Here is an 84,914-nt window from a genome sequence, read left to right on the forward strand (position 1 = left end):
TGCCAGGACAGGCCAACTCGATCGCAATACGAGGATACAGCAGTGCTGTGTCCCTACGGATATGGTTGAGACAGGAGGACACAGCACTGCTGTGTCCCTACGGATATGGTTGAGAAAATTGCCTAAAATGTCAAACGCCGCACCGTACCATCATCCGTAAATCGCTGTTCCCCAATCCCCACAACTTCGACAGTAACTTCGCGCTCCGAAATCGCAAACTCTCCCTCCCGCGCCGCAATTTCAACGATACTTTTGTCCCCCTCAAAATACACCTGATAATTAGTCGTAGCCCAGACACCTTGTTCGTGTTCAAAACTGTGTCCGTCGTCTTCATAAAGCGTCCATTCACCAGTTCCGGGCCAAATTCGCATTTTCAAAGAATCAAGCGGTTGTTCGCTGACAAATTGCTGCACGGGCGCGATCCTCTCCGAGGGCTTCGCTAACGCAATTATCCCCCCACCGCGGGCGTACAGTGGCATTCTCTCCAAAGGCGCATGGGCTAAAATGTGCGTCGGGCCGTGATAGCATTCGCCCGTCCACCAATCGTACCAAGTACCCTGGGGCAAATACACGGCGCGATGCTCGACTCCGGGGCGGTAAATCGGTGCCGCCATCAGCGACGGGCCGAGCAATACTTGATCGTAAAGGTGATAAGTTGTGCGATCGCGCGGAAAATGATACAATAGCGGTCGCAAAATCGGCGCTCCCGTCGTTGCAGCTTCCCAAAACAGGGTGTAAATGTAAGGCAACAACTGATAGCGCAAATTGATGTATTCGCGACAGATTTGCTCGGTGCGATCGCCAAAAACCCAGGGTTCGTGCTGGGCCGTACTCAGCGCCGAATGACCGCGCATCAAGGGATACAGCATCCCCACCTGCATCCACCGCGCGAACAATTCAGCGGTTGCATTCCCCGCAAAGCCGCCGATGTCGCAGCCAACAAACCCAACGCCGGAAAGCCCCATGTTGCAAAGCATCGGTAGCGACATTTCCAAATGTTCCCACACCGATTGATTGTCCCCCATCCACACCGACGAGTAGCGCTGTACGCCCGCAAAACCCGATCGCGTCAGCACAAAAGATCGATCGCGCGATCGCAGTTTTTGCAACCCCTCAGCACAAGCTTTCGCCATCATCAACCCGTACAAATTGTGGGTTTCCGCGTGAGTAGAAAGCGCTTCTGGCGGGCCCTGTGGCGCATCCAGCGGAAACCAGATGTGTTCGCCGCCATCCCCAAAAGGTCTTTCTGCGATCGCCGGTTCGTTCATATCGTTCCAAATCCCCGCAACCCCCATATCAGTCAGGCTTTGGTGCAATTCTCCCCACCACTGGCGCACGTCGGGACGCATGAAATCGGGAAATACCGCTTTATCGGGCCAAACGTAACCGTGGAAAAGCTTTCCGTCTGCGGTACGGACGAAGTAGTCGTTTTCCACACCGCGATCGAATATTTCGTAATCTGCTTCCGGTTCGTACTTGACACCAGGATCGACAATCGTCACCACCTTGAAACCGGCTGCTTTCAAATCTGCGATCAGTTTCGCGGGATCGGGGAAACGCTTCGGGCTCCAGGTAAACACGCGGTAGCCGCGCATATAGTCGATGTCGAGGTGGATGACATCGCAGGGAATGCTGCGATCGCGAAATTCCTTAGCCAACTCCCGCACCACGTCCTCTGATTCGTAGCTCCAGCGGCACTGGTGGTATCCCAGCGCCCATTTTGGCGCGAGTGGCATCCGACCGGTTAACTGGGTGTAGGTGGCGAGAATTTGGGCTGGTTCCGGGCCGTAAATGATGTAATAGTCGAGTTCCGTGTCTCTGGTTTCCATCCGCAAAATGCCCGGTTGTTCGGCGCCGATGTCGAATTGACTCCAAAATGTGGTGTTGAAAAAGATGCCGTAAGCGCGATCGGGATTCAGGGCGATGTAAAATGCGATCGCCTGATACATTTCATCGGTGAGGGAATTGTAGTCGAGGGAGTCCGTTGTCCAGTTAGTTTTGACTTCCGAGAGTTTGTCTAGGAAGCCCGTGCGTTCCCCGAAACCGTAGAAGTGTTCGTCGGGTTCGATTTGTTTCCAGGCGGCGGTTGCGCCTGTGCGCCATCCCATCGGGTTCGCGCAGTCGCTAGCAAAGGGTTTTCCTAATTTGTCGAAGCATTCGATGGAAGTGCGATTTCGATTGACAGAAACTAATATTTGTGCTGTTTCTATTTCGATTTTTTCCGCTGTTTCTCGCACTTCAAAAGGCACGATTTCCCATTGTTCGTCGGGGAGAGTTACTGAGTGCAATTTGCTTTGACCCCCCCCCTGCCCCCCCTTGCTAAGGGGGGGTGATAATTTTATTTCTTGCCCCCCGTTGTAGGGGCGGTGCCCCCGTGCCCGCCCTGGTTGGGGGGGGTTTGGCCACATTCGCACTCGAATTAAATTCGGCGCGAGGATGCTGATTTTGAGAGCGGAATTGGTACAGTTGAAGTGAATTGCGCGATCGGTTTTGTCGATCGATTGCACTGAGCCAATAATTGACCAAGGCTGTTCGGTAGTTTGGAGTTTTCCGAAGTATTGTGGCATACACTGTGAGTCTAAATATCATCGATATTGCTTTCAGCAGTTAAGGGTTGTCATCTGGCAAAAGGAAGAAGTGAGTAAATGAACTTAATTAAACGTAAAACTATCTCGCTGTTAGAGCCTTTACCCGATCGATGTGGCTTTGCAGTAGCTGTCACTAAACCCGACTTTCGGCGAGTTCCCACCAACACCATTTTCCATCTTCCATCTCCTCTTCCCAGATTTCCAACAAAAGTGCGATCGCTTCCGGTTTTTAGTTGCTCATTATGGTATATTGATTTCACAGGTTTAATGCTCATAAAATAACTATGTTAGAATCGACATAGAAATTTTAAATTGGGTAAATTATTCAAACTTACCACTTCCCTAGGATGAAAATTCACCTCTGATTAGTGAAAAGTTTTTGCTATATTTATATTGACAAACATCAGCTTATAACTCACCCAGGGAAAACAGTCACCTTGAAATTTGTATGGGTGGTACAATTATTGGAGTAAATCGATGTTAAAAACTGTAGTTGGTCATAGCAACGACCCTGATTCTCTCTCGGCGATCGCAGAAGTCCTAGAGCAATGCCACCAATCCCTGTCAGGAGCATCACCTCAAGCGGGTATACTGTTCGCAGCCATTGACTTTGAACATACTCTCATCTTAAATCAAATTCATCTGACTTATCCGGGAATTGAGCTAATTGGTGGCACCACTGATGGAGAGATGTCTTCTGTTCTAGGATTTGAGCAAGATTCCCTGACTCTGATGCTATTTTGTGCAGATAAAATCAAAATTACTGCTGGCATTGGACGAGACATTTCTCAGGACTTAAATAGCGCCATTAAAACCGCTATTGTTCAAGCAAAAATAGGTCATACAGAAGAGGTTAAACTCTGTATTGCTTTGCCAGAAAGTCTCACCACTAGCGCCGTTTTGATGTTGGATAGTTTGAATCAAGGTTTAGGGGGAAACATACCTATTTTTGGCGGACTCACCGCGGACAGATGGCAGTTTAAAAAAACCTATCAATTCTACAAAACCGGAGTTTATAGCGATGCCTTTCCGATTCTTTTAATATCGGGTTCAATCCTGTTTTCTCACGGTATTGCTAGTGGTTGGAATCCCATTGGCAAGGGAGGTAAAGTTACCAAAACTTCTCAAAATATAGTGTACGAAATTGATAGTAAACCTGCTCTGGAATTTTATCATCATTATTTAGGAAAAATGCCACCATCCTCAGAATATCCCCTAGCCGTGTTTGATGTCAATGAAAATCATTACTATTTGCGAGCACCCAGTGGAGTTTATGATTCAGAGATTGGTAGCGTGACCTTTTTTGGAGATCTTCCCGAACAGGCGATCGTTCAAATTACCGAAACTACCCACGATAGTATTCTATCTGCCTCTCGAACCTCCATGATGCAAGCCTTAGAGAATTATCCCGGCAAAGAACCGGCGGCTGCTTTGTATTTTTCCTGTGCCAGTAGGCGACAAATCTTAGGTACTCGAACTAAAGAAGAATACGCACTAACTCAAACCTGTTTGACCAAATCTTTGCCCACTTGTGGCTTTTACACCAATGGGGAAATTTCCCCCTTAACAGCTCTGGGTATCTCCTATTTTCACAATGAAACATTTGTCACTTTGCTAATCGGAGAAGCCTAAGATGCAGTCAGAAGAAATAGATGTTAGGGCCAGAATTCAGCAACTTGAAAAAGAAAATCGCATTTTACGCAAGAAATTAGAGCGATCGGAGACAACTTGCCAAGAACTAGAGCAAACGAATCAAAAAAAAGAATCTTTGCTGCGGCAAATTATCAACGACCTAGAAAATTCCCAAAAAGAAGTCAAAGAAAAGCGTCAGCTAGAACAGACTCTGAGCGAACTTAAACGCACTCAAGCCCAGCTCGTTCATGCTGAAAAAATGTCTAGCCTAGGGCAACTTGTAGCAGGAGTCGCTCATGAAATTAATAATCCCGTCAACTTCATCCACGGCAACTTAAAATACTTGGAGGACTATGCTCAAAACCTGTTGAATATCGTCCAACTTTATCAGCATTATTACCCCAATCCGGTAGCTGAAATTCAAGGCGAGGCAGATGCAATAGACCTAGATTTTTTGCAGCAAGACTTGCTCAAAATTCTGACTTCTATGAAGCTAGGAACAGAACGCATCCGTAACATTGTCCTGTCTTTGCGGATTTTTTCGCGAATGGACGAAGCTCAACTCAAGTCAGTGGATATTCATGAAGGAATTGATAGTACATTGCTCATTTTGCAGCATCGTCTGAAAAATCAGCCGGAAAGCTCAGAGATTCAGGTGATTCGGAACTACGGTAATTTGCCACTGGTGGAGTGCTATGCCGGACAACTGAATCAGGTGTTTATGAATATTCTGGTCAATGCTATTGATGCCATTGAAGAATTAAATCAAAAACGAACGGTTCCAGAAATAAAAGAAAATTCTAGTCAGATTACTATCTCTACATCAGTGATTGATGCCCAATGGGTACAAATTGCGATCGCAGATACGGGATTAGGAATTCCCGAAGCAATTCAAAAACAAATATTTAATCCCTTCTTCACCACAAAACCCATTGGGAAGGGCACAGGAATGGGAATGGCGATTAGTTACCAGATTATCACTGAAAAACATGGCGGCAAGCTCATGTTTTTTTCAACTCCCGGAAGAGGGGCGGAGTTTGTGATTCATATTCCTATCAAGAAGCAAGTCTGTAATCCGGTTTAACCAATTGGTCGCCTCCTCAAACGCGACTATATATACGATCGAGTGGCAAATTCTAGAATAGTCTATCGATATGGAGGACAATTGACGACTATTCCCTCCCTACCACCCTAAACGCCACAGTCTAGGAACCGCCCTACATAAGCCAGAGACATCTCGCCCACAGCTCTCTACCACCATTGTGCCACAAAATTAAATTCTGTATCTTAGGATACATTTATTTAATTAATGATTGTTTACACTCTCCAAGTGTGGATTGTGTATTTTCGATAATTCTCCAAAACCTCACATAACAGTGTTACTTGGTAGAATGCGATTTGACGATCGCCAAACAGTTAAAAACCCTAAGTAGTTTTGACCTGAATTCACAGGAATCCATAGGCACAAAATTTTTGATCTTACCAGGGTAAAAATTAGGTACTAAATCTGTGCAAAGTTGATATCAATGATATTGACTAAAGTTAGTACACTCTCTTGCCATCTATTGTTTTGTTAATAACCAATATCCAACCGCATCTGACACTAGATTGTCATCAATATGGTGTCTGGGCGATCGGACCTAGCACTAACCACCCGTAATAAAACTTGTTTGTAGTCAGGACTAAAGCCCTGATTATAAAACAAGAAACAGGACTAGCATCCTCACTAAAAACTGGCTGTTCCTAAGCCTTATCTTTTCAAAACTACTTCTCCCGTAATCAACACCAAAAAACTATCATGAGTGGAAACGAATCGCGCGTTCAAGCAATTTCCCAAATTGTCAATCGCCAACTGACACCTACCAAGCCTCCGAAACGACTAGAAGATATGTGGGCAACAGATGTCTTCACTCTCAGCAAGATGCAAGAGAGTCTGCCCAAAAGCATTTTTAAATCCGTAAAAAACACAATTCAAACAGGTCAAAAACTCGACCCTTCCATCGCTGACGTAGTTGCAGTAGCCATGAAAGACTGGGCTATTTCCAAAGGAGCATTGTACTACGCCCACGTATTTTATCCACTCACCAACAGCACCGCTGAAAAACACGACGGTTTCATCTCTGTACAAAGCGATGGTTCAGTCATCTCAGAATTTGCCGGCAAACTGCTAGTACAAGGCGAACCCGACGGCTCCTCCTTCCCCAACGGCGGCATCCGTTCCACCGCCGCCGCTCGCGGATACACAGCCTGGGATGTCACCAGCCCTGCTTATGTCATGGAAACAGACAACGGCATGACCTTGTGCATTCCCACTGTTTTCATCTCCTGGACAGGCGAAGCATTAGACAAGAAAACACCGCTGTTGCGTTCCATTGCCGCCATGAACAAAGCAGCAACCCGCGTTTTGAAACAATTAGGAAATACCGAAGTTGCGCCAGTCAATTCCAGTTGCGGTGCCGAACAAGAATACTTCTTGGTAGATGCCAACTTTGCCAACAATCGTCCCGATTTACTGTTAGCAGGTCGCACTTTGTTTGGCAAACCTCCAGCCAAAGGTCAGCAATTTGACGACCACTATTTTGGAGCAATTCCAGAGCGCGTTCAAATCTTCATGCAAGAAGTAGAAGAAAGAATGTATCGCCTGGGAATTCCCGCCAAAACCCGCCACAACGAAGTAGCACCAGGTCAATTTGAAATTGCACCAGTTTTTGAAGCAGCCAACGTTGCCAGCGACCACCAACAATTAACCATGACAATTCTGCGCAACACCGCGAAGAAACATGGTTTTATTTGCTTGCTGCACGAAAAACCGTTTGCAGGCATTAACGGTTCTGGCAAACACGTCAACTGGTCGATTGGGAATGCGACTCAAGGAAACTTATTAGACCCAGGTGATACACCGCACTCCAACCTACAATTTCTGATTTTCTGCGGCGCTGTGATTCGTGGCGTTCACAAATATGGTCCGCTGTTGCGCGCCGTAGTTGCTACTGCCAGCAACGACCACAGATTAGGTGCTAACGAAGCTCCCCCAGCGATTATCTCTGTCTATTTGGGTTCGCAATTAGAAGATGTATTCGAGCAAATTCGTCAGGGAGGAGTTAAGGATTGTCAAGGTCGGGGAATCATGAATTTAGGTGTAGAAACACTGCCTACTTTCATGAAAGATGCCGGCGACAGAAACCGGACATCACCCTTTGCTTTTACTGGCAACCGTTTTGAATTCCGTGCTGTAGGTTCCGGTCAATCTGTTTCCGGTCCCTTGGTGGCAATGAATACAATTTTGGCAGATTCTTTGGACTGGGTTGCTAACAAGTTAGAAAGCGATTTGGCACAAGGAACTGAACTAAATGCTGCCATCCAAAAAGTCCTGAAAGAAGTGATGGACGAGCATGGTGCTGTGGTGTTTGGTGGCAATGGCTATTCTGAAGAATGGCACAAAATGGCCGTGGAAGAACGCGGTTTAGCCAACTTGCGGACTACTGCCGATGCTTTGCCCGTGTTGAAAGCAGAATACATTGAAGATTTGTTTGAAAAAACAGGTGTATTGACTCCTGTTGAATTGGAAAGCCGTTTCGATGTCTATGCAGAGCAGTATTTGCTGGCAATTGAAGTTGAAGCGAAACTCGTAGTCAGCATGGCAAAAACCCTGATTTATCCAGCAGCGGTGAGTTATTTGTCGGATCTTTCTAACACTATTGCTGGTTTGAAAGAAATTGGCATTGACTTAGATAAAGAAACTGCCCAAAAGGTAGCCACCCTGCTTAAATCGATGATGGATTGTACTAGCAAGTTGACTGATGCTTTGAGCAATCATGATTTTGCTTCTACAGAAGAGCATATGCAGTATGCTTCGCAAACAATTCGTCCTTTGATGGATGAGGTTCGCCAGTATGCGGATGCTTTAGAAGGTGAAATTGCTGATGAGTTGTGGCCGTTGCCTACTTATCAGGAAATGCTGTTCATTAAGTAATCGCCAACCTGGTTAATTTCGGGTGAGATTTGTGGGGACACTCCAAGAGCTCATTCGTGTCAAATTAAACCGGAAGGCCGCTCGTACCCGAAATACCGCCAGGGGTTTAAACCCCTGGCTAATAGCTAAAGTCCTCTAAAAGAGGACTCAAGAACTCATCAGTCCTCTTTTAGAGGACTTGCGCTTTGAGACAGGGGTTTCAACCCCTGGCGGACTGATGGGCGGACGGAAGGACTGGGTGGACTGACAGCTTAAGTTGACACTCCTTGGGTACTGCCGTGTCCTGATTGTGGGTAATATTAATTCCGATGCTACCGGATTTGAAATCAACCGGATTTCAGCGCTCCGGGCAAACACGCAAAGCAGGCTTCGATCGCTGCGGAACTCGATCGGATGTATTGTAAGCTAGAAGCCTTACTTGCCCTCGATCGTCCATCACCCAACCTTGAGCCGGAATAACTGCTGGTGGTGGCATTTTTATTTCCGCTTTTTTACCCTGTAGATTCTGGCTTTCACCTCTGGCTGATTCCACCCAACTAAACTGGGTAGAATCGCTATTAAGCACATCACTAGGGTTGGCTGGTACTCCTCCTTTACCAGTAATAGTAAACTCATTCCCCGTTCCTTCTGTGCAGGGATTAGCCACAATTAACGCAGCCGGCTCGACAACATTTTGAGGTAGTTCTACTAACCCTTGAGCCGGATTTACACCAGCAGTGCTAAATGTTACCGCACCTTGTAAATCTGGGCCAGCCTGTTGAGAAATGGCGGCGATATCGCTAGTGGGAATTAAAGATGTGGGATTTACTTGTAAATTGGCAAATTCCGCATCATTCAGTCCTAAAGTGTTTCTAGCTTGTTCTCGATTAATGGTAGTAAAGCCAAAGATATTCGGGACATTAACTGCAACTTGTCCGCCCCTAGCTGTGCGAGCGTTGGCTGTAATGTCGCTGTTTTCTCGCGGTAGAGCTACCAAAATATCGCTATTAATTCTGATGTTTCCCCCGTCAGAAATACCTGCATCAGTGGTAATTCTGCTGCCGCGCCGCAACTGGATCGATCGCGCTTGGAGGTTAATATTTGCTCCCGTACCAGATACAGTTGTACCATCAATGCTGGCTTTGTTGTCAAGGGCGATCGAGTCAGCTACAATATTAATATTACCTGCACGCCCCGAACCCAAAGTCCGTACACCAAGCGTCGCTCCATTGCGAAGAATCAACTGATTAGTATTCACATTCAGTGAACCGGCATTCGCCTTAGTATTGGGATTAGTAAAACTTGGAGTAATACCAACAGAAGCCAGAATTTGACTGTTAAATCCACTGGAATTATTACCCAGAAGTTCTATCCGTGCTGCATCAATCCTAATATTTCCTGCATCCGCAGCGCCTAAAGATGATGTAGAAATAGACCCCCCTTTTCCCAGAGTCAGCACTGGTGTAGAAATTTGGATATCTCCTCCGCGACTAAAGGAAGCGGTTTCAGCGTTGATGAAGCTACCATTCCGACCCCCAGTCGCGAGCACTCCAGAAATACCTCCTATTTCTATCGATTCTGAGCTTCTAATTGTGATATTTCCTCCCAGCCCCCCATTCGTTCCAAACAAGGGGTTGGCAACAATTGCACCTGTCCCCGAACTAATTCCACCGCCATCAGAAATAATCAACCGCTTCGTGTCGATATTAATGTCTCCGGCTTTACCGTTCTGACCGATCGTGGTCGTACCGATGAAATTTGGCTGGATATTTCCATCAGGTGTACGTAATATTTCCACTGATTCAGATGCTTTAATGTTGATATCTCCTGATGCTGTATCGCTACGAGCCTGAGCGATCAAAGCAGCGCCATCGCGCACGATTAACCTTTCTCCCTCAAAGGTTATATTTCCTCCAGCGCCTGTACTCCCTTTAATTGGCCCGCTGTTGATTCCAGAACCAACCAGATCGAAAACTCTGGCACGGATAGTCATATTTCCGCCATTACCAGAACCAAGGGTAGAACTAACTATGACACTCCCATTTTCTATCAGCAGTCGCCCGGTATTAATTGTGATTCCTCCCGCTGCTCCACTACCAGTAGTGCCACTACTTAAAAGAATTTGCCGATCTAAGGGGTCGCTCGAACCACTTCTTGCAAACTGAAGAACAAATCTTTGAAAGCTATCAAATCCAATCCCACTGAGTTCTACTGAGTCAGTAGCACGGATGTTGATATCGCTCCCTTTGCCATCTCCCAATGTGGCGGTGAGAATTTGCGATCCTCTATCTACTCGCAATTTTTGGGCGTTGATGTCCATCCCCATGCCATCAATATTTCCTAGTGTCAATCCATAAATTCCAGAACTGCTGACGGTGACGTTTCCACCTCGAATATCAATCTTGCCACCTCCTAATCCGCTGGTATTTATCAACGCACCATTCATTTCAATATTGCCGAAGTTCTGAATGTTACTGTAGTTTAAATTCACACCTAAAGCCGTGGGTTCAAATTGCACCACACCTGGACTCTTGACGCTACCGAGTAATATTTGTCCGCTATAAGCTGTGAGATTTCCGCCTTGTATTTGAATGTCTCCGCCAATTAAGGCTAAAGTTTGACCGGGGTCTACTGCTAAACCGAGTTTGTTAGAAACAGGAACCTCTATCGGTAGTGGCGGTAAGGTTGGCGTGGGACCGATCGCTTGAGAAGAGTTGACGATCGCACCGGGATTGTCTCGAAATCTCAAACCCACAGGAATATTAATCGCTAACAATGGTACTGCATTGGAGTTGGCACTGCTAAATTCAAAGCCGTTGTTAAAAATAATACTATCAGCAGTTGCACCGATAAATGAGCCGCGTAAATCTAACCGTGCATTGGGACCAAAGACAATCCCTTTCGGATTGAGTAAGAATAAGTTGGCCCTTCCCTGTACTCCTAATGTTCCTAAAATATTGGCAGGATTGCCGCCTGTAACGCGACTGAAAATATTAAGAATGCCGTTAGGATTGGCAAAATAGGCTCCTCTGCCTTCACCGACATTAAATTCGCGGAAACTATGAAATAAGTTAGGGCCGCGAGTTGCCCCGCCTTCGATGCGGTCGGATGGTAGGTTATTGATGGTATCGGATACTGTGCGGGAGTTTTCAGTACCCAAAGTGCGATCGGGGACGATTTGAGCAATTGTCGCAGTGGGAAATAGTAATAAGAAAGCAAACAAGAGAGTGAAGGATAGTGGGGACATAGTTGAACTTCTCTAGATAGTATTTTAACTAAAAAAATAGAACACCCAAATCACGGAATTATTAAACAAGTGGGGGATTTAACATAAGATTGGAGCAACGTACTTAAAACCAGATAAATGATTGTACCGCGTGGAGAACAATTTAGAGGCTGCTTGGTCGGTCAGTGCCTCGGAGACGCTGTAGGCTGTAGAGTAGAAGGCTACCCTCCCGAAGTTTGCCAAAACTTTGTCACCTACGAAGTTCGACTTAAAAAAATTAAAGATCGCGATCGCTGTTGTTATCAGTTGAAAATGAATTTGTAACCGCTTCTAACCACTGAGAACTTACCAAAAGTGCGATCGCGATCGCATTTGATATTAGTCACGATTTGGTGGGCCTAAATCGTTAGGTAAATCGTTCAGTGTTTTTCCTAGAGCTTGGCAAAGGGCTTTCATTTGAGCGATGGTGAGTTCGGGTTCGTCTATTCCCCGTTCCCAGTTGCTGATTGCTTGCTGAGTTAGGGTTTTTGCGCCCGTTTTGTCAGGAATTTGCTTGGCTAAAGCCGATTGTGACAAACCCGCAGCTTCTCGCAAGATTTGTAGTGCGGGTATATCTTTGGAATCTTGAGTTTGTTTCTTTTTATACATATCATCGCCATCGTACAAGCAAACTTGTTGACAAGGTAAACTTTTACAAGTATGGTTTTAGGACAACAAAATGTTGGCTTGTGTAGCCGGAGGGTAAAAACGCTTTGGTTTAGTTTCTATCGATTATGCCTGCATACCCTTACATTTGTTGGGGCTTGGGTGTATAACTCAAGTCGCTTTCCCTCAAGGCTAGAGGGATGTGTTGCTCTGTAAAAGGTCGATCGCCCTTACAGCCTGAATCAAGATTGTATCAAAGTATTAAACATTAACACAAAGACTTTTCTGTACTTGGCGATCGCACTAATTCTGTGATATTCTTCCCTTCCTCGAACTATTCCCAATTATGCCCACATCCACGGACAACTTCTATGTAGGCGATGTCGCCTTCAACTTTCACTTTGCAGGTCCCCTTCTAGACTTTGAAGAAGAAATCCAGAATCAATCGCCCTTTCACGATTTAGAATACCTAACTGGGGAAATAAAAAGGGGATTCCTAGACTACGTGCGCCAAGGAATCATGCTGGATGCTATCCGAAGACTGCGATTGTATAAAGACCAGTTCAAAACCTTTAAAAATTACTGCGAACAAGCATTAGGTAGGCAGTATTTTTACTGTACGCAAATCATCAAAGCTGCTGGTATTTGTCTGCGCTTAATTAAAGCCGGATTTGAGATTTTGCCTAGCTGCGTTGCTCAGGTTGTTCCTTTATTTAAACACGCAGTCACCGACCAATATGGCGACTGTCCTTTGGAGGAAAAATGGCAAGAAGTTGTGGATGTAGTCCCAAAAGAAAAGATTACCGCAGTTACTATTAGCGAAACGGTTGACAACAATCCCGAACTGCGGCTCAAACAAATTAAGATTAAAACGGACACCTACGCTCTTTTATCTAAAAAAGCCGCCGCAGCGGGTATGTCAATTTCGGAATTGTTAGCCCGGTTGGTGGATGAATACAATCCCCGAAATGTAGAGGAAGCAGCGGAACATACTCCCGAACAAGAGGAAATTCTAGACCAGTTAGATGAGGAGTTTAAAAAGCCTGCAAGGGAAGAAAAATCCCCGGTGGCTAAGGGCAATAAATCTCAAGGTTTTGGAGTGAAGGTTAAGTCAAAAGGTGCTAAAGGGGAAGTTAAGACTAAAGGTGTGGGCGAGAAAATTCAGGCTAAAAGTTCGGCTGGTAAAGTTAAGTTGAAAAATCGGCAATCTGAAATTAAAGGGGAGAAACAGTCGAATTCATTGGAGGATAAAAACCATAAAATTATTAGCAAAAAATCTCAGGCTGCGTCAACATTAACTGAGGGAATTTCAAGGGAAGAAAATTCAGTACCACTGGATTGAAACTACTGTGTTTAATTTGTGGCAAATATAGCGACAGCCAAGACGGTTGCTAGGGAGCCCCGACTTCTTTAAGAAGTGGGGGCTCTGGTATAGGAATCGCCAAGGCTGTTAAGGCGATTGCTATATTTGGTTGTTTGGGCTGAATTATTGGGGGTTTGGGCGATCGGTGCGATCGGTGAATATATCGTTTCCGGCTACATCGGAATGATTTAACCGCAGAGAACACAGAGGACACAGAGTGAGAGAATAGAGAGATGAATAATTCAGATGGTACCGGATTTGATATTATGCTCTACAACCTCAATCTACTATAGTTGAGGGACAACTGATTTACACAAAATCGCCTCACCCTATACCAATTTCCCACACACCGCATCACCCGATCGGACAAAATTAAATAGCCCGATCGCAGATTGCAGAAACTGCATTCACCAAGGCACACTTTACTTATCGGTCATCGGTCGGTTATTTTTACTACAAACCCCACGGCTGGTGTGGGAGACTCCTCCGTCACACCAGCCAGGTTTTTTTATATTAGTTGTTATTTATTGTTGGTTATTGGTTATTTGTTGTTGGTTATTTGTTATTAATCAAATTATTAGGTAGATCGCATTGGGTGCATCTGTGTTTTGCAAATATATTCGTAGGGGCGAAGCATGACCGCTGTAAATCTCTGGTTCACACTAATAAATTCTCTGCCGTCATGCTTCGCCCTTACACAATCTGGATGCTCCCATCCCATTGAGTAGCAAAATACATCTTAAGGAATAAGACAGCCAGCGCCTTATTCTGATATAGTCATGCCACAAAATGTTAATTTTAGTCAACTAAACCATTAAAAACTACCCGTGAGCAATCCACCAAAAATTCTCGCATTTGCCGGAAGTACCCGGACAGCATCTTATAACAAAATGCTGGTGAAAGTAGCAGCGACTGGGGCTAGAAACGCAGGGGCAGAAGTCACCTATATAGATTTGCGAGATTTCCCAATGCCCCTATTTGATGAAGACTTAGAAGCAGCAGAAGGACTTCCTGACAATGTTCTGAAATTCAAAGAATTGATGATAGCACATCAAGGACTTTTGATTGCTTCCCCAGAATACAACAGTTCCATTACCGCAGTGCTCAAAAATGCGATCGATTGGGCATCTCGCCCGCAGCCCTCAGAAGCAGGGCTGGCTGCTTTCAACAATAAAGTAGCAGCCATTATGAGCGCTTCTCCCGGAGGTTTAGGAGGTATGCGGGGATTGGCTAATTTGCGATCGCTTTTGGAGAATATTAACGTCATGGTGATTCCCGATCAAAAAGCAATTCCCCAAGCTTTTCAAGCATTTAATCCTGATGGTACCCTGAAAGATACCAAGCAACAGGAAGCAGTACAAAATCTGGGTGGTAAACTTGCTGGAATATTGGCAAAACTCAGCGCCTAAAAGAGTATTTAATTTCCCAATTTTTTCTGCTTCCAAGCCTCTACAAACGGCAAAAATATCGACACCAACTCCTGCCGATTCATCACCAAAGTCGGATAAGAAACCCTAGCGTAATTTTTCCCCACTTCCAGGGGAAAAATTGCCTGGGAATCCAGCGGTAGCCAAACCGCACCCGCAGCTTTCACAATTACCCAACTCCCAGCAATATCCCAAATTTTGGGAGTAGCTTCCACACCTCCCAAAACCGCACCGGAAGCCACAGTCAAAAAATTATAAGTAGCCATTCCCAACATCCGTACTTTGGAAGGAAGATGAGGCCCAATTCCCACACTACGGGAGCACAAATTAAACAAATGATTGCCACTCATTTTATCAGCACTAGGACAAATCGGCTTCCCATTTAAAAAAGCACCTTGTGGGATATCTGTCAAGAGATTTTTCTCGACAAAATCGCCTGCAAAAAAACCATGAAAAGTTTGACTCAGTGGTGGCAAATGTACGCAGCCAAAAACTGGAGTTCCGCGATACAATAAACCCAGAGAAATCCCCCAAATTGGAATTCCCCTAGCAAAATTAGTGGTAGCATCTACAGGGTCAACAATCCAACACCATTCAGTATCAGGAAAAACGTGTTGTCCCTCCTCGCTCAAGATACCATGAGTGGGAAAAGTAGAGGCGATCGCACTTCTAATCTCCGCATCCGCCCAATTATCAGATTGCGTCACCAAACTCCCGTCATCCTTCTCATCGGCTTGCGTCGTACCAAAATCTTGTAACAACTGCTGTCCAACGCCATCGACAGTATCTTGTGCAAAACTTAAAATAGAATCCCAAAAATCTTTCATTGCTTATTGGTTATTTGTTATTGGTGATTTGTTATTGGTTATGGGTTATTTGTTACTACAGCCAACAGCCAACAGCCAACAGCCAAACCTTAGTCTAGTTCATTTTCGAGAATAGTGGCGATCGCACTTTTAGCATTATCCTGAAACTCCTTCACATCAACCCTTCCCAACAGCCAAACAGCCACCACCATACCCAGCGCCGGCACCATAAACACCAACCCATAAGCCAGCATCGGTACCCCAAACAAACTCCTGCCAAAATCCAAAATAGCACCACCGCTAACCGTCGCCACACCCCGCGCCATAGCCTGAGACAAACCCCAAGCCCCAATAAAAGTCCCCGCAGTTTCCGCCGCAGTCAAATCCAACATCAAACTCAAAGCCCCCGTCGTCGTAATACCCGAAGCCAGCCCAAACAACATTAAAGCCAACTTAAACAACATCGGATTACCAGTAAATCCCGATAAAATAATTAAACCAAAACAAACCGCCACCGCCAAACAGCCCAACCTAATCGTATTTTGCTTACCAATTCGCGGCACAATTAAAAAACCCGTGGCGCTTAAACCAAACAGCACACCAGTACCATAAATAGCATTCAACCGCGTAGTTTCCGAAATTGGCATCTTAAAAATTTCCCCGCCATAAGGTTCCAAAACCGCATCCTGCATAAACAAACAAATTGTCATAATCAGCAAGAAAGTAAAAAATAAACCCGTTTGGCGACTAGCAGTCAAAATCCGCAACGCACTTCCCAGAGTAATCTTATCTTCTCGATTAACTGCCGACGATCGCAATCCATAGCGCGAATACTTTTTCTCAACCCCAAAAGTAGAAACCCCCACCAAAAACAAAACCAGCGCCGGCACCTTGACAAACAAACCATTAATCGAAGCCTGCAAAACTTCCCGTGGGACATCCCCATCAATTTGTTTAAGCAAACCGCTGCTAACAATCGCCCCAATAATAATACCAACCATCAACATCGACCACACAACACCAACCAACTTGGATCTATCTTCCTCATCCGAAACATCCACCAACAAAGCAGCAAAAGGAGTCGAACTCGAACAAATCGCAATACCATAAACTGCAAAAATCAAACCCAACAAACCCACTAAACCATAGGTAGGAGTAGTCCATCCCACAGCCTGCAAACTATCGCCTAAGCGCCACATCACCTGCACCGCCAAAAAAGCCGAAATCACAAACAAAACCCCACCCAGCCACACATAACCAGTGCGGTGATGGCCAAACAAAGGCCTAGCATCAGACATTTGTCCAAACCACACCCTAGCCGGGGCGACAAACTGGTGCATAGCCAGAGTAGCAGCCACCACAGTAGCCGGAATCGCCAACTCCTTAATCATCACCCGATTGAGCACCCCCAGGGTCAAAATCGACATCATACCCAAGCCCATCTGAAACAAGCCCAGGCGGAACATAGTCAGCAGGTTAACCCTTTTGAACCCAACAGTGGCGGAATCTGTTAATCTTGAATCTGGTAAACGGTCGATCGACATAACTATTCAAATAAATACAACATTTGGATTTATCGTACCTGAGATATCGCAACTCGTCCCGATTCTTTCCCAAGCTAGAAGCTGAAATCGGATTATTCGTATAAATTCATATAAAAATAAAGAGAATCAATAACTGTGGATTTACCAACCGTGACAACCATTACCCTAGGACAAAACGGCCCCGCCGTCATTCCCCTGTGCGTCGGAACTTGGGCTTGGGGGGATAAGCTATTTTGGAATTATGGCAGCAACTACGGCCCGGCAGAAGTAGAAGCAGCATTCAAAACATCCCTAGATGCCGGAGTCAACTTCTTCGACACCGCCGAAGTCTACGGTAACGGCTTGTCTGAAGAATTACTAGGGCAGTTTATCAAAAAAACCAGCCAACCAGTACAAGTAGCCACAAAATTCGGTCCCGTACCTTGGCGCATTACCGGAAAATCAGTTTCCGAAGCCTTGAGTGCTAGCTTAAAACGCTTGCAAGTAGAACAAATAGCCCTCTACCAAGTACACTGGCCATTCTCATTTTTACTGAGTCAAGAAACCCTAATGAACGCCTTAGCGGATGAAGTCAAACAAGGCAGAATCCAAGCAGTCGGAGTCAGTAACTACACAGTAGAACAGATGCGCGAAGCCCACAAAATCTTAGCAAATAGAGGCGTTCCTTTAGCCACAAATCAAGTCCGTTACTCCTTGCTATCGCGACAAGTAGAAAAACAAGGAATTGTCAGCGCAGCCCGCGAATTAGGAGTCACAATTTTAGCTTATAGTCCCTTAGCCCAAGGATTACTCACAGGCAAATATAGTGCCGAACAACAACCAGCAGGAGCCCGTAAATTTGACTCGCGCTTCAGCAAAACAGGCCTCGAAAAAATCCAATTAGTCATGTCCACTCTGCGGAAAATGGGCAAAAAGCGCGATCGCACCCCAGCCCAAGTAGCCCTCAACTGGCTAATCGCTCAAAAGGGAGTCATCCCCATTCCCGGCGCAAAAACAGCAAAACAAGCCGCAGAAAATGCCGGTGCATTAGGCTGGAATTTGAGCCAAGATGAAGTCAACCAACTAGAATTAATGACTCGTCCTTGGCAAGAATAAATCAGTTGACTTTTGACTGATGACGGTTAACTTTTCACTGTAGGTTCGGTTTGAATTCCCTCTACCTAACCTACAGTTTATGGGAGTATCCCGATTTGGTAAGGGCGAAGCATTCCGGCTATAAATTTCTGGTTATCACTAATAAATTTTCTGCGGTCATGCTTCACCCCTAGGAATATATTTGCCAAACACAGATGCACCTCAGTTCATTTTATTCTTTACTCTTCCTTCTGACTATGAAAATATTAACTGATTGGGGTTTCACGCGCGAAGGCTGGCGCAATAACAGCCGTGGTGAATATTTGGTTTTGCTGCAAGGAGCATTAATCACAGCATTTATAATCTTACCAGTTTATCAAATACCAGGCTGGAAAACCCCATCAACTCAACTACTTTATCCCATCTGGTTTTTAGCAAGTATCCTCAGCCTAAGCGGATTAATTTTCATCATTAAAGGACTCATAGATTTAGGAAAAAACCTCACACCTTTACCCTATCCCCGAACAGACGGAGAATTAGTCAAAACAGGAATTTATAGAATTGTAAGGCATCCTTTGTATAGCGGTATAATCTTCGTAGCCCTCGGCTGGACAATCTTTCAGATTAGCTTATCCCATTTCATCGCTACTGCGATTTTAATCCTGTTTTTAGACATCAAAGCCCGCCGCGAAGAAACCTGGTTGAGTGAAAAATATCCAGACTATTCAGATTATCGTCAACAGGTCAAAAAACTGATTCCCGGCATCTATTAATTCCTCCCTCCCCCACTTAAACTAACAACCACAATCAGAGATAGAGGGCCGATATAAAATCCTCTCTTCTCTTCCTTCGCGTCCTTAGCGCCTTCGCGGTTAAATCATTCCGATGCAACCGGAATTGATATGACTCATGACTGCTGATTACTGATTTATTTTTTTATGAAAAAACAGTTAAAGTTTCAATTACTAGCGATCGCACTATTGCTATGCTTATCACATACATTAACCGCTTGTAGTTTCCTCAAAAAACCCTTTGAACTGCCCCCATCGGCCACAAAAGAACCCTGGCCAGTTCAAACAGGCCTCCGAGTCAACATCCTTCGCGACAACATACCCATCGTTAACCGCATAGTTTTAGTACCAGACGAAGCCACATTCTTAGCAGCCATCCAAAAATGGAACCTCAAAGGACATTGGCCAATTCTGATCGAAGATAACAAATATACGCCCATGTTTCTCCATCGCTTCCAAGCCGATGAAATAGTCCGTTTACCCAGCATCAAACAGCAACTGCCAAAAAGTCAAAAACTTCAACAATTGATGCTGAAAGCATCAGCAGCAGCCTGGAATTGCACAGATTCTCGAACTTTAAAAACCAAATGGATAGAGTTGGGCTGGGAACCGCCAGGAGTAGTAATCACATCGGAAAACGATCCAGCAAGGACAGCAGCAGTCGCCTTAGCCGCCGCCCGCGGTCAACCTTTAGTATTTTTAGAAGGTGACTTCGGAAAGCCTAATGATACTCTCAATCAGCAACAGTGGCAAACTCTGCAAACCGCAGTTACCACAGCAGTCGAATCTACTGGATATGTCTATGCTAAACTCGGCGATGCGATCGACACTTTGACCATGGTACGCCAATTAGCAGTCAAATATCAATCCCCAGACCAACTAGACGAACAATTAGCCGTTACTGACGGTTTGGGGCGTCACCCCAACGGCGATCGCTGGGCTGTCGCCGGCTGGATTTACGGTGCCTCAGTGCGATCGATTTATCAAGTCATGTGTTCCATATTTCTCGATGCTCAAACAGCTATGCTTTATGATAGTTACCCTCAAGAAGGAAGTTGGGCAAAATATGAAATGAACTCAGCAGCTAGCGGATTAAAAACACTAGATTTGGAAGTAGAATTAGTGGAAAAACCCCAATCTAGCCTCAACACATGGCGAACTTTAGCATCAAAACCCTGGGAATTTGACTTGATTTTGATGAATTCCAAAGGCTATCCAAATTCATTCCAAGTTGGCAACGGCGATGCTTTAGTAAAAGACATCCCACAACTCAAATTTCCCGCAGTGGTGCACATGATACACAGTTGGTCTGCCGCAGCACCAGATGATAAAAATACCGTTGCTGGACGGTGGTTAGAAAATGGCGCTTATACCTATGTTGGTAGTGTTAATGAACCTTTGTTATCGGCATTTATTCCGCCGAAATTAATCGTGGATCGACTTTTGCGATCGGCTCCCTTTTTAATGGCAGTGCGGCAGTTACAATCGACTCCCTGGAAAATTACAACTATGGGCGATCCGCTAATGTCGATCGGCAAACCCAAACCAAGAATTCCGCCAACTCAACAACCAATCTAAACAACACTCTAAATGCGTAAATATACTCAAGCCACCTTCTTGCTCAATTCGTGAAAGATTAAATGTAGTGAGGCATACAATCTCCAACTCAAATTAGCAGCTCTTCTGTTAAGTCCCTTTCGCACCAAGTCACCAACACCAAAAATTCTGTTTAAAATCACTCTTAATTTAGTTGTCAATTCCCCTAAAATCACTCAAAATTAAAATAAGAAATAAAATGTAATATTTATCTAAATTCTTACAGAAGAATTAATCCCTAGATGAGACCCCTCCATCCTGTAGACTTGGAGTCGCCCGGCCCAACCGCACAAACTCCCGACGCTTCCTTGCTGAGCCCGATATTCCACCGCTTGCACCCCAGTCCCGAAACCCTCCTACTCATCCTCTCCCTAGTCATCGGGGGAGTCACTGGTGCAGGTGTCATCACTTTTCACTATCTCATCCATCTGATCCACACCCTGATGCTGGAAGACTTCATGGGGGTAATTTCCTCTTCAGGGCCTTGGACACTAGCCTGCATTCCCACCCTGGGCGGAGTCGTCATCGGCTTAATGCGCTGGCGGTTTCGGGATTTTGGCCCCAATATGTCTTCTCTAATCGCAGCCACTCGTGGCTTGCAAGAACTATCCCCCCTCAAACCCATCACTAAAATGGTGGCCGCCTCCGTTTCCCTAGGCACCGGCGCTTCCTTGGGCCCAGAAGCCCCCAGCGTCGAAATCGGTGCCAACTTTGGAATGCTGCTGGCTCAAGTTTTGCAACTTTCCCCAGAAAGGCAGCGCTTGCTCCTGGGTGCTGGTGCCGCCGCTGGTTTATCTGCCGGTTTCAACGCTCCCATCGCTGGAGTATTCTTTGCCCTAGAAGTCGTCCTCGGCAGCACTTTCGCCACATCCTCAGTCAGCGTTGTTTTGCTAGCTGCGGTAGTTTCGGCGCTTTTAGCTCAAATTTGTTTGGGAGCTCAGCCTGCTTTTGCTTTGCCTGTCTACGATGTGCGTAGCCCCTTAGAATTGCCTTTTTATATGGGTTTAGGGCTTTTGGCTAGTGGTGTCTCCCTAGCCTACACGGAGGCAATTCAACTGGCAGAACGTTGTTTTCACGGGAAAGTCCTGGGATTTGGGTGGCTGGGACGAGTGCCGAGGCCGATTCACCCAATTATCGGTGGTGGTTGCGTTGGTTTAGTCGCTTTGGTGTTACCTCAAGTTTTGGGGGTTGGTTACGAAACTGTTCAAGCCATGCTTCAAGATGTTGAGTTTTCTTTGCCTTTGTTGCTGCTGTTGTTGTTTGTGAAACTCGCGGTGACAGCAATTAGCCTGGGTAGCGGTTTGGTGGGTGGCATTTTTGCTCCGGCGATGTTTTTGGGTGCTTCCCTGGGTTCGGCCTATGGCATCTTTTTGACCATGGTGCCGGCCTTGGCCGATCGCGTTGCTGGACCTCCTGCCTATGCCATGGTGGGAATGGCTGCGGTGCTTGCCGGTAGTGCTAGAGCACCTTTGACAGCCATTCTGTTGATGTTTGAATTGACTAGAGATTACCGGATTGTTTTGCCTTTGATGGCCGCAGTCGGATTGAGTGTTTGGCTGGTGGAGTGTGTTAATCGTCGATCGCAAGCCCACAGCCTCAACCTTCAGCAAATGGGCGTAGATGTGGCAGTGAATACACCGATTAAGGCAAGGGAACAGTTGCAGGATTGGGAAGATGCTCTGGGCGATCGCATTGTCACCGAACTGATTTCTTGCCAAATTCCGATCGATGAGGAACACCACAGTGATGAGCCTGTGTTGGCCATGGCTAATGCACATTTGCCGGAAAATATCAAGCTATCACCTGAAACAAAATCAGCAGTTTGACAGAGATAAAATACTAATGTTACCTCTATCACCTAATTCAAACTATGATATTTATCAACCCAAAAACCGATTACGCCTTCAAAAAAATATTCGGTTCCTCCGAAAGCAAAGATATTCTAATCAGCTTTCTCAACGCTCTCATTTATGAAGGAAATCCCACCATTGAAGACTTAGAAATAATCAACCCAAATCTGCCCCCAAAAGTAGAAGGATTAAAAGATAGTTATCTGGATGTCAAAGCCCAGCTCAATAATGGCACTTTAGTAATTATTGAAATGCAAGTGCTTAATGTCCAGTCTTTTGGGAAGCGGGTTTTTTACAATGCAGCTAAGACTTATGCTTTCCAATTACAAGCAGCCCAAGGTTATCGACTGTTGAAGCCAGTGATTGCTTTAACAATTACTGACTTTGAAATGTTTCCTGAGAGTGAGGATTTTAGTTCTAGATTTGTGTTAAAAGAAGTAAATAAAAACTTTACTTATCCCGAAAACGACCTAGATTTAGTGTTTGTAGAGTTGCCGAAATTTACTAAACAAGAAGACCAACTCGAAACTCTGGCAGATAAATGGATTTATTTCATGAAAAATGCGAGAATTTTGACATCTGTCCCAGAAACAATGGATAGTATACCGGAAATACATCAAGCTTTTGATATTGCAAATCAAGCCCGGTTAACTCGCGAGGAATTGGAAGATTTGGACAGAAGAGAACAGTTTATTTATGACCAACAGGGGGCGATTATTAAAGCTGTTCAGGAAGGCATAGAACAAGGGATGCGAGAAAAGGCGATCGCGATCGCCCAACAGTTACTTTCACGGCTAGACGATCGAACCATCAGCCAAACTACAGGGCTTAGCGTTGAGGATGTACGGAATTTGCGATCGGGCGATTCCTAGCCCTTCCAGCCAGGATAAACTGATTTAATTATTAACCTACTACATTCCAATTATGATATTTATCAACCCAAAAACCGATTACGCCTTCAAAAAAATATTCGGTTCCTCCGAAAGCAAAGATATTCTAATCAGCTTTCTCAACGCTCTCATTTATGAAGGAAATCCCACCATTGAAGACTTAGAAATAATCAACCCAAATCTGCCCCCAAAAGTAGAAGGATTAAAAGATAGTTATCTGGATGTCAAAGCCCAGCTCAATAATGGCACTTTAGTAATTATTGAAATGCAAGTGCTTAATGTCCAGTCTTTTGGGAAGCGGGTTTTTTACAATGCAGCTAAGACTTATGCTTTCCAATTACAAGCAGCCCAAGGTTATCGACTGTTGAAGCCAGTGATTGCTTTAACAATTACTGACTTTGAAATGTTTCCTGAGAGTGAGGATTTTAGTTCTAGATTTGTGTTAAAAGAAGTAAATAAAAACTTTACTTATCCCGAAAACGACCTAGATTTAGTGTTTGTAGAGTTGCCGAAATTTACTAAACAAGAAGACCAACTGGAAACTCTGGCAGATAAATGGATTTATTTCATGAAAAATGCCAGAAGTTTGACATCAGTCCCAGAAACAATGGATAGAATACCGGAAATACATCAAGCTTTTGATATTGCGAATCAAGCCCGGTTAAGCCGCGAGGAATTGGAAGATTTGGACAGAAGAGAACAGTTTATTTATGACCAACAGGGGGCGATTATTAAAGCTGTTCAGGAAGGCATAGAACAAGGCATCGAACAAGGCATAGAACAAGGCAAGCGAGAAGAAAAGTTGGCGATCGCCAGACAATTACTTTCACAGCTAGATAATGCCACGATTAGCCAAGTTACCGGGCTTAGCGTGGAGGATGTGCAAAATTTGCGGGGCGATTCATAGTTTAAAGTAATTGGGCCGAGCAACTGAAATATGCACAAAATATCCGCAGTGTGGAGTTTACCCGATCGCTCCGTGAGTCAGAAATATCCAACCCACCATCAACCCCTCGACATGGCAGACAGTGGCGCAACCCTAAACAGTGGGCTAAAATAATCAAAAATTATCAACCACAAGCCCAGAGGCGCTCTCGGTGACTCCGAACGAGGCAAAAGCCAACAGCACAAGTCAGAAAATGCCAGGAAAAGCCCCCTTGGGTTCTAGTTACTACGGCTTATTAGGGCTGCATCCTTCCGCATCCGCCATCGAAATTCGGCGATCGTACCGGGAACTGAGTAAACTCTACCATCCCGATACCACCGACTTGCCACCAGCAGTCGCTACCGCCAAATTTCAGCAGCTTAACAACGCCTACGCCACCCTCAGCAACCCAGAACGCCGCCTCGCCTACGACCTCAAAATCGGCTATTCTCGGATGAATGCGATCCAGCAGCCCCCTGGTTTCAACACTCCGGTTTCCCAATCGCGGGAAAAAAATTTCAACTCGGCTTACCTCGATCCCACGGATCGCCCCCTTTCTCCAGGAGAAATATTTGCCCTGTTTATTATGGGGGCTACTTTAATCGGATGTTTGATGCTGGCGATCGCGATCGGGCTAATTCGTGGTAATTGACAACTAAAAGTTCTAAATTAAAAATTAACCACTGTTTTCCCAATTCCCTCCCTCATTCTCCCCTTGGGGCCAGGGCGGTTGCCCAATTCCCAATTCCCAATTCCCCATTCCTCATTCCCAATTCCCAATTCCCCATTCCCAATTCCCCATTCCCCATTCCCCATTCCCCATTCCTTATGACTCTTCCTTCCGCTGACACCCCTTTGTACAACCATCCACTCCCAGAAATCGAGCAGTGGCTAAAAAGCCGCGGCTGCGAGCAAAACCTGCGGGAGCTCCACTGTTGGAACATCGATCGACCTGCATGGAAAGCAGAACTGTCCCTCGACATCGACCAACTCACCATCCGCTACATCAATGCCGGAAACGACGGCCAAGATATTCAGCGCTTTTTCAAATACTCTCTCTCCCGTCAGGATATCGAAGAAGCAGTGTTTTCAGGGCCATGATTCGATTTTAGATTGGCGATTGGGGATTTGAGATTGATGGATTGTTGGTGAATGTAAAAAATTCCCCAATCTTAAAATTTAAATCTTAAATCTCAAATCCCAAATTTACAATCTAAAATCCTTACACTTTCCCAAATCGGCGGCTGCGTTTCTGATAAGTAGACAAAGCACGGTGAAACTCCGATCGATCAAAATCCGGCCATAGCGTCTCAGTAATATAAATTTCCGAATACGCCATTTGCCACAACAGAAAATTGCTCAATCGCATTTCCCCACTCGTCCGAATCAACAAATCCGGGTCACAAACATCAGCAGTATACAAATAGCGTTTAAATAAAGTCTCATCAATCTCAGAAGGCTGCAACTTACCCTCCTGAACCTGAGTCGCGATCGCCCTACAGGCCTGCACAATCTCTTGGCGCCCCCCGTAATTCGTCGCCACCGTAAACCGAATTCCCTGATTATGTTGAGTTGCAGCCACCGAACGCTCAATTTCCGCCTGCAAAGACATGGGCAAAGCCTGCAAATTCCCCATAAATTGGATTTGCACGTCCTCGTCCACCATTTCCCGCAATTCTTGTCGCAACTTTCCCTCAAACAGACTCATTAAAAAATCCACCTCCCCGGCCGGCCGGCCCCAATTTTCCGTGGAAAAAGCATAGGCCGTCAAAGCTGGAATTCCCCAATCTTTGCAACAGCGCAGCAATTCCTTAAGCACGCTAGCCCCTCGACGGTGGCCCGCAATCCTCGGCAACCCCTTATTCTTTGCCCAGCGACCGTTCCCGTCCATAATCACCGCTATGTGCTTAGGCAGCCGTTCTTGTTCCAGATCCTCCGGCAGTTCTTGCAAGCAAATTCCTTGACTCATTTTTTCTCCCGATTAGCCGATGACGAACGGCGCAGTATCTGCTTTAAAAGTGTCCATCCCTTCAATCCTATCTGGCGTCCGAGATGACGGATCGGAATTGGGGTGACAGTTCTTTCTCCCTCCGACGGAAACAACTTCGCCTCCAGCAACTCTTTCAATTTGTTGCTTGTCAAAGGTCGATTTAAAGTTCCCATAAAGGCTAAAGAAATAGAACCCGTTTCCTCAGACACCACCACGCACACGCAAGCTTGCACCCGTTCGGTAATTCCCATTGCCGCCCGGTGGCGGGTTCCCAACTGTCGCGACGCGCTGCGATCGGATAGGGGCAAAATTACCCCAGCCGACACGATCCGCGAAGCTCTAATCAAAACAGCCCCATCGTGGAGCAAAGTTTGTGGTTGAAAAATAGTCTGCAACAATTCCTTAGATACTTCAGCATTCAGCTTCACTCCCGGAACTGAAAAATCCCGATCGTCGATCGGAGCATCTGTTTCTACAATTAGTAAAGCGCCCGTGCGGTTTTGCGAAAGTTCTTTTACTGCGTCCACAATTTCATCTATTACGCTATCCGGTTCGGGAGTAGGTCGGCGATCGCGTCCAAACAATTGTCTAATTTCCCCCCGACCCAATTGTTCCAGAAATCGGCGAAATTCTGACTGCAATATTACCGCCATTGCCACAGCCGAACCTGTCACCAAGCTGTTGAGGGCAACGTGCAACAGTCTCAATCCAGCCCAGTTGCTCACCGCCGCCGCCAGCATCAAAATAATAAATCCCCGTACCATCCACAGCGTCCGGCGCTCCCCAACAATGACGAGCACCAAATACGCAAGAGCAAATACCAATCCAATATCGATCGCCTGAATCAATAAGGACTGAATAAGGCCAAAGTCATAGCCAGATTGTTGATTGTTCATGGTTCATCGAACCTTACCGCCTGTGAACCGCGAACTATGATGCACTCGAACCCGTGAACCATGAACAGTTGTTATTCCAATCGCGTGACTGAACAAGCAAAAAATCAAAATTTAAAAGACGATAGTCAAAAATTCCTTTTGAATTATCTTTCTTTTTACTTTTTACTTTTTACTTTTTACTTTTTACTTTTTGCTTTTTACTTTTTAACACCGAGTCTTTCAGGAAGACGGTCAAACCTTAGCAAATCCTCGTCAGTTTCCCGCTGTACGATCGTGTTAACTTCCCCATTTTTCACCAAAACCGCCGCCGGTCTGGGGACTCGGTTGTAATTAGAAGCCATGCTGTAATTGTATGCTCCTGTCGCCGTGACCACAAGGATATCTCCCGGCTGACACTTTGGCAATTTAGCATCTTTAATCACAATATCGCCTGATTCGCAGTGTTTGCCAGCAACTGTCACTGTTTCCGTTAAGGGAGCAGACATTTTGTTGGCGGAGAGCACTCGATAAACTGATTGGTAGGTAATTGGACGTGGATTGTCCGACATACCGCCATCCACTGATAAGTACGTCCGCATTCCCGGAATGACTTTTTCAGAGCCCACGGTATAAGCTGTGACGCAGGCTGTACCTACGAGTGATCGCCCTGGTTCGCAAAGCAATTTAGGTAATGGCAATTGGTGTCGATCGCAAGCTGCTACCACTGCGGAGCAAATTGTCTGTGCCCAATCTTGAATGCTAGGAGGATCGTCCGTTTCAGTATAGCGAATGCCCAACCCGCCGCCAATATTAATTTCTGTCGCTGGCAAATCATAACTACGTGCTTTTGTCAAGGTCTCAATTATGACTTCCGCTAAATCATGATGGGGTTGTACTTCAAAAATCTGAGAGCCGATGTGAGCGTGTAGTCCCACGCAGGATAACGACGGCTGCTCGCTGATAAATTTAAAAACTTCACCCAGAGAGTTGGGATCGAAGCCAAATTTACTGTCGATTTGACCAGTTTTAATGTAATCGTGAGTGTGACACTCAATTCCTGGGGTAAACCTAACCATAACTCGTGTCGGCTCACCTGTTTTGTGAGAGACACCCAATTTTCCCAACTCTGCTAGAGTCTTTAAATCCCACCAATTGTCTGCGACGATGGTGCAGCCACTGGTGACAGCTAGTTCGATTTCCTTGCGGGATTTATTATTCCCGTGAAAGTAGATTTTGTCTGGCTCCACACCAGCTTGTAGTGCTGTCTTAATTTCTCCAGAAGATACCACATCTATGCCTAAACCTTCCGAAGCCACGATCGCGCAAACTGCCAAACAACTCCAAGCTTTAGAAGCATAGAGCACTTGAGAAGAACCCGGATAGAATTTTTCAAAAGCCTGTTTGTACTGGCGGCTGGTCGCCCGCAGCGTTTCTTCATCTAAGATGTACAGTGGCGAGCCAAATTGCTCCACCAAAGCTGTCACCTCACAGCCTCCTATTTCTAAACGATCGCGACTGTTAACACTGGCTGTCAGTGGTAACAGTTCTTGATTGGGCGATCGATTTTCCCTGGTTTCTTGAGACTCAGACAGATACTGAAGTCCAGATTCCACTTTTTCGATCGATTGAGTTAATACCATCGCGCCATAACTATCTTTACAGTCTTCCCTAGTGTACAATTGACCGCAAGCAATTGGGTCATCAGCGCCCAGATTGATGCTTTTGAGTAATTCTAAAATCTAAAATCCCCTGTGCGTTTTCTCGAAATCAAACCTCTGACCCCAGAACACCTGCCTAGTGCCGTAGAACTCGATCGCCTCTGTTTTGGAGGAATTTGGGCGATCGAAGGCTACAGGCGCGAGTTAGAGAGTCCTAATAGCGATTTATTAGGTTTATGGACCTGGGATGGGGCGGGCACGGGGACACCGCCCCTACAGGTTCGGGCGGGCACGCACCATCCACCGCCCCTACAGATTCGGGCGGGCACGCACCATCCACCGCCCCTACAGATTCGGGCGGGCACGCACCATCCACCGCCCCTACAGATTCGGGCGGGCACGGGGACACCGCCCCTACAGATTCGGGCGGGCACGGGGACACCGCCCCTACAGGTTCGGGCGGGCACGGGGACACCGCCCCTACAGGTTCGGGCGGGCACGGGGACACCGCCCCTACAGGTTCGGGCGGGCACGGGGACACCGCCCCTACAGATTCGGGCGGGCACGGGGACACCGCCCCTACAGGTTCCCCCAACTCTCATCGGTATCGGTTGTTTGTGGGCGATTTTAGAAGAAGCTCACATTATCATGCTGGCAATTCATCCTCAGTTTCAACGTCAGGGTTTGGGACAAGCTCTGCTTTTGGCGTTGCTACAATCGGCTCATGACAGACAATTAGAGCGCTCGACTTTGGAAGTGCGGGAATCGAATTTGGCGGCAGTTTCTCTGTACAAAAAGTTTGGTTTTAAAGAGGCTGGACGGCGGAAACGATACTACGAAGACACTGGAGAAGATGCTCTGGTAATGTGGCGCAGCGGTCTGGAAAAACCGGAATTTCAGCAATATTTGGCGGTTGAGAAAGTGCAGATGTGCGATCGGCTGAATCAGAAAAAATGGCATTGGGCGATCGATAATTTTGAGTTGTGAAAAAAACCGGTTTCTGGGTCCTGGATAAGTCGTAACTTTTTTCAATGCCTTAGCTCGATCGCGCACATCTAACCAATAAGTTTTGTAAAAAAACTGCCCTACACTTTGGTAACTACCATTTTTTTACCTGCATGACAGCCCAAAAGATTGTGCTAGAATCCTCAATACATAGTCGTAAGTTAAACACAGACCGAAAAGAGCGATTAATTTATCACGTTTGGCTAAAGCGTGAAAGCTTGCCGAGGGATAACCGCTCCCATGCTCCCGATGAAGCAAGAAGCAAATGTATAGACTTGTCTAGTATTTGTATAGCAGCAATCTTCTTGCAGTCTAGGGGGAAGTTGTAGGTCAGCCACCATTTGGGTCTTCCCAGTTGAAAGCCACCCTGCAACAGCAGCCTAGAATCTGCAACCGCTTTGACCGTGCGGCAGAGCAGTCGGGAATGTCACGCTAGAATAAGCAGTACGAGTTAACACTCGACTAAAAACGCCCGCTCAAGCGAGCGTGACCTCGAAACGGGCACATAGCAGGTGATGGGAATAAATCATGTTTGAACGCTTCACAGAAAAAGCAATAAAAGTAATCATGCTGGCCCAGGAAGAAGCTCGTCGCCTGGGTCACAACTTCGTAGGGACAGAACAGATCCTCCTGGGTCTGATCGGGGAAGGCACCGGAGTTGCAGCCAAAGTCCTCAAATCAATGGGGGTTAACCTCAAAGATGCTCGGATTGAGGTCGAAAAAATCATCGGGCGCGGTTCGGGCTTCGTAGCAGTCGAAATTCCGTTCACCCCGCGCGCCAAGCGGGTTCTAGAACTGTCCCTAGAAGAAGCTCGCCAACTCGGACACAATTACATAGGTACCGAACACCTGCTGCTGGGTCTGATCCGTGAAGGTGAAGGAGTCGCGGCCAGAGTCTTGGAAAATCTGGGAGTAGACTTGTCGAAAGTCCGCACCCAAGTGATTCGGATGCTGGGAGAAACCGCAGAAGTCGCAGCCACTGGCGGCGGTGCTCGCACCAAAACCCCAACCCTCGATGAGTTCGGCTCTAACCTGACTCAAATGGCGATGGATGGGAAGCTTGACCCTGTAGTCGGACGCCAAAAAGAAATCGAACGAGTAATCCAAATCCTCGGTCGCCGTACCAAAAATAATCCGGTACTCATCGGCGAACCTGGAGTTGGCAAAACCGCGATCGCCGAAGGTCTGGCCCAACGCATCGCTAACAACGACATCCCAGACATCCTCGAAGAAAAGCGCGTCGTCACCCTGGACATCGGCTTGCTCGTCGCCGGTACCAAATACCGGGGGGAATTTGAAGAACGCCTCAAAAAAATCATGGACGAAATCCGCACGGCGGGTAACGTGATTTTAGTCATTGACGAAGTGCACACTTTGATCGGTGCTGGTGCGGCGGAAGGGGCGATCGATGCTGCGAACATTCTCAAGCCAGCTTTGGCGAGAGGCGAACTCCAGTGTATCGGCGCTACCACCTTAGATGAGTATCGCAAGCACATCGAGCGCGACGCAGCCCTTGAGCGGCGCTTCCAGCCAGTCATGGTCGGCGAACCTACCGTAGATGAGACGATCGAGATTCTCTTTGGTCTGCGGGAACGCTACGAACAGCACCACAAGCTGAAAATCTTGGACACGGCCCTGGAAGCCGCAGCCAAACTCTCTCACCGTTACATCTCCGATCGCTTCCTACCAGACAAAGCCATTGACCTCGTAGACGAAGCAGGTTCCAGAGTCCGCCTGATCAACTCCCAACTTCCCCCCGCAGCGAAAGAACTTGACAAAGAACTCCGCCAAGTCCTGAAGGATAAAGACGAAGCAGTGCGTTCTCAAGACTTTGACAAAGCTGGAGAATTGCGCGATCGCGAAATGACGATCAAAGCCGAAATCCGCGCTATTTCCCAAGCCAAAAAAACCGACTCGGCGACTCGTGGCGAAACCGACCCCTCGCCAGTAGTCACCGAAGAAGATATCGCCCAAATCGTGGCAAGCTGGACAGGAGTTCCGGTCAACAAACTGACCGAATCCGAGTCTGAAAAGCTGCTACACATGGAAGATACCCTGCACCAGCGTTTGATTGGTCAAGAAGAAGCTGTCAAAGCTGTTTCTAAGGCCATTCGTCGCGCCCGTGTTGGCTTGAAAAACCCCAATCGCCCGATCGCCAGTTTCATCTTCTCCGGGCCCACAGGCGTTGGTAAAACCGAACTCACCAAAGCCCTAGCCGGCTATTTCTTCGGTTCCGAAGACGCAATGATTCGGTTGGATATGTCCGAGTACATGGAACGTCACACCGTCTCCAAACTCATCGGTTCCCCTCCCGGTTATGTCGGTTACAACGAAGGCGGACAACTGACAGAAGCAGTTCGTCGCCGTCCTTACACCGTCGTGTTGTTCGACGAAATCGAAAAAGCCCACCCCGATGTCTTCAATATGCTCTTGCAAATATTGGAAGACGGCCGCTTAACTGATGCTAAAGGTCGCACCGTAGACTTCAAAAATACGCTGCTGATTATGACATCTAACATCGGTTCTAAGGTGATTGAAAAAGGTGGCGGTGGCCTCGGTTTCGAGTTCAGCGACAACCAATCCGATGCTACTTACAACCGCATTCGTTCTTTGGTTAACGAAGAACTGAAAAATTATTTCCGCCCAGAATTCCTCAACCGACTAGACGAAATTATCGTCTTCCGTCAGTTGAACCGAGAGGAAGTCAAGGAAATCGCTGTCATCATGCTGAAAGAAGTTTTCGGCCGTTTAACAGAACAGGGTATCACTCTGGAAGTTACCGAAAAGTTCAAGGAACGCTTGGTGGAAGAAGGCTACAATCCCAGTTACGGAGCAAGGCCTCTACGCCGCGCGATCATGCGCTTGTTGGAAGACAGTTTGGCTGAAGAAATCCTTTCTGGCCGCATCAAAGACGGCGACATCGCTGTTGTGGATGTGGGCGAGGATGGAATTGTCAAGGTGTTGCAAGGCCAGAAGCGGGAATTGCTGCCCCAAGGTGCTGAGTAAGTGCGCTCGCAAGTACAGTTTTGAAGTAATTTGGCGATCGTAAATAACTCCAAATCAGTATCTAAAAAAGGTGGAGAATCTTAATTCTCTGCCTTTTTTAAATTGAGCGAATAACATATTAGAGGAAGATCAAATGACATCTGAAAACAATAACTTGAAGACAAAAACAATAGAAAATCAGCCTGATACTTCGACTGCGGTCAGCACAATCTCCTGGTGGCAAAAAGCCTGGAATTCCCAACGAGAAAATATTCAAATAGTGATGATTGCTTTGGGTTTAGCAATCTTGATTCGAGCATTTATCGCCGAACCGCGGTTCATACCCTCAGACTCTATGTTACCAACTTTGCATATAGGCGATCGGGTCGTAGTCGAAAAAATATCCTACTATCTTGAATCTCCCAAAACTGGCGACATCGTAGTCTTTTCCCCACCGGAGCAGTTGCAAGAACAAGGATTTACCGAAGACCAAGCATTTATCAAGCGGATCATTGGCCTACCAGGTCAAACTATCACCGTTAAAAAAGGTCTAGTCTTCCTCAACGACAAAGCCCTGGTTGAAAAATATATTGCCGAACCTCCTAAATACCAGTGGGGGCCTTATCGAGTTCCCGAAAATCAATACTTTGTCATGGGAGACAACCGCAACAACAGCAACGACTCCAGCCGCTGGGGATTTTTACCGAAGCAAAACATCATCGGCCGCGCTGTGGTCAGGTTTTGGCCACTAGAACGCATCGGGAAGGTTTGAGAGAAAGAAGAAGAAAGAAGGAAGAAGAAAGAAGGAAGAAGGAAGAAGGAAGAAGGAAGAAGAAAGAAGGACACACTTCGACTACGCTCAGTGTCCGATGCCTGATGCCCGATGCCCAATGCCCAATGCCCAATGCCCAATGCCCCATTCCCAATGCCCCATTCCCAATGCCCCATTCCCGATGTCCATGCCCGATCCTGTACGGACATTGCTACTAATCTTTACGCTTTGAAGGGTAGGGGGAGCCTCCGCCAACTGATAACATAGTTGAATAAGCAGGGGGACTTACTGCCTAGATCAAAAATTGTTCGATATTAAAAAATTAGGTAAAGCTATGGGATTTTTTGATTCAGAAATTGTTCAGCAAGAAGCCAAACTGTTATTTGACGACTATCAATCCCTCGTCAAACTAGGCAGCAGTTATGGTAAGTTCGATCGCGAAGGCAAGAAAATGTTCATTGCTCAGATGGAAGCAATGATGGATCGTTATCGTATTTTTATGAAGCGTTTCGAGCTATCTGAGGACTTCATGGCTCAGATGACGGTAGAACAGTTAAAAACCCAACTCAATCAATTTGGGATTACGCCCCAGCAGATGTTTGAGCAAATGAACTCAACCCTGGAGCGCATGAAATCTGAACTGGAAAAGCAATCTTAATTTCAGAAGGAAGAAGGAAGAAGGAAGAAGGAAGAGGGAAGAAGGAATAATTACGAATTATTCACTCGTAATTAGGAATTAGGAATTAGTAATTCCCTACTCGTAGCCCAATGCCCAAGGCCCAATTCCCAAGAGCCAATTCCCAAGGCCCAATTCCCAAGAATTAAGGACGTTCAAAAGCTGAAGCTGGTTTGAAATCTTCTTCTGGAACTCCCTGCAAAGCTTGGCTCATAAAATCTCGCCAAATAGGGGCGACAATGGTACCACCAGTAGCACCGTAGCTCATCGGTGTGTAATCGTCGTTGCCAACCCAAACAGCCACGGACAACTGGGGGACGTAACCGACAAACCAGATATCCCGTTCTGAGGAGGTAGTACCGGTTTTTCCAGCAGCCGGCCGCCCAACTTGGGCAGCCTTGGCAGTACCATTGTTAATTACGCCTTGCAAGGCGCTGTTGACTGAAGCCGCAGCCCAGGAATTGAGTACCAATTTGGGTTTGGGCGTGTTGTCGAGCAAGACATTGCCACTGCTGTCAGTAACTTGCACGATAAACGTGGTGTCAGAATGCCAGCCATTGTTGGCAAAGGTAGCAAAAGCTCCAGCCATCTCCAAAGGAGTGAGGTCAACCGCACCCAAGGGTAAGGAAACCACCGGTTCCATCGGACTTCTGATGCCCAGTACCCGGCAAATTTCAATCACTTTGTTTAATCCAACTTCTTGTCCAAGCTTGACAGCGGGAATATTTAGTGATACTTCCAAGGATCTGCGAATGCTGACGGCACCGGAGAAGCCACCACCATAGTTTTGAGGGTAATAGTAGCCGTCGCCGTCGCGATACCCCACAGGAGAGTCGTAGACTATAGAATCAGGACTGTATTTACCACTAGCAAAAGCAGCGTAGTAGACAAAAGGCTTAAAAGAAGACCCTGGCTGTCTCCGGGCTTGAATGGCACGGTTAAATTGACTTTTTTCGTAATCGATGCCCCCAACCATTGCTTTGACGAAGTGGGTGCGGGGATCGACTGCGGCTAGGGCTATTTGACCTTGGTCGCGATCGTAAAACAGCCCTTGGTAGTATAGCCGATCGTGCCATGCTTTGACTGTTTCTTCAGCCGTCCGCTGCATTTTGAGGTCGATGGTAGTTTGAACGCGCATTCCTCCCTTAACTACAGCATCTCGGCCAAAACGCCTAGTCAACTCTTGGACTACGGCTTGTGTCACGTAAGGAACTTGAGATCCACCAAAAGAGGTAATTTTACCAAGCTTAATCTTTTGTTTGCGAGCTGCGGCTTCTTCCGCCGGGGTAATCCATTTCAACTCCTTCATCCGGGTTAAAACGATTTCCTGTCGCTCTTTTGACAACTTGTAATTGACGAAAGGACTGTATTCTTCGGGGGCAGAAATTAACCCGGCTAACATCGCGGCTTCGGCCAAAGTCAAACTATCTGCTGACTTGTTGAAATAGCTGCGAGATGCCGTTTCTACGCCGTACAAGTTGTGACCGAGATAAATTTGATTCAGGTAAAGTTGCAGAATCTGGTCTTTATTGAGGATTTGCTCCAAGCGGATAGACATTACCGCTTCAGCGACTTTGCGACTGAGTTTTGATTGGGGAGATAGAAACAGGTTCTTGACTAATTGCATGGTCATAGTCGAGCCTCCTTCAACGGTTCTACCTTTTTCTAGGTTAGCCATGAAGGCTCTGGCTATCCCGCCTGGGTTGATGCCTTTGTGGGTGAAAAAGCTGCTATCTTCGATCGCCAGAACAGCTCGTTTCAGATTGGGCGAGATTTTGTCCAGGGGTACGACATCTCGGTTGGCTTCATCGTGGATGCTGGCTAGAGGGCGGCCGTTGATGTCGTAAATGTGGGTGGTTTCTGTGGGAGAGTAGGTTTGCAAGATGCGAACATCTGGCAAATTGCGGAAGCTGATTGCTAAGCCAACCAGTCCGCCAGCTACTACGGAACTGGCAAGCATTGTAATGCTGAGTATAGTTCCAGCGGTCACTTTACTGACTGACTGAACGAACTCGAATACGGGGGCTGAGTTTTCCGTATTTTTACGGACTGCGTTGGTTGACACGTGGATTTCACTTCCTGAGTCGATGGGGGGTTGGAGACTTTGAATTTACAATGGAGGATGGAACAATTGCCATCAAAAATTTTGGTAGGTAAGCTTTGGGATTATGCTAGCTTGATGGTTGTGTTTTTATATGTCAATCAGTGAGTGTAACTAATTCTGCTGCACTTTGGCAAAATATTATGGTTTTAGATCGCTCCCTTATGATTTCTCCTAACTTTTCTGGAATTTACCGCGGTGTCAGCGAGATTTTTCCCGATCGACCCGATTCTAACAATCCTGACGAAAATTTGGTCGAATTGCTGACCAAGGCCGATCGACCGTTGCGAGTCAAACTGGGAATCGACGCCACAGGGGCGGACATTCACTTGGGACACAGCATTTGCTTCCGCAAGCTGCGAGCTTTTCAGGATGCAGGCCACACGGCGGTACTGGTCATCGGAGATTTTACCGCAAGAATTGGCGATCCGACAGGGAAATCGGAGACGCGCGCTCAGTTGACAGCCGAACAAGTGGCCGAAAATGCTAAGACTTATTTAGACCAAGTGCGTCCGATTCTAGATTTTGACACGCCCGGACGTTTGGAAATTCGCTACAACTCGGAGTGGTTGTCAAAATTGGACATGGCGAAGATTTTGGAACTGCTAGGCACGATGACGGTGCAGCAAATGCTGGCTAAGGAAGGGTTTGACAATCGCATGGAACAGGAAAATGCGATTTTTTTGCACGAGTTTCTGTATCCGCTGATGCAGGGTTACGATTCCGTGGCCCTGGAGGCTGATGTGGAGTTGGGCGGGACTGACCAAAAGTTTAATATAGCTGTCGGGCGAGATTTGCAGCGACATTTTGGGATGAAACCGCAGTTTGGTTTGCTGATGCCGATTTTGATCGGGACTGACGGAGTGCAGAAGATGTCGAAGTCTTTGAATAATTATGTCGGTTTGTCTGAGGACCCGCTGATCATGTATTCTAAGTTGGAGAAAATTGCTGATAGTTCGATCGCCCAATATTTTGAACTATTGACAGATTTACCTCTGGATGCGTTACCGGAAAATCCGCGAGAAAAACAAAAGCTTTTGGCTGTGAATGTTGTCAGTCAGTATTATGGTTCGGAAGCAGGCGATCGGGCGCAACTCGATGCAATGGCGCTGGTGAAAGGTGCTGCGGGCGAAGCTGATGCAGTGCCGGAGTTTTCTTTGGCAACTGTACAGTTTCCTGCTAAGTTGTTTTATATTCTGAGTGCTAGTGGACTTTGCAAAAGTAGTGGCGATGGCCGGAAGTTGATGCAGGGTGGTGGGGTGAAGTTGGAGGGTGATAAAGTTTCTGATGTTAACCTCACTTTTGCATCTCCTGCTGAATTGGCAGGTAAGGTTTTGCAGGTTGGGAAAAATAAGTTTGTGCGATTGGTGTCTTGAATCTCTTTTTTAACCGCAGATGAACGCTGATAATCGAATTATTGTGGCTTTGGATGTTCCGAGTCAACCAGAGGCGATCGCCCTGGTTGACCAACTCCCGGATGTATCTTTTTGGAAAGTAGGTTTAGAGCTATTTGTGAGTTCCGGGCCGGGGATTTTGGAAATTTTAAAACAACGGGGAAAGCGGATTTTTCTGGATTTGAAATTTCACGACATCCCCAATACTGTGGCTGGGGCTTGTCGGGCTGCTGCTAAGTATAATGTGGATTTATTGACTATTCATTCTACCTGTGGTAAAGATGCTCTGAAGGCGGGGTTAGTTGCTTTGGAAGAAGGGGCTGCGGCTGTGGATAAACCGAGTCCTAAATTGATTGCAATTACTCTGTTAACCAGTTTGAATTCCCGACAGTTAGCTTTTGAGTTGAAAGTACCTTTAGAGTTGCCAGAATATGCTTTGCACATGGCATTGTTGGCTAAGGAAACGGGTTTAGCTGGTGCTGTTTGTTCACCGCAGGAAGTCGAACAGTTGCGGATGAGTTGCGGGGATGATTTTCTGTTGGTTTGTCCCGGTGTGCGTCCTAAATGGGCCGATGGAGGCGATCAAAGGCGATCGATGACTCCAAAGGCTGCTATTAATGCGGGTGCGGATTATCTGGTGATTGGGCGGCCGATTACTGCTGCGATCGATCCAGTGGCGGCTTTTGCGCGCATTTGTGAAGAGTTGGGTTGACAATAGGAATGTTTTTTTAACCGCAGATGAACGCCGATGAATGCAAATACAGCACTTTTGGTGGTATAGCCTTATTACGGAACAACAAGATTACGGAACAAAAAGACGACCAACGCCCATCCAGGTTTCGATATCCAGCAAGATTTCTAGAATGCGGTCAACACAACGATTTCGATAGACTCGATCGGCTAAAAATCGATCGGCATCCCCAATCGTAATCACAGGTAGGGAATCCACCGTATTTTCTTCTCTGATTACCTGTTCCAGGGAGTCTTCACCCTTCATGCTGCGGTTAGCTGTCAGCAAAATCATCTGATTTTCTTGAGCAAGTCTCCACACAATTCGATCGTTACTATCGATCGACAAATTCATCTGCTTGAAAGTTACAAAACGAATTGAGAGTAGATTTAACCAGCCTTGACTTGCTATATTTCCCAACAAAATCTCTGCATGACCTCCCAGATTATGATCTATCAGAAAATTCATGCTTCTAGTTCGTGTTTGGCTTTTTGCTCTCGAAGTTTGGCCCAAAGAGCCTCTGTACCGGGTTTTGGTGGCATCGCTGCAACGCGGGCATAATGTTCTCGATTGCGCTCTTCCCAGTAATGCTGAATTTCCTTAGCTTCCCTTAAAACAAGTTGATATTCTGCTTCAACTTCTGCACGATTTGCCTCAATGTAGGATAAAGCAGCGTTAATTTGATCTTCTGTTAAGTCAAATAAGCAACGGATAAACTTCGGGGGATACTGAGCAGTCAAGTAGTCCATCACATCATAGAGGGTGATGCGCGTACCCGCAATTGTCAGTCCGCGCTCTGTGCGAATGATGGTTGGTTGGTTGTTGGAGACTGAAACCATACCCATAGTTTTTGAAATAGTCTAGGAAATAACCTTTATTATAGCTTACTATCCTGTAAAGTGATATCCCAAGCTTCCGGTTCTTCAAGTTCTTCTTGCCAAGCTTATGGGCGATCGCTTAGAGTAATATAAGCTTGGTTGGCTGCTGCTAAAAAACGTGTTCTTCGGTGATGTTAAACTTTACAAGTCTCGACGCGAGATGCGGATTCTAACATTGATGCGTCTGGAGTCTCACCTTGACTAACTGCAATCTCTGTCTTTAATCCTAAAGCCTTCAGCAAACTAATAAATCGGTAAATCTCTTCTCCACCTGATACTTTCAGCAATTCCTCAAGTTTCTCCCAATTTTGTTGATTTTCGACCGCCATGATAGAGATTTTATCTTGAGCTTTAACTACGTCTCTGAGTACCGTCAGTAACAGTTCAGATTCCGGTTCTTTCTCTTCTAAAATTGCTTGAATATAAGCAGCAGCTTCTTCAATTTATTGGAGGGATTTAATCAGATAGTCATGGTAGCTATGAGTTTTAGGCATCGTTTCTACTCCTAAATTCTATCCAGTATTCTTTGGCTTTGCGAATATCTCGGTCTTGGGTACTTTTATCTCCACCGCAGAGAAGCAGTACAATAGTTGAGTCTCTTTCTCCAAAATAAACCCGGTAGCCTGGGCCGCAGTCAATTTTCAACTCAAAAACTCCCTCTCCTACTGATTTAGAGTCTCCTAAATTACCAAGAGCAACTCGCTGAAGCCTACCTTTTATTTTAGCTTTTCCTTGGCGATCGCGCAAGGAATCAAGCCACTCTTCAAAATAGATAGAAAGGCCGGGGCGGGTTTTTGAGATGGTGGGTGAAAATCAGAAATTGTTGGTGAAACCCGCCCCTACAAATAACGAACAAAAATATTATAATTGCTCTTTTAATTCATCAAATTTAGCCTTGATTGCTTGCATATCTTGCCACATATACCATTTCGGAGTTTCGGGTTCACGGGAAGGGTTTCGCAACAAGTATGATGGGTGGAAGATTGGCATACACAGGCGATTTTCCCATTCTATCCATTGACCTCGGATTTTACTGATTGGTCGCTTGTCGCTAAGCAAACCTTTGAGGGCTGTTGCACCGGTTAATAAAATGATTTTGGGGTCTAATATGCGGATTTGTTCGAGTAAGTATGGTTTGCAGGCTTCTATTTCTTTTGCTGTGGGAGGGCGGTTGTTTGGTGGGCGACATTTGATGACGTTGGCTATGAATACGTCGGTTTCTGTGTTGAGTCCTACTGATTCTAAAATCTTATCTAAAAGTTGACCCGATCGCCCAACGAAGGGCAATCCAGTTTCATCTTCGTTTTGTCCCGGCGCTTCTCCTACAATCAAGATTGAGGCTTGGGGATTGCCGCGCCCGATGACGGCGTGAGTGCGGCTGTTGCCTAATTCGCAGCGGTGACAGCGGTTGCAGTGTGTGGCGATTTCCTCGATATTTTGATAAGTGCCGGGAGGAATGGGAATTTTGACATTTGTCGGTATTGAGTCTGTCTGGAAAGTGGCGCTTTGACTGTTGTCAAACAGGCTCAGTTGCAAGTCGCTGGACATATATTTAAAGATAAGGGAGATTTTGGGGAAGCTAGAGTTTATAGTTTATATCGGGTTTGCTCCTACAGGTAGGAATATGTTCTCTAGCCCGCTGTTTGATAATCGCGCTGATGCTGGCGAAAAACTCGCTACGGCTGTTTTCGCAGAGCTCGAAAAATTGAATTTAACCTCGCCAGAGGTTGTGAAACCGATTGTTTATGCTTTGCCGCGCGGTGGTTTGCCCATCGCAGTACCCATTGCCCGTTTGTTGGGTTGTCCTTTGGATGTGGTGGTGGCGAAGAAGATTACTCGTCCTGATAATTTAGAATACGCGATCGGCGCGGCTACTGCTGATGGGGAAGTGGTGTGGCAACAAAAGCCACGCAATTTGTCTTTTCAAACTTTAGCACTCCAGCAGGCTCTCGATCGCGCCCAATCTCTACTAGCCGATTTGTCTCCGGGACGTCCAAATGTTAGCGCTGCGGGGGCTTTGGCGATTTTGGTGGATGATGGGATTGCGACGGGGATGACGATGGCTGTGGCGGCGCAGGCTTTGCGGATTCAGCAGCCGATGGCTTTGTGGATTTGCGTGCCGGTTGCACCGCAGGATTTGCTAGAATTTTTGGAGGAAATGTGCGATCGCCCGATCGTCCTAGAAACCCCAGACCCTTTTTATAGCGTCAGTCGCTTTTACGCCGAATTTCCGCAAGTCGAGACGGAAGTTGCCTTAGCGTGTTTAATGCAACAAAGTGAATGGCAATCGTCGGTTAAGCTAGAAGGTTAAATCCAAAAGTGCGATCGCTAATAAATGAGACCTTGGCAATATTGGTTGGATACTTTGATTCTATCTAGTCAGCACAATCCTCCTCGCTTTGTTGAGTTGGTGATGTTGACTTTAGCGATGATTTTGTTGGGGTTATGGACTTTCACAGGGCAATGGCCCTATTTAGCCTTGTCTCTAAGTTATATAATTGGTTCGTCTTTTTCAATTTTAGTGCGAGAATCCCTGGACCCGCGGCCTCAATTTCAGCTAACTCATATCACCGCACTTTTATTGTTAATTATCAGTTTTTATAGTTTTGCTGAATTGATTAGATAAGTAGAATGAAGAAGGAAGACGAAAGAAGGAAGACGGAAGAATGCTTATACAGCTAACTTTTTAGTCAAGTTATTACAGAGGAATTTTATCTCTGTCATCTGCTAATTAGGTTGGTGTAAAATTAGGCGATTCCCTGCGGGATCGAAGGCGTAGATTTCTAAACCGTGACTAGCTTTAATGATTTCTCCGGGGGGCGGACATCCTAGGGCCCAAATTCGGGCGATCGCCATTTCGATGTCGCTGACTTCCAAACATAAACTCATGCCTGCTTTTCCGATACCTAAAAATTCTGATTTGTTGGAATTTTTGGGTTTGAATATGCCTAATCTTAAACCCGGTAGTTGAAATTCAGCATAAGTATTAGGAATGTAAGGATTTGGCTCCAGGTCGAGAAATTTTGTGTAAAATTTAACTAGAACTTCCTTGTCGATATCTGCTAAAGTTACTAGGGCTGCGCTGTAGAGGAAACTCATATTATGATTGATGGCGATCGGTTATTTTGCATAGTATCATACTTAAAATCCTCCTAGTCGTCCAACTATTTGGATTTTACCTTGTTTATCGCCTTTGAGAATGACAGCTTCACCACTTTGTGGGACAATATCTGTAATCGCTGTAATATTGACTTGATGCGTTACCAGAATAATCGCGCCTTTTGTATTGCGGTTGTCAAGAATCAACTTGCGGATTGTCGCTGTTTGTCCCGATTCTTTACTGCTATCGCTAAAGAACGAATTCAGTGCTGGAAACGGTTCCACTTTGCCTAAATTTAGCAGTTTTGCTGTTTGCAAACACCGACACCACTGACTTGATAAAACTCTGGTAACTTTGATGTTGCGGTTGCGAAATTCGGCTCCAATTTGCTTGGCTTGGGTTTGTCCCTGTGGTGATAAATTGCGCTGGGTGGAACAGTCGCCCAACTTAAAGTTAGCAGGATCGCCGGTGCCGGGGGCGATCGCGTGTCGCATTGCTACCACCAAACCCGTATCGCCCCGTTGCAATAATCTCCACCCCGCTTGAGTTTGTGCGTTGGTTGCGGCGTCAGAATTTGCAGGTACGGTAAGGGAGGCGATCGCTAATATTAAAGCTAGCGTTCCGATCCACCATTTCCTATTGAGGTAATTTCGCGCAGCCATTGTTGCAAAAATTCAAATATATCTTATCATATTGCAATACGACAAATATTGTTCGATGGAAACCACCAATTTTATTGCTCTGTCTATCATCATTGTTGCCGTCCTGGGGATTGGCCTAGGAACAATGACTTGGGCTTACTTCGGTAAGGGTAGCGTTTCTGTGCTGTTTCAAGAACCCATTTTAAGTTTACCAGCATTTCCGGCTACGGACCCTGGCCGCCAGGCCTCTGTTTATTACCAAGAAGGGATTGAGGCCTATAAATCGGGAAATTATCGAAAAGCTAAAGACAAATTTACCAGCGCCTTAAAACTTGTTTCTACTTTGGCAGAAGCTTACCAAAATCGGGGTTTGGCTTGTGCTAACTTGCGTTCTGATGATGAAGCTGTGCAGAATTTAATTACTGCCAGTGAATTATACCAACAGCAGGGGAATGGAATTGCACTAGAGTCGCTCAAGCAAAATCTTGAAGCATTGAAACAACGCAAGTTGGAGCGGGAAAAACTGAAAGTCCAAGGAACCTAGATTGCATCCAGATTAGATTTGTCTGGTAGCTTCGATGCGATCGATTTGAGCAATTAAAATGGCTCGGCTAGGTGCAACGATGCGATAATTAGTAATTGGATCGTAAGCTTCCCATTCTTTGGTCACTTCGCTATCTTGCCAGACAAACCATTCTTTGTAAAGTTCGCCTTCATCAATATCGCCACATACCGCCAGCCAATCATCTCCTCCTAAACTACTGTAGTCTCCTCCTACTAAGTCTACCCAAGCAGCGGCGATACAATATTCTAGGTTGCTATTGGAATCCACTGTTTTATGATGGGGCTTAACTTGGTTAGACTTAAGAGAAGTTTCGGGGAGGCAAAGAGTAGAAATCATAAGTAGCTCCTGAATGTCATGTTGTTACTTTAGAAAAAATCCCTCTGTGTTAGTGACAGCAAAATGACACTATCCCAACCATCACAGTTTTTCGCTCGATCGACTCTGACACCCGATTGCACTCTATGCCTTGTGGGGTAGGGCTTGAGACTGTTTGCGAAGTACAAGCAGCCGCTGCTGAATTTAGCCAATTTGCAAACTGGCACAAGGAGCAAGCTGCGATGTATGCAGGAAGGAAGAAGGAAGAAGCAGCAACACCAATGCTTTGAGCAATTAAAAACTTCCTCAACGTTTTGGGAGTTGCTGAGGGGTGGGGAGTGGAGAATAAAGCTATACTTGATAAGTTGGGCAGTTTCCGTACAGTTCGCGAAGATTCTTGGTTAATCAGGTCAATATGCTAGAACTCCACTGTCACACAACTTATTCCGATGGTACTCTCACCCCTGGGGAACTTGTCGCGGCGGCGGCTGCGTCAGGGGTTTGTGCTTTGGCTATCACAGATCACGATACTATGTCTGGTTGGAATGAAGCTTTTGTGGCGGCCCTTTTGTACAATCTAGAAATAGTCCCCGGAGTAGAACTTAGTACAGTCCACAACGATCGCTCTTTGCACATTTTAGGTTTTTATCCCGATGCAAATAAGCTGCGCGTTCCTTTGAACGATCGCCTAGAAGGACGGTTTAGGCGATCGCAAGAAATGGTGGACAAATTAGCAGCCATGGGATACCCGATCGCATTACCAAAAACCTCCCCAGGTATGGCACCAGGAAGACCTCACCTTGCGTCTGCATTGGTAGCAGCCGGTTATGCCAAATCATCGCGGGAAGCCTTCGATCGGTGGTTGGGCGATGGTGGACCAGCTTACGTTCGTTACGAAAAATTCTCCATCGTCGAAGGTATTGATTTATTGCGGAGTAGTGGCGCAGTACCAGTGTGGGCTCACCCTTATTTATTTCGCGGCGGAGTTGTGGAAGAAGTCTTAAAAGAATTAGTAGATGCGGGTTTAATGGGAGTGGAAGTATACCATCCCAGCCACAGTTCCAGTCAGATTCAAAAATTGCAAGATTTGTGCTTGCACTATGGTTTGTTGATGACAGGTGGTAGCGACTATCACGGCCCAGAACTCGCCATAAATAAAAAAAAAGGAATTGAAAGTACCACTCTTAATATGCTGCATTTACCTTTAGAATTGCTGGAACCAGTTAAAGTTGCGGCGGCCAGTTTGAAGTAGTTTTTTAGGGTGAATTTTGCCGATAAATTTATATAAATAAATGTGAATTTCAAGTCAAGGGCTTAGTAAATAGTAGTAAGATAGTAAAAAGATTAAATTGCTTAGCGGAGTGTGCTATGAGTACAGAAGATAGAGCAAAGGCGATCGGCAAAAATGTAGAAGGTAAAGTTCAGGAAGTTTTCGGCAATATCACAGGGAACAAAAAAGACCAGGCTGAAGGTAAGGCAAAACAAGCTGAAGCTGCCGCCCGCCATGCAGCAGAAGATCTGAAAAATGCCGTGAAAAATGTGACAGACAAGGCGAAAAAGGCGATCGACAAGTTGTAGAAAATAGAGTATAGCCTTTCTCAGTTAGGTGAGGTGAGCGTGTAATGGGGAACCCCCCTGACCCCCCCTGGGGGGGAAAGGCATAGGGCATTACCAATTACCAATTACCTATTACCTATTACCTATTACCTAATTTAATTCTTGCGATCGGTTCTGGGATCGAGAGCATCCCGCAACCCATCACCCAATAAATTAAACGCCAAAACCGTGAGAATAATTAAGATCGCTGGGGGCCAAACTAACCAAGGTTGCAATACTAAAACTGAAGCATTAGTAGACAGGGAGAGCAAGTTTCCCCAAGAAGGATCGGGCTGTTGAATTCCCAACCCAATCAAACTCAAAACTGACTCCGCTACAATAAAACTAGGCACGGATAAAGTAGCAGAAATAATCACGTAAGTGGCAGTTTGGGGCAAGACATGACGGACAATAATATAAAGTGGATTTGCACCCATTGCCCTCGCTGCTTGCACGAATTCTAGTTGTTTAATGGAGAGTACTTGACCGCGAATTACCCGTGCTAAACCAGTCCAACTGATGAATGAAGTAATAATGACAATCAGGATAAATCGTTGAGCGCTTGTCAATCCCGGTGGTAGAACTGCTGCTAATGCTACTAATAAATAAAGACCGGGAATGGTCATCAATACTTCCACAAAGCGCATTAAAACACTATCAATCCAACTCCCAAAATAACCAGAAATTCCTCCGATTAACAATCCCAAAGGAAAAGAAATTGCTATTCCTACTAAACCGATGCTGAGGCTAATGCGGCTGCCGTGTACTAAGCGACTAAATTGGTCGCGAGCTTGTTCGTCCGTGCCTAACAGGTTAATTCTGGCTTCTCCCGTAGCACCAAATAGGTGTCGATCGCCTGAAATAATTCCGAACAACTTATAGGGATAACCTTTGGTAAAGAAAACCAAAGAGGAGGGTTTGCGGGTGTCTACAATTACTTGGCGATCGCCTGTATTTACATCCACGGAACCTTGGGTAGTAGGATAAATATGCGGACCAATAAATTGCCCATCTGGTGCGATGAAATGAATCTGCGTCGGCGGCAATAAGGAAGCGTTTAATAGAGAGTCGTAGGGGTCGTAAGGTGCTACAAAATCAGCTAAAATTGCGACGGTGTAAAAAATTAATAGCAACACTGCTCCCAACTTAGCTAGAGGATTATATTTCAGGTTTTGCCACCATTTCATAGTTTTTTAAATTGTTGAAGGTTAACTTTTGTTATTGGTTATTGGTTATTGGTTGTTGGTTATTGGTTATTGGTTATTGGTTATTTGTTATTGGTTATTGGTTATTGGTTATTGGTTATTGGTTGTTTGTTATGGGTTGTTTGTTATTGGTTATTTGTTAGTTTAACCATGACTCATAATTTATAACTAATGACCAATCACTCATAACCAATTACTCATGACGAATGACTAATAACTAATGACTAATGACTAATGACTAATGACTAATGACTAATGACTAATGACTAATGACTAATGACTAATGACTAATGACTAATGACTAATGACTAATGACTACTGACTACTGACTACTGACTACTGACTACTGACTAATGACTAATGACTACTGACTACTGACTACTGACTACTGACTAATAACTACTGACTAATAACTAATAACTAATGACTACTGACTACTGACTAATGACTACTGACTAATGACTACTGACTAATGACTACTGACTAATGAATATCATTTTGCTGTAATTCTTCATCGCGAAAGGGATTGTAGAAAAAGGAGCCTGTTTGGGGTGGTAATTTGGGGTTGAGTACAATTTCTACTATACTTTTTACTACCCCAGTTAACGGAATTGCTAGGATAACTCCCAATAATCCTCCCACTTTACCTCCTAACAACAAGGCTGTGAAAATAACTACCGGGCTTAATCCTGTGAGATTTCCCATGATGCGGGGAGCTACTAAGTTATCTTTGATTTGCTGAAGGGCGATCGCCACTGCTAAGACTTGCAGCGCTTGCCACCAATCAATAAACGCTACAATGATACTAACGGCTCCAATTCCCAAAGTTGCACCGATAAAGGGAATTATTTCTGTTAATCCTATAAATACCGCAAATAACAGGAAAAATGGGACTCGCAACCACCAAAAAGCTAGAGTCAGTCCTGTGGCCATAAATAGTCCCAACAGTAACTGTCCCGATACAAAGCGCTGGAGGTTTCGCTGCAAAGTTTCGGTTAAAACATAGCGAATATCTGGGGAAAAAATACTTGTCAAGCCACCCCAGACTCTTTTTCCGTCGAGCAGCATATAAAAGGAAATGACGAGAATTAGAATTAAATCCAAAAACCAGTTAACCGTACCGACAACTAACCCTAAACCAGTACCTGCGATCGCCTGTACTTGTTCTTGCACTTTAGCAGATAGTTGCTGCTCCAAAATTTCCACGTTAAAAGGCAAATTGCGATCGGCACTCCAAGTTTGGAATTCACCTAGCTGCTGTCGCCCAGACTCAAGCAATTCCGGGAGTCTCACCCCCAACTGTCTGGCTTGGCTAAACACCGGTGGTACAATAGTTAAACCAATTACTACTAATAACAAACCAGCCGTTAAGTAAACCAGAGCAGCAGCTACTCCTCGCGGCAAAAATACTTGCAGTCTTACTACTGCATAATTCAATAAAAAGGCAATTAGTCCCGCCGTTACCAAAATGCTGACCAGTTCTCCCACATAATTGATAGCAGCTAGGGTAAACCATCCGGTCACTAGCACTAGCAGCCAAGTGATTAGAAACTGTTGAGCGGGAGAAAAGAGGCTATTCATCTAAACCTCCCAGGAGACCCCCACTATATCGGTACTCCGATTAGTGGTGGGAGGAATGGGAGAGAAATTACGAAACGTTTCCTGAACATTTTTCTGCATAGCAAAAACCGTGAGGGAAACAGTTGAGTAATTTCTAACTCTTTTATTGTGCATACGAGTAACCATCCTTTTTATGAATGTGTTTACAATTTTTATGACTGATTCCTTGAACTAATCCGTTTTTAGTCGAGATGTTAAAACTCCCTGTAGCGCGAGTTGCAATTCTCCCAATATACTCACCAACTTTTTTACCATTAGTGACAGCAGCTTTAACAATGTCCCCGGTTTGAAAACTCAAGTGAAATTTAGTTCGAGAACAATGACGATTTGGAAACCCGAATTTATCTGTACGGCATGATTGCCTAGTACCATGTCCATTAGCTGTAATTAACAATGGTTTGATACCTTTAATCTTGAGAAGTGGTGTTGATTCTCCAACGCAAGCTGCATCTAGCCAATGAGTTTTAGGCAGATGCTGTTGACTGCGATTGAACTTTGTTAAACCTCCTGAACCTGTTTCTATAGGTAAGCCAGTTTCTTTCAATGCGTTCAACAATGCAAATCTGGTAGTGTTTACTGCGGCTGCATCTGCCAAGGGTTTTTGACATTGCTTCAAGATTCTTGACAACTTTAAAGGGTCTTTTTTGAGAAAATCTTTGATATCCTTAGCTCCTTTCTTGGTATTGCATTTTTCACAACTTAATGCAAGATTTGTAATCGAATTGCTACCTCCTTTTGCTCTTGGGTGAACGTGTTCTACCTGTAGTGGTAGGTCTTTAACTCCACAATAAGCACACCGCCTACCCCATTTTTCAAGTAAATATTCCCTGGTTTCGTAACCAGCTAATGTCCCTTGCTGGTATTCCTTCCCTTGTATTTTTGGATGACGCATTAACTGCATATCAAAGCGTACTAGCTCGCTGGCAATTGCTTCGATTGGTGCAAGCTTGCATAGCCGCTCGACCCAGGTTTTGATATTTTCAACGCGACTTTGCAAGCTAGGTGCTAACCATCCTTTTGGATGTGTTCTATTTAAGAATCTTGGTTGACGGTATCTGGTTTTGCGGTTTCTTCTACTGCGTCTTAATTGTCTTCTAGACGTTAAAGCATCCCGGATTGCCAAACCTCTATGCTTTAGCTCGGCAGCAAATACAACCTCGCCAGTAATATCGTTAACTATTGCAATCCCTGTTGTTTTAGCTCCGGGGTCGATTTTTAATCTTAACTGGGATACGGTCGAATCACGACGTAATTCTTTCAGGATGATTGTAAATGGGAATCTTTTAAAAATGGCTGCTTTTCCATTCCTTAATAGTTGTCTTGCTTGTGCTGAATGAATTGGGTCTAATGGTTGTTTTTCGGTATCTAAAACAAATACTTTGCACATAAAGTGCCTCCTTTCGGGTAATGTTAGCTTCGTCAATGTTTAAGGTCGGTAACTATCTCAAAAGCACTGGCTTAACCCTTTAAACCTGTTTAACTTTTAAGTTCTAGAGCAGGGGACTAGCTTCGCATCCCTTGGTAGGTCTTGAACGCTTGCCTTAAACGTAGTACGCGAGGTACTTAGACTGGTCAACTAGGCTATGAACAAGCCCCCACTATATCGGTACTCCGATTAGTGGTGGGTGGTTGACTGGGATTTTTGTCAATTAAACTGGCACAATTTTTGGGGTATATGTGCCATATTCTACACTAAACATCTGGAATATAAACTAACAATAATCAGTTCCCGATGAGACTTACTGACAAGCTTATTGATGAGTTGGTGAGAGCCAAACGGCTCCTGTAAACATAAGTAAGACCCATCGACTCCCTCTGACAATCCAGAATTCACCTACAAGCTTCCCATCTGTGCCTTCATTTTCTCCAAGGCGGCCACCCGAAATTAGACCGCAGTCCTCCAAAGGGAGGAGGCGGTACTGTTGACCTCCTCCGTTACAATGAAGTAGATATTAAGAACGCAATCTTTCTTTACAATATAAAAAACCAAAGGCTGATACCGGCGGGAGGAACTACTGTGACCCATCCAATTATTTCAGAAGCGGAAGCAACGCAACCCCTTCATCACCGACACCACAATCGCAATAGCAACGAAGCGGCGATCGTTTATGAAGATAGGATCGAAGACGAGTCTCGTCGGAAATTCGCCTCTGAGAAAGATGAACCCGAAATTTCTCTTTTAGTTCCAGAAATGGATAGCGAGGAATCAGCAGTTTGGGAAGGGGAAGAAAGAGCATCTGCGCCCAGCAAAGGCATCAAGTGGCCAGGGGTGTTGGCAGGGGTAGGTATTGGGGTAGCTGCTACACTAGCGGCAGTGCACCTGCTCCCACGCCCCAGTGCACCTCCGGCTGCTCCTGCAAAAGCTGCAACTCAAGCACCGATTGCTCAGACTGTGACAGTGGCACCGGTGGAATCAGCTCAGGTGACTCAAACTCTGGAAGCAACGGGCACTTTAGCCCCCTACGATTTACTGCCGGTACTCCCACAAGCTAATGGCTTGCAAATCAAGCAGGTGTTGGTGGCGGAAGGAGATAGGGTAGAAAAGGGTCAGGTGATGGCGGTTTTGGATGACTCGGTGTTGCGATCGCAAATTGCCGAAGCTGTTGCTAATGTACAATCTGCCACTTCTACCGTAGAACAAGCCCAAGCTCAGGTGGAGCAAGCCCAGTCTACCCAAGAAGAAGCCGAAGCCGGCGTTGCTCAAGCTCAGGCTGGCGTTGAAAAAGCCATCGCTGACGCAGAGCAAGCCAAAACAGGTGTCGGCCAAGCTCAAGCTGGTGTACAACAAGCTAAAGCTGGTGTACAACAAGCTAGAGCGGGCATTGCTTCTGCTGAGGCTAAATTACAACAGGCCCAAAGAGAGGTAAATCGTACCCAAGATTTGGCATCTCAGGGAGTAATTAGTCAGCAAGAATTAGAAAGACGTAAAACAGAGCAGCAAACGGCTGTTCAAGATTTGAACAAAACTAAAGCTGATTTAAATCGAGCTTTAGAAGAACAAAATAAAGCAGCGGAAGAAGTGCGATCGGCTCTTGCTAAAGTAGCGAATGCCGTGGCTAATATCAATACAGCTAAGGCCGCCCTCAGCAGTGCTCGTGCGAAAGTGAATACGGCGGGTTCAAGTGTCAGCAGCGCTAGAGCCAATGTCGGAAACAATGCTGCTACTGTTCGTAGCAATGATGCGCGAGTCAAACAGTTACAAACTCAATTAGAACAAACTGTAGTTCGCGCACCGGATAGTGGCACGGTGGCGGAAAGAATTGGTAGAGTTGGGGATGTTTCTTCCGGGAGCCAAAAACTGTTTTCGATTATTCGGGGAAACAAGCTGGAATTGCAATTGAAAGTGCCGGAAACTCAACTTTCCCAGGTACGCCCAGGCACAGCCGTCAATATTACTTCTGATTCTGACAAGCGGATTAAATTAGCAGGAACTGTGCGAGATATTTCGCCTCTGGTTGACCCTCAAAATCGCCAAGCTACCGTCAAAATTGATTTGCCGGAAAGTGATTTTTTGCGATCGGGAATGTTTTTGCGGGCTGCAATTGCGACAGCAACGACTCAAGGTTTGAAGGTTCCTGCTAAGGCTATTTTACCCCAAGCTGATGGTGGTGCTGTGGTTTATAAATTGGTTGGTGAGGATAAGGTGCAGGCTCAATCTGTGGAAGTTGGGGCAATTTCTGGGGGGGGTGTTGGTGATTTGACTAATGCTAAGGTGGAGATTAAAAAGGGTTTGAAGGTTGGCGATCGCGTGGTGGTTGCTGGGGCTAGTTATCTCAAGGATGGCGATCGGGTTAAGGTGGTTCAATAGTTATTGGTAAATTCAGATTTACTGTTGGCCGGGGGCGGGTTTAGATACATGGTCGATCGCCTTTATGTATGGGTGGTGAACCCGCCCCTACAAATAACAAATAACAAATAACAAATTATGTCTTTTAATATTTCAGCTTGGTCGATAAAACAACCACTTCCTACTATTATTCAGCAATTCAGTCCTTTTATCTCCTATTCAATGCTCTGTGTCCTCTGTGTTCTCTGCGGTTAAATATTTCCCTAGTGCGACGATCGGCTAAATGCTATCCTATTCACAATCCGCTAATTCAGTTTATTGCCCCCAGATTCCTGTGCAGCCACCATCTCAAATAAGTTGACATTTTATGAGTATTATGATACCAATCAATGCCGAGCAGATCGACAATTTAGATTTGTCTCCGGTACAGACAGTAATTGACCAGTGGCTAGCAGCAGGGGCGATCGCCCAAAACGAACAACAGCTACAATTTGAAATAGAGTACCCGCGCGAAGATTTAGATCCGCGAGAAATTTCCGAAATCCCAGAGGTTCGGCTCTGGTTCATTCGCTTAGATGCTTATTATCCTTGGCTCCCCTTTCTGCTAGATTGGAAAGTTGGAGAATTAGCCCGCTATGCCGCCATGTTAGTGCCGCATCAGTTCCACCGCACCGAAGGAATTCAATACAATCCTGAAGCTTTGGAAATGTTTTTGATGCACAAAATTTTTGTATTAACGGATTGGTTACATCAACAAGGAATTCCTAGCAAATCGAAGTTGATGTCGATGTCGCAAATCTTGGGCTATGACTTGGATGATGCTTTTTTTGATGTGATCTTACCGCAAAAATAGCCGATCGCACATCGAGTTTGCCAAAAATTATTCTTTCCCACCTAGAATATTAGACCAGCAACCCGAATTAGATCGCCATACAGATGAGTGTAGGCGGTTGCTACGCCAAACCCCAAACACCACTGACTCTTTGTTCTAGTTAGAAGCCCCAACTTGAGCCAAGGTCTGTTCCGGCATTACCCTGAAATCATGTGGTGTAACTATAGTTTACAATTGAGTAGTAAAGCCAAAAACACGGAAAAAAAATTTATTGATTCCGCGTAATGGAAATCCAGCCTGTTCCCCTCTTGATAAGGCGGTTGAAGCCGCCCGTGTCGCTTTTATCTCAGGTCTTTAGACACTGAGTTTCCCGCATACCGATTTTTATTATGAAAGATCTCACTCGTTATCGAAATATCGGCATCTTCGCCCACGTAGATGCAGGCAAGACCACTACAACCGAAAGAATCCTCAAGCTGACGGGTAAAATCCATAAGATTGGTGAAGTGCACGAAGGCGCGGCGACGACAGACTTCATGGAACAGGAGCAAGAGCGCGGGATTACAATTCAATCTGCTGCAACTACTTGTTTCTGGAATGAACACCAACTGAATATCATCGATACCCCAGGACACGTAGATTTCACCATTGAAGTTTACCGTTCCCTGAAAGTTCTCGATGGTGGTATTGGTGTGTTTTGTGGTTCCGGTGGAGTTGAACCGCAATCGGAAACCAACTGGCGCTATGCCAACGATTCCAAAGTCGCTCGTGTCATCTACATCAATAAGCTCGATCGCACCGGGGCAGATTTTTACCGTGTTGTCAAGCAAGTCGATAAAATTCTTGCAGCCAAGCCCATGGTCATGGTATTGCCCATCGGCATAGAAGAAAAATTCTGCGGCGTAGTCGATCTGCTAACCCGCAAAGCCTGGATCTGGGATGACTCCGGCGATCCCATGAACTATCAAATTAAAGATGTTCCTGCCGATATGGTCGATGATGTCGAAACTTGGCGCGAACAGTTGATCGAACTGGCCGTCGAGCAAGACGACGCGCTGATGGAACAATATCTCGAAGGCAATGAGCCAAGTATTGAAGACCTCAAACGCTGCATTCGCAAAGGTACTCGCGATCGCGCCTTTTTCCCCACCTATTGCGGCTCATCCTTCAAAAACAAAGGCGTACAGTTAGTTCTCGATGCAGTCGTTGACTATCTGCCAAACCCCATGGAAGTCACACCGCAACCAGAAGTAGATCTCGATGGGAATGAAACGGGCGAATTTGCCCTTGTCGATCCCAGCAGACCATTGCGCGCCCTAGCATTCAAGATCATGGACGATCGCTACGGTGCCCTAACCTTCACCCGCCTGTACTCCGGTACTTTGTCCAAGGGCGACACCGTACTCAACACCGCCACAGGCAAAACTGAGCGGATCAGCCGTTTGGTGGAAATGCACGCCAACTCTCGCGAAGAAATTGACTCTGCCCAAGCAGGTGATATTGTGGCGATCGTCGGCATGAAAAACGTCCGCACCGGACACACCATCTGCGACCCCAAAAATCCCGCCACCCTAGAACCCATGGTGTTCCCAGAACCCGTGATTTCCATTTCGGTCAAACCGAAACAAAAAGGCGGCGAAGAAAAAATGGGAGCAGCCCTCACCAAAATGGTGCAAGAAGACCCATCCTTCCACATGGTCACAGATCAAGAGAGCGGCGAAACCATTCTCAAAGGCATGGGAGAACTCCACCTCGACATCAAAGTAGACATTCTCAAGCGCACCCACGGCATCGAAGTAGAAGTTGGCGAACCCCAAGTAGCCTACCGCGAGTCGATTACCAAGCGCCTAGAAGACGATTACACCCACAAAAAGCAATCCGGTGGTTCAGGTCAATTTGCGAAAATCGGCTATGTAATCGAGCCCGGTGAGCCTGGAAGTGGCTTCCAGTTTGAGTCAAAAGTGACCGGTGGTAGTGTACCGAGAGAATATTGGCCAGCGGTCGAAAAAGGCTTTGAAAGCTGCATTGACAAAGGTGTCTTGGCTGGATTCCCTTGCTTAGACTTGAAATTCACCCTCCTAGAAGGTGGTTTCCACCCCGTTGACTCCTCAGCCATGGCCTTTGAAATTGCAGCCAAAGCAGCCTATCGGCAGTCTCTGCCCAAAGCAGGGCCTCAATTGCTCGAACCAATTATGAACGTCGATGTATTCACCCCAGATGACTACATGGGCGACGTCATCGGCGACCTCAACCGCCGCCGGGGGATGATGAAATCTCAAGAAACAGGACAGACAGGAGCACGGATCAAGGCAGACGTGCCCTTGAGCGAAATGTTTGGCTACATCAGCGACTTGCGTACCATGACTTCTGGGCGCGGACAATTCTCCATGTCCTTCTCTCACTATGCTCCTTGTCCCAGCAACATCGCTGAAGAAGTGATCAAGCAAGCCAAAGAGCGTCAAGCTGCCAAGTAGTACATTTGACTCCTGGTAGCATCTATCTGGAGTCAAACAGAAAAATCAAAGCCCCGACAACTTCTACGAAGTCGGGGATTTAATTTAGATAATAAGTACAGTGAGGTTCGACAAAAAAATATGATTGAGTCGATCGCAACACTTTCACTAACAGACTTCCTCGCTCAACCAGATATTGAATCCTCACCTGCATGGGAATTGATTTTGGGACAAGCAGTTCAAAAAACTATGCCAACCCTTTTTCATTCGCGACTACAACACAACTTGGTTAACTATATCAACGATCGGACCGATCGGTTTGAAGCGATACCAGAGTTGCGTTGCTTGGTACTTCCCTACTCGCCAGTACCAGATATAGCGATTGTAGCAGGCGATCGGCTTACCGATGAAGACGGGCCACTTAACGGCGCACCGGATTGGTTAATTGAAATTCGATCGCCGGATCAAAGCACTTTAAAATTGCAGAATAAGATCCTCCACTGCCTCATTAACGGCACGCAATTAGCATGGCTAATCGATCTCTCTCACCAACAAGTTTGGGTATGGCAGGGTGAGGAGCTACCTATAATCTGTTCTGGTGCAGATATTTTACCAGTTTTAGGTATTCTCCCGGAACTTACGGTTGATGCTGTGATGGCTATGATTCGCCGACAGTAGGCATTTTATTAGAAAACTGGGTTTAAAACCCCGTTGATAGTAATTAGGGTTTGCTGAATATACCGCATATTGCGTGGTCTGGGTTTGCGATCGGCTTATTCAGGAAGCCCCACATATTAGATAGTAGAATCACGAGTTGATTTCAACAACATCTGGATTTCTTCAATACTTAATATTGGTGAACGACGATGAATCATAGCGTGACAATTTGGGCAAACAGGACGCAAATCTTTTATAGGATCAATTTCATACTCTTGTGCAATTTCTGAAAGGGGTTTTAGATGATGAACATGAATGAAACCTTTTCCCAGTTCCCCAAAAACTTTACCAAAATTGAAATCACAAACTGAGCAACTTGAACCGTGATAATCAATACATTTTTGCCGAGCTTTAGGCTCTCGTTCAAAGGCATTGATTAAAACTTGCCGTACTGCCCCTTCACGAAATGTTTGTACTGTATCTACTTCATCAGGAAATGTTTGTACTGCATCTACTTCATCAGGAAACAATCTAGTAGTAGTTACAGATTCCTGAATCTGAAGCGGATTTTGATTTTGCCAATCCAACAAAGATTTTAGCAGTTCTTCACAAAACGGATTTTGCCAATTTTTCAAACATTTTAGGTATTCTTCAAAACGGTCTTCCTCAGCAAGAAACACATTTATTGCAGCACGAAAGATAGGAAAGAGTTCGACAAAGTTATCAATCACTGGCTGAGCTGCATCTAGGTCTTTAATAGGAAGAACTAGATGTGGACTCGTAATAGAGGTAGCTTGCCACTCTCGTTCAGGAACTAATTGCATCTTGTTAATTAACTCATCATACTCTAACTTTTCAGGTTCTCCCGGTGCAATAGCCTCAGAGTAAAGTTCATATCCACCCTGCTCCAAAATCCGAGTAACATCTTCCACATGGTTCTTCAAAACTTGGACAATCGGATTGGCTTCTAGCCCTCTTAATCCAAAAAATTTCACACATAAACTATCAGAAGTACACTCGAATCTCAGTTGAAAAATCCAAAGTTTTCCTTTTATAGCCAAGCCAGCGGTTGCTAGTTTGAAGGGCATTGTTTTCTTGGATTCAGGGCGATGAGCTGGTGTAGTCGTTATTCGGCAATCTGAGAGTACATCTGTGCCATAAACTTGGTGAATAAGGTCACAAGCTTGTTCAATAAGTATTTTAAGCTTAGGGACAAGTAATTCTTGTAGCTTATCAGCACGCTCTCGATTGTCTTCGACTGAGAAGAGATATTGTTCAGCAGACCCTATCAGTGGCAAGTCAACGATTTGTGACAATTTATATTTATTCTTCGACATTACAAGTCCAACGAAAACTAATCGATATTTTAGTATTTTCTCGACATATCCTGAAATAGGTCATGCTTCCCCAACTCCTAAAACTTGTGCTACGGTGAGTTTCAGATCGGGAAAAGTTGTTGAGACGATCGCATTGCTTCCTTGAAAAACAGCTTCTTCATACATTCCATCTACCCATATCAGCACGGTAACTTTTGCTTGACTGGGGTCAACGATCCAGTATTCAGGAATTCCCCGTGCGGCATATTCCGATCGCTTGTAGCGGTAGTCTCGATCTTCATTCACTTTACCCGGAGAAACCACCTCAACCACTAATGCAGGTGGTGGCATATCCTGTGTAATTGTAGCTCGTCTGCCATCGATCGCCGCGAATAATTCTTCTGTTAATATCATCAAATCTGGCAAACGAACACGAGTCCGTTGACCCATTACCACAATCTCCGTATCTTTGCAACAGATCAGATAAAAAGGAACGAGTTTGAGAAATTCTGACAGCAAATAAATGGCAATTCGGTTATTTCGATTCGTTTCTGGAGGCATTTCAACTAATTCTCCGTCTATGAGTTCATATTTGGTGTCTGTCCCATCGTCATAAACAAGGTATTCTTCTAGTGTGAGTTTTTTAGTCGCTGTGGTTGTCGTCATGGCGATCGCCCTTACCAATCTCTGTATTTAAACCTATGTCAATTATAATGTTCAGTTCCACATCCTGCCTAACTCATGATTGAATCCAGATTTTTCAATCCTTAATTTGAATAGGACTTGGGTTTTAAGCAACGGAGGAGACGGCTTTTGGAGTGTCCCTACATGATTATTTGGGGTAGGGAAACGGCAATGCCGTGTCCGATTTCTTAAGTTTTTCTGTATAAGTTCTGTTGATTTTTTCTAATCCTGTGATAATAATAAACAAGCTGCACTAAATTATTACTTAAGGGGAATTTGAATGAACGTTTTGCTTGTCTATCCACAATTTCCCAAAAGTTTCTGGTCTTTTGAGAAAACCCTAGCTTTACTCAATCGATCGGCAATGTTGCCACCTCTAGGTTTAGTCACAGTAGCTGCCATTCTGCCACAAGATTGGCAATTTAAGTTAGTCGATCGCAACGTCCGTCCAGTGACGGAGGACGAGTGGGCCTGGACAGACTTAGTGATTCTGTCCGCAATGATTGTCCAAAAAGAAGATTTACTCATCCAAATTCGGGAAGCAAAGCAGAGAAATAAGCAAGTTGCCGTAGGTGGACCCTATCCCACAGCATTACCCGACGAAGCAAAAATGGCCGGTGCTGACTATCTAATTTTAGATGAAGGTGAAATTACCCTACCATTATTTGTAGAGGCGATCGCCAACGGAGTCACTTCAGGCATCTTCCGAGCAGGTGGCGAAAGACCCGATGTCACCGGCACACCAATCCCCAGATTCGACTTACTAGAATTTGAAGCCTACGCCGAAATGTCAGTCCAATTCTCACGAGGTTGTCCCTTCCAGTGCGAATTTTGTGACATTATCGTCCTCTATGGTCGTAAACCACGAACCAAAAACCCTGAACAAATTATTGCAGAACTCGATCGCCTTTATGAACTCGGTTGGCGGCGTAGCATTTTCATGGTTGACGACAACTTCATCGGCAACAAACGCAACGTCAAACTATTCCTAAAAGAACTTCTACCCTGGATGGTAGAACATCAATATCCATTTTCCTTTGCCACAGAAGCTTCCGTAGATTTAGCCAACGACCAAGAATTAATGGATGCCATGGTCGCCTGTAACTTTGGTTCTGTCTTTTTAGGCATTGAAACACCAGATGAAGAAAGCCTAGCCCTGACTCAAAAATACCAAAATACCAGGAGTTCTCTCAGCGAAGCAGTCGAAAGAATTACTCGCACAGGTATCCGAGTCATGGCAGGATTCATCATCGGATTTGATGGAGAAAAGCCAGGAGCAGGTGCACGAATTGTCCAGTTTGTAGAGCAAACATCAATTCCCACAGCTCTGTTTAGTATGCTGCAAGCCCTTCCTGATACAGCACTCTGGCATCGGTTAGCAAAGGAAGGAAGATTACGCAAAGAATCCGCTAATATCAATCAGACAACTTTAATGAACTTTGTGCCGACAAGACCCCTCGAAGACATTGCTCAGGAGTATATTGAAGCATTCTGGGAATTATATGAGCCAAAGCGTTTTCTCGATCGCACTTACCGCCACTATCGCCTTTTAGGAGAAGCCACCTATCCCAAAAAAGGCAAAGGTAGTAGCAAAAAAGTTAACTGGGTCACAATCAGGGCGCTACTGACAATTTGCTGGCGACAAGGCGTACTGCGCACCACACGCTGGCAATTTTGGAGCCATTTGTTCAGTATGTACTACCATAACCCCGGTGGTGTCAGCAGCTATCTCTCCGTTTGCGCCCAAATCGAGCATTTCTTCGAGTATCGTCAGATTGTCCGCGATGAAATTGAAGCACAAGTGGCTGAGTTTCTAGCGACTAAAGTTGAACCAATTAACTCAGATGAAAAGATGGCAGTGATTTAATTTTGGCTTGAACAATTAGACTAGGGAGCGCTTACACCCATAGATTCTAGCGCCCTAGGCAAAGAATTCACGTAGATTTGGGTGCTAGTCAGAGCCAAAGCTCTGGCTTGTTTTTTGACATCAAGTTCTTCGATGTTTACTTAAGTAAGTGTCACCCAAAAAATACACTAACATCTGAGAAAATACACTTAGGAATAAATACTTACACCAGCACTCAAAATTATCAGTAACCACCTCATCAAAAATTATGGTATGATACATTTAATTTTTGCGCTCAAAATTTTAGTTTCAATAAATAATTGCTCGATTGCGATCGATTATTAACAATAAGCGATCGGTATAATTGGAGGCAGTTAAAATGTATGGTTTAGTGAATCGTGCGATTCAAGACATGGTATGCGATATGTTTGATGAAGCTACTTGGGAAAAAATCAAACAGAAAGCGGAAGTAATAGAGCAGCAATTTCTGATTTTAGAAGCTTATCCCGATGATTTGACTCATCGTCTAGTTAAATCGGCTAGTCAAGAGCTAGGCTTATCTAGTGCAGAAATTATGCAAGCCTTTGGTGAATACTGGGTTAAATTTACGGCTACTGCGGGTTATCAAGAAATACTAGATATGGCGGGAGATACATTACCGGAATTTCTCGAAAATCTCGATGATTTACATACTCGGATTGGGGTGCAATTCCCTAAATTGCAACCACCATCTTTTGAATGTACAGAAGTTGCCGAAAATGTGATAGACCTGCATTATCAGTCTACACGGGAAGGTCTGGCACCCATGGTAGTCGGGTTAGTCAAGGGTTTGGGCGATCGCTTCCACACAGCAGTTGATATCACCCAAACTGAATCCCGTGAAGCAGGATGCGAACGTGACACATTTCGGATTGAATACAGAGCCGAATAGACTCCAAAATATTCATGAATAAGCCACTGTATACACTGAATCCCCAGACTTTTTGTGAGCTATATCCCTTTCATATAGGATTTAATCACAATCTGGAAATTGTCCAGGTTGGCGAGGTATTACAACGGACTCATCAAATCACATTATTAGGTGAACAAATAGATCGGCATTTTCAAATTCATCAGCCAGCGATCGCCTTTGACATTTTAAAGATTCAGAAAAAAATCAAATCATTATTTATTCTAGAATCGAAGCATAACTCTCTAAAATTAAAAGGGCAAATGGTCGCTCTGAAAGAGCAACAGGTGATCCTGTTTATTTGCTCGGTGTGGAATCCAGACTCAAGCCTGTTATCCAAATTAGCTGTCAAGTTGAAAGACTTTGCAATTCACGATCTGACTCCCGATTTTTTGTTTTTGCAACAAACTAGCCAAACGGCTATTCGGGAAGTTCAAAGCTTGACGGAAGAATTAACTCAGCAGAAAATTCAGATTCAAGCATCACTAGAAGTGCAGAAAGAACTGACATCTTTATCCCAAAAACAAGCACAACATTTAAAACAGGCTTTGAGTAATATTAAGGAAACACAATCACAGCTAATTCAAGCAGAGAAAATGTCAAGTTTAGGTATGTTAGTCGCCGGAATAGCCCATGAGATAAATAATCCGGTAACTTTTATTCATGGTAATTTGAGATATCTGCAAGAATACGTAGAAAACCTGCTCAAATTATTACAACTTTATCAAAAATACTATCCGCAACCCTCATCAGAAATCGCCACAGAAGCGGATATAATCGATATCGTTTTTTTAGAAACCGACCTTCCCAAATTACTAAATTCTATCAAAATTGGCACGGAACGCATCTGCAAAATTGTGGATTCTCTCAAGAATTTTTCCCGCCATGATGAAGCGAAAAAAAAGCCTGTAGATATTCATTCTGGCATTGATAGCACTTTGTTGATTTTGCAGCATCGGCTGAAAGCTTATGGTAGAAATGCCGACATTCAAGTGATTAAACAATATGGTGAATTACCCTTAGTCAATTGCTACGCATCGTCAATTAATCAGGTATTTATGAATATTATTAGTAATAGCATAGATGCTTTGCGAGATGCAGAGGAAAATTGTGCTGACTGGAATCAAGGACCTACCATTGTGATTCGGACTTTAGTCAATGATAGTCAGAATTTGGTAGTCAGGATTGCTGACAATGGTATGGGTATGGAACAATCGGCGATGGAGAAAATATTTGACCCATTTTTTACAACGAAGCCCGTGGGAAAGGGTACGGGTTTGGGATTGTCAATTAGCTATGGGATTGTGGTGGAAAAACACGGCGGTAAGTTAAGCTGTATTTCTGCACCGGGAGAGGGGGCGGAATTTGCGATCGAAATTCCGCTGTTAAATTCCTAACTCTTGCACTTGTTTATTGCTGTGTGGTTGAGATTAATTGACCGGATAGGATAGAAAAATTGAGGGTAGAGCCACCAGATATACTTGGATTTAGGCACAGGTTTCAATCTATAGCAGTCCTTGCAGGAGTCGTAAAGTTTTTTACCCCACCCCAACCCTCCCCTTATCAAGGTCCGGGAGTAAGAAATTCACAAATGATGCGAGGATTGCTATATGTTATAATTAATCAAAATTGAGGAATCATTATGTCAAAAGAAAGAAAAAGTAACAAAGAAGTCAAAAAGCCAAAGAAACAGCCTGATGGTGTTGCTAAGCCGAAAAATGACAACAAAAATTATGGTAGTACAGAAGGCCGCAAGTAGAGATAGCAGCCACTGTCGAAATTGTGCTTAATGTTGTTCAATTTTCATTGTTGCCATTAGTAACAGAGAGCGCGCCACGTTTCCAGGATATTCAGAATCACTTTATGTTCGATCGGACCTAGGTGGCGATCGCCAGAGAGAGCGGCATTTGCGATCGAGATTCCGCTCTAATTTAAATTTAAAGCTCAACCAGTAGCAGCAATTGTGATTGTGTCCGTTTCCCAAGTTGCGACAGCACCCGCAGCCGTTAAACAGAAATAGCCATTGGCAGATTCCGACACTGTGGCTCCGGCTAACTGAGCACCCTCAAAGTTCGCTCCGATTAAGGTAGCTCCCCTCAAGTCAGCTTCCCTCAAGTCGGCGTAGCACAGCCTAGCCCAATCGAGATTGGCTTGCAGCAAAGAAACTGCCACTAAATTCGCCCTGGTTAAATTTGCTCCCGTCAACTTGACATTCCGCAACTGAGCTCCCGTGAGATTGGCTGCTACCAAATTTGAGCCTTCCAAGTTGACACCGTTGAGTTTTGCTTCGCTGAGATTGACACCATTGAGATCCGTTCCACTCAAATCGATGCCGTTGATGTATGCTTTTGTGAGACAGATGCCCGTCAGTTGGGCTCCAAAGAGCATCGCACCGCTGAGTTTTGCCCCCCCTAAGTTTGCCCAGTTAAGGTTTGAGCCGGTCAGATTGGCTCCCCGCAAGTTGACGAATTGCAAGTCACCATTACACAAATTGGCGTTCCAGAGGATGGCACTCCGCAGGTTGCTACCGATGAGTTGAACGCCACTGAGTCGCGCTCTGGGCACTTTTGCTTTGACGAGGAAAGCTCCGCTGAGATTGGCTTTGGTCAAATCGGAGTCCGCGAGCCTGACTTCGCCCATTTTGGCAAAACTGAGATTTGCCCTGTGAAGGTTAGCACCGCTGAGTTGTGCTTTGGTGAGAACAGCCCTGCTCAGGTTCGCCCCGATAAGATTAGCCTTTGAAAGGTTGACTCCAACTAAGATGGCTCCACTGAGGTTGGCTCCACTGAGGTTGGCTCCTGCAAAGTCTCTTTTGCCATTTTCATAGTCTTTGAGCAGCTCGGCTACTTCCATAGAACTCTCATCTCGAAATATGAACTATTACTAATAATTTTATATCTAAATTTTATATTTGATCGAGTTAGGGCGATCGCACTTGGCAGAATTATGAAAATTAACTTGATATTTCTCAATATATGTTGTTTTTTGTAATTTTTTATTAATAATTTGGTAACAATCTTGTGGGCGAACTACCTAAAATTTAGTGAAATGGTAGTCCACATCGCTCATAGGGAAATCTGTGTGACTGCAATATTGCCACCAAAACAGACATCCACATCAGTACCCGGTGCCCGATCGCGCGATCCGTATTCACCCACATAATTAAAGTATTCTCCCTCCTGGCGATATACCAGGGGCAAAGGCTCAGTAGAAGGGCGACAAAACACAATTTCTGGTTCCGCACTTCCGGGTGCTAAATGTGGCAAATTCACATTCCAGAAACAACCAGATTTGGGTTCGCGATTGAGCAAATCTGCCAACACCCGCGATGTCCAACGAGTCGCCACTTCCCAGTCTATCTCCCAAGGTCTTTTAATCCAGTGGGAAATCGCCACACCAGGAATCCCGTGCATCGCCGCTTCCCGCACGGCGGCAACGGTACCAGAAAGGTAAACATCAACGCCCAAATTACCGCCGGCATTAATACCGGAAAGTACCAAATCCGGTTTTGGACACAGGTGATTGAGGGCGATGCGAACGCAGTCTGCGGGTGTTCCCCCTACAGCATACTCGACGGACGATCGGCGATCGACATGAATCGGACTGTGAGCAGTCACCTGGTGTCCACAGCCAGACAATTGCCCTTGAGGAGCCACCATCATCGTCTTGCCGTTTACCGCCTGCAAAAGAGCCTGAATGCCTGGAGCGTCTATGCCGTCGTCGTTGGTTAAAATTATGGTCATTGGTTATTAGTTATTGGTTATTGGTTATTGGTTATTAGTTATTGGTTATTAGTTATTAGTTATTGGTTATTGGTTATTGGTTATTGGTTATTAGTTATTGGTTATTTCTCTGTATTTCCTGCTCCATTCCCCCCTTGGGGGGGGTTGCCCAATGCCCGATGGCCAATGCCCGATGACCAATGCCCAATGCCCAATGCCCAATACCCAATACCCGATGACCAATTCCCAATGCCCTGAAAACATATAATCCCAAAATCATCTGAACACATCACCAACTTGTGGTAAAGTTTTGTGTCGATCGCCCGATCGCCAAATATTAACACAAGTTCAGTTAAACGCGCTTACAGTAATGTTTTTGCCAATTTTCCCCCTAGCTCAAACAATCGCCACACCTCCCACCCAACAACAACTGCTCATCCAGCCAGAACTACCCGTACCGGAAAACGAACTAGATTTACCGCCAAAGCCCAGCAGCAGTCCACTGAAAACCGTGATGCAGCGCCAGCAAGTCCGGGTTTTGCCGGGACAACTCGACAACATCCCGGTTTTCAATAGCAACAGCCCGGAAGTCGTGCAAACCGAAGGCATCTTGCTCTCGACTTTTCCCCAGGAAGCCAAACAAGTACCTTCAGCGCACTTAAACTTTCCCTTTAAAGGCAGATTTGACATCTTTGCTCACCACATAGCCAAGGCAAAAAATCGCGAACAAACTCGCACTTTATTTCAAGGAATAATTGTCTACAATCCCAATGACGAGCCTGTCACTTTGAATATATTGCAAGGAGCTACTTATTTAACTCGGCCTGATGCTCTGTTTGTCGATTTGCCTTCCTATTTAGACAATCGATTCGGCACTGTGTTTGCTGGGCCTGGGAGCCGCATCACCAGTGATGTGCTGCGGGGGTACAGACAAGGCATTTTGCCGGCTGCGATCGAAATTCCAGCCAAGCAGAGCCGAATGCTGATGAATTTGCCCATACCTGTGGGGAATGTCACGCCTGCTTCTAATGGTCGATCGACTTTAATGCGAGTATCGAGCAGCAATTCGGTGTATGTTGCTAGTTTGGCAATGTTTGCTCCCAAAAATTTCGCCGGAGTCGAACAATATCCGACGTTAGAACAGTGGGAAAATATTTTAAATACCAAGGGTTTAGCAGGACCGAGGGATTTAGCACCAACGGCGATCGGTTTAAATCCTGAGCAAAAGATTTATGGTCGGGTTGCGGGAGTAGCCTCCGGTTCCCAGTGGCAAGCTAAAATTACTGATAGTTCAAAAACGGATTATTTAACTATTCCCAAACCTGGGGAGGAATTTTCCTATGCCTTGAGCACTACGGATACGGGTACTTTTGGAACTGGTCAAATTCAAAGTGCTAAAATGTTAGCTCGTTATCCCGATACGGCTTATTTTGCCCACGGTAATTACGGCATTCAATACAACTTAAGTTTTCCGCTTTATAATAAATCTCGCGAGTCTCAATCTGTGAGTATTAAGATGCAAACACCGATTAAGGCTAATACAGAATCGGGGGGATTGATGTTTTACGATCCTCCTGAAAATCGGATATTTTTCCGAGGTACGGTGCGGGTAATGTTTAAGGATGATGGGGGGAAGACTTTGACGCGCTACATTCACATCGTGCAGCGCCGGGGACAGCAGGGGGAACCTTTGGTTAATTTGAATATTAAGCCTGGGGAAAGGCGTTTGGTGCAGGTGGATTTCTTGTATCCGCCGGATGCGACACCGCCGCAAGTCTTGACGGTGCGATCGAGTAATTAGTTGATGTTGATTGAGTTAGGGCGATCGGCCAGTAGGTTGAATCTTACTGGCAACAATGATAAAGTTTATACAACTGCCGAATAAGGAGAATAGTTATGTCTGTTCAGATGCAAAGACGGCTATTTACAGTGCAAGAATATCACCTAATGGGTGAGGCTGGCATTTTGGGTGAAGATGACCGAGTGGAATTGATAGAAGGAGAAATTGTTCAAATGGCTGCAATTGGTACTCGTCATGCAAGTTCCGTTAAGCGTCTGATCGCTGTGTTCTCCGATTTGGAGAGAAGACGTGCGATTATAGGCGCTCAAGACCCAATTCAGTTAACAGAAAGAACTGAACCTCAACCGGATGTTGTATTGCTGCAACCTCGCGCTGACTACTACGCTACTGCACATCCAGTACCATCTGAAGTTTTGTTGTTAGTGGAGGTTTCTGATAGCACTGTTGGTTTCGATCGCGATGTGAAAGTTCCTAACTATGCTCGTTCTGGTATTCAGGAAGTATGGTTGTGGGATCTTGATGTGAATTGTTTAGAAGTTTACCGCGCTCCGACGGCTAATGGCTATACTTCTCTCAAAAAGTTTGAGCGGGGAGAAACGGTTGCGCCGCTAGCTTTTCCTGAGTTTGAAGTAAGCGTTGATTTTATTTTGGGTTAGAGCGATATCGAGTTTTGCTCAATAGCTTGCGTTGAGTCAGGCATTCTGCACGATTAACTTGCAATCAATACACACTTACTCGACCGATCGCACTTATGTTTCTAGGATTAAGCAATATTCGCAGCATCCGTTAGCGCGATCGCATACCATTCGTCGCAGACTAGCTGAAACCTAGGTTTTACTCATGCTGCTTCGCTCAGTTTTAGCAGGGCTTGCGCTTTGGCAATGCGTACTAAATGTTCGACAAATTCGTATTGCTGCCACAAACGCTGCTCGATCGGCGTTAGTCCTTCCGTGCGGTTTTTCTCTAATAAAGTATCGATTTCCGCTTGAAGAGCGTCGGATAAACGCAAGGCTAATATTTCTTGTGGTGATGGTAAACTTGCTATAAATTCTAAGATTTGCGTGAGTCCAGAAAATCCATTTGAAGGATTAGCTTCGACTTCCCTAAGTCCCAGCATCAAAATCTGTGGTAAGTCATCTTTGAGAGGGTCTAGGCGCAGGGCTAGTTCGTCGGGAATTTGAAGGGTAATTGTTGCCATTTTTTTACTCACTGACGCTCTGATTGAATAATAGCACAATAGAAGATGGGAATTATAATTATACAGTGTCGTTTCAGGTGAGATGATATATTGGCTCATCAGGGATTATACCGATCGAGCTTTGTGAAATTTGGCTCGGATTTGAGCGATCGCCGTTTCACCATTAATTTATCCACTGAGGGACTGTCTAGAGAAGATTGGGTGAATGATTTTTCCTGTCGTAGAGGAGAGTTTATAGTTGAAGAATTAGACGGTTTCTAAAAGTGTTTCTGGTTAAAAAAAGGAGAGTATTGAGATGAGCGGACTTTTTGAGATGTTGAATAAAATTCATAAAAAACCAGGAATGTATATCGGACGAGCTTCTGCAACGGAGCTTTTTATGTTTATAGTCGGTTATAGAACGGCTAGAGAAGAGTTGGGATTTGAACCCACAGAAAAGGAAATGGAATTTTATGGCGACTTTCAACCCTGGTTGCAAAAGCGATATGAAGTATCAACATCAGGTTCATGGGCAAGAATAATCGAGTTTTATACTAATAATGAAGAACGAGCGTTTTATCGTTTTTATGAATTACTTGATGAGTTTTTGCAGCGAGATAGCCATTCAGAAGGGGAGCGAGTTAAGGAAAAGGAAAAAGTCGGTAATGTAAAAACTGGATAGTCAATTGTTAAATAGCATAGATCGCTGTCATTTGAAAACCAAATTTTTGCTGTTTCTAGCGTTTGCCGTGGCAAAAATGTTTTTCCCATATTTATATACAGCGGGAAGCGCTGTATTACGGCACACTCAATGAATCCTCAACATTTAAGAAATTGGTTTGTTAATTGTTGCTGCTGTACCTCATAAAAGCGGGAAGTGCTGTAACACTCGATCTCATTGAATCGTAGCACAATAGAAGTACGATCGCCCTTATTTGAGAAACGCAATGTGCGATCGCCCTACGAGATTAGGTAAAAGTGCGATCGCCCTTCCTGATCTTAGTCGCTTCACCCTACCAATCAGTTGAATTGTGGCTAAATTTTAGTTAGCGTTGTTATCGTTGATGTCTAGATTTTCTATTGAGAGTTCTGAATCTGGTGAAGTCGGTATTTCCACCTTAAAAACAATTACTATTTGATTTTTTTCAATACTTATATTACTTATATTAACTACACAATTTTCAGGTAATAAATCTTTAGTTGCGAATTTAGCAGACGACTGAGTTTTATATCCAGCATCCTCAAGCCATTCAGCAATATTTCTCCAATTTTCAATCTTTTCAATCCCTTTACCCACAAAGCCTTTAACGTATCTATAAATAGTGGCACACAGGTCAGTTTCCACACCCTTGGGATTTTTTTGCAGCTTTTCGGCGATTTCAGCGGGACTGTGGCCACAAAGCAACCCCCGCAGATGCAGCTTTTCTACGGGGGTGAGAGGCTTTCCCTTAACGGCGGCCAAGTCCGAGTACAGAGTTTTTAAGTCCCAGCAGCTTTCGGCTTCGACGAAGCGATCGTTTGTGGATGCCATAAATAGGTGTATGTAAACTTCCTGATGGAAGTCTAACATAATTCCTGATGTATGTAAGTGTATGCTCGGTGTTATTTGGCTTAATATACTTGAAAGCTCAAGTTTAAATGGTGCGAGTCACAAGCTAAAACCTTTGTGGCAGGGCATTTGACTGATTACTGAGTACAGTTAGTGTTACGACAGGGATTAGGGCTGAATTTTGGTAATTTTCTGGGTTTGACTCTAGTTTCGGGTGCTGTCGGTAATTTTTTTAATTTATTTTCTGGGTTCTGCATAATTTTGTGGATGCGGCCCCGATATATAAGTAGGAGGCTGTAGCAGGCTTTCTTGGGAATCTGTGCGATCGCTGCGAAAGCTTTGCTATGCAAGACTTTGGCTCGGTCATATAAGCTTGGAAGTTTATCGGTAGCTAAGGCTATTTGTAAACTTTTGTAAAGAATTCGGTAACTTTTGCATAAAAGTTAGGGTTCTAGCCTGATACACAAATAGAGGGTTGCAAGTGGCTTGCGGGCGATCGACTTCGATAGGGCGATCGTCCGATAGACAAATACAGACTAACAAGTCATTTTTTCAGATACATCTAGATCCAACAAAAGGAAAAACAATGCGCTTAATATTCTTAGGCCCTCCAGGGGCAGGAAAAGGAACACAAGCTAGTATTTTGGGGGAGAATCTAGGAATACTCCACATATCAACCGGAGAGTTATTGAGGCAAGAACGCAAAGATAAAACGGAACGCGGTGTCGAGGCGCAGTCATACATCGATCAAGGTGCATTAGTTCCCGATCGGGTAGTCATGGAAATAGTACATGAACAACTGACTAAGCCAGAAGCTAAGAAGGGGTGGATTTTAGATGGATTTCCTCGAAACGTTTCTCAGGCTGGTGTGTTAGATGGATTATTGATGGGAATGGCTCAACAAACTTATAACTGTGTGATTAGTTTTGAGGTGCCGGAGAAAGTTTTAATCGAACGACTGAAAAAACGGGGGCGCACGGACGATACGCTAGAAGTGTTGCGTAATCGTTTAAAAAGTTATCACGAAGAAACTGCTCCTTTGATCGACTTCTATAGCGATCGAAAAAAGTTAGAAATTATCAATGGTTTTATGTCGAGGGAATCAGTCGCGAGTGCGCTGAAAGAAGTTGTAGAGGATCTGAAAAAAAATATTTAGAACTTCCGCAATAGCTTGCTTTCAGTTTCCCCCTTTTCAAGGGGGACTATGAGGGTTCTAATCTTTAGAGTTTCAACGCAAATTTCTGACTAACCTTAGTATTGTACGAATAACTACTCAAAAAATATGCCCTACAACTACAATGATAAACCCAACAAAGAGCCTAGTCTCAATTTTGAGCTTTATGCAAAAGAGCTAGGTAAGATAGCTGTAAAAGCCACAACCGGTAATGAAGGGGCATTTACAGTAGGAATCTTTGGCTCATGGGGAAGTGGAAAAACCACTCTCATGCGTTGTATCGAAAGAAAATTTGAAAACCATACTGAACATTTCGGAGTGGAAGAGGGTGCAACTAAATTTAAAACTATTTGGTTTAATCCTTGGAAGTATGATGATACCCACGGCATCAGAAACGCCCTCATTCAAACAATATTGCGGGAAATGGCCGAAAATTCTCAAAGAGCTATAGTTAAAGAAAAATGTAATAATTTAGCCACTCGTTATAACGCTAGTCAGTGTTTTTTGCATATAGTAGAACACTTAGCAGGAGCAGCCCTTCAATCACAGATGTGGGGTGTCAATCCAATTGAAATTGTCAAGCCTTTTACAAAATTAGGTGGAAAAGCTAGGACAAATCCAGAACAAAATGAGGTAAATAATTTAGCTTTAGAGTTAGACACTGACCCCTATTTATTCATTAACAGTTTTGAAGCCCAGTTTCGAGAAGTTGTTAAGGCATATGTGGGAGAAAATGGTCGGTTGGTAATTTTCATTGATGACCTAGATCGGTGCTTGCCAGAAAATGCCCTGACTGTTTTAGAATCGCTGAAACTTTACCTTGACAATGCTAATTGTGTTTTCTTTATAGGGCTGGACAAGAGAGTTATTGAACAAGCTGTTAAACAACGATACAAAGATTTGAATGTAACTGGCAAAGAGTACATAGAAAAAATGATTCAGCTTAATTTCTTTTTGCCAGAAAAGAATTCAAATCAAGTGACGCAAGTTTTGCAGCATGAACTAAACGAGTTAGTGGCTTGCCCAAATTATCCCATAGATGCTAGAATGTGGAGAATGATTTTGGCAGCAACCAAAGGAAATTTTCGCAAGACTAAACAGTTTGTTATTGCCTGGGCGCTAATTAGAAGTCTAGCTATCTCACTTAAGGTAGCTGATGAAAAGATAATTCCTCAACTTGCTAAGATTCTTTTAATTCAAACGAACTTTCCAGAACTTTATGATGCCTTGCCAACCAAAGATTATCAGTTAATCAGGCATCTAAAAGAAGTAATAGATGCTTATAGCCAGAGCATTGAAGCTGCGAAAGAATTGCTGAGTAAATATCCAGAATGTAAGAGATTTTTCGCAGACAGTCATTTGAGAAGTTTTCTTAAAGGGAACGCTCAAGACGGTGATGATTATGCAGATATCAGCGACCCCCAAGATTTAAGAAAACTTTTACAGATTTTGTCTCAAACTGGAAGGTAATGTTTAACACAATTAAAGCTTTAATACAAGAGTTTTTGGAAAGCTTAGAAACTTTCATAAAGACTCCTAGCGATATCAAGCCATCCTCAGAAGAAACAATTACCTTAGAATCTCCTACAAATCAGCCACCTACTTTTGAAAGGCTAAAAAGGCTAAAAATGCTGCACAATCTTGATTTATTAACCACTAGCTTTGAAGACGCAAAAGTTATCAGTAATGACTTTTGTACCATTAAGATTTCGGATACCCTGGCACAGGCACTCTCTTTAGTAACATTACTGAATCCAAGCGATCTTATCGTTACGGATGATGAGGATAAATTTTTAGGAATTGTGAGTAGTTTATCAGTTTCCCTTGAATTTACGCCTCAATTACAAAATGTGCCTTTTAAATACAGACATAAAACGACCAAAATAGGTCAAGCCACTGAGTTGATTTTGGCTCAAGGAAAAAAAGCGATCGGTGAAGTTTTTAGCGTAGATAAAAATTATTGTTTTTTTCAAAAAAAGAAACAAGTTGATTATGCTTTCGATGAGTTTGGTAAACTTTATAAAGCGCCGGAAGACCAGAGTTTTATACCTATTTTGAACGAGGATAGAACAATTGTAGGTGTAGTTACTTGCCAAGGACTTTTAGAGTATCTTAGACATGACCGCTTGTTGGAGGAATCAAAAGTAGAAAATCTTTTAGAAAAGATGTCTTCAACAAAAACCTCTCTGGATCAGCTATATACATTACTGTCAGAGGATACGTTAGAATCTGCGCTTTATGCAATCAACTATTTGCCTATAGAGCACATAGTGATATGCGATGCAGATAAAAATCTTTTAGGACTGGTGAATAGAGAGCAAGTTAGTGTTTTAGCACATCCGATGTACTACCACTTAATGAATACACCTTTACGAGACATTATGCAGCCACTAAGTAGTTTACATCTCGTTCAACCCACCGATAATCTCAAGGACGTTATTAGAAAATTTCTGGAATCAGACACAGAAGTTTCTGTTCTTATGGATAGTTCCAATAGCCAAATACCCAAAATGGTTATAACGCCAAGAACTATCCTACAGTTTGTAAAATAACTGTCCTTGAAGTATCTAACTAAAAAATCACAGGAGATTAAAACAATGCGCCAAGTCAACTTTACTGACCTTGTAAAAACACCGCTCAATGATATTTTACAAGGTCTTGGAGATTCCAAAAAAGTGAAAACTGTAAAAACCACTGATACGATTGCTCATCTAACTGGTAAGATGGAGTGCTTTAAAATCAGAACGATGCCAGTTTTGGATGCGAGGACTGGAAGACTGGTAGGAGTAGTGAGTCTAGTTGATGTTGCCAAAGTTCTAACACCTCGAAACACTAAACTACCGATAGAGTATCTGAGTGAGAAAGGCTTCGACATGACTCAGCTTCATGATGCTAATAAAGAAATGGGTAAAAAAACTGTCGGAGAAGTTTTTAACTTTGATCTTAAACCTGCGTTTATTGTATGGACTGAAGTTTTAGAAGAAGCAATTAAAAAACTGATTCATAGAGATGAAAATAAGCGACGCAATAGAACGTTGGTTATTTTGGATGCTGGAGATCGAGTTGTAGGAACTTTTTCTTATGTGGATGCTCTCAGAATCATACGCGATGGAGCGATCCCCGCATTTTTAAACGATAGAACAGCGAATGATGTATTGACTTCAAAAGTAGTTACCCTGACACAAACGGACTACTTAGAAGATGCAACGTTTACTTTCGGTGGCGGTTTGTTTACACACATACCTATCACCACCATAAAAAATGGAAATATAGTGATAGGCATTATAGATGATATTGCTGCTGCCACGCTAGAGCATGAACTTCTTTATGAGGATTTGCATGATTATCCTCTAGGTCAAATGATGACTAAAGTCTCGGATAAAAACACAGTGAAGCCAGATTGTTCAATTAAAACCTTAATAGGTAAATTTATAGATGGGCATGAAAGGCCAACCGCCATTTTAGTTGGAGAATATGAAGGTGAACAATTTACAATGGCAGGTATCATCAGCTATGTGGATATATTCAAAAAGCTGTTAGAGTTCATAGACGGATTGAACCGCGACAGACCTGAGTAGACTAAAGTGCGATCGCCCTTAATGTCCAAAAGTGCGATCGCCCTCTTAAAATTAGTTAATGGTATAATCATCAATCAAATACCATCCAGAGTAAACCACTTATTTTGAATAATGGCATAGATACTTCTGAAGACACTCCAGAAGTTGTAGAACAGGATATAATAGACCAAACGATTGAAGTAGGAAGTGGTTGTGACTGGACAGGCAGTGGAATAGAACCTCAATGGCATAATCCAAAATCCATCAAAGCTTACGATCATATCGATCGCCATCACGGCCCAAAACTGAAACCCCTTAATTTTAGAGGCAGGGCTGCATCTAAAAATCAGCCTCAAGGCCAGTGGCTAAATGCTCAAGACTGGGTAAAAGCTGAACAAGTGACACCGAAATATCCCGGTTGTTACATTATAAATTTCAAGCGTTCTATTGGGAAAGTTCACTATCCCGATGGAACAATAATTGAAAATGTTACCCATGCTTTTATTAGAAGGAAACCAGATGGAACATTCAAATCTGCTTATCCCGTTCTCAATGATGCTACGCTGTCCTCATTAGATAGGAGCGATGAAGATGAATAACTATAGCAATTTTACCATCCACCTAGAAGAACCTAATGGCGAAAAATATGCCGACCCACCCGATGACTCATTAGGAGAACTTTCGCATTTTGAATTAGGGCTGAAACTATTTTGCTTTGAATGCGACCATCTAGTATCAATAGAAATCGGTGAACAAAAAGTAAAAGTTTTTTTAGACCCCGATATCTGTATGCTGGTAGAAGATGAACTTCCCAAAAAAATTAGTGAGCTATCCCAAGGGAAACCCATCAAAATAGAATTTGTTGAAAGTGTTTGTCTTACTCTTGAATTGCAGCCCTTAACCAACGATAAAATTAGCTGTAATTTCAAGGAATTTGGATATTTATCTCCAAACCAGTTTACCCTAAAATCCAGAAATAAACACTTTGAACTGAATAAAACTCAAGTTATAACAGAGTTAAAGGGATTTGTCGAACAACTCATGGAAATGGCTCTAAATGGCGGCTATATCACCCCGGAAGAAAAGCAAGAATTCTTGGTCCCACTCCGCGAAATTGCGCCTGCTTCGGCTATTTGTTAATTAAGTACGATCGCCCTTAATGCCCAAAAGAGCGATCGCCCTTAATCTCACTTCCCTCAATTACAAAACAAACTCGGCTCTACATGAAAAAAACTCCCTAGAATAAATGCCAACTCTTTACCAATATCCCGATCGCCATTAACGACTTCAGACACTCTTTTTTCAGATCCCATAACGGGCACCAAATCCGCAGGTTGTAACTCTCTTTGTTCCATCAAAAACAGCAATATTGAACGAGGCGTTGCTGTAGTTCCTGGTGCATAGCATTCTTGCTCAAACTTTTCAATCAATACAATCAGCAATTCATATAACTCGTCTTCTTCAGGAGTGCGATCGCGCTGGTGCATCAACTCTTCCACCATAGCCAGAGCCTTCTCATTATCCGCTTCATTTCTAATTATTTTCGGCTGGTACTGAGACAATAACTCTTTGTATTTATCTGGATTAAAAGTAAGGGTCATTTTTCCATTTCTCCTGATCATACTCAGCATGGGTGAGAATATATTTGATATAAACTAATTGGCTTTCATAATCAATACTAACTATTAATCGATAATTATTACCTTTGATATTAAAAACTGTAAACCCTCCAACAGCTTCGGCTTTAGGAAAAACAGATTGTACCTCAATTAAATTAGACCATTTAGCCTTGCTAGCAATTTTAAATCAGTTATCCAAAGCTTCCCCGCAATCAGCATGAGTTTCGCTGTATTCACGCACCCGTCGGTAGCTGATTATGTGCATCTACTATAAGCAATTTAAACTAAATTTCAGTTTAACTCAAGTAATTTATTTCGTCAAGAGCGATCGCCCTTCATCTCACTTCCGTAACTCTTTAGTATTTATCTCGATTTAAACAGTCCTCGACGCACTCTGACAAAGAAACCGGGTTTTTACCGAATTTACCATTTGTAACAAAGTATTTCGTAAAAAACCCGGTTTCTGGACTCCCACAGACATTTGAGGTGCTACACTCAGGGTATCGTCACAGCCACAAACAGAATGCAAACCATTACCATCACCATTCCAGACGATCGCCTGCACAAGCTCCAAGAAACCGCCAATCGCCTCGGCATTTCCCTAGAAGCATTACTGCTTGCGGGTGCTGAAAACTTACTCGCACCACCAGAAGCATCCTTCCACAACGCTATGGAATACGTCCTCAAAAAGAATGCTGAACTTTACCAAAAACTCGCCTAATGCGCTATCTAACTTTAACAGAAGTTTTAGAACTTTATATTGTTCCTAGTTCTATTTGAGAAATTCTCAGTGGCCAAACTAAACTGTATTATACCACAGTCCGATCGCCCTTAATCTCCAAAAGTGCGATCGATTTATCGCCAAGATCGGCTGTATACACCACAAATTAGGCGGAATTTACAACAAGTCATCAAACAAAACAAGCTGGTATGGTCGGGTACTTTTGATAAAGTGGGAGACATAAGATGAACGTTACTCAATTAATAGAAACATTAAATGGTAATAAATTCATGCGCTCTGATGAGGAAGTAATGAGTTTTGAATACACTTTAGCCGAACTTGCCCTACATCGTAACACCGAATATTTACCAGCACTTTATCTAGTTTTCGATGACAGATGCGAACAACATGAAGTGATGTATGGTCTCATTCATTTTCTGGAGTCTTTTGAGCTAAAAGACCAGTTGCAGGCGTTTATTGATAGCATAGACCGGATGATTCTTAATGCAAAAGAATGGACAATGATTCTAATTTATGGAATTCTCAATCAGGATTTAGCCCGGAATTTATATAGCCAGATGTTACATTCTACCCATTCTCAAAATCGGGATTTATGTACGCATTTGCTGCGCGAAATAGCTGCTAATGAATCCCCTCCTTTATCTTCCCATGCTGAGTCAGTTATTTCCGGCGCAATTGCGATCGACATTAATATTGATGAAATTCAGACGGATCTGTCGAGCTTTATTAAACTCATCCAAGATGGGAATATCTTGGTACTCTTGCAAGACGATCGCCCAATAGCCGAAATTAAACCGATTAGATAAAATGTCTTATTTATAATAAGTTGCTATTCCCACAACCAGCCAAACAATTCACCGACAGAAAGCGTAAGTTTCCTGGCAAATTCGGGAACTAAAATCAGTTGTTCTGGTTCGTCAAATGCGACGGGATGGTGTTGCGCTCGAAATACAAAAACCGTCTGTTCTTTGGGGTCAATTAACCACCCCATTTCTGTTCCGTGTTTCAAGCAATGCAATATCTTTTTGATGAGTTTAGTTTGACTTTGATCTGGAGATAAAATTTCAATTATCCAATCCGGTGCGAGTTCAAACCGATTTGCTACACCACCATTTTCTTGACGCGGAATTCTCTCCCACACAAATACAGAAACATCGGGAACGATCGATCGACCTCCAAAGGTACAACGCAACTCTGGAAAAGCCCGTGCAATCTTATTGGGCTTCAGGGTTGCGTTAGCAGTTGTCACCATTTCACCTTGAATTGCGCTGTGTTCTCCTTGTGGCATAGGCTTTTGAATAATTTGACCTTCGATGTACTCGCTAGCAGGTTTCGTTTCAGGTTTCACGAGAAACTCGTTTAGGGTTAAGGATTTAGATGGAGTTTGTACCATGTTGGATTCCCAAACGCGGATGTCTTTTATCTTAATTTTAGCGGGGGTGGTATCGCAATAGGTAAAGAGTTTTATCAGACCATCGAAAATTATAGATTTTTATGCAATGTTATGGTAATAGGTGACAAAAATCAGCCGTGTTGAACCTATAGATAACCCGATCGCCCTTAATCTCCCGTCATTTCCCGTGCCAATAAATCCTGTAACAACGGCACTAAAGGAGGTAAATGATTTTCAATCGTATTCCAGACTAATCTCTGATTTACTTGAAAATATTCGTGAGCCATCACATTTCTCATATCACCCATCAAACGCCAAGGAATCTGCGGATAACGAGACTTAATTCCATCATTGACATTAACAGAAGCTTCACCAATAATAATCAAGTTATAAAGAATCCCTTGCAAGATAATTTTTTCAATTTTCCGGAAATCTTCAAAACTCATCCCAGCAGTAGAAGCCTGAATGTCAGCGATCGCATTCACAATATCCTCAACTCGCAGCCACCACTCTCTAGAAGGCACGAATCGCCTCCTTGAGTACAGGTTCCCGCAAATGTTCCCTCAAAGCATCCTCCGTTCCTAAATCTACAGCACACCCTAGTATATCTTCTAAATAGTGCTGCACCCGAAACAAGTCAAATAAACTTGCTTCTATCGAAAAATCTACTAAAAAGTCTACATCACTATCCGATCGCGCTTCATCCCGCGCCACCGAACCAAACAAATCTAAAGACTTTACCCCCAAGGCTTTTAATCTTTCCTGGTGGGCTGCTAAAATTGCCAGTACATCTGCCCGTTTCATAATTAGTTCTCCCGACCCTTTCGCTATGGAATACGTCCTCAAAAAGAATGCTGAACTTTACCAAAAGCTCGCATAATACGCTATCTCACTTTAACAGAAGTCTTAGAACTTTATCAGCGGATTAGTAAACTTTTACTCGGAATGATTTAACCGCAGAGGACACAGAGAACGCAGAGGAAGAGAAGAGAGAGGGCAATAATTCTGATGATACCGAATTTGATATAATATCGATTTTTTAGGTGTATCGGTATTGTTTGATGTTAAATGTTATGGGGGCGGGTTTACTAAGAATAATTGCCAAGAATCTACAATCTCCTAAACCCGCCCCCGCCTATACTACAGTGTCAAAGACTGAGGATTTGTCTCAATCAATTTGGCTAAATCTTGCAAGAAAGAGGCCGCATCAGCACCGTAAATAACTCGGTGATCGCAGGTAATATTCACCTGCATTTGGCGCTTCACTCCCATCAAACCTTCTTCATTCGCCACTACTTGCGGCCGCGAGGCACCGATCGCCAAAATCGAGCCTTGACCTGGGGGCAAAATCGCGTCAAACTTATCTACTCCAAACATTCCTAAATTGGAAAGAGTGAAAGTTCCGGTGCTATATTCATCAGGCTTTAACTGTTTGGTGCGAGCGCGATCGACTAAATCCTTCCAAGTGCGGGAGAGGGAATAGATATCTAGGCGATCGGCATTTTGCAACACTGGCGTAATCAAACCGCCACCATCCATCGCCACCGCCACAGAAACATTAATATCAGCACGGTATTGAATCGCTGACTCCACATAACAAGCATTCAGCAGAGGATGTTTTTGTAAAGTTACTGCTACAGCCTTCGCCAGCAAAGCCGTCATGGTGACGCCCTTCGACTTAATTTGTTTGTAGAGTTTGTCGAGATTGTCCGTAGTAATTGTATAGCCGACGCGGAAACACGGCACGCTCAAACTTGCGTCCATATTACGCACCACAGCATTTTGCAGTGCATTCATCGGTACGGTTTGGCCAGTCATCGCTACTGCTGGAACAGGCTGTGCCACTGCGGGTTTAGGTGCTACGGGTGCGGGTGCTGCGGGTGCGGGTGCGGGTGCTGCGGGTACTGTCACCAGTTGCTGAACGGGAGCGGGCTTAGCTTTACCCGCTGCGGCTTCCACATCCTCTGCAACAATTCTGCCGTGGGGGCCGCTACCTTTGATCGAATTCAAATCTACTTTAAATTCTTTTGCCAATTTCCGCGCGCGGGGAGAAACGACGCTGCGGCCGTTTTGACGGCTGACGTTTTGCTGCAATCCCGGAGATGAAGTTGTCGCAGCCACCGGGGCGGGGGCTGGTGTGGCGGCCGCCGCGGGGGTTGAGGCTGCTGCTCCTTGCTGCTGAGCGATGGCGATTTCGGCTTCAGTTTCTGCTACTAGGGCGATGGCTGTTCCTACAGGAGCAACTTCTCCTGCTGGGACGATAATGATTGCCAAGAATCCTTCGTAGAAAGACTCTACGTCCATGTCGGCTTTGTCGGATTCAACTACTACTACGGTTTCACCTTTTTCTACTTTGTCGCCGGCGGATTTGACCCAGGAAACAATTTTGCCCTCTGTCATGGTAGAACTTAGGGCTGGCATGAAAACTTCGCGAATCATCTGTAAAAAGTCCTTTTTAACTAGACAGGTGGGAATCCCCACAGCATAATCTTTGATTTGCTGTGGGATGAGAGCTGCGCTCCTCATCGGAGCGACCCAGAATGCGATGTTGGGCCTTGCCAAACAGCATTCTTTGGGTGGCGAGGAAACTCGCACTCTGAGTCATAATTCTGGTAAAATACTCGTATCTTGGATCAAAGAATCACAATCTGGGTCTAAGTAAAAACCTTTCATGTGACAAGTGGGGCAGGTCGCGTTCCTCACTATAAAACGCCGTAGAGGGAAACAATTGGAGTACCTCGAAGGAAGATCTTGATATCCACAGGCGGGACTCAGATGCCCAAACCATACCCAAAGGGTTGGTGTGGGAGCGTCACTTGCTAATCGGGAATTGGTAATACCATATTTAATGTGAAGTTACATATATTCCGATCCCCCTAAATCCCCACCCCCCCCTAGCCCCCCCCCAAGGGGGGAAGGGGGATTTTGATAAGAATCTTGTCCCCCCCGAATGTAGGGGCGGTGCCTGTGAGTGCCCGCCGTTGGCTAGGGGGGTTCGGAAAGACTGTAGGCTCAGACAGTAGGCTGGTACTACCTTTGACATTAAGTTGACACCAATCCAGGAGAACCTGCCCCAAAGATACAAGTTCAATGCACAACAGTTGGTTTGGCAATTGATAATTGGCGATCGGCGATCGGCAATAATTATTATTATGCCAGTCTCTAGTCCGAAGATCTGTGACTAATGACTCCAAATCTGCCAATTACCAATTACCAATTTCTAATTGCTAAATATCGCCTCGAATTTCTTGGACAATTCCATCACGGAGAAGAACTTCTACTTGCATTTTTTGAATCAAGTTTTCTCCTAACCCGATGGTGAATGTACCGTCAATTTGACCTTGACTCACTTCTTGTTCCAGGTCTAGTACCTGCACTTGCTGGAGTTGTTGCAGGTTTTGATTTTTTTGTTCTAGCAGTTCGCTTTTCCGTTGATTTACCTGGGTTTGAATGTTTTCTATTTGCTGCATTACTTGAGGACCAGGGGGGTGCAGGCTTTGCTTTTGGATTTCAGAAATCATCCGTTGTCCTTGCATTTCTAGCTGTTGTAGCTGAGAGTCGATTTGATTAATTTGGGCTTGGAGTTGCTGTTGAGCTTCTTCTTTCCAGCGGGGGGTAACGACGACTTTAACGTTAATCGATCGCTTCAAGAGTAATTGTGGGGTGGACAGTTCCATAAAGTTATTGTTTGTCTATTGGGAATTAGTCATTAGTCATTAGTCATCAGTCATCAGTCATTAGTTTGTGAGTTAGTAAACCTTTTCTTAGGACTGAGGACTGGGAACTGAGGACTCAGAATCGGGACTGGGGACTTGGGAAAAGTTTTCCTTCGCTATACCTCAAGTCCGGGAAATATTTTCAAAACATCCCGTCAATCATATCGCGGTAGTGTTCCGTCACAACCGGGCGCTTAATTTTCAGGGTTTGAGTCAGCATTCCATTTTCCATCGAGAAGGGTTCCAAAATCAACCGGAACGGGCCAATGCGATCGTCCGCGCGGTATCCGGGGCGATTTTGCACCTCGCGGTTCAATTCTTGGCGAAATAAGTCTTGAATTGTCTTGCTATTCCAGTCAATTTCGTGTATGGGAGGATTCTGACTTGCCGCCCATTTCTCCACGGCTTCTGCATTGGGCACAATTAATGCTCCCACAGATTTCTGGTCTTGACCGACTAGCATAATTTGGTCGATGTAGGGGCTGCGGAGACAGGCATCTTCGATGGGCTGAGGTTCGATATTTTCGCCATTGGTGAGGACGATCGTATCTTTGGCGCGTCCGGTTAAAATTAAATCGTTGCCCGGTGTCAGCCAGCCCAAGTCGCCGGTATCGAACCAGCCTTCGGGGTCGATCGCCTTTGCCGTCGCTTGGGGATTAAGATAATAACCTGCCATGATTTGTGGCCCCCGCGCCAATACTAAGCCGCGCTTACCTACAGCCAGTTGTTGCCGAGTTTCCGGGTCTACTATTTTAACTTCCGTATGGGCGATCGGCTGTCCGGCCGAACCTTTAAGATTATGCCAAGGGCGACGCACCGTTAACACCGGGGAAGTTTCGGTTAAGCCGTATCCCACCAACAAACCGATATTCGCTATTTCAAAGAAATTGTCCAAGTGGGCGGCCAAAGAACCACCACCACTAATTGCCCACTTAAAACGTCCTCCCGTAGCTTCCCGAACTTTTTGGTAAACCAGTTTTTCGGCGAGGGCGTGAATGGGTAATAATAGAATGCTTTTGATGCGGGCGATGAGTTTTTCGGTAGCAGAAGCAGGTTTTAAATTGAGAGTTAATCCTTGGTAAATGCGGCGAGATTCTATATATTTTTGGCTGGCAGATAGCAGGAAATTAACCAGTTTTTGTTTGTTAGCGGGCTGTTCCCGAAATTGCTTTTGTACTGCCTCGTAAATCGATTCCCAGATGCGGGGAACGCTTACCATGTACTGAGGTTTGTAGGTTTTAAAGTCTTGTTTGAAATAGCGAATATTGGTGTAAATTTGCGTGCATCCTTGGGAAAGCATGAAGTATTCGACAGTGCGTTCGTAGGCGTGCCAACTGGGGAGAATGCTGAGGACACCTTCGCCGGCTTCGGGTTGGAGAATTGTCCCGAAAGTATTGATTTGGTGCAGCAGGTTGCTGTGGGTCAGCATCACACCTTTGGGTTTGCCGGTGGTGCCGCTGGTGTAGAGGAGGGTGGCGAGGGTTTGAGGCTTGTGGTTGGTGGGTTTGAGGGGGCGGTTTGCGCCTGTGGCGATGACTTGGGAAAATTTGACCGTGTTGAGGGTTTGGCTGGTTTCTGGTTCTTCGTCGGAGAGGAGGATGATGAGTTGAATTGGCAAATCGGGGAGGCGGTGTTGCAGTTTTTTGAGTAATGCGCGGTTTTCGACGATTAAGGCGGTACTGCCGCTGTCTTGGATGATGTAGAGGAGTTCTTCGGGGTCGGCGGTGGCACCTCGGACGGCGTTGGCTGCCCCGGCCATCATGATGCCTTGGTCGGCTATCAGCCAGCGGGGGCTGTTGTCGGCGAAGAGGGCGACGCGGGGAGGGATTGCTTCTGAGGGGTTTGGTTCGATGCCGAGGGCTTGGAGGCCGGCGGCGAATTGCTGCATTTGTCGGTACAGGTCGGTGTAGGTAAGCTTGATTTCGGGCTTGCTGTGGGGGTCGTGGAGGGCGACTATTTGACCGAATTTCTGTTGGGCGATCGCCCAAATTTCTGGTACCGATTGGATGGAGGTGTAATCGATCAGGCGGCTGAGGTTGGCGCGATCGCGATCGGTCAGTTGAGATGATGTGTGAGATGTTGGGCCGTTCATAGGGTATTTTCCGGGGTTTTGGGAGATAAAATTATTGGTACAAGTTTAATATCACAATTATTTTAGAACTATCTGGCAGTGTCGTGACAGTTTGTAAACCTGCCATTGTCTATTTGGAAAATTAGAGATACAAAATGATGAAATTTATAGTTGCACAGAAACAGATGAATTTATCAAGGTTGATAATATTTGCTTGGAGTGCGATCGGGCTAGCATCATGTACAAATATACCTTGGGCGTTAGTCTCCGAACCGCAACCGGGAAACAGTGGACGAATAACATTTGCTGACTGGTGTCTCACGCGAGCAAATTTGATTCCTGAAGCTAAACATACTGTTGATGTGTTGTTGGAGAAAGCAGATACTAATGATTGCGATGCGGCCGATCGAAAACTTTCTAGTCTCACGGAGCTCTACATCAACCACGATCAAATCAGTGACATCAAACCGCTAGCCTCCTTAACTAACCTGACACAGCTCGCCCTCGCCTTCAATGAAATCGGCGACATCAAACCGCTAGTATCCTTGACTAACCTGACCAATCTCTACCTCAGCTACAATCAAATCAGCGACATCAAACCCCTAGCATCCTTGAGTAACCTGACTGAACTCAGCCTCAATGGCAATAAAATCGGCGACATCAAACCGCTAGTATCCTTGACTAACCTGACCAATCTCTACCTCAGCTACAATCAAATCAGCGACATCAAACCGCTAGCATCCTTGACTAACCTGAAGCAACTCGTCCTCCAAGGAAATCAAATCGGCGACATCAAACCGCTAGCATCCTTGACTCACCTGACTGAACTCGACCTCATCAATAATCCGAGCGGCGACATCAAACCACTAGCATCTTTGACTAAACTGACGAAGCTCTGGCTCAGTGGCGATCGGATCGGCGATATCAAACCGCTAGCATCCTTGACTAACCTGACCAATCTCTGGCTCAAGGGAAATCAGAGCGGCGATATCAAACCGCTAGCATCCTTGACTAACCTGACCAATCTCTCGCTCGAAGGAAATCAGAGCGGCGATATCAAACCGCTAGCATCCTTGACTAACCTGAAGCAACTCGTCCTCAGGGACAATCAGATCCGCGACATCAAACCGCTAGAATCCTTGACTAACCTGACTCGGCTCATCCTCAATGGAAATAAAATCAGGGACATCAAACCGCTAGAATCTTTGACCAACCTGAAGCAACTCGTCCTCAGCAACAATCAAATCAACGACATCAAACCATTGCAATCTTTGACTAACCTGACTGCGCTTGGTCTCAACAACAATAAAATCAGCGAGATCAAACCCTTACCAAAGAAATGGGTCTAAAGCCCCGTCCTTATAGGACGGCTTTAATTGTCCTTATTCTATCAGTCAGTCATGGTATAATAGAGCAAGTAAACAGCCAGTAAAAATGAAAGCAAGATACCAATT

83 protein-coding genes are annotated in these 84,914 nt (G+C 44.8%); 47 read left to right on the forward strand and 36 right to left on the reverse strand.

Going from position 1 to position 84,914, the window contains the following annotated elements:
- Nucleotides 1-122 precede the first annotated feature (122 nt).
- Both AAFP14_RS15035 and AAFP14_RS15040 read right to left on the reverse strand, forming a co-directional pair.
- Nucleotides 123-2,567: a glycoside hydrolase family 31 protein gene (locus AAFP14_RS15035; protein ID WP_341733056.1), complete on the reverse strand. Its 2,445-nt coding sequence runs from the start codon at nt 2,565-2,567 to the stop codon at nt 123-125.
- A 50-nt stretch (nt 2,568-2,617) separates the two neighbouring features.
- Nucleotides 2,618-2,848 carry a hypothetical protein gene (locus tag AAFP14_RS15040; RefSeq protein WP_341733057.1) on the reverse strand — a complete coding sequence of 77 codons (231 nt, stop codon included), beginning with the start codon at nt 2,846-2,848 and terminating at the stop codon, nt 2,618-2,620.
- A gap of 217 nt (nt 2,849-3,065) precedes the next feature.
- Here AAFP14_RS15040 and AAFP14_RS15045 point away from each other — a divergent pair, with 217 nt between their 5' ends.
- The 3 genes from AAFP14_RS15045 to AAFP14_RS15055 all read left to right on the forward strand — a co-directional run bounded on the left by AAFP14_RS15045 (nt 3,066) and on the right by AAFP14_RS15055 (nt 8,193).
- Nucleotides 3,066-4,220 carry an FIST signal transduction protein gene (locus AAFP14_RS15045; RefSeq protein WP_341733058.1) on the forward strand — a complete coding sequence of 385 codons (1,155 nt, stop codon included), beginning with the start codon at nt 3,066-3,068 and terminating at the stop codon, nt 4,218-4,220.
- 1 nt (nt 4,221) lies between these two features.
- On the forward strand, nt 4,222-5,304 hold the full coding sequence (locus tag AAFP14_RS15050) for a sensor histidine kinase (protein WP_341733059.1): 1,083 nt from the start codon (nt 4,222-4,224) through the stop codon (nt 5,302-5,304).
- 714 nt (nt 5,305-6,018) lie between these two features.
- The gene (locus AAFP14_RS15055; protein ID WP_341733060.1) at nt 6,019-8,193 is read left to right on the forward strand and encodes a glutamine synthetase III family protein; all 2,175 of its coding nucleotides are present in this window, start codon (nt 6,019-6,021) and stop codon (nt 8,191-8,193) included.
- Between the two features lie 337 nt (nt 8,194-8,530).
- Here AAFP14_RS15055 and AAFP14_RS15060 read toward each other — a convergent pair whose 3' ends face one another.
- Complete coding sequence (locus tag AAFP14_RS15060; protein WP_341733061.1) at nt 8,531-11,419, reverse strand: two-partner secretion domain-containing protein; 2,889 nt, start codon at nt 11,417-11,419, stop codon at nt 8,531-8,533.
- Nucleotides 11,420-11,536: 117 nt separating this feature from the next.
- Between AAFP14_RS15060 and AAFP14_RS15065 the strand changes: the two genes are divergently transcribed.
- Nucleotides 11,537-11,722, forward strand: coding sequence for a hypothetical protein (locus AAFP14_RS15065; protein ID WP_341733062.1), 186 nt, complete (start codon nt 11,537-11,539; stop codon nt 11,720-11,722).
- 54 nt (nt 11,723-11,776) lie between these two features.
- On the opposite strand, the gene AAFP14_RS15070 is transcribed toward AAFP14_RS15065, so the two are convergent.
- The gene (locus AAFP14_RS15070; RefSeq protein ID WP_341733063.1) at nt 11,777-12,046 is read right to left on the reverse strand and encodes a helix-turn-helix transcriptional regulator; all 270 of its coding nucleotides are present in this window, start codon (nt 12,044-12,046) and stop codon (nt 11,777-11,779) included.
- Nucleotides 12,047-12,389: 343 nt separating this feature from the next.
- Here AAFP14_RS15070 and AAFP14_RS15075 point away from each other — a divergent pair, with 343 nt between their 5' ends.
- Together AAFP14_RS15075 and AAFP14_RS15080 are read left to right on the forward strand one after the other, a co-directional pair.
- Nucleotides 12,390-13,385, forward strand: a complete 996-nt coding sequence (locus AAFP14_RS15075) for a hypothetical protein (RefSeq protein WP_341733064.1) — start codon at nt 12,390-12,392, stop codon at nt 13,383-13,385.
- A gap of 848 nt (nt 13,386-14,233) precedes the next feature.
- On the forward strand, nt 14,234-14,815 hold the full coding sequence (locus AAFP14_RS15080; protein ID WP_341733065.1) for an NADPH-dependent FMN reductase: 582 nt from the start codon (nt 14,234-14,236) through the stop codon (nt 14,813-14,815).
- Between the two features lie 8 nt (nt 14,816-14,823).
- Here AAFP14_RS15080 and AAFP14_RS15085 read toward each other — a convergent pair whose 3' ends face one another.
- Together AAFP14_RS15085 and AAFP14_RS15090 are read right to left on the reverse strand one after the other, a co-directional pair.
- Nucleotides 14,824-15,660, reverse strand: a complete 837-nt coding sequence (locus AAFP14_RS15085; RefSeq protein WP_341733066.1) for an inositol monophosphatase family protein — start codon at nt 15,658-15,660, stop codon at nt 14,824-14,826.
- An 89-nt stretch (nt 15,661-15,749) separates the two neighbouring features.
- Nucleotides 15,750-17,183 carry a BCD family MFS transporter gene (locus AAFP14_RS15090; protein ID WP_341733067.1) on the reverse strand — a complete coding sequence of 478 codons (1,434 nt, stop codon included), beginning with the start codon at nt 17,181-17,183 and terminating at the stop codon, nt 15,750-15,752.
- 150 nt (nt 17,184-17,333) lie between these two features.
- Between AAFP14_RS15090 and AAFP14_RS15095 the strand changes: the two genes are divergently transcribed.
- From AAFP14_RS15095 to AAFP14_RS15130, 8 genes are all read left to right on the forward strand, one after another.
- The gene (locus AAFP14_RS15095) at nt 17,334-18,278 is read left to right on the forward strand and encodes an aldo/keto reductase (RefSeq protein ID WP_341733133.1); all 945 of its coding nucleotides are present in this window, start codon (nt 17,334-17,336) and stop codon (nt 18,276-18,278) included.
- 236 nt (nt 18,279-18,514) lie between these two features.
- Complete coding sequence (locus tag AAFP14_RS15100) at nt 18,515-19,030, forward strand: methyltransferase family protein (protein WP_341733068.1); 516 nt, start codon at nt 18,515-18,517, stop codon at nt 19,028-19,030.
- Between the two features lie 165 nt (nt 19,031-19,195).
- Nucleotides 19,196-20,626 carry a hypothetical protein gene (locus tag AAFP14_RS15105; RefSeq protein ID WP_341733069.1) on the forward strand — a complete coding sequence of 477 codons (1,431 nt, stop codon included), beginning with the start codon at nt 19,196-19,198 and terminating at the stop codon, nt 20,624-20,626.
- Nucleotides 20,627-20,886: 260 nt separating this feature from the next.
- Nucleotides 20,887-22,470, forward strand: coding sequence for a chloride channel protein (locus AAFP14_RS15110; protein ID WP_341733070.1), 1,584 nt, complete (start codon nt 20,887-20,889; stop codon nt 22,468-22,470).
- Nucleotides 22,471-22,514: 44 nt separating this feature from the next.
- A complete protein-coding gene (locus tag AAFP14_RS15115; RefSeq protein ID WP_341733071.1) occupies nt 22,515-23,366 on the forward strand; it encodes an Rpn family recombination-promoting nuclease/putative transposase in 852 nt (283 codons plus the stop codon).
- Nucleotides 23,367-23,418: 52 nt separating this feature from the next.
- Nucleotides 23,419-24,291, forward strand: coding sequence for an Rpn family recombination-promoting nuclease/putative transposase (locus AAFP14_RS15120; RefSeq protein WP_341733072.1), 873 nt, complete (start codon nt 23,419-23,421; stop codon nt 24,289-24,291).
- 30 nt (nt 24,292-24,321) lie between these two features.
- Nucleotides 24,322-24,444: a hypothetical protein gene (locus tag AAFP14_RS15125; RefSeq protein ID WP_341733073.1), complete on the forward strand. Its 123-nt coding sequence runs from the start codon at nt 24,322-24,324 to the stop codon at nt 24,442-24,444.
- 79 nt (nt 24,445-24,523) lie between these two features.
- A complete protein-coding gene (locus AAFP14_RS15130; RefSeq protein WP_341733074.1) occupies nt 24,524-24,961 on the forward strand; it encodes a J domain-containing protein in 438 nt (145 codons plus the stop codon).
- A 17-nt stretch (nt 24,962-24,978) separates the two neighbouring features.
- On the opposite strand, the gene AAFP14_RS15135 is transcribed toward AAFP14_RS15130, so the two are convergent.
- Nucleotides 24,979-25,125 carry a hypothetical protein gene (locus AAFP14_RS15135; protein ID WP_341733075.1) on the reverse strand — a complete coding sequence of 49 codons (147 nt, stop codon included), beginning with the start codon at nt 25,123-25,125 and terminating at the stop codon, nt 24,979-24,981.
- 12 nt (nt 25,126-25,137) lie between these two features.
- On the opposite strand from AAFP14_RS15135, the gene AAFP14_RS15140 reads away from it, so the two are divergent.
- The gene (locus AAFP14_RS15140) at nt 25,138-25,410 is read left to right on the forward strand and encodes a DUF3143 domain-containing protein (protein ID WP_341733076.1); all 273 of its coding nucleotides are present in this window, start codon (nt 25,138-25,140) and stop codon (nt 25,408-25,410) included.
- A 121-nt stretch (nt 25,411-25,531) separates the two neighbouring features.
- On the opposite strand, the gene AAFP14_RS15145 is transcribed toward AAFP14_RS15140, so the two are convergent.
- The 3 genes from AAFP14_RS15145 to lysA form a co-directional block, all read right to left on the reverse strand.
- On the reverse strand, nt 25,532-26,278 hold the full coding sequence (locus AAFP14_RS15145) for an isoprenyl transferase (protein ID WP_341733077.1): 747 nt from the start codon (nt 26,276-26,278) through the stop codon (nt 25,532-25,534).
- Entirely contained in the window at nt 26,275-27,195 is a 921-nt protein-coding gene (cdaA, locus tag AAFP14_RS15150) for a diadenylate cyclase CdaA (protein WP_340522727.1), read from the reverse strand. Before cdaA ends, AAFP14_RS15145 begins: the two co-directional genes overlap by 4 nt.
- 197 nt (nt 27,196-27,392) lie before the next feature.
- Complete coding sequence (gene lysA, locus AAFP14_RS15155) at nt 27,393-28,814, reverse strand: diaminopimelate decarboxylase (protein WP_341733078.1); 1,422 nt, start codon at nt 28,812-28,814, stop codon at nt 27,393-27,395.
- A 111-nt stretch (nt 28,815-28,925) separates the two neighbouring features.
- Between lysA and rimI the strand changes: the two genes are divergently transcribed.
- From rimI to AAFP14_RS15180, 4 genes are all read left to right on the forward strand, one after another.
- Nucleotides 28,926-29,819: a ribosomal protein S18-alanine N-acetyltransferase gene (gene rimI / locus AAFP14_RS26700; protein WP_472851055.1), complete on the forward strand. Its 894-nt coding sequence runs from the start codon at nt 28,926-28,928 to the stop codon at nt 29,817-29,819.
- A gap of 546 nt (nt 29,820-30,365) precedes the next feature.
- Nucleotides 30,366-32,843, forward strand: coding sequence for an ATP-dependent Clp protease ATP-binding subunit (locus tag AAFP14_RS15170; protein ID WP_341733079.1), 2,478 nt, complete (start codon nt 30,366-30,368; stop codon nt 32,841-32,843).
- A 133-nt stretch (nt 32,844-32,976) separates the two neighbouring features.
- Complete coding sequence (gene lepB, locus AAFP14_RS15175) at nt 32,977-33,594, forward strand: signal peptidase I (RefSeq protein WP_341733080.1); 618 nt, start codon at nt 32,977-32,979, stop codon at nt 33,592-33,594.
- A 334-nt stretch (nt 33,595-33,928) separates the two neighbouring features.
- Nucleotides 33,929-34,252: a DUF1825 family protein gene (locus tag AAFP14_RS15180; protein WP_340522752.1), complete on the forward strand. Its 324-nt coding sequence runs from the start codon at nt 33,929-33,931 to the stop codon at nt 34,250-34,252.
- A gap of 163 nt (nt 34,253-34,415) precedes the next feature.
- Here AAFP14_RS15180 and AAFP14_RS15185 read toward each other — a convergent pair whose 3' ends face one another.
- Entirely contained in the window at nt 34,416-36,335 is a 1,920-nt protein-coding gene (locus AAFP14_RS15185; RefSeq protein WP_341733081.1) for a transglycosylase domain-containing protein, read from the reverse strand.
- Nucleotides 36,336-36,514: 179 nt separating this feature from the next.
- Here AAFP14_RS15185 and tyrS point away from each other — a divergent pair, with 179 nt between their 5' ends.
- Together tyrS and pyrF are read left to right on the forward strand one after the other, a co-directional pair.
- Nucleotides 36,515-37,747: a tyrosine--tRNA ligase gene (gene tyrS / locus AAFP14_RS15190; RefSeq protein ID WP_341733082.1), complete on the forward strand. Its 1,233-nt coding sequence runs from the start codon at nt 36,515-36,517 to the stop codon at nt 37,745-37,747.
- 19 nt (nt 37,748-37,766) lie between these two features.
- The gene (pyrF, locus tag AAFP14_RS15195) at nt 37,767-38,477 is read left to right on the forward strand and encodes an orotidine-5'-phosphate decarboxylase (protein ID WP_341733083.1); all 711 of its coding nucleotides are present in this window, start codon (nt 37,767-37,769) and stop codon (nt 38,475-38,477) included.
- Nucleotides 38,478-38,567: 90 nt separating this feature from the next.
- Here pyrF and AAFP14_RS15200 read toward each other — a convergent pair whose 3' ends face one another.
- From AAFP14_RS15200 to AAFP14_RS15220, 5 genes are all read right to left on the reverse strand, one after another.
- The gene (locus AAFP14_RS15200) at nt 38,568-38,963 is read right to left on the reverse strand and encodes an ACP S-malonyltransferase (protein WP_341733084.1); all 396 of its coding nucleotides are present in this window, start codon (nt 38,961-38,963) and stop codon (nt 38,568-38,570) included.
- Nucleotides 38,960-39,334: a DUF433 domain-containing protein gene (locus AAFP14_RS15205; protein WP_341733085.1), complete on the reverse strand. Its 375-nt coding sequence runs from the start codon at nt 39,332-39,334 to the stop codon at nt 38,960-38,962. The genes AAFP14_RS15200 and AAFP14_RS15205 overlap by 4 nt, the downstream gene beginning before the upstream one ends.
- A 173-nt stretch (nt 39,335-39,507) precedes the next feature.
- Nucleotides 39,508-39,702 carry a hypothetical protein gene (locus AAFP14_RS15210; RefSeq protein ID WP_341733086.1) on the reverse strand — a complete coding sequence of 65 codons (195 nt, stop codon included), beginning with the start codon at nt 39,700-39,702 and terminating at the stop codon, nt 39,508-39,510.
- Nucleotides 39,703-39,859: 157 nt separating this feature from the next.
- Nucleotides 39,860-40,174: a type II toxin-antitoxin system RelE/ParE family toxin gene (locus AAFP14_RS15215; RefSeq protein WP_341733134.1), complete on the reverse strand. Its 315-nt coding sequence runs from the start codon at nt 40,172-40,174 to the stop codon at nt 39,860-39,862.
- Between the two features lie 60 nt (nt 40,175-40,234).
- The gene (locus AAFP14_RS15220) at nt 40,235-40,921 is read right to left on the reverse strand and encodes a uracil-DNA glycosylase (RefSeq protein WP_341733087.1); all 687 of its coding nucleotides are present in this window, start codon (nt 40,919-40,921) and stop codon (nt 40,235-40,237) included.
- A 76-nt stretch (nt 40,922-40,997) separates the two neighbouring features.
- Between AAFP14_RS15220 and AAFP14_RS15225 the strand changes: the two genes are divergently transcribed.
- On the forward strand, nt 40,998-41,684 hold the full coding sequence (locus tag AAFP14_RS15225) for a phosphoribosyltransferase (protein ID WP_341733088.1): 687 nt from the start codon (nt 40,998-41,000) through the stop codon (nt 41,682-41,684).
- Nucleotides 41,685-42,100: 416 nt separating this feature from the next.
- Here the strand turns inward: AAFP14_RS15225 and AAFP14_RS15230 are convergent, their stop codons facing one another.
- Nucleotides 42,101-42,472, reverse strand: a complete 372-nt coding sequence (locus tag AAFP14_RS15230; protein WP_341733089.1) for a VOC family protein — start codon at nt 42,470-42,472, stop codon at nt 42,101-42,103.
- 42 nt (nt 42,473-42,514) lie between these two features.
- Complete coding sequence (locus tag AAFP14_RS15235) at nt 42,515-43,135, reverse strand: histidine phosphatase family protein (protein WP_341733090.1); 621 nt, start codon at nt 43,133-43,135, stop codon at nt 42,515-42,517.
- A gap of 55 nt (nt 43,136-43,190) precedes the next feature.
- Here AAFP14_RS15235 and AAFP14_RS15240 point away from each other — a divergent pair, with 55 nt between their 5' ends.
- The gene (locus AAFP14_RS15240) at nt 43,191-43,658 is read left to right on the forward strand and encodes a tetratricopeptide repeat protein (protein WP_341733091.1); all 468 of its coding nucleotides are present in this window, start codon (nt 43,191-43,193) and stop codon (nt 43,656-43,658) included.
- 12 nt (nt 43,659-43,670) lie between these two features.
- On the opposite strand, the gene AAFP14_RS15245 is transcribed toward AAFP14_RS15240, so the two are convergent.
- Entirely contained in the window at nt 43,671-44,015 is a 345-nt protein-coding gene (locus AAFP14_RS15245) for a hypothetical protein (RefSeq protein ID WP_341733092.1), read from the reverse strand.
- Between the two features lie 125 nt (nt 44,016-44,140).
- Here AAFP14_RS15245 and AAFP14_RS15250 point away from each other — a divergent pair, with 125 nt between their 5' ends.
- From AAFP14_RS15250 to AAFP14_RS15260, 3 genes are all read left to right on the forward strand, one after another.
- The gene (locus tag AAFP14_RS15250; protein ID WP_341733093.1) at nt 44,141-44,284 is read left to right on the forward strand and encodes a hypothetical protein; all 144 of its coding nucleotides are present in this window, start codon (nt 44,141-44,143) and stop codon (nt 44,282-44,284) included.
- A 125-nt stretch (nt 44,285-44,409) separates the two neighbouring features.
- Nucleotides 44,410-45,246 (forward strand): PHP domain-containing protein, encoded by an 837-nt coding sequence (locus tag AAFP14_RS15255; protein ID WP_341733094.1) that lies wholly within the window; start codon nt 44,410-44,412, stop codon nt 45,244-45,246.
- A gap of 116 nt (nt 45,247-45,362) precedes the next feature.
- Complete coding sequence (locus tag AAFP14_RS15260) at nt 45,363-45,572, forward strand: CsbD family protein (RefSeq protein ID WP_341733095.1); 210 nt, start codon at nt 45,363-45,365, stop codon at nt 45,570-45,572.
- A 134-nt stretch (nt 45,573-45,706) separates the two neighbouring features.
- Here the strand turns inward: AAFP14_RS15260 and AAFP14_RS15265 are convergent, their stop codons facing one another.
- From AAFP14_RS15265 to iscB, 3 genes are all read right to left on the reverse strand, one after another.
- On the reverse strand, nt 45,707-46,777 hold the full coding sequence (locus AAFP14_RS15265; protein ID WP_341733096.1) for an ABC transporter permease: 1,071 nt from the start codon (nt 46,775-46,777) through the stop codon (nt 45,707-45,709).
- Nucleotides 46,778-47,278: 501 nt separating this feature from the next.
- Nucleotides 47,279-48,376 carry an AI-2E family transporter gene (locus AAFP14_RS15270; RefSeq protein ID WP_341733097.1) on the reverse strand — a complete coding sequence of 366 codons (1,098 nt, stop codon included), beginning with the start codon at nt 48,374-48,376 and terminating at the stop codon, nt 47,279-47,281.
- 142 nt (nt 48,377-48,518) lie between these two features.
- Nucleotides 48,519-49,802, reverse strand: coding sequence for an RNA-guided endonuclease IscB (iscB, locus tag AAFP14_RS15275; protein ID WP_341733098.1), 1,284 nt, complete (start codon nt 49,800-49,802; stop codon nt 48,519-48,521).
- 630 nt (nt 49,803-50,432) lie between these two features.
- On the opposite strand from iscB, the gene AAFP14_RS15280 reads away from it, so the two are divergent.
- The 4 genes from AAFP14_RS15280 to AAFP14_RS15295 all read left to right on the forward strand — a co-directional run bounded on the left by AAFP14_RS15280 (nt 50,433) and on the right by AAFP14_RS15295 (nt 56,165).
- Complete coding sequence (locus tag AAFP14_RS15280; protein WP_341733099.1) at nt 50,433-52,223, forward strand: efflux RND transporter periplasmic adaptor subunit; 1,791 nt, start codon at nt 50,433-50,435, stop codon at nt 52,221-52,223.
- A gap of 346 nt (nt 52,224-52,569) precedes the next feature.
- Entirely contained in the window at nt 52,570-53,055 is a 486-nt protein-coding gene (locus AAFP14_RS15285; RefSeq protein WP_341733100.1) for a CRR6 family NdhI maturation factor, read from the forward strand.
- A gap of 368 nt (nt 53,056-53,423) precedes the next feature.
- Nucleotides 53,424-55,508, forward strand: a complete 2,085-nt coding sequence (fusA, locus tag AAFP14_RS15290) for an elongation factor G (RefSeq protein WP_341733101.1) — start codon at nt 53,424-53,426, stop codon at nt 55,506-55,508.
- A gap of 120 nt (nt 55,509-55,628) precedes the next feature.
- Entirely contained in the window at nt 55,629-56,165 is a 537-nt protein-coding gene (locus AAFP14_RS15295; protein WP_341733102.1) for a Uma2 family endonuclease, read from the forward strand.
- 116 nt (nt 56,166-56,281) lie between these two features.
- Here the strand turns inward: AAFP14_RS15295 and AAFP14_RS15300 are convergent, their stop codons facing one another.
- Nucleotides 56,282-57,460, reverse strand: coding sequence for an HNH endonuclease (locus AAFP14_RS15300; RefSeq protein ID WP_341733103.1), 1,179 nt, complete (start codon nt 57,458-57,460; stop codon nt 56,282-56,284).
- Nucleotides 57,461-57,541: 81 nt separating this feature from the next.
- Nucleotides 57,542-58,126 (reverse strand): Uma2 family endonuclease, encoded by a 585-nt coding sequence (locus tag AAFP14_RS15305; protein WP_341733104.1) that lies wholly within the window; start codon nt 58,124-58,126, stop codon nt 57,542-57,544.
- A gap of 298 nt (nt 58,127-58,424) precedes the next feature.
- Between AAFP14_RS15305 and AAFP14_RS15310 the strand changes: the two genes are divergently transcribed.
- The 3 genes from AAFP14_RS15310 (at nt 58,425) to AAFP14_RS15320 (ending at nt 62,336) form a co-directional block, all read left to right on the forward strand.
- The gene (locus AAFP14_RS15310; RefSeq protein ID WP_341733105.1) at nt 58,425-60,011 is read left to right on the forward strand and encodes a B12-binding domain-containing radical SAM protein; all 1,587 of its coding nucleotides are present in this window, start codon (nt 58,425-58,427) and stop codon (nt 60,009-60,011) included.
- A gap of 358 nt (nt 60,012-60,369) precedes the next feature.
- Nucleotides 60,370-60,921, forward strand: a complete 552-nt coding sequence (locus AAFP14_RS15315; RefSeq protein WP_341733106.1) for a heme NO-binding domain-containing protein — start codon at nt 60,370-60,372, stop codon at nt 60,919-60,921.
- A 14-nt stretch (nt 60,922-60,935) separates the two neighbouring features.
- A complete protein-coding gene (locus AAFP14_RS15320) occupies nt 60,936-62,336 on the forward strand; it encodes an ATP-binding protein (RefSeq protein ID WP_341733107.1) in 1,401 nt (466 codons plus the stop codon).
- Between the two features lie 547 nt (nt 62,337-62,883).
- Here AAFP14_RS15320 and AAFP14_RS15325 read toward each other — a convergent pair.
- Both AAFP14_RS15325 and surE read right to left on the reverse strand, forming a co-directional pair.
- Nucleotides 62,884-63,792 (reverse strand): pentapeptide repeat-containing protein, encoded by a 909-nt coding sequence (locus AAFP14_RS15325; RefSeq protein ID WP_341733108.1) that lies wholly within the window; start codon nt 63,790-63,792, stop codon nt 62,884-62,886.
- Between the two features lie 212 nt (nt 63,793-64,004).
- Nucleotides 64,005-64,682, reverse strand: coding sequence for a 5'/3'-nucleotidase SurE (gene surE / locus AAFP14_RS15330; protein WP_341733109.1), 678 nt, complete (start codon nt 64,680-64,682; stop codon nt 64,005-64,007).
- A 12-nt stretch (nt 64,683-64,694) separates the two neighbouring features.
- On the opposite strand from surE, the gene AAFP14_RS15335 reads away from it, so the two are divergent.
- From AAFP14_RS15335 to AAFP14_RS15345, 3 genes are all read left to right on the forward strand, one after another.
- Nucleotides 64,695-64,919, forward strand: a complete 225-nt coding sequence (locus tag AAFP14_RS15335; RefSeq protein WP_341733135.1) for a hypothetical protein — start codon at nt 64,695-64,697, stop codon at nt 64,917-64,919.
- Between the two features lie 112 nt (nt 64,920-65,031).
- On the forward strand, nt 65,032-66,462 hold the full coding sequence (locus AAFP14_RS15340; protein WP_341733110.1) for a DUF3370 domain-containing protein: 1,431 nt from the start codon (nt 65,032-65,034) through the stop codon (nt 66,460-66,462).
- A 95-nt stretch (nt 66,463-66,557) separates the two neighbouring features.
- The gene (locus AAFP14_RS15345) at nt 66,558-67,118 is read left to right on the forward strand and encodes a Uma2 family endonuclease (RefSeq protein ID WP_341733111.1); all 561 of its coding nucleotides are present in this window, start codon (nt 66,558-66,560) and stop codon (nt 67,116-67,118) included.
- Between the two features lie 182 nt (nt 67,119-67,300).
- Here the strand turns inward: AAFP14_RS15345 and AAFP14_RS15350 are convergent, their stop codons facing one another.
- A complete protein-coding gene (locus AAFP14_RS15350) occupies nt 67,301-67,660 on the reverse strand; it encodes a hypothetical protein (RefSeq protein ID WP_341733112.1) in 360 nt (119 codons plus the stop codon).
- A 90-nt stretch (nt 67,661-67,750) separates the two neighbouring features.
- Between AAFP14_RS15350 and AAFP14_RS15355 the strand changes: the two genes are divergently transcribed.
- Both AAFP14_RS15355 and AAFP14_RS15360 read left to right on the forward strand, forming a co-directional pair.
- Nucleotides 67,751-67,921 (forward strand): hypothetical protein, encoded by a 171-nt coding sequence (locus AAFP14_RS15355; RefSeq protein ID WP_341733113.1) that lies wholly within the window; start codon nt 67,751-67,753, stop codon nt 67,919-67,921.
- Nucleotides 67,922-67,955: 34 nt separating this feature from the next.
- On the forward strand, nt 67,956-68,321 hold the full coding sequence (locus tag AAFP14_RS15360) for a hypothetical protein (RefSeq protein WP_341733114.1): 366 nt from the start codon (nt 67,956-67,958) through the stop codon (nt 68,319-68,321).
- Nucleotides 68,322-68,681: 360 nt separating this feature from the next.
- Here AAFP14_RS15360 and AAFP14_RS15365 read toward each other — a convergent pair whose 3' ends face one another.
- Nucleotides 68,682-69,209, reverse strand: coding sequence for a helix-turn-helix domain-containing protein (locus AAFP14_RS15365; protein WP_341733115.1), 528 nt, complete (start codon nt 69,207-69,209; stop codon nt 68,682-68,684).
- Nucleotides 69,210-69,774: 565 nt separating this feature from the next.
- On the opposite strand from AAFP14_RS15365, the gene AAFP14_RS15370 reads away from it, so the two are divergent.
- The 6 genes from AAFP14_RS15370 to AAFP14_RS15395 all read left to right on the forward strand — a co-directional run bounded on the left by AAFP14_RS15370 (nt 69,775) and on the right by AAFP14_RS15395 (nt 75,059).
- Complete coding sequence (locus AAFP14_RS15370; protein WP_341733116.1) at nt 69,775-70,344, forward strand: adenylate kinase; 570 nt, start codon at nt 69,775-69,777, stop codon at nt 70,342-70,344.
- A gap of 126 nt (nt 70,345-70,470) precedes the next feature.
- Complete coding sequence (locus AAFP14_RS15375; RefSeq protein ID WP_341733117.1) at nt 70,471-71,832, forward strand: KAP family P-loop NTPase fold protein; 1,362 nt, start codon at nt 70,471-70,473, stop codon at nt 71,830-71,832.
- Complete coding sequence (locus AAFP14_RS15380) at nt 71,832-72,914, forward strand: hypothetical protein (RefSeq protein ID WP_341733118.1); 1,083 nt, start codon at nt 71,832-71,834, stop codon at nt 72,912-72,914. Before AAFP14_RS15375 ends, AAFP14_RS15380 begins: the two co-directional genes overlap by 1 nt.
- A gap of 45 nt (nt 72,915-72,959) precedes the next feature.
- Nucleotides 72,960-73,940: a CBS domain-containing protein gene (locus AAFP14_RS15385; protein WP_341733119.1), complete on the forward strand. Its 981-nt coding sequence runs from the start codon at nt 72,960-72,962 to the stop codon at nt 73,938-73,940.
- Nucleotides 73,941-74,044: 104 nt separating this feature from the next.
- Nucleotides 74,045-74,518 carry a hypothetical protein gene (locus AAFP14_RS15390; RefSeq protein WP_341733120.1) on the forward strand — a complete coding sequence of 158 codons (474 nt, stop codon included), beginning with the start codon at nt 74,045-74,047 and terminating at the stop codon, nt 74,516-74,518.
- Nucleotides 74,511-75,059: a hypothetical protein gene (locus tag AAFP14_RS15395; RefSeq protein WP_341733121.1), complete on the forward strand. Its 549-nt coding sequence runs from the start codon at nt 74,511-74,513 to the stop codon at nt 75,057-75,059. Before AAFP14_RS15390 ends, AAFP14_RS15395 begins: the two co-directional genes overlap by 8 nt.
- 56 nt (nt 75,060-75,115) lie before the next feature.
- On the opposite strand, the gene AAFP14_RS15400 is transcribed toward AAFP14_RS15395, so the two are convergent.
- Entirely contained in the window at nt 75,116-75,520 is a 405-nt protein-coding gene (locus AAFP14_RS15400; RefSeq protein WP_341733122.1) for a helix-turn-helix domain-containing protein, read from the reverse strand.
- The gene (locus AAFP14_RS15405; protein WP_341733136.1) at nt 75,504-75,719 is read right to left on the reverse strand and encodes a type II toxin-antitoxin system HigB family toxin; all 216 of its coding nucleotides are present in this window, start codon (nt 75,717-75,719) and stop codon (nt 75,504-75,506) included. Before AAFP14_RS15405 ends, AAFP14_RS15400 begins: the two co-directional genes overlap by 17 nt.
- A 342-nt stretch (nt 75,720-76,061) precedes the next feature.
- Here AAFP14_RS15405 and AAFP14_RS15410 point away from each other — a divergent pair, with 342 nt between their 5' ends.
- Both AAFP14_RS15410 and AAFP14_RS15415 read left to right on the forward strand, forming a co-directional pair.
- On the forward strand, nt 76,062-76,259 hold the full coding sequence (locus AAFP14_RS15410) for a DNA-binding protein (protein WP_341733123.1): 198 nt from the start codon (nt 76,062-76,064) through the stop codon (nt 76,257-76,259).
- Nucleotides 76,260-76,504: 245 nt separating this feature from the next.
- Nucleotides 76,505-77,086, forward strand: coding sequence for an Imm30 family immunity protein (locus AAFP14_RS15415; RefSeq protein ID WP_341733124.1), 582 nt, complete (start codon nt 76,505-76,507; stop codon nt 77,084-77,086).
- Between the two features lie 23 nt (nt 77,087-77,109).
- On the opposite strand, the gene AAFP14_RS15420 is transcribed toward AAFP14_RS15415, so the two are convergent.
- The 6 genes from AAFP14_RS15420 to AAFP14_RS15445 all read right to left on the reverse strand — a co-directional run bounded on the left by AAFP14_RS15420 (nt 77,110) and on the right by AAFP14_RS15445 (nt 83,481).
- Nucleotides 77,110-77,673 carry a Uma2 family endonuclease gene (locus tag AAFP14_RS15420; protein ID WP_341733125.1) on the reverse strand — a complete coding sequence of 188 codons (564 nt, stop codon included), beginning with the start codon at nt 77,671-77,673 and terminating at the stop codon, nt 77,110-77,112.
- Between the two features lie 167 nt (nt 77,674-77,840).
- Nucleotides 77,841-78,197: a HepT-like ribonuclease domain-containing protein gene (locus AAFP14_RS15425; RefSeq protein WP_341733126.1), complete on the reverse strand. Its 357-nt coding sequence runs from the start codon at nt 78,195-78,197 to the stop codon at nt 77,841-77,843.
- Entirely contained in the window at nt 78,187-78,477 is a 291-nt protein-coding gene (locus AAFP14_RS15430; protein WP_341733127.1) for a nucleotidyltransferase family protein, read from the reverse strand. Before AAFP14_RS15430 ends, AAFP14_RS15425 begins: the two co-directional genes overlap by 11 nt.
- A gap of 336 nt (nt 78,478-78,813) precedes the next feature.
- The gene (locus AAFP14_RS15435; RefSeq protein ID WP_341733137.1) at nt 78,814-80,112 is read right to left on the reverse strand and encodes a dihydrolipoamide acetyltransferase family protein; all 1,299 of its coding nucleotides are present in this window, start codon (nt 80,110-80,112) and stop codon (nt 78,814-78,816) included.
- Between the two features lie 788 nt (nt 80,113-80,900).
- Nucleotides 80,901-81,350: a YlqD family protein gene (locus tag AAFP14_RS15440; RefSeq protein WP_341733128.1), complete on the reverse strand. Its 450-nt coding sequence runs from the start codon at nt 81,348-81,350 to the stop codon at nt 80,901-80,903.
- A 181-nt stretch (nt 81,351-81,531) separates the two neighbouring features.
- Nucleotides 81,532-83,481: an AMP-dependent synthetase/ligase gene (locus AAFP14_RS15445; protein ID WP_341733129.1), complete on the reverse strand. Its 1,950-nt coding sequence runs from the start codon at nt 83,479-83,481 to the stop codon at nt 81,532-81,534.
- 134 nt (nt 83,482-83,615) lie between these two features.
- Here AAFP14_RS15445 and AAFP14_RS15450 point away from each other — a divergent pair, with 134 nt between their 5' ends.
- On the forward strand, nt 83,616-84,809 hold the full coding sequence (locus AAFP14_RS15450) for a leucine-rich repeat domain-containing protein (protein ID WP_341733130.1): 1,194 nt from the start codon (nt 83,616-83,618) through the stop codon (nt 84,807-84,809).
- Nucleotides 84,810-84,914 lie beyond the last annotated feature (105 nt).

Source organism: Microcoleus sp. EPA2 (assembly GCA_020882975.1).
GTDB lineage: Bacteria > Cyanobacteriota > Cyanobacteriia > Cyanobacteriales > Microcoleaceae > Microcoleus.

Bases quoted from the DNA above. Each gene is read 5' to 3' on its own strand.
- AAFP14_RS15035 (WP_341733056.1), bottom strand. From the start codon at position 2,567: ATGCCACAATACTTCGGAAAACTCCAAACTACCGAACAGCCTTGGTCA.
- AAFP14_RS15045 (WP_341733058.1), top strand. From the start codon at position 3,066: ATGTTAAAAACTGTAGTTGGTCATAGCAACGACCCTGATTCTCTCTCG.
- AAFP14_RS15050 (WP_341733059.1), top strand. From the start codon at position 4,222: ATGCAGTCAGAAGAAATAGATGTTAGGGCCAGAATTCAGCAACTTGAA.
- AAFP14_RS15055 (WP_341733060.1), top strand. From the start codon at position 6,019: ATGAGTGGAAACGAATCGCGCGTTCAAGCAATTTCCCAAATTGTCAAT.
- AAFP14_RS15060 (WP_341733061.1), bottom strand. From the start codon at position 11,419: ATGTCCCCACTATCCTTCACTCTCTTGTTTGCTTTCTTATTACTATTT.
- AAFP14_RS15065 (WP_341733062.1), top strand. From the start codon at position 11,537: ATGATTGTACCGCGTGGAGAACAATTTAGAGGCTGCTTGGTCGGTCAG.
- AAFP14_RS15070 (WP_341733063.1), bottom strand. From the start codon at position 12,046: ATGTATAAAAAGAAACAAACTCAAGATTCCAAAGATATACCCGCACTA.
- AAFP14_RS15075 (WP_341733064.1), top strand. From the start codon at position 12,390: ATGCCCACATCCACGGACAACTTCTATGTAGGCGATGTCGCCTTCAAC.
- AAFP14_RS15085 (WP_341733066.1), bottom strand. From the start codon at position 15,660: ATGAAAGATTTTTGGGATTCTATTTTAAGTTTTGCACAAGATACTGTC.
- AAFP14_RS15090 (WP_341733067.1), bottom strand. From the start codon at position 17,183: ATGTCGATCGACCGTTTACCAGATTCAAGATTAACAGATTCCGCCACT.
- AAFP14_RS15100 (WP_341733068.1), top strand. From the start codon at position 18,515: ATGAAAATATTAACTGATTGGGGTTTCACGCGCGAAGGCTGGCGCAAT.
- AAFP14_RS15105 (WP_341733069.1), top strand. From the start codon at position 19,196: ATGAAAAAACAGTTAAAGTTTCAATTACTAGCGATCGCACTATTGCTA.
- AAFP14_RS15110 (WP_341733070.1), top strand. From the start codon at position 20,887: ATGAGACCCCTCCATCCTGTAGACTTGGAGTCGCCCGGCCCAACCGCA.
- AAFP14_RS15115 (WP_341733071.1), top strand. From the start codon at position 22,515: ATGATATTTATCAACCCAAAAACCGATTACGCCTTCAAAAAAATATTC.
- AAFP14_RS15120 (WP_341733072.1), top strand. From the start codon at position 23,419: ATGATATTTATCAACCCAAAAACCGATTACGCCTTCAAAAAAATATTC.
- AAFP14_RS15125 (WP_341733073.1), top strand. From the start codon at position 24,322: ATGCACAAAATATCCGCAGTGTGGAGTTTACCCGATCGCTCCGTGAGT.
- AAFP14_RS15130 (WP_341733074.1), top strand. From the start codon at position 24,524: ATGCCAGGAAAAGCCCCCTTGGGTTCTAGTTACTACGGCTTATTAGGG.
- AAFP14_RS15135 (WP_341733075.1), bottom strand. From the start codon at position 25,125: ATGGGGAATGGGGAATGGGGAATTGGGAATGGGGAATTGGGAATTGGG.
- AAFP14_RS15140 (WP_341733076.1), top strand. From the start codon at position 25,138: ATGACTCTTCCTTCCGCTGACACCCCTTTGTACAACCATCCACTCCCA.
- AAFP14_RS15145 (WP_341733077.1), bottom strand. From the start codon at position 26,278: ATGAGTCAAGGAATTTGCTTGCAAGAACTGCCGGAGGATCTGGAACAA.
- cdaA (WP_340522727.1), bottom strand. From the start codon at position 27,195: ATGAACAATCAACAATCTGGCTATGACTTTGGCCTTATTCAGTCCTTA.
- lysA (WP_341733078.1), bottom strand. From the start codon at position 28,814: ATGGTATTAACTCAATCGATCGAAAAAGTGGAATCTGGACTTCAGTAT.
- AAFP14_RS15170 (WP_341733079.1), top strand. From the start codon at position 30,366: ATGTTTGAACGCTTCACAGAAAAAGCAATAAAAGTAATCATGCTGGCC.
- lepB (WP_341733080.1), top strand. From the start codon at position 32,977: ATGACATCTGAAAACAATAACTTGAAGACAAAAACAATAGAAAATCAG.
- AAFP14_RS15180 (WP_340522752.1), top strand. From the start codon at position 33,929: ATGGGATTTTTTGATTCAGAAATTGTTCAGCAAGAAGCCAAACTGTTA.
- tyrS (WP_341733082.1), top strand. From the start codon at position 36,515: ATGGTTTTAGATCGCTCCCTTATGATTTCTCCTAACTTTTCTGGAATT.
- pyrF (WP_341733083.1), top strand. From the start codon at position 37,767: ATGAACGCTGATAATCGAATTATTGTGGCTTTGGATGTTCCGAGTCAA.
- AAFP14_RS15200 (WP_341733084.1), bottom strand. From the start codon at position 38,963: ATGAATTTTCTGATAGATCATAATCTGGGAGGTCATGCAGAGATTTTG.
- AAFP14_RS15205 (WP_341733085.1), bottom strand. From the start codon at position 39,334: ATGGTTTCAGTCTCCAACAACCAACCAACCATCATTCGCACAGAGCGC.
- AAFP14_RS15210 (WP_341733086.1), bottom strand. From the start codon at position 39,702: ATGGCGGTCGAAAATCAACAAAATTGGGAGAAACTTGAGGAATTGCTG.
- AAFP14_RS15220 (WP_341733087.1), bottom strand. From the start codon at position 40,921: ATGTCCAGCGACTTGCAACTGAGCCTGTTTGACAACAGTCAAAGCGCC.
- AAFP14_RS15225 (WP_341733088.1), top strand. From the start codon at position 40,998: ATGTTCTCTAGCCCGCTGTTTGATAATCGCGCTGATGCTGGCGAAAAA.
- AAFP14_RS15230 (WP_341733089.1), bottom strand. From the start codon at position 42,472: ATGAGTTTCCTCTACAGCGCAGCCCTAGTAACTTTAGCAGATATCGAC.
- AAFP14_RS15235 (WP_341733090.1), bottom strand. From the start codon at position 43,135: ATGGCTGCGCGAAATTACCTCAATAGGAAATGGTGGATCGGAACGCTA.
- AAFP14_RS15240 (WP_341733091.1), top strand. From the start codon at position 43,191: ATGGAAACCACCAATTTTATTGCTCTGTCTATCATCATTGTTGCCGTC.
- AAFP14_RS15245 (WP_341733092.1), bottom strand. From the start codon at position 44,015: ATGATTTCTACTCTTTGCCTCCCCGAAACTTCTCTTAAGTCTAACCAA.
- AAFP14_RS15250 (WP_341733093.1), top strand. From the start codon at position 44,141: ATGCCTTGTGGGGTAGGGCTTGAGACTGTTTGCGAAGTACAAGCAGCC.
- AAFP14_RS15255 (WP_341733094.1), top strand. From the start codon at position 44,410: ATGCTAGAACTCCACTGTCACACAACTTATTCCGATGGTACTCTCACC.
- AAFP14_RS15260 (WP_341733095.1), top strand. From the start codon at position 45,363: ATGAGTACAGAAGATAGAGCAAAGGCGATCGGCAAAAATGTAGAAGGT.
- AAFP14_RS15265 (WP_341733096.1), bottom strand. From the start codon at position 46,777: ATGAAATGGTGGCAAAACCTGAAATATAATCCTCTAGCTAAGTTGGGA.
- AAFP14_RS15270 (WP_341733097.1), bottom strand. From the start codon at position 48,376: ATGAATAGCCTCTTTTCTCCCGCTCAACAGTTTCTAATCACTTGGCTG.
- iscB (WP_341733098.1), bottom strand. From the start codon at position 49,802: ATGTGCAAAGTATTTGTTTTAGATACCGAAAAACAACCATTAGACCCA.
- AAFP14_RS15285 (WP_341733100.1), top strand. From the start codon at position 52,570: ATGAGTATTATGATACCAATCAATGCCGAGCAGATCGACAATTTAGAT.
- fusA (WP_341733101.1), top strand. From the start codon at position 53,424: ATGAAAGATCTCACTCGTTATCGAAATATCGGCATCTTCGCCCACGTA.
- AAFP14_RS15295 (WP_341733102.1), top strand. From the start codon at position 55,629: ATGATTGAGTCGATCGCAACACTTTCACTAACAGACTTCCTCGCTCAA.
- AAFP14_RS15305 (WP_341733104.1), bottom strand. From the start codon at position 58,126: ATGACGACAACCACAGCGACTAAAAAACTCACACTAGAAGAATACCTT.
- AAFP14_RS15310 (WP_341733105.1), top strand. From the start codon at position 58,425: ATGAACGTTTTGCTTGTCTATCCACAATTTCCCAAAAGTTTCTGGTCT.
- AAFP14_RS15315 (WP_341733106.1), top strand. From the start codon at position 60,370: ATGTATGGTTTAGTGAATCGTGCGATTCAAGACATGGTATGCGATATG.
- AAFP14_RS15320 (WP_341733107.1), top strand. From the start codon at position 60,936: ATGAATAAGCCACTGTATACACTGAATCCCCAGACTTTTTGTGAGCTA.
- AAFP14_RS15325 (WP_341733108.1), bottom strand. From the start codon at position 63,792: ATGGAAGTAGCCGAGCTGCTCAAAGACTATGAAAATGGCAAAAGAGAC.
- surE (WP_341733109.1), bottom strand. From the start codon at position 64,682: ATGACCATAATTTTAACCAACGACGACGGCATAGACGCTCCAGGCATT.
- AAFP14_RS15340 (WP_341733110.1), top strand. From the start codon at position 65,032: ATGTTTTTGCCAATTTTCCCCCTAGCTCAAACAATCGCCACACCTCCC.
- AAFP14_RS15345 (WP_341733111.1), top strand. From the start codon at position 66,558: ATGTCTGTTCAGATGCAAAGACGGCTATTTACAGTGCAAGAATATCAC.
- AAFP14_RS15350 (WP_341733112.1), bottom strand. From the start codon at position 67,660: ATGGCAACAATTACCCTTCAAATTCCCGACGAACTAGCCCTGCGCCTA.
- AAFP14_RS15360 (WP_341733114.1), top strand. From the start codon at position 67,956: ATGAGCGGACTTTTTGAGATGTTGAATAAAATTCATAAAAAACCAGGA.
- AAFP14_RS15365 (WP_341733115.1), bottom strand. From the start codon at position 69,209: ATGTTAGACTTCCATCAGGAAGTTTACATACACCTATTTATGGCATCC.
- AAFP14_RS15370 (WP_341733116.1), top strand. From the start codon at position 69,775: ATGCGCTTAATATTCTTAGGCCCTCCAGGGGCAGGAAAAGGAACACAA.
- AAFP14_RS15375 (WP_341733117.1), top strand. From the start codon at position 70,471: ATGCCCTACAACTACAATGATAAACCCAACAAAGAGCCTAGTCTCAAT.
- AAFP14_RS15380 (WP_341733118.1), top strand. From the start codon at position 71,832: ATGTTTAACACAATTAAAGCTTTAATACAAGAGTTTTTGGAAAGCTTA.
- AAFP14_RS15385 (WP_341733119.1), top strand. From the start codon at position 72,960: ATGCGCCAAGTCAACTTTACTGACCTTGTAAAAACACCGCTCAATGAT.
- AAFP14_RS15395 (WP_341733121.1), top strand. From the start codon at position 74,511: ATGAATAACTATAGCAATTTTACCATCCACCTAGAAGAACCTAATGGC.
- AAFP14_RS15400 (WP_341733122.1), bottom strand. From the start codon at position 75,520: ATGACCCTTACTTTTAATCCAGATAAATACAAAGAGTTATTGTCTCAG.
- AAFP14_RS15410 (WP_341733123.1), top strand. From the start codon at position 76,062: ATGCAAACCATTACCATCACCATTCCAGACGATCGCCTGCACAAGCTC.
- AAFP14_RS15415 (WP_341733124.1), top strand. From the start codon at position 76,505: ATGAACGTTACTCAATTAATAGAAACATTAAATGGTAATAAATTCATG.
- AAFP14_RS15420 (WP_341733125.1), bottom strand. From the start codon at position 77,673: ATGGTACAAACTCCATCTAAATCCTTAACCCTAAACGAGTTTCTCGTG.
- AAFP14_RS15430 (WP_341733127.1), bottom strand. From the start codon at position 78,477: ATGAAACGGGCAGATGTACTGGCAATTTTAGCAGCCCACCAGGAAAGA.
- AAFP14_RS15435 (WP_341733137.1), bottom strand. From the start codon at position 80,112: ATGATTCGCGAAGTTTTCATGCCAGCCCTAAGTTCTACCATGACAGAG.
- AAFP14_RS15440 (WP_341733128.1), bottom strand. From the start codon at position 81,350: ATGGAACTGTCCACCCCACAATTACTCTTGAAGCGATCGATTAACGTT.
- AAFP14_RS15445 (WP_341733129.1), bottom strand. From the start codon at position 83,481: ATGAACGGCCCAACATCTCACACATCATCTCAACTGACCGATCGCGAT.
- AAFP14_RS15450 (WP_341733130.1), top strand. From the start codon at position 83,616: ATGATGAAATTTATAGTTGCACAGAAACAGATGAATTTATCAAGGTTG.